At 52.1% G+C, this 107,229-nt stretch carries 107 protein-coding genes, 2 tRNA genes, 1 rRNA gene and 1 riboswitch (1 of these 111 cut by a window edge); of the genes, 25 read left to right on the forward strand and 85 right to left on the reverse strand.

Annotation, left to right across the window (positions count from 1 at the left end):
- From ACO0LI_RS21020 to ACO0LI_RS21030, 3 genes are all read left to right on the forward strand, one after another.
- Positions 1-1,761, forward strand: partial view of a molybdopterin cofactor-binding domain-containing protein gene (locus tag ACO0LI_RS21020; RefSeq protein ID WP_423035025.1) — the 3' portion only. Its footprint begins 486 nt before the window's first position; 1,761 of the gene's 2,247 nt are visible here — the last part of the coding sequence; its start codon lies off the left edge, out of view; its stop codon occupies positions 1,759-1,761.
- 145 nt (positions 1,762-1,906) lie between these two features.
- On the forward strand, positions 1,907-2,365 hold the full coding sequence (locus ACO0LI_RS21025) for a cache domain-containing protein (RefSeq protein WP_423035027.1): 459 nt from the start codon (positions 1,907-1,909) through the stop codon (positions 2,363-2,365).
- 114 nt (positions 2,366-2,479) lie between these two features.
- Positions 2,480-2,914 (forward strand): DUF3052 family protein, encoded by a 435-nt coding sequence (locus ACO0LI_RS21030; RefSeq protein ID WP_423035029.1) that lies wholly within the window; start codon positions 2,480-2,482, stop codon positions 2,912-2,914.
- A gap of 26 nt (positions 2,915-2,940) precedes the next feature.
- Here the strand turns inward: ACO0LI_RS21030 and ACO0LI_RS21035 are convergent, their stop codons facing one another.
- From ACO0LI_RS21035 to ACO0LI_RS21045, 3 genes are all read right to left on the reverse strand, one after another.
- The gene (locus ACO0LI_RS21035; protein WP_423035031.1) at positions 2,941-4,056 is read right to left on the reverse strand and encodes a carbonic anhydrase; all 1,116 of its coding nucleotides are present in this window, start codon (positions 4,054-4,056) and stop codon (positions 2,941-2,943) included.
- A 123-nt stretch (positions 4,057-4,179) separates the two neighbouring features.
- Positions 4,180-4,482: a DUF1330 domain-containing protein gene (locus ACO0LI_RS21040; protein WP_423035033.1), complete on the reverse strand. Its 303-nt coding sequence runs from the start codon at positions 4,480-4,482 to the stop codon at positions 4,180-4,182.
- Positions 4,483-4,504: 22 nt separating this feature from the next.
- Positions 4,505-5,515 carry an NAD(P)H-dependent flavin oxidoreductase gene (locus ACO0LI_RS21045; RefSeq protein ID WP_423035035.1) on the reverse strand — a complete coding sequence of 337 codons (1,011 nt, stop codon included), beginning with the start codon at positions 5,513-5,515 and terminating at the stop codon, positions 4,505-4,507.
- A 94-nt stretch (positions 5,516-5,609) separates the two neighbouring features.
- On the opposite strand from ACO0LI_RS21045, the gene ACO0LI_RS21050 reads away from it, so the two are divergent.
- Positions 5,610-6,464: an enoyl-CoA hydratase-related protein gene (locus ACO0LI_RS21050; protein ID WP_423035037.1), complete on the forward strand. Its 855-nt coding sequence runs from the start codon at positions 5,610-5,612 to the stop codon at positions 6,462-6,464.
- Between the two features lie 612 nt (positions 6,465-7,076).
- On the opposite strand, the gene ACO0LI_RS21055 is transcribed toward ACO0LI_RS21050, so the two are convergent.
- On the reverse strand, positions 7,077-8,036 hold the full coding sequence (locus tag ACO0LI_RS21055; RefSeq protein ID WP_423035039.1) for a GlxA family transcriptional regulator: 960 nt from the start codon (positions 8,034-8,036) through the stop codon (positions 7,077-7,079).
- A gap of 142 nt (positions 8,037-8,178) precedes the next feature.
- On the opposite strand from ACO0LI_RS21055, the gene ACO0LI_RS21060 reads away from it, so the two are divergent.
- Both ACO0LI_RS21060 and ACO0LI_RS21065 read left to right on the forward strand, forming a co-directional pair.
- Positions 8,179-8,484, forward strand: a complete 306-nt coding sequence (locus ACO0LI_RS21060) for a putative quinol monooxygenase (RefSeq protein ID WP_422951956.1) — start codon at positions 8,179-8,181, stop codon at positions 8,482-8,484.
- 80 nt (positions 8,485-8,564) lie between these two features.
- Positions 8,565-8,951: a DUF488 domain-containing protein gene (locus ACO0LI_RS21065; protein ID WP_422951957.1), complete on the forward strand. Its 387-nt coding sequence runs from the start codon at positions 8,565-8,567 to the stop codon at positions 8,949-8,951.
- Here ACO0LI_RS21065 and ACO0LI_RS21070 read toward each other — a convergent pair.
- The 8 genes from ACO0LI_RS21070 to ACO0LI_RS21105 form a co-directional block, all read right to left on the reverse strand.
- Complete coding sequence (locus tag ACO0LI_RS21070) at positions 8,944-9,477, reverse strand: GNAT family N-acetyltransferase (RefSeq protein ID WP_423035041.1); 534 nt, start codon at positions 9,475-9,477, stop codon at positions 8,944-8,946. The two genes, ACO0LI_RS21065 and ACO0LI_RS21070, sit on opposite strands and share 8 nt — an antisense overlap.
- Positions 9,478-9,480: 3 nt before the next feature.
- Positions 9,481-9,858, reverse strand: a complete 378-nt coding sequence (locus tag ACO0LI_RS21075; protein ID WP_423035043.1) for a VOC family protein — start codon at positions 9,856-9,858, stop codon at positions 9,481-9,483.
- A 38-nt stretch (positions 9,859-9,896) separates the two neighbouring features.
- Positions 9,897-10,802: an MBL fold metallo-hydrolase gene (locus ACO0LI_RS21080; RefSeq protein ID WP_423035045.1), complete on the reverse strand. Its 906-nt coding sequence runs from the start codon at positions 10,800-10,802 to the stop codon at positions 9,897-9,899.
- Positions 10,802-11,440 carry a 2-hydroxychromene-2-carboxylate isomerase gene (locus ACO0LI_RS21085; protein ID WP_423035047.1) on the reverse strand — a complete coding sequence of 213 codons (639 nt, stop codon included), beginning with the start codon at positions 11,438-11,440 and terminating at the stop codon, positions 10,802-10,804. The genes ACO0LI_RS21080 and ACO0LI_RS21085 overlap by 1 nt, the downstream gene beginning before the upstream one ends.
- A 42-nt stretch (positions 11,441-11,482) precedes the next feature.
- Entirely contained in the window at positions 11,483-11,698 is a 216-nt protein-coding gene (locus tag ACO0LI_RS21090) for a DUF1289 domain-containing protein (RefSeq protein WP_232063134.1), read from the reverse strand.
- Positions 11,695-12,186 carry a YbaK/EbsC family protein gene (locus tag ACO0LI_RS21095; protein ID WP_422951963.1) on the reverse strand — a complete coding sequence of 164 codons (492 nt, stop codon included), beginning with the start codon at positions 12,184-12,186 and terminating at the stop codon, positions 11,695-11,697. The genes ACO0LI_RS21090 and ACO0LI_RS21095 overlap by 4 nt, the downstream gene beginning before the upstream one ends.
- A gap of 90 nt (positions 12,187-12,276) precedes the next feature.
- The gene (locus ACO0LI_RS21100; RefSeq protein ID WP_162043845.1) at positions 12,277-12,603 is read right to left on the reverse strand and encodes a hypothetical protein; all 327 of its coding nucleotides are present in this window, start codon (positions 12,601-12,603) and stop codon (positions 12,277-12,279) included.
- A gap of 95 nt (positions 12,604-12,698) precedes the next feature.
- Positions 12,699-13,967 carry a TIGR03862 family flavoprotein gene (locus tag ACO0LI_RS21105; protein ID WP_423035050.1) on the reverse strand — a complete coding sequence of 423 codons (1,269 nt, stop codon included), beginning with the start codon at positions 13,965-13,967 and terminating at the stop codon, positions 12,699-12,701.
- Positions 13,968-14,079: 112 nt separating this feature from the next.
- Between ACO0LI_RS21105 and ACO0LI_RS21110 the strand changes: the two genes are divergently transcribed.
- Positions 14,080-15,246: a diguanylate cyclase domain-containing protein gene (locus ACO0LI_RS21110; RefSeq protein ID WP_423035052.1), complete on the forward strand. Its 1,167-nt coding sequence runs from the start codon at positions 14,080-14,082 to the stop codon at positions 15,244-15,246.
- Positions 15,247-15,414: 168 nt separating this feature from the next.
- Here the strand turns inward: ACO0LI_RS21110 and ACO0LI_RS21115 are convergent, their stop codons facing one another.
- The 6 genes from ACO0LI_RS21115 to ACO0LI_RS21140 form a co-directional block, all read right to left on the reverse strand.
- The gene (locus ACO0LI_RS21115; RefSeq protein ID WP_423035054.1) at positions 15,415-16,521 is read right to left on the reverse strand and encodes a substrate-binding domain-containing protein; all 1,107 of its coding nucleotides are present in this window, start codon (positions 16,519-16,521) and stop codon (positions 15,415-15,417) included.
- 354 nt (positions 16,522-16,875) lie between these two features.
- Positions 16,876-17,679 carry a head GIN domain-containing protein gene (locus ACO0LI_RS21120; protein WP_422951967.1) on the reverse strand — a complete coding sequence of 268 codons (804 nt, stop codon included), beginning with the start codon at positions 17,677-17,679 and terminating at the stop codon, positions 16,876-16,878.
- 68 nt (positions 17,680-17,747) lie between these two features.
- Entirely contained in the window at positions 17,748-18,626 is an 879-nt protein-coding gene (locus ACO0LI_RS21125; RefSeq protein WP_422951968.1) for a DUF1700 domain-containing protein, read from the reverse strand.
- Between the two features lie 217 nt (positions 18,627-18,843).
- A complete protein-coding gene (gene glpD, locus ACO0LI_RS21130; RefSeq protein WP_423035056.1) occupies positions 18,844-20,406 on the reverse strand; it encodes a glycerol-3-phosphate dehydrogenase in 1,563 nt (520 codons plus the stop codon).
- Complete coding sequence (locus tag ACO0LI_RS21135) at positions 20,403-21,536, reverse strand: SMP-30/gluconolactonase/LRE family protein (protein ID WP_423035058.1); 1,134 nt, start codon at positions 21,534-21,536, stop codon at positions 20,403-20,405. Before ACO0LI_RS21135 ends, glpD begins: the two co-directional genes overlap by 4 nt.
- Positions 21,537-21,680: 144 nt before the next feature.
- Positions 21,681-22,184: a hypothetical protein gene (locus tag ACO0LI_RS21140; RefSeq protein WP_422951971.1), complete on the reverse strand. Its 504-nt coding sequence runs from the start codon at positions 22,182-22,184 to the stop codon at positions 21,681-21,683.
- Positions 22,185-22,579: 395 nt separating this feature from the next.
- Between ACO0LI_RS21140 and ACO0LI_RS21145 the strand changes: the two genes are divergently transcribed.
- Positions 22,580-23,236: a thiol:disulfide interchange protein DsbA/DsbL gene (locus ACO0LI_RS21145; RefSeq protein ID WP_423035060.1), complete on the forward strand. Its 657-nt coding sequence runs from the start codon at positions 22,580-22,582 to the stop codon at positions 23,234-23,236.
- Positions 23,237-23,306: 70 nt separating this feature from the next.
- Here ACO0LI_RS21145 and ACO0LI_RS21150 read toward each other — a convergent pair whose 3' ends face one another.
- From ACO0LI_RS21150 to ACO0LI_RS21180, 7 genes are all read right to left on the reverse strand, one after another.
- Positions 23,307-23,702, reverse strand: a complete 396-nt coding sequence (locus ACO0LI_RS21150) for a YccF domain-containing protein (RefSeq protein WP_423035062.1) — start codon at positions 23,700-23,702, stop codon at positions 23,307-23,309.
- Positions 23,703-23,750: 48 nt separating this feature from the next.
- Positions 23,751-24,974 (reverse strand): ABC transporter permease, encoded by a 1,224-nt coding sequence (locus tag ACO0LI_RS21155; RefSeq protein WP_422951974.1) that lies wholly within the window; start codon positions 24,972-24,974, stop codon positions 23,751-23,753.
- Complete coding sequence (locus tag ACO0LI_RS21160) at positions 24,971-25,726, reverse strand: ABC transporter ATP-binding protein (RefSeq protein ID WP_162043854.1); 756 nt, start codon at positions 25,724-25,726, stop codon at positions 24,971-24,973. Before ACO0LI_RS21160 ends, ACO0LI_RS21155 begins: the two co-directional genes overlap by 4 nt.
- The gene (locus tag ACO0LI_RS21165; RefSeq protein WP_422951975.1) at positions 25,726-26,967 is read right to left on the reverse strand and encodes an efflux RND transporter periplasmic adaptor subunit; all 1,242 of its coding nucleotides are present in this window, start codon (positions 26,965-26,967) and stop codon (positions 25,726-25,728) included. The genes ACO0LI_RS21160 and ACO0LI_RS21165 overlap by 1 nt, the downstream gene beginning before the upstream one ends.
- A 105-nt stretch (positions 26,968-27,072) precedes the next feature.
- Positions 27,073-28,632, reverse strand: a complete 1,560-nt coding sequence (locus tag ACO0LI_RS21170) for a putative ABC transporter permease subunit (RefSeq protein ID WP_423035064.1) — start codon at positions 28,630-28,632, stop codon at positions 27,073-27,075.
- Positions 28,632-29,366 (reverse strand): ABC transporter ATP-binding protein, encoded by a 735-nt coding sequence (locus tag ACO0LI_RS21175; protein WP_422951977.1) that lies wholly within the window; start codon positions 29,364-29,366, stop codon positions 28,632-28,634. Before ACO0LI_RS21175 ends, ACO0LI_RS21170 begins: the two co-directional genes overlap by 1 nt.
- Before the next feature lie 140 nt (positions 29,367-29,506).
- Complete coding sequence (locus tag ACO0LI_RS21180) at positions 29,507-30,019, reverse strand: DUF1269 domain-containing protein (protein ID WP_422951978.1); 513 nt, start codon at positions 30,017-30,019, stop codon at positions 29,507-29,509.
- A 457-nt stretch (positions 30,020-30,476) separates the two neighbouring features.
- Here ACO0LI_RS21180 and ACO0LI_RS21185 point away from each other — a divergent pair, with 457 nt between their 5' ends.
- Entirely contained in the window at positions 30,477-31,229 is a 753-nt protein-coding gene (locus tag ACO0LI_RS21185; RefSeq protein ID WP_423035066.1) for a substrate-binding periplasmic protein, read from the forward strand.
- Between the two features lie 65 nt (positions 31,230-31,294).
- Here ACO0LI_RS21185 and ACO0LI_RS21190 read toward each other — a convergent pair whose 3' ends face one another.
- Both ACO0LI_RS21190 and ACO0LI_RS21195 read right to left on the reverse strand, forming a co-directional pair.
- Positions 31,295-31,687 (reverse strand): VOC family protein, encoded by a 393-nt coding sequence (locus ACO0LI_RS21190; protein ID WP_422951980.1) that lies wholly within the window; start codon positions 31,685-31,687, stop codon positions 31,295-31,297.
- 76 nt (positions 31,688-31,763) lie between these two features.
- The gene (locus ACO0LI_RS21195; RefSeq protein WP_422951981.1) at positions 31,764-33,911 is read right to left on the reverse strand and encodes a S9 family peptidase; all 2,148 of its coding nucleotides are present in this window, start codon (positions 33,909-33,911) and stop codon (positions 31,764-31,766) included.
- 264 nt (positions 33,912-34,175) lie between these two features.
- On the opposite strand from ACO0LI_RS21195, the gene gshA reads away from it, so the two are divergent.
- Complete coding sequence (gshA, locus tag ACO0LI_RS21200) at positions 34,176-35,816, forward strand: glutamate--cysteine ligase (protein ID WP_422951982.1); 1,641 nt, start codon at positions 34,176-34,178, stop codon at positions 35,814-35,816.
- Positions 35,817-35,906: 90 nt separating this feature from the next.
- On the opposite strand, the gene ACO0LI_RS21205 is transcribed toward gshA, so the two are convergent.
- From ACO0LI_RS21205 to ACO0LI_RS21235, 7 genes are all read right to left on the reverse strand, one after another.
- Entirely contained in the window at positions 35,907-36,131 is a 225-nt protein-coding gene (locus ACO0LI_RS21205) for a hypothetical protein (RefSeq protein WP_422951983.1), read from the reverse strand.
- Positions 36,132-36,295: 164 nt separating this feature from the next.
- On the reverse strand, positions 36,296-37,087 hold the full coding sequence (locus ACO0LI_RS21210) for a TIGR00266 family protein (RefSeq protein ID WP_162061251.1): 792 nt from the start codon (positions 37,085-37,087) through the stop codon (positions 36,296-36,298).
- A 138-nt stretch (positions 37,088-37,225) separates the two neighbouring features.
- A complete protein-coding gene (locus ACO0LI_RS21215; RefSeq protein WP_422951984.1) occupies positions 37,226-37,774 on the reverse strand; it encodes a cysteine hydrolase family protein in 549 nt (182 codons plus the stop codon).
- A gap of 7 nt (positions 37,775-37,781) precedes the next feature.
- A complete protein-coding gene (locus tag ACO0LI_RS21220) occupies positions 37,782-38,519 on the reverse strand; it encodes a metallophosphoesterase family protein (RefSeq protein WP_422951985.1) in 738 nt (245 codons plus the stop codon).
- 31 nt (positions 38,520-38,550) lie between these two features.
- Positions 38,551-39,078, reverse strand: coding sequence for a GNAT family N-acetyltransferase (locus tag ACO0LI_RS21225; RefSeq protein ID WP_422951986.1), 528 nt, complete (start codon positions 39,076-39,078; stop codon positions 38,551-38,553).
- A 35-nt stretch (positions 39,079-39,113) separates the two neighbouring features.
- Positions 39,114-39,671: a helix-turn-helix domain-containing protein gene (locus ACO0LI_RS21230; protein ID WP_422951987.1), complete on the reverse strand. Its 558-nt coding sequence runs from the start codon at positions 39,669-39,671 to the stop codon at positions 39,114-39,116.
- Positions 39,672-39,748: 77 nt separating this feature from the next.
- Positions 39,749-40,924, reverse strand: coding sequence for an aminotransferase class V-fold PLP-dependent enzyme (locus ACO0LI_RS21235; protein WP_422951988.1), 1,176 nt, complete (start codon positions 40,922-40,924; stop codon positions 39,749-39,751).
- 131 nt (positions 40,925-41,055) lie between these two features.
- On the opposite strand from ACO0LI_RS21235, the gene ACO0LI_RS21240 reads away from it, so the two are divergent.
- The 3 genes from ACO0LI_RS21240 (at position 41,056) to ACO0LI_RS21250 (ending at position 44,363) form a co-directional block, all read left to right on the forward strand.
- Positions 41,056-42,444: an ankyrin repeat domain-containing protein gene (locus ACO0LI_RS21240; RefSeq protein WP_422951989.1), complete on the forward strand. Its 1,389-nt coding sequence runs from the start codon at positions 41,056-41,058 to the stop codon at positions 42,442-42,444.
- Positions 42,445-42,567: 123 nt separating this feature from the next.
- Positions 42,568-43,578 carry a M14 family zinc carboxypeptidase gene (locus ACO0LI_RS21245; protein ID WP_422951990.1) on the forward strand — a complete coding sequence of 337 codons (1,011 nt, stop codon included), beginning with the start codon at positions 42,568-42,570 and terminating at the stop codon, positions 43,576-43,578.
- On the forward strand, positions 43,575-44,363 hold the full coding sequence (locus ACO0LI_RS21250) for an alpha/beta fold hydrolase (RefSeq protein WP_422951991.1): 789 nt from the start codon (positions 43,575-43,577) through the stop codon (positions 44,361-44,363). The genes ACO0LI_RS21245 and ACO0LI_RS21250 overlap by 4 nt, the downstream gene beginning before the upstream one ends.
- Here the strand turns inward: ACO0LI_RS21250 and ACO0LI_RS21255 are convergent.
- Positions 44,326-45,240, reverse strand: a complete 915-nt coding sequence (locus ACO0LI_RS21255) for a LysR family transcriptional regulator (RefSeq protein WP_422951992.1) — start codon at positions 45,238-45,240, stop codon at positions 44,326-44,328. The two genes, ACO0LI_RS21250 and ACO0LI_RS21255, sit on opposite strands and share 38 nt — an antisense overlap.
- A 128-nt stretch (positions 45,241-45,368) precedes the next feature.
- On the opposite strand from ACO0LI_RS21255, the gene gstA reads away from it, so the two are divergent.
- The 5 genes from gstA to ACO0LI_RS21280 all read left to right on the forward strand — a co-directional run bounded on the left by gstA (position 45,369) and on the right by ACO0LI_RS21280 (position 49,710).
- On the forward strand, positions 45,369-45,974 hold the full coding sequence (gene gstA / locus ACO0LI_RS21260) for a glutathione transferase GstA (RefSeq protein ID WP_423035068.1): 606 nt from the start codon (positions 45,369-45,371) through the stop codon (positions 45,972-45,974).
- 98 nt (positions 45,975-46,072) lie between these two features.
- Entirely contained in the window at positions 46,073-46,450 is a 378-nt protein-coding gene (locus ACO0LI_RS21265; RefSeq protein ID WP_422951994.1) for a nuclear transport factor 2 family protein, read from the forward strand.
- A gap of 756 nt (positions 46,451-47,206) precedes the next feature.
- Positions 47,207-48,184, forward strand: a complete 978-nt coding sequence (egtD, locus tag ACO0LI_RS21270) for an L-histidine N(alpha)-methyltransferase (RefSeq protein WP_422951995.1) — start codon at positions 47,207-47,209, stop codon at positions 48,182-48,184.
- Entirely contained in the window at positions 48,168-49,415 is a 1,248-nt protein-coding gene (egtB, locus tag ACO0LI_RS21275; protein ID WP_423035070.1) for an ergothioneine biosynthesis protein EgtB, read from the forward strand. The genes egtD and egtB overlap by 17 nt, the downstream gene beginning before the upstream one ends.
- Positions 49,416-49,419: 4 nt before the next feature.
- Positions 49,420-49,710, forward strand: coding sequence for a DUF427 domain-containing protein (locus ACO0LI_RS21280; protein ID WP_422951997.1), 291 nt, complete (start codon positions 49,420-49,422; stop codon positions 49,708-49,710).
- A gap of 51 nt (positions 49,711-49,761) precedes the next feature.
- Here ACO0LI_RS21280 and ACO0LI_RS21285 read toward each other — a convergent pair whose 3' ends face one another.
- From ACO0LI_RS21285 to ACO0LI_RS21295, 3 genes are all read right to left on the reverse strand, one after another.
- On the reverse strand, positions 49,762-50,676 hold the full coding sequence (locus ACO0LI_RS21285; protein ID WP_422951998.1) for a hydroxymethylglutaryl-CoA lyase: 915 nt from the start codon (positions 50,674-50,676) through the stop codon (positions 49,762-49,764).
- 109 nt (positions 50,677-50,785) lie between these two features.
- Entirely contained in the window at positions 50,786-51,685 is a 900-nt protein-coding gene (locus ACO0LI_RS21290; RefSeq protein WP_423035072.1) for a fatty acid desaturase family protein, read from the reverse strand.
- 14 nt (positions 51,686-51,699) lie between these two features.
- A complete protein-coding gene (locus ACO0LI_RS21295) occupies positions 51,700-52,230 on the reverse strand; it encodes a hypothetical protein (protein WP_423035074.1) in 531 nt (176 codons plus the stop codon).
- 210 nt (positions 52,231-52,440) lie between these two features.
- On the opposite strand from ACO0LI_RS21295, the gene ACO0LI_RS21300 reads away from it, so the two are divergent.
- Together ACO0LI_RS21300 and ACO0LI_RS21305 are read left to right on the forward strand one after the other, a co-directional pair.
- Positions 52,441-54,321 carry an ATP-binding protein gene (locus tag ACO0LI_RS21300; protein WP_423035076.1) on the forward strand — a complete coding sequence of 627 codons (1,881 nt, stop codon included), beginning with the start codon at positions 52,441-52,443 and terminating at the stop codon, positions 54,319-54,321.
- A gap of 4 nt (positions 54,322-54,325) precedes the next feature.
- Positions 54,326-55,672, forward strand: a complete 1,347-nt coding sequence (locus ACO0LI_RS21305) for a sigma-54-dependent transcriptional regulator (protein WP_423035078.1) — start codon at positions 54,326-54,328, stop codon at positions 55,670-55,672.
- 21 nt (positions 55,673-55,693) lie between these two features.
- Here ACO0LI_RS21305 and ACO0LI_RS21310 read toward each other — a convergent pair whose 3' ends face one another.
- From ACO0LI_RS21310 to ACO0LI_RS21445, 28 genes are all read right to left on the reverse strand, one after another.
- Positions 55,694-56,125 carry a chemotaxis protein CheW gene (locus ACO0LI_RS21310; protein ID WP_422952003.1) on the reverse strand — a complete coding sequence of 144 codons (432 nt, stop codon included), beginning with the start codon at positions 56,123-56,125 and terminating at the stop codon, positions 55,694-55,696.
- 12 nt (positions 56,126-56,137) lie between these two features.
- Complete coding sequence (locus tag ACO0LI_RS21315) at positions 56,138-56,608, reverse strand: hypothetical protein (protein WP_162061272.1); 471 nt, start codon at positions 56,606-56,608, stop codon at positions 56,138-56,140.
- A 2-nt stretch (positions 56,609-56,610) separates the two neighbouring features.
- Positions 56,611-60,603 (reverse strand): hybrid sensor histidine kinase/response regulator, encoded by a 3,993-nt coding sequence (locus ACO0LI_RS21320; protein ID WP_423035080.1) that lies wholly within the window; start codon positions 60,601-60,603, stop codon positions 56,611-56,613.
- A 70-nt stretch (positions 60,604-60,673) separates the two neighbouring features.
- A complete protein-coding gene (locus ACO0LI_RS21325; RefSeq protein ID WP_423035082.1) occupies positions 60,674-62,479 on the reverse strand; it encodes a methyl-accepting chemotaxis protein in 1,806 nt (601 codons plus the stop codon).
- Positions 62,480-62,580: 101 nt separating this feature from the next.
- Positions 62,581-63,126, reverse strand: a complete 546-nt coding sequence (locus tag ACO0LI_RS21330) for a chemotaxis protein CheW (protein WP_423035084.1) — start codon at positions 63,124-63,126, stop codon at positions 62,581-62,583.
- A gap of 41 nt (positions 63,127-63,167) precedes the next feature.
- On the reverse strand, positions 63,168-63,533 hold the full coding sequence (locus tag ACO0LI_RS21335; protein ID WP_422952007.1) for a response regulator: 366 nt from the start codon (positions 63,531-63,533) through the stop codon (positions 63,168-63,170).
- Positions 63,534-63,608: 75 nt separating this feature from the next.
- On the reverse strand, positions 63,609-64,517 hold the full coding sequence (locus tag ACO0LI_RS21340; protein ID WP_423035086.1) for a response regulator: 909 nt from the start codon (positions 64,515-64,517) through the stop codon (positions 63,609-63,611).
- Between the two features lie 38 nt (positions 64,518-64,555).
- Positions 64,556-64,640, reverse strand: a riboswitch (cyclic di-GMP riboswitch).
- A gap of 180 nt (positions 64,641-64,820) precedes the next feature.
- Positions 64,821-65,549, reverse strand: coding sequence for a pyridoxine 5'-phosphate synthase (locus ACO0LI_RS21345; RefSeq protein WP_423035088.1), 729 nt, complete (start codon positions 65,547-65,549; stop codon positions 64,821-64,823).
- Entirely contained in the window at positions 65,546-65,716 is a 171-nt protein-coding gene (locus ACO0LI_RS21350; RefSeq protein WP_423035090.1) for a hypothetical protein, read from the reverse strand. The genes ACO0LI_RS21345 and ACO0LI_RS21350 overlap by 4 nt, the downstream gene beginning before the upstream one ends.
- A 197-nt stretch (positions 65,717-65,913) precedes the next feature.
- Positions 65,914-67,917, reverse strand: a complete 2,004-nt coding sequence (locus ACO0LI_RS21355; RefSeq protein WP_423035092.1) for an acetyl/propionyl/methylcrotonyl-CoA carboxylase subunit alpha — start codon at positions 67,915-67,917, stop codon at positions 65,914-65,916.
- A gap of 140 nt (positions 67,918-68,057) precedes the next feature.
- Positions 68,058-69,086 carry a biotin synthase BioB gene (gene bioB / locus ACO0LI_RS21360; protein ID WP_422952011.1) on the reverse strand — a complete coding sequence of 343 codons (1,029 nt, stop codon included), beginning with the start codon at positions 69,084-69,086 and terminating at the stop codon, positions 68,058-68,060.
- A gap of 12 nt (positions 69,087-69,098) precedes the next feature.
- The gene (gene bioD, locus ACO0LI_RS21365) at positions 69,099-69,794 is read right to left on the reverse strand and encodes a dethiobiotin synthase (RefSeq protein ID WP_422952012.1); all 696 of its coding nucleotides are present in this window, start codon (positions 69,792-69,794) and stop codon (positions 69,099-69,101) included.
- The gene (bioF, locus tag ACO0LI_RS21370) at positions 69,794-71,074 is read right to left on the reverse strand and encodes an 8-amino-7-oxononanoate synthase (RefSeq protein ID WP_423035094.1); all 1,281 of its coding nucleotides are present in this window, start codon (positions 71,072-71,074) and stop codon (positions 69,794-69,796) included. Before bioF ends, bioD begins: the two co-directional genes overlap by 1 nt.
- Complete coding sequence (gene bioA / locus ACO0LI_RS21375) at positions 71,071-72,408, reverse strand: adenosylmethionine--8-amino-7-oxononanoate transaminase (protein ID WP_423035139.1); 1,338 nt, start codon at positions 72,406-72,408, stop codon at positions 71,071-71,073. The genes bioF and bioA overlap by 4 nt, the downstream gene beginning before the upstream one ends.
- 41 nt (positions 72,409-72,449) lie before the next feature.
- A complete protein-coding gene (locus ACO0LI_RS21380; protein WP_422952014.1) occupies positions 72,450-72,986 on the reverse strand; it encodes a DUF1569 domain-containing protein in 537 nt (178 codons plus the stop codon).
- Between the two features lie 56 nt (positions 72,987-73,042).
- Entirely contained in the window at positions 73,043-73,822 is a 780-nt protein-coding gene (locus tag ACO0LI_RS21385; protein WP_422952015.1) for an enoyl-CoA hydratase/isomerase family protein, read from the reverse strand.
- A gap of 45 nt (positions 73,823-73,867) precedes the next feature.
- Entirely contained in the window at positions 73,868-74,341 is a 474-nt protein-coding gene (locus ACO0LI_RS21390) for a hypothetical protein (RefSeq protein ID WP_422952016.1), read from the reverse strand.
- Between the two features lie 15 nt (positions 74,342-74,356).
- Positions 74,357-75,979, reverse strand: a complete 1,623-nt coding sequence (locus ACO0LI_RS21395) for a carboxyl transferase domain-containing protein (RefSeq protein ID WP_423035096.1) — start codon at positions 75,977-75,979, stop codon at positions 74,357-74,359.
- A gap of 8 nt (positions 75,980-75,987) precedes the next feature.
- On the reverse strand, positions 75,988-76,371 hold the full coding sequence (locus tag ACO0LI_RS21400; protein ID WP_422952018.1) for a YchJ family protein: 384 nt from the start codon (positions 76,369-76,371) through the stop codon (positions 75,988-75,990).
- A gap of 2 nt (positions 76,372-76,373) precedes the next feature.
- Positions 76,374-76,769, reverse strand: a complete 396-nt coding sequence (locus ACO0LI_RS21405) for a rhodanese-like domain-containing protein (protein WP_422952019.1) — start codon at positions 76,767-76,769, stop codon at positions 76,374-76,376.
- A 36-nt stretch (positions 76,770-76,805) separates the two neighbouring features.
- Positions 76,806-77,939: an acyl-CoA dehydrogenase family protein gene (locus ACO0LI_RS21410; protein ID WP_110257515.1), complete on the reverse strand. Its 1,134-nt coding sequence runs from the start codon at positions 77,937-77,939 to the stop codon at positions 76,806-76,808.
- A gap of 45 nt (positions 77,940-77,984) precedes the next feature.
- Positions 77,985-78,653 carry an SDR family oxidoreductase gene (locus tag ACO0LI_RS21415; RefSeq protein ID WP_423035099.1) on the reverse strand — a complete coding sequence of 223 codons (669 nt, stop codon included), beginning with the start codon at positions 78,651-78,653 and terminating at the stop codon, positions 77,985-77,987.
- A 235-nt stretch (positions 78,654-78,888) separates the two neighbouring features.
- Complete coding sequence (locus ACO0LI_RS21420; RefSeq protein WP_423035101.1) at positions 78,889-80,070, reverse strand: acetyl-CoA C-acetyltransferase; 1,182 nt, start codon at positions 80,068-80,070, stop codon at positions 78,889-78,891.
- Between the two features lie 75 nt (positions 80,071-80,145).
- The gene (gene aceK / locus ACO0LI_RS21425; RefSeq protein ID WP_423035103.1) at positions 80,146-81,927 is read right to left on the reverse strand and encodes a bifunctional isocitrate dehydrogenase kinase/phosphatase; all 1,782 of its coding nucleotides are present in this window, start codon (positions 81,925-81,927) and stop codon (positions 80,146-80,148) included.
- Positions 81,928-81,936: 9 nt separating this feature from the next.
- Complete coding sequence (locus tag ACO0LI_RS21430) at positions 81,937-82,866, reverse strand: pyridoxal-phosphate dependent enzyme (RefSeq protein ID WP_423035105.1); 930 nt, start codon at positions 82,864-82,866, stop codon at positions 81,937-81,939.
- Positions 82,867-82,898: 32 nt separating this feature from the next.
- Entirely contained in the window at positions 82,899-84,083 is a 1,185-nt protein-coding gene (locus ACO0LI_RS21435; RefSeq protein ID WP_186949467.1) for an isovaleryl-CoA dehydrogenase, read from the reverse strand.
- Positions 84,084-84,194: 111 nt separating this feature from the next.
- Complete coding sequence (locus ACO0LI_RS21440) at positions 84,195-84,665, reverse strand: PaaI family thioesterase (RefSeq protein ID WP_423035107.1); 471 nt, start codon at positions 84,663-84,665, stop codon at positions 84,195-84,197.
- Positions 84,666-84,847: 182 nt separating this feature from the next.
- Positions 84,848-85,243 carry a MerR family transcriptional regulator gene (locus ACO0LI_RS21445; RefSeq protein ID WP_186955959.1) on the reverse strand — a complete coding sequence of 132 codons (396 nt, stop codon included), beginning with the start codon at positions 85,241-85,243 and terminating at the stop codon, positions 84,848-84,850.
- 190 nt (positions 85,244-85,433) lie between these two features.
- Between ACO0LI_RS21445 and ACO0LI_RS21450 the strand changes: the two genes are divergently transcribed.
- Positions 85,434-86,507: an MBL fold metallo-hydrolase gene (locus ACO0LI_RS21450; RefSeq protein ID WP_423035109.1), complete on the forward strand. Its 1,074-nt coding sequence runs from the start codon at positions 85,434-85,436 to the stop codon at positions 86,505-86,507.
- 56 nt (positions 86,508-86,563) lie between these two features.
- On the opposite strand, the gene ACO0LI_RS21455 is transcribed toward ACO0LI_RS21450, so the two are convergent.
- The 9 genes from ACO0LI_RS21455 to ACO0LI_RS21495 all read right to left on the reverse strand — a co-directional run bounded on the left by ACO0LI_RS21455 (position 86,564) and on the right by ACO0LI_RS21495 (position 92,325).
- Positions 86,564-87,037: a nuclear transport factor 2 family protein gene (locus tag ACO0LI_RS21455; protein WP_423035111.1), complete on the reverse strand. Its 474-nt coding sequence runs from the start codon at positions 87,035-87,037 to the stop codon at positions 86,564-86,566.
- Positions 87,038-87,049: 12 nt separating this feature from the next.
- On the reverse strand, positions 87,050-87,394 hold the full coding sequence (locus ACO0LI_RS21460; protein WP_422952029.1) for a GFA family protein: 345 nt from the start codon (positions 87,392-87,394) through the stop codon (positions 87,050-87,052).
- Between the two features lie 52 nt (positions 87,395-87,446).
- The gene (locus tag ACO0LI_RS21465) at positions 87,447-87,878 is read right to left on the reverse strand and encodes a VOC family protein (protein WP_422952030.1); all 432 of its coding nucleotides are present in this window, start codon (positions 87,876-87,878) and stop codon (positions 87,447-87,449) included.
- Between the two features lie 110 nt (positions 87,879-87,988).
- Positions 87,989-88,504, reverse strand: a complete 516-nt coding sequence (locus ACO0LI_RS21470) for a hypothetical protein (protein ID WP_423035113.1) — start codon at positions 88,502-88,504, stop codon at positions 87,989-87,991.
- Positions 88,505-88,521: 17 nt separating this feature from the next.
- Positions 88,522-89,337: a glutaminyl-peptide cyclotransferase gene (locus ACO0LI_RS21475; RefSeq protein ID WP_422952032.1), complete on the reverse strand. Its 816-nt coding sequence runs from the start codon at positions 89,335-89,337 to the stop codon at positions 88,522-88,524.
- A gap of 171 nt (positions 89,338-89,508) precedes the next feature.
- Positions 89,509-90,327: an anti-sigma factor family protein gene (locus tag ACO0LI_RS21480; RefSeq protein WP_423035115.1), complete on the reverse strand. Its 819-nt coding sequence runs from the start codon at positions 90,325-90,327 to the stop codon at positions 89,509-89,511.
- A gap of 13 nt (positions 90,328-90,340) precedes the next feature.
- Complete coding sequence (locus ACO0LI_RS21485) at positions 90,341-90,856, reverse strand: sigma-70 family RNA polymerase sigma factor (protein WP_423035117.1); 516 nt, start codon at positions 90,854-90,856, stop codon at positions 90,341-90,343.
- 42 nt (positions 90,857-90,898) lie between these two features.
- On the reverse strand, positions 90,899-91,273 hold the full coding sequence (locus ACO0LI_RS21490) for a hypothetical protein (protein ID WP_423035119.1): 375 nt from the start codon (positions 91,271-91,273) through the stop codon (positions 90,899-90,901).
- Positions 91,274-91,488: 215 nt separating this feature from the next.
- Positions 91,489-92,325, reverse strand: a complete 837-nt coding sequence (locus tag ACO0LI_RS21495) for a hypothetical protein (protein WP_423035121.1) — start codon at positions 92,323-92,325, stop codon at positions 91,489-91,491.
- 306 nt (positions 92,326-92,631) lie between these two features.
- Between ACO0LI_RS21495 and ACO0LI_RS21500 the strand changes: the two genes are divergently transcribed.
- From ACO0LI_RS21500 to ACO0LI_RS21510, 3 genes are all read left to right on the forward strand, one after another.
- Positions 92,632-94,488 carry a glycoside hydrolase family 13 protein gene (locus ACO0LI_RS21500; protein ID WP_423035123.1) on the forward strand — a complete coding sequence of 619 codons (1,857 nt, stop codon included), beginning with the start codon at positions 92,632-92,634 and terminating at the stop codon, positions 94,486-94,488.
- 207 nt (positions 94,489-94,695) lie between these two features.
- Positions 94,696-95,838, forward strand: coding sequence for an aspartate-semialdehyde dehydrogenase (locus tag ACO0LI_RS21505; RefSeq protein WP_423035125.1), 1,143 nt, complete (start codon positions 94,696-94,698; stop codon positions 95,836-95,838).
- Positions 95,839-95,895: 57 nt separating this feature from the next.
- Positions 95,896-96,789, forward strand: a complete 894-nt coding sequence (locus ACO0LI_RS21510) for a DMT family transporter (RefSeq protein ID WP_423035127.1) — start codon at positions 95,896-95,898, stop codon at positions 96,787-96,789.
- 92 nt (positions 96,790-96,881) lie between these two features.
- Here the strand turns inward: ACO0LI_RS21510 and ACO0LI_RS21515 are convergent, their stop codons facing one another.
- From ACO0LI_RS21515 to ACO0LI_RS21545, 7 genes are all read right to left on the reverse strand, one after another.
- A complete protein-coding gene (locus tag ACO0LI_RS21515) occupies positions 96,882-99,284 on the reverse strand; it encodes a TonB-dependent receptor plug domain-containing protein (RefSeq protein WP_422952040.1) in 2,403 nt (800 codons plus the stop codon).
- 164 nt (positions 99,285-99,448) lie between these two features.
- Entirely contained in the window at positions 99,449-100,249 is an 801-nt protein-coding gene (locus ACO0LI_RS21520) for a helical backbone metal receptor (RefSeq protein WP_423035141.1), read from the reverse strand.
- A gap of 2 nt (positions 100,250-100,251) precedes the next feature.
- Positions 100,252-101,031 (reverse strand): SDR family oxidoreductase, encoded by a 780-nt coding sequence (locus ACO0LI_RS21525; protein ID WP_423035129.1) that lies wholly within the window; start codon positions 101,029-101,031, stop codon positions 100,252-100,254.
- Positions 101,032-101,087: 56 nt separating this feature from the next.
- Positions 101,088-101,858, reverse strand: coding sequence for a thiol:disulfide interchange protein DsbA/DsbL (locus ACO0LI_RS21530; protein ID WP_423035131.1), 771 nt, complete (start codon positions 101,856-101,858; stop codon positions 101,088-101,090).
- 72 nt (positions 101,859-101,930) lie between these two features.
- Entirely contained in the window at positions 101,931-102,569 is a 639-nt protein-coding gene (locus tag ACO0LI_RS21535) for an SPOR domain-containing protein (RefSeq protein WP_422952044.1), read from the reverse strand.
- Between the two features lie 41 nt (positions 102,570-102,610).
- A complete protein-coding gene (gene argS / locus ACO0LI_RS21540) occupies positions 102,611-104,323 on the reverse strand; it encodes an arginine--tRNA ligase (protein WP_423035133.1) in 1,713 nt (570 codons plus the stop codon).
- A 158-nt stretch (positions 104,324-104,481) separates the two neighbouring features.
- Entirely contained in the window at positions 104,482-105,012 is a 531-nt protein-coding gene (locus ACO0LI_RS21545) for a DUF6622 family protein (RefSeq protein WP_423035135.1), read from the reverse strand.
- 207 nt (positions 105,013-105,219) lie between these two features.
- On the opposite strand from ACO0LI_RS21545, the gene ACO0LI_RS21550 reads away from it, so the two are divergent.
- Positions 105,220-106,128: a recombination-associated protein RdgC gene (locus tag ACO0LI_RS21550; RefSeq protein WP_422952047.1), complete on the forward strand. Its 909-nt coding sequence runs from the start codon at positions 105,220-105,222 to the stop codon at positions 106,126-106,128.
- Positions 106,129-106,741: 613 nt separating this feature from the next.
- Here ACO0LI_RS21550 and ACO0LI_RS21555 read toward each other — a convergent pair.
- From ACO0LI_RS21555 to rrf, 3 genes are all read right to left on the reverse strand, one after another.
- Positions 106,742-106,818: transfer RNA gene (locus tag ACO0LI_RS21555), tRNA-Asp, on the reverse strand.
- Between the two features lie 32 nt (positions 106,819-106,850).
- A tRNA-Val gene (locus ACO0LI_RS21560) sits at positions 106,851-106,926 on the reverse strand.
- A 200-nt stretch (positions 106,927-107,126) separates the two neighbouring features.
- Positions 107,127-107,229, reverse strand: a 5S ribosomal RNA gene (gene rrf / locus ACO0LI_RS21565); the annotation flags it as partial.

A 107,229-nucleotide genomic window follows, 5' to 3' on the forward strand; every position in this document is an offset into this window, starting at 1 on the left:
CAGGCAGCGGCCAACCAGTGGCAAGTTGATCCTGCCAGCCTGCGCACTGAGAATGGCAATGTCATTGGCCCCGGCGGCAAGAAGCTGGGCTATGGCGAGCTGGCCGATGCTGCGATGAAATTGCCAGTACCAGAAAAAGTCACACTGAAAGACCCGAAAAACTTCCGCCTCATAGGCAAACCCACAGGCCGTCTTGATGCCAAAGCAAAATCTACAGGCACCCAGGATTTTGGTATTGATACTCACCTGCCCGGCATGCTGACTGCGGTAGTCGCACGTCCACCGGTATTCGGTGCCAGGGTCAAGACTATTGATGATACTGCGGCAAAAGCCATCAAGGGCGTCAAGGCAGTGCTGCGCGTGCCGACAGACCGCGGTGGCGAAGGCGTGGCGATTATTGCCACCGGTTACTGGCCAGCCAAACAGGCCCGCGACGTACTGAAGCTGGAATGGGATACTGATGGCGTTGAAAAAGTCGATTCCACCAAAATGCTGGTGACCTATAAGGAACTGGCCAGGAAGCCGGGTGCCCTGAAGTTTAATGATGATGTCTCAAAAATAGCGGCAGCGCCGCATAAGCTGAATGCCGAATTTGTCTTCCCCTACCTTGCCCATACTCCTATGGAACCGTTGAATTGCACGGTTGCCATCAAAGGTGACAAGGCAGAATTGTGGATGGGTACACAAATGCCTGGCCTTGATGGTTTCGCAGCCGCCAAGACCCTGGGCCTGAAGCCGGAAAATATCGCAGTGCATACCCAGTATGCAGGTGGCGGCTTTGGCCGCAGGGCAATTGCCACCAGTGATTATGTGGTGGAAGCCTGCAATGTCGCCAAGGCAGCACAGACAGCGGGGCTGGATGCACCAGTACGCACGCTGTGGAGCCGTGAAGATGATGTCAAGGGTGGTTACTATCGCCCCATGCATCTGCACAAGGCCGAAATCGGTTTTGATGCGCAGGGCAATATCCTGGGCTGGGACCATGTCATCGTCGGCCAGTCCATCGTTGGTGGTACGCCGTTTGAATCCATGATGGTCAAGGATGGCGTCGATATCACCGCAGTCGAAGGCATGAAAGAGCCGTATGAAATGCCTATGCGCCTGTCTGTCCATCATCCCAAGATCAATGTGCCGGTCTTATGGTGGCGCAGCGTGGGTTCTACCCATACCGCCTTTGTCATGGAAACACTGATCGATGAAATTGCCCAGACCACCAAGCAAGACCCGGTGGCCTATCGCCTGAAACTCATGGGTGACAAACATCCACGGCATAAAGCAGCATTGCAACTGGCGGTGGAAAAATCTGGCTATGGCAAAAAGAAATTGCCAGCAGGCCGTTCTTATGGTGTGGCTGTACATGAGTCATTTTCGTCCGTCGTCGCTTATGTGGTTGAAGCCTCCATGAAAAACGGTCAGCCCAAACTGCACAAGGTCACTGCGGGTGTGCACTGCAACCTGGCTGTTAACCCCAAGAGTGTAGAAGCGCAGGTACAGGGCGCGGCGCTGATGGGCTTGTCCATGTGCCTGCCGGGTGCAGCTATCACGCTCAAGGATGGTGTGGTTGAGCAAAGCAACTTCAGTGATTTTGTGGTGCCACGCATTACCGATATGCCACAGGTTGCGGTCCACATTGTACCCAGTGCAGATGCACCTACCGGCATGGGTGAGCCTGGCTTGCCTGCACTGGCACCCGCTTTTGCGAATGCCATCGCCCGAGTCAGTGGCAAACGCTGGCGTGAACTGCCTTATAAGCCAGCATAAGCCTGCATAAGCAAAGCTAATTATTGTTACTTGAGTGCAAGATAAGTAGTAATGAAGCACAGATAGTTGTATGTTGAGGGATATCAGATTCCTGGAGTTTGATGAACTGCTGGAATTTGGTATCCCACAATAAAGGAGACTTATCATGCGTAGTTTCATTAAATTCCTGACACTGACTTTATTCAGCTTTTTTCTCAGTCAAGCAGCATTCGCAGCAGAACATGGCACAGCACAAGAAGCAGAGGCCATGGTAAAAAAGGCGACTGCCTATATCAAGACCAAGGGTAATGAAAGCGCTTATACTGAATTTAACAGTGTCACTGGCAGTTTCGTCGACCGCGATCTGTATATTTTTGTACTGGATTTAAATGGCAAAATACTGGCGCATGGTGCCAATGCCAAGCTGTTGGGCAAAAATCTCAGTACGCTCAAAGATGTAGACAACAAGGCTTTTATCGAAGAGTTGCTGACAATCGCCAAGAGCAAGGGTAAGGGCTGGATAGATTACAAATGGCCGAACCCGACCACCAAGGCTATAGAACTGAAGTCGACCTATTTTGAAAAATCAGGCGATATAATCGTTGCATGCGGTATCTACAAGTAATACAGATTAGTTTGCCCTTGAGCAGGGCTGAATAAAAATTTGAAATTGATTTCAATCTTGATTGATATTCAAGCAGCATCTGCCAGCCGGGTGCTGTTTTCATTTTGATTGACGATGAACGCTGACTCCACCGGATATTCTGGTACACCACTGGTTAAAAAACTCGGCATACAGCCTGGCAGCCATGTTTGCGCCAGACATGCGCCTGAAAACTATCTGGATTTGCTGGCAGCCTTGCCAGACGGCGTAGTGTTTGACAAAAAGCCTGCGTCTGCGACAGATATCGTCCATCTGTTCATTGACAAGAAAGCTATCCTGATCAAGGAATTGCTGAGCTATAAAACCAGCTTGAGAAGTGACGCTGCAATCTGGGTATCCTGGCCCAAGAAAGCCTCGAAAGTGCCTACCGATATCACGGAAGACACGATAAGAGAAGTGGCACTACCTATGGGTTATGTCGATATCAAGGTCTGTGCTGTCAGCGAGATATGGTCAGGTTTGAAGCTGGTGGTGCGCAAAGAATTGAGGCCGGACTGGCCGGCCCCATAGAAATATCTCATGTCAATGCTTGTTGCTTAATTTGATTCCTTGATCAAACGACCAGAGTTCTTTTGTATGGGCCTTGCATTCATGGGATACAGGCGGCTGAATATGATCAACTGATCAGGTGAAATTTCTACCGGCTCTTTCATGACCAGCCACAGCACACCTTCGCTGCAGGGTGGCGTTGTCAGCGAGCCCATATAGGTATAGTAGTCACGCTTGACGGGCAGGATGTCATTCATGTCCATGGTCGTCAACGCCTGCACGGGATCATTTTTTTCCAGCGGCAGGTTATTCCATACCTGCTGCACCAGGCTATGTGATTTGCCCCGCTCTATCAGCACTGCCACCACGGCCAGTTTGCCATCGGCATCCTTATGCACCAGGTGCGCAACCATTTCAAAACTCTTGCCATTGACGCGCTCTTCAGATGGTTTATGGAAATGGAATTGCACCAGCTCATAATTATGGCCCAGCACATTGATATAGTTACCCGCGCCTATATTGACCTGTATGGTATGACCATTATCAATGACAGAGAAACGGCTGGGTTTATAGTCAAAGGCGACAGGGTCAAGATTGACCTTGATGCCATCACGTATATCGATGGGGGATTGCCTGTCACCGTTATCGCATTTGGCATTGGCGGTATTGAGCTTGCCCCAGTTCAAAGGGCCGCCTTCGCCCTGGTAACTCCAGTGTATATCGGCATGGCTGGCGGCCAGCGCTCCTGCTGCTGCAGCGCTATTGGTGCCATGATCTGTTTTTGCCCTGGCACTCTCCGGCCTGCGCACGGATGGCGCGTAGGCTGGCCTTACGACCGGCCTTGGCTGGCTGCGTGCTGCGGCCTCATCCTTGTCTTTGCGAATAACACTCAGGCGCTCTGCTATGCGTGCCGCCAGTTCATCGGCAGCCAGGGCTTCCTTGGCACGGGCGGCAGCCTCTTTGGCAGATTCCTTGCTTTCCTTGCCTTCTTTGGAAGATGACTTGCGCTCTTCCTTGGCGGAAGCTGAGGCAGATGCTGAAGCCGAACTGGATGCTTCTTCTTTTGCTGATGCCGGCTTGATGGGTTTGGATGGCGGCGGGTCGTTCGCCTGGGCAGACAGGGCCAACAACATGGGGAATAGCAAGGCGAGGGAGCGGCGCATAATGGATAGCATTCAGGATTCGGTTTGCACAGAGATACCTTAGTTACGGCAAGTCTCTTTGCAAACTTGAATCCTGCGGGCAATTTGTGGTTTTTATGCCGAACCCGCTACCGCTCTCCCGGCTTATATACCCTCAACGATGAACAGACGACCTATGGAGTTGGCATGGCGAATTTCCATGGCCTTGGTATATTCGACCGAGTCATACCAGAGCTGCGCCTGCTGCAGGCTGGGAAATTCAACCAGTACTGAGCGCCAGCCTTCATTATGGGCATCGTCCCTGCCCTCTTTTTGTACCCGAGTACCACCGCGCACCAGGAATTGCCCGCCATACTGGGCTACGCTGGCAGTTGCCAGTGGCCGGTATTCGGCATAAGCATCGGCATTGGTGACCTGGATTTCTGCAACGACATAAGCTTTACTCATGATATTCCTGATAATTAATTGATCATAAAGATAATACGCGCGCTTTCGCCGCCGCATATTCCAATTTCAAACGTGCCACGACTTCTGCCACGGTCAGCACATCATCCATCAAACCCACACCCTGGCCAGCGCCCCAGATGTCGCGCCAGGCCTTGGCCTTGCTGCCGCCACCAGAACCAAAGTTCATCTGGCTCTTGTCGGCTACTGGCAAATTGTCCGGGTCCAGCCCGGCAGCGATGATGGATTTTTTGAGGTAATTGCCATGCACGCCGGTGAACAGATTGGTGTAAACAATGTCTGCCGCTGCTGAATCAAGAATGGCCTGGCGATAAGCTTCATCGACATTGGATTCCACAGTCGCGAGCCAGCGCGAGCCTATGTAAGCAAAGTCAGCCCCCATGGCCTGTGCCGCCAATACGGCATCGCCCGTTGCGATGGAACCAGACAGTGCAATCGGGCCATCAAAGAAACGCCTTACTTCACCGACCAGGGCAAATGGCGACAGCCCACCCGCATGACCACCCGCACCGGCTGCCACCAGTATCAGGCCATCAACACCGGCTTCCAGCGCTTTTTGCGCATGGCGTATCGAAATCACATCATGCATGACGATGCCGCCATAGCTGTGTATTGCATCCAGCATCTCTGGCGGTGGTGCACGTAGCGATGAAATAATGATGGGTATCTGATGCTTGACGCAGACTTCAACATCATGCGCGAGCCTGTCATTGGATTGATGGACGATCTGGTTGACGGCGATCGGGCCTATCAATGCATCTGGATGGGCTTCCTGGTGCGCTGCCAGCTCGGCCTGCAATTCTGTCAGCCAGACATCCAGCAACTCGGCAGGCCTGGCATTCAGGGCAGGGAAAGAGCCGACGATGCCAGCCTTGCATTGCGCCGCTACCAGTTTGGGGCCACTGGCAATGAACAGGGGTGAACCTATGACGGGCAGGCTAAGGTGTAGCAAAGCGGATGGCAGGCGTGATGCAGATTGTGAAGCAGATTGCAGTACAGGTAAATCTTGAGTCATAGTTGATATCCTCTAAGCTGAAGCACAGACAACAGATTTCTTGCATATATCCAGTATGATTTTACCGTGCAAATAAAAATCCTGTGGAGACACCATGACTTATCAATGTTTTGACTTCAGTATCAGCAATAAAATCGCCCACCTGCGCCTGAACCGCCCCGCCACGCTGAACACCATGCAACCCGTGTTTTTCCGCGAGCTGACAGAGATTTTGCAAAACCTGCAAAACCAGGCAAATGCCCGCGTACTCATCATCTCTTCTACCGGCAAACACTTTACCGCTGGCATGGCACTCGATGTCTTTGCTGGTGGCGGCATCACACTCGACGATGCCAGCGCCGTTGGCCGCGCCAATATCGCCATGGCACTGAAAGACATGCACCATGCCTTCAATCTTATCGAATCCCTGCGCATGCCTGTCATCACCGCCATCCACGGCGGCTGCATAGGCGGTGGCGTCGATATGATCTGCGCCAGCGACATACGTCTGGCCAGCAGCGATGCCTTTTTCTGCATACAAGAAATCAACATAGGCATGACCGCCGACCTCGGCACCCTGCAACGCCTGCCCAAGCTCATCCCCGAAGGCATAGTCCACGAAATGGCCTACACAGGCCGCCGCCTGCCAGCACAACGCGCGCTCGCAGTTGGCTTGCTCAATGAGGTATTCGATACCCAGGAAGCCATGCTGGCTGCCGCACTGCAGATGACCACAGAAATCGCCGAAAAACCCCCGGTCGCCATCTGGGGCAGCAAACAAGCCATCCACTACGCCCGCGACCACAGCACCCACGATGCCCTGCAACAAATGGGCTGGTTGCAATCAGGTATCTGGCAAAGCAGTAACCTCATGGAGGCTTTCATGGCGAAGCAGCAAGGCAGGACTACCGAGTATGCGGATCTGGCACCGGTTAGTTCGTTTTCTGAGGCGGATTATCGTTTGAAGTAGGTGGTAGTTTAAGAACTCCTAAGCCACTCCGCGAATTTCAATATTTACGTTAATTTAAGGCTCAGTGTTGGGCCGATGAAGCGTAGCCCAACCTACGCAAACGGTCATGTGTATTGCTTTTGACGTTGGGGTTGCTTTTGACTTTTGCAGTTCCCATGTGTAGCCGCCGTTTGTGCTGTACAGAAAATGGATTAAGAAGAGCCGCTGTCTGAGGTGTAGCAGGGGTTTCGTGGTGCATGCACCACGCCTGCGTAACGGCAATCGCTTGCAAGCGATTGTGCGCCCTGCAAGGGAAGCGAGTTTCGGGCCTTCCCATTTTTTGTACCGCACAAATGGGAACCCCTTTAGGGGCGGCTACGCCTGGGTCGCCTTTCTTTGAATTCTTTCTTTGGCGACACAAAGAGAGAATTTCGGCTGCCGGGCCGAGACCCGGCTTGTGTCCACGAAGGGCAATTTATTTGGTCAAAGTACGACATGTAACAAACGACGCGGCAGACTACGAACGCCGCTGGATTCCAGCCAAAAGCACGCTGGAATGACGTAAATTAGATTGTCCGTACATCAAAAAATCGTTAGCTCGGTTACGTTGTCGCCGACAAGACAGCGAGTCCCTCACCCTACCCTAATCTCCCGTATCCCCTTCCCCAACCTCCGCTTCAACAAAGTCCGCAAAGTCACCCCATCCGCATACCCCACCAGTCCCGCAATCTGCTCCACACTGTGATTGGATGTCTTCAACAAATGCACCGCTTTTTCTATACGCAAATCCTGCACATACGACACCGGTGTCTTGCCTAATACTTCATGAATGCGCCGTGCCAGCGTGCGCTTGCTGGTTGCCAGTGCATCGGCTGCCTCGTCCAGGTTAAATCCCTGGTCAAGGTGGCTGCGCGCCCAACGGTCAAAGCGTTCCACCATGGGGTCAGCGTGCGCGAGGTGATCAGAAATGATGTAGGCCGTTTGTGAAGGCCTGCTATCGACGACCAGATAACTGGCGACCAGATTTGCCAGTTCAGGGTTGCTCTGGCGTATAAGCCACAGCATCATATCCATATGGCTGAAGGCTGCGCCAGCAGTCAGGAACTGGCCGGACTGGACTATCATATGGCTGGTGTTCAGGCGTACCGATGGATAACGCTGGCGGAACAGGGGATTGAGCCACCAGGTAGTCGTCGCATCCCGCTCATCAAGCACACCGCTTTCTGCCAGTACAAAGGTGCCTATGCAGGCGGCGGCGATACGCACGCCATCATCTGCCCAGTCGCGCAAAGCCACACTCGCGTCTTGCACATCAGGGCGTGCCAGCGCCTGCATCAGGGTATCCGGCATTTTGTAACCCAGCGCGGGGACGATAACCAGATCAGGTGCGGGTACTTCATCTGCCCGCGCTACCGTCACACTCATGCCTTGTGCAGTTTGCACACGCCGCCGCGTGCCCACCAACGACACTTTAAAAGGTGGCGCCGGGTTGGCCTGCAAAGACGATAATTCATTCGCGGTCGTCAGTGCATCAAGGACGATGGACAGGCCGGTATCGAAAACGCCATCAAGGGCGAGGATGTTGATGTTCATCGTAATGTCAAATGAGGTTGTGGCAGGATTCATACCAAAGATGTCAATCGCGCCAGTATCACGCAAGTCCTTTGATCTGTAAAGTCTCACTTCATCGCAATCCTGCGATGCAAATATGGATACAAGCACAAGGAGAAAAATCATGATCAAGCACGCCCTGTTCGCCCGCTTTGAAGCCAAACCCGGCAAAGCTGCCGATGTCGCCGCCTTTCTGGAAATGGGCCTGGCCCTGGCCAATCAGGAAAGCACGACACCCATCTGGTTTGCCCTGCAATTGTCTGACAATGTTTTTGGTGTCTTTGATGCGTTTGAGACGGAAGCTGGTCGCCAGGCACATTTGCAAGGGCCGATTGCGCAAGCCTTGATGGCAAAGGCTGAAGAATTATTTACCGGCCCGCCCAGTATAGAAAAAATCGAAGTATTGGGATTGAAAAATCAGGCACTATAATCAATCAGTACCAGGCATGACCGGGCAGGCGGCATTTTTATTCTTAGCCACCCTGTTCGGCTCCAGATGAGGAGAGAGAAATGAGCATACGCATAGTCCAGTTGGGAACTGCACGCGCTGCCGGTGAAGGCCTGCGAATAGGCACGGTGAGACGACCACCACGCGGCGTGCCCAAAACTGAATTTGCCAGCCGTGATTACTATGATGTCTGGTTGCCCAATCTGTCACCGGGTGCAGACCTGATGGCACAGGGAAAAGCTGCCAGTACACCAGTTGAATGGAAAAAATTTGAACGCAGCTTCAGGGCAGAAATGCAGGAAGCAGATGCCAGCAAGGTACTGGATTTGCTAGCAGCGATGTCGAAGACCACGAATTTTTCTGTGGGTTGCTATTGTGAAGATGAGAGCCACTGCCACAGATCCATACTGAGGCAATTACTGGATGAGCGTGGCGCAGATATTATTTAAGCGCTTTTAACTGCTTGCACAGCACACGATTTTCATGTGCCTCGCCATCCATCAGAAAACTGGTCCTGCCTATATCTGCATAATTCTGCTTCGCATAAAACTGTAAGGCTCTGGCATTGTGTGCCCAGGGTGTCAGCCACATGAGATCAGCGCCATGGCTAGCCGCGCTGGTTTCAGCAGCATGCAGTAACTGGCTGCCCAAGCGCATGCGGGTGAAAGGCTCCTGCACATACAGCCTGTCGAGTTCAGCAGGGCAAATAGCGCTGACCAGCTCTTGCCTGCGCCCTACAGTGATCTGGGAAAATCCCAGTAGATGCCCATCACGTTCGGCGACATGAAAGAAAGTGCCCGGCAAGTCCAGCAGAGTGGCGATGGCAGCTATCGAGAATGATTGCAGTACCTCTCTTGCTATCGCTGGCCGTATACCGGTAGTCGCATAGGTATCAAGAAAAACCTGGGTCGCCAGCACGGACAGACAAAGCACATCATCTTGCGTTGCTGACCGTATGTATACCGTGGGCGTCATGCTTTATTCGGTGACCTTGGTCACTGCCTCTATATGATGACTATCCGGATCAATCAAAAACGCAGCATAGTAATACTCGCCATAATCAGGGCGCAAACCCGGTGCGCCATTATCACTGCCAGCGATGGCCAGTGCCGCCGCATGGAAAAGATCGACTGCCTTGCGCGTGCTGGCAGTAAACGCCAAATGAAAACCCGGGCCCGGCGGGCTTGCATCTGGCCTCAATTTCAGGCACAGGATATCTTTATCATCGTACAGGCCATAGCCTATTGCGGTGTCATCTTCAAACACGCGACGGTAACCAAGGGCAGCGAGGGCGGCATCGTAAAATGCGCCAGCCAGCGCCAGATCGCGGACACCCAGAGAGATGTGATGCAGCATGGTATTTCCAGTTTGGATTTAATTGAATGGACAATAGACTATCGTGCGCTGATCAGCATATCGCCTTCCAGCCTTGCGGCCCCTGCCCTGACCAGTTCATCAGCCATTTGCGGTATCAGCACATGCGGCTCTATACCCAGCAGGCTGGCAGAAGAAGTTATGGTACGTGTGCCGCCGAGTTGTGTGACGGCGGTAGCGAGACTCATTTGCTGTGATTCGAGCAAGATGAAAGCCAGCATGACCTTGACTGCATTGCGGGCATTGCGGCGCGGGTCGGTACGCAGATAGTCGAGCCGTGATTCTGCCCTTTGCAAGGCTGCCGTCACATTGTCAAAGACCGGGCCATGGCCGGGGATGACAATGCGCGGATTGAGTTCACGTATGACTTGCAATATCGCCGCCTGTTCGGCAAAACCGGATTCACCTTCAAGCTCAGGGAAGATCACGCCAAAGCCGTTTTCCCACAAGGCATCGGCAGAAATCAGTATGCCTTCCTGTGCGCAGTACAGGATCATGGAATGGGGATCATGTCCAGGTGCAGCCATGACCTGCCAGTCCATGCCACCTAGTTGCAATGCATCGCCATGCTGTATTGCTGCATCAAAACTGAAGCGCTCGCAGCGCTGGCCTGTCGCAACATAAGTCAGTGCTGCCTCATCCCAGGCTGCCACTGCAGGAGTATCGGCAACCGGGATCAAAGTACGGCAGCCGTAGTGACGTTGCAGGCTAGCATTGCCGCCGCAATGGTCGGAATGCAGATGGGTGTTGACCAGCAGATCCAGCTTGCGGCCATTCAGGGCATGTTGTATGAGCGCCATGGTCTGTGCAGCATGGCTAAAGTAACCACTATCAACCAGAGCAGTCTGCTCTTCATCAATGAACAGGATATTATTCGAGGACAACCAGCCCCGTTCAAACACTTGCATGCAGTCAGGCAGTTGCATCATGTCTTACCTGCTATTTTGCGTCGCTGGCCATAAGGCATGCTTTGCGCGGCTGCCAGCTCTGCGGATGCGAAGAAGGCATCACCTTGCAGATAAGCCTGCAACATGTCTGTACCATCGAGCCCCCAGAAGCAGCGGCCATCGACGACGGCGGTCGGCACACCAAACACGCGGGCGGCAATGGCCAGTTCACCATTGCGTTTTAATGCCTCCTTGACGGCGGCATCATCGAGCATGGCTGGCGTCACTTGCAATTCATCCAGCAGAGCTTGCCAGTGTTCTGTCTGCGCTGGTATATGACCATCGCGCCAGACGAAGCGGAATAGCCTTTGCACCACAGCTTGCGTGCTGCCCAGAGCCAGACACAGGCGCAACAAAGGCAGAGGGTTAAATGGATGTTCAGGCAGCATGCGCAAAGGGATGCCGTGCTTGTGCGCCAGCCAGGTGCAATGCTCAAAGGTCCACTGGCGTTTTGGTGCGATTTCTGCCGGGCCTTTATTGTCCCAATGATTGAGCAGGCCAGCAAATAAAACCGGACGGTAATTGATCTGCTGCACACCTAGTAGGTGGTGCAGCATTTCACTCTGCAAATAAGCGAAAGGAGAAATAAAATCGAAATACCAGTCCAGTTGTTTCACTCACTATCCTTTCGTAACGGCATGGGCGCTACTTGGCAATATTCAGGGCAGCATTCTTTGCTGCACCAGATCCCAGATTTCCAGCTTCTTGTGATTGTCTGCCTTGCTCCAGCAAATGATTTCATCGATGTTGCGATAGCAGCCTGTGCACAAGCCTGTCTTCTCATCCATGCGGCAAATATTCACGCAGGGTGAAGGCACGGTCGCACCGGGTTTCATGACAAACTGGGCCGGGTCAAATTCATACAGGATATTCATGCGCGCAAAGCCACATCAGCGACAGGTGCGCCTGTCATGTTTTTCAATTGCTCAGGTGTCAGTCTGAAGACTGCATGTGGGTGACCGGCAGCAGCCCAGACATGCGGATATTGCAGCAAGTCTTCATCGATGAGCATGACGGTTTTTTCTACATGGCCGATAGGGCAGACGCCGCCTATGGCATAACCGATTTTTTCCTTGACGAAGCGGGCATCAGCCTTGCCTAAAGGCCCGACAATGGCCGCAACCTTGTGTTCATCGACGCGGTTGATGCCACTGGCAACGACCATGACGGCAACATCATCGGCAAGGCGGCGGAAAACGATTGATTTGGCGATTTCTGCAACCTGGCAACCCAGGCCTGCTGCAGCCTCGGCAGAAGTCTTGCCAGTTTCTGGCAACATGACCACAGTCTGGTCATGTCCCAGGCTGTGCAGTAATTGGGCAACGCGCTGGGCGGTTTCGGGTAAAACAGTATCTTTGGACATGATGCGCAGGCAAATAAATCAAAGCCTGTTTATATCATAAGCAAAGTCAGTCTGCTCATCATGCGGGTATGTCCTGGCCTCAATCAAGCCTCAGCCATGCCAGTGGGCCAGCAGAGCAGTATGCTGTTCAGGCACTTCAAAATATTTCATGGCGGCGCGATATTCATTGCCGCTCAAGATGGAATAAATACAGGTGGCCTTGCACACCACCTGGGTGCGTTGCGAAGCGTCACCCGGTTTGGGGACTTCCATCATCATCTGGTAAGTCTGCTTTTCTTTGAGGGCAGCACTGCACTGCATTTGTATGCTGGCAGAAGTAAAGCTGACTATCTTTGCTGGCACGATCTTGCCAGGAACTACCTGTATAGCACCGCGCCACGTAACGTTGGCGCGCGCAGCGTTATGGGAATCACTCATACGGACAAATACCTGAAATGCAAATTCATGAATAGAATCAAATGATGCAGCGCGGAAACTATTATTGTACCGATTTCTGCGCTTGCCGGCAGAAACTATTTCAGGTCATCAAGATTGTTTTCCAGCCAGTTGGCTGCGCCTGTTGCGGCTTGTCTGGCTGTCGCGAAGCAGGCTGTCAGCAAGTAACCACCGGTGGGTGCTTCCCAGTCCAGCATTTCACCGGCAAAAAACAGGCCGGGATGCTGTAACGCCATGAGGTTTTCATCGAGGGCTTCAAAACGCAGGCCACCGGCACTGCTGATGGCCTCATCGATGGGGCGGGTAGCCTTGAGCACAACTGGCAAGGTCTTAATGCCCTGTGCCAATAACTGTGTGTGGCTAAACTCTGTTTTATCCAAACATTCATGCAACAAGGCCATTTTTAATGCATCCAGACCCAGGCGGCTTTTCAAATAACTGGAAAGCGAACGTGAACCACGCGGATGTTCAAGCTCTGTCAGTACTTTTTCCAGCGGCGTGTCTGGCAATAAATCCAGCTCCAGCACTGCCTTGCCCTGGCTATGCAATTGCTGACGCAGCGCAGCAGAGAGTGCATAAATCAGGCTGCCTTCTACGCCTGTAGAGGTGATGACAAACTGCCCCTTGCGCATAGGCTGAGTACTGTGTTTTACCCTGGCTGCCACTGTCAGCAAAGGCTGACCGGCAAACTTGTCCTTGAAAAATGTGGTCCAGTCCAGATCAAAGCCACAGTTGGCGGGCTGCAAATCTGCGACATCCATGCCACGCTGCCTGAGCAGGCTTACCCAGGCACCGTCCGACCCCAGCCTGGCCCAGCTGCCACCGCCAAGTGCAAATACCTGTGCCCTTGCAGGCAGACAGGTTTCACCATCCGGAGTCGCAAAGCGTAACTTGCCTTGCTCATCCCAGCCCAACCAGCGATGCCGCATATGAAAACGCACACCTTGCTGACGCAGGCGATGCAACCAGGTACGCAACAGAGGCGCGGCCTTCATATCGACCGGGAACACCCGGCCAGAACTGCCTACATAAGTTTCTATGCCCAGGTCCTTGACCCAGGCACGCAGGGTTGCTGCATCAAACTGGCCTATCATGGGGGTCAGTTGTGCTTCCCGTTCGGCATACCGTGTCATGAAAGAGACAGAATTTTCAGAATGTGTGAGATTCATGCCCCCTTTGCCTGCCATTAAAAACTTGCGTCCTGCCGAAGGCATGGCATCATAGACATCGACAACGATGCCCCGCAAGGCCAGGGTTTCGGCAGCCATCAGGCCCGCAGGCCCGGCACCGATAACGGCAACGCTGCTGGCTTGTGGATGATGATAATTACTCGCTTTTGTTTGCATAAGTTTGCGTCATAATATGGTTTTGCAGGTACTGCTTCCCGGCACCAGTCCCTGCAAGCAAAGCTGATGTGTATCTGCCTGAATTCACCAGAAGTTACAACCAGGTACCCCTATGGTCAATCTGGATCGTGCTACGCTAGATTTAGTAGTTGCCTGCATCAGCGTGATTTCCATGCTGGTCATGCTGGCGGTTTGGCATATCAACCGCGACATACCCGGCACCGGCGTCTGGGCGGCGGCGGCATCGATGGTCGCACCGGCTTTTTTGCTGATACGCCTGATCCCCCTCATCGACATCCCCATGTCCCTGATCGTCGCCTTTAACAACTCCCTGACCCTGACCACTACCCTGCTGATGCTGGAAGGCACGCTGCGTTTTCGCGGTTACCCATCCCAGATACGCTGGCGCTGGGGCCTGATACTGATCCCGGCGTTCATCCTGCTGGCATTCATCAACCGGGACGATATGATACGCCGTTATCTGTTCCATGACGTCATCGCTGCCAGCCTGATGCTGAGTACGGCATTTATCCTGATCTGGAAAACCCGTGACCTTGACTTGCTGGCAGCCTGCATAGGGGCGATTTCTTTAAGCATCATGGCGATAGGTTTTATCATGCGCTGGCATCTGGCATTCATTTCCAACAACAATGCTGAACTGGCCAAACATCCCTTATTGAATTTTATCTATCTTATCGTGGTGCTGTGCCTGCTGGGCTGGACTTATGGCGTCAGCGTCTGCTGTAACCTGCGTGCGCAGAAAAGCATACTGGAAATGGCCAGGGAAGATGTACTCACCGGCTTGCCTAACCGCCGTCATGTGGATGAAATGCTGGACAAGGCGATTGCCCAGAGTGGGCGCAACCAGCAAGGCTTTGGCTTTATCCTGATAGACCTGAACCATTTCAAGTCAGTCAATGACCGCTTTGGCCATCAGGCCGGTGACCTGCTGCTTAAGGAAGTGGCGAAACGCCTCAAAAGCTTTTGCCGCCACGCCGACTTTGTAGGCCGCATAGGCGGCGACGAATTCGTCGCCCTGACCTTTGGTGTCAACCAGGCATCCCAACTCGACAGCACCCTGCTACGCCTGAAGAAAATACTCGAAGGCCCCTGCACCATACAGGGACACAGCATAGAAATCGAAGCCGCCCTCGGCAGCGCCCTGTTCCCCACCGACGGCCGCAGCGCCGACAAACTCATGCAAACCGCCGACCAACGCATGTACATCGACAAGTCAGTCCCAGAAAACATCCTCGCTGCAGTAACCCAGCGCGCATAAAAAAACAAAAGCCGGAAATCCGGCTTTATTAACACCTAGCAAGTAACTCTGAGTAAGCGTAGCGAGCGGCGTGAGTTTGGGTTAAGAAGCGCAATCGTACTTTAGTACGATGACGAATTTGCAAATCAGCAGACTCAAAATCGCGTCGCGCAGTAGCTTAATCAGAGATTACTTTGACCAGAACTTTTGATAGTGAGTCCGGAAGTCGTTTGCCGGCTCAAACATATTCTTTTGCCCGCCGTCATACGCAATATTCTGTGCCGTCACCAGATGCAGGGCGCTTACATAGTTGCTATGCTCGGCATTCGAAAAAGCACGGTTCAGTTCATCGACGATTTGCCAGGCATGCATGCCCAGAGGTTCAGGCACGGTCGCGGTTTGCAGGCTGTTGGCACGTATGCGCTTGTACGCAGTTGGCGAGCCATCACCGGCAGCGACAGCGACCAGTTTATTACTGGCAACCAGGCTGGCTGTTGTTGGCACTTCCAGCAAATCAAAATAGAAATCATTGACGCCGATGACATGGGTCCACTTCGCGCCGTGACGTTTGACCAGGCTTTCGACGACACCCTTCATCTTGATATGTGACTCTGCCAGAGGCACGTCTTCGAGGCTCAGCAATTTGCAACCCTCGCATTGACGTATGGTTTCTACGATGGCGGTGGATTTGGCCAGCAGGAAAGGATTGCTGGAGTCAGTGAAGACCACGATGCCGGCCTTGTTATTCGAATCGACCACCGTATATAGGGCAGCCAGTTGTCCAACCTCTTTGGGATTGGTGGCGATGTTGGTAAACAAGCCGTCAGTCGGGCCGCTTTTCACCGCGGCATGCCAGCCAACCACGGGAATCTTGGCCTTGACTGCCGCTGCCATACCCTTGCTCTGGCTGGTGACATCTACTCCTGCCAGGATGATGCCATCGGCTTTCATGTCCAGCGCCTGGCTGATGATGGATGCGCCCTGGTTGCAACGACCACGGCAGTTGATAGGCAAGACTTCCCAACCTGCGGCGGTGCTGGCTTCGCGCACGCCGTTAAACACACTGCTGATGCCCGCATCACTCAGGTCTGCTGCGATGAAAACTATTTTCTTTTTCTTTTGCAGTGCAGGTCCATCAACCGGGCCTTCCCAGCGGTTTTTCAAAGACGCGGCCCTGGCCACTTTGGCATTGGCACGGCTTAGAAACTGCATGGGATTTTCTTGCGCGGCAGCAGCACTGATAAAGCTGAACACAACAAATAACGCGGTAAGGCACTTACTTTTGGTAGCAGTCATGATTCTTGGCAGGTCAGGTTGGTCAGAAAAATCTGCATGCACAAACAGCGCGCACACAAATTTTAATTTTTTCGATTGAAACAAATACTTACAACTGCGCAATGATTATTGCAGAAAAAAGCGTCAAGTAAATAGAGTTTCATTACCAGCGACTCAGCGTCGAATATTAAGCATAAAAATGAATGATATAAAGAATAAAATTTTCTACAAGTAAAAATTTCCTGTAGAAAATTTCATTCTTTTTAACAACACCTACTAAGGCGAACCAATTAACAACAGTTCAAGCTGCACCAATTTGGGTTTATCCTGTATTAAAACACCTGATTATCATGTGATTGTCATGCGATAAGCTGCTTACTCCCAATGTACATCTGCTGAACCATGGCGCTCTACATTGCGTTTTGCCGGGTTGCCAGACACATGCACGTCGCCACTACCAGTGACTTTGAGCTTGATTTCCTGACCAGCAAATACCTTGCTGCTGGATGAACCCATGGAATTCAGGTTGACCACAGCACTCTTGAGTGCAGATGCTTTCAAATCGCCGGAACCCGACAATCTGGCAGTAAAGCTTTTGACCTGGCCTTTGAGGATGCTGTCACCAGAGCCGTTGGAAGTGAGCTCCAGCAACTCACTATTACCCAGACCCAGGTTCAGGTCACCGCTGCCATTCAGGCTGGCAAATACTTGCTGATAATCGCCATCCAGGTTGATATTGCCTGAACCCTGCAGGCTTACTTCGAGTTTATTACCCTTGAATCCTTTGATGACGGCGTCACCGCTGCCAGAAGTCTGCAGTTTTTCCAGGCCGGGCAAACTCAGTTCTATCCTGGTTTGTTCAGTCTTGCCGACGGAGATATAGATCCCACGGGTACCGACAAACAAGGTATTGCCCTCCAGCCTGGTGGTCACCCGCGACACCAGCTTGGCATCGCCCTTGACTAGCAGCTCTGGCGTTGCAGCCTGTTTCAGTGCCAGGTCTATAGGGCCGCTGAGTACGATATTGACGATGGATGCCGTCACGGGGCGGACTTCACTGGCTGCCGAGCCGCTACTGACAACATTGCTGGCATGCGCCCTCATGAAGACCACGCTGGATGCCGTCAACACGACAGCCAGACCCAACATGCCTATGCCTGTGCGTATGATATTTTTCATTTTTTCCTCCTGAAGCTAAATGAAACTACAAAACCAAGTAAAACTAAAAATCGAAAACTGCGAACTCATCAGGCTGCATGACCCAACTGTAATTGCGACAAGTTCCAGCGTAAATAATGCTTGAAGCCGATGAAGGTGTATTTGGTCATGAACATGCTCAACATCATCAGGGCAATCGAAGCCAGCAGCAAACCCAAACCTGAGAATAACTTGGTGCCGGAAAAGTGATTACCAAGCTCTACATGCAATTTTTCTGTCTGGCTTTCTGTGCTGACCGTGCGTGTGACCACAGTTGCGGAGGCGGCTGAGGCTGAGGCTGTTGCTGATGCAACTGAAGTAGCTGAAGTAGTGGATGTCGCCGAAGCCACAGATGCCGTTACCGGTGCGGCAGGTAGCGAAGCTGCCGCCTGGCCATGTTCATCCTGTTTTTCACCATCAATGAGTATGCCTGTTTCTGTCACATCCACCCTGACATTGTGATTGCGGATACGATGATTATCGTTGTGATTATGAACATGGTGCCTGCCAACAGGGATATCAAAGTTGAACTGTTCAACACCAGAGATGCTGGCAGCAGTGATGCCTATGCCAGCCACATACATCACCATGGCCACTATATAGGCTGAGCACAGCAGACTGAAGTAGGCCACAGCCGGGATCAGCATGAACAGGTTAAAAATCATCAGACCTATCAGGGCAACCAGCAAACCCGCCACATTGCCAAGGCTGAAATTTGTTTTTAATGCCTGATAACGCATGCTGGTTTTCTTTTGTGCCGCCAGCAGTTCAGGCTTGGGCAGGCCCGCTGCGATTTCTTCTTCAGACTTGCCTGCCACCATGGCATCGACGAACTTGCGCTCATATTCCCACATGGTGTCTTCAATGACGCTGGCGGGCAAGCCATCCAGGGCTTGGCGCAACGCGTTCATATATGCAGTCTTGTTCATGGCCATCTCCCGTTTTTTGATTTGGTATGATCAGAATAAGCAAAGCCGGGAAAGCTAGCCACAGACTTGCGACAGTGCGCAAATTTCTGGGGATAAACTGCGAAACTCGGGGATAGTCAGCAGCCGTATACTGCACCAGGAAACGAGGATGATAGTAGTTTGCTATGACATCTGCATGTCAGGCTGAATGTCAGGCTGAATGTCGGGCTGATACAGGCTAGAGAGCGGGTAACTGGATTGGCGCAGTATGGAGGTCCAGCCATTCCTGCAAATGACTGGTGTCTTCCCCCAGCAAATGCAGGCCCAGGCGGCTGCGGCGCCAGAGTATGTCATCAATCGTGCGTGCCCATTCATGCGTGACCAGATAGGCCGCTTCAGCCACATACAGACCCGGCACCAGCATCTCGCCCATGTCGGCCAGTGAGTATTTATCTTTAAGCAAGACGTGGATACGGCTGCCATAGGCGTGGGCATAGCGTTCTGCCAGATGCGGCGGCAGCCAGGCATATTGTTGCTGGCATTGGTGTATGAATAAGTGAAATTCACTGACGGCGCGGTTTTCTGGCGACTCGCCATAAATATCACCGCCGGGCAGGCAGGCATGTTCTGTCCAGGCAGAGTTGGCATTATTCAGCAGGGGTGCCAGCATGGACAAGGCCTCTTCGGCCAGTTTGCGGTAAGTGGTGATCTTGCCGCCAAATACATTTAGCACCGGTGCACCGGCAGTATCAAGTTCCAGCCGGTAATCGCGGGTCAGGGCGGCAGCTTTTTCCTTGCCTGTTTCCACGGTTTCTTCCACCAGCGGGCGTACGCCTGAATATGACCACAAGACATCGGCAGGGCTGATGGCCTGGGTAAAGTAATGGCTGGCCAGTTCACACAGGTAGGCGACTTCTGCTTCACTGATTGCCACTTCATCGAGTGAGCCCTGGTAATCCAGGTCGGTCGTGCCTATCAGGGTAAAGTCCTGCTCATAGGGTATGGCGAACACGATACGGCCATCAGGATGCTGGAAGATATACGCATAAGGGTGATGGAACAGGCGTTGCACCACGATATGGCTACCCTTGATAAGACGCAAATGCTGGACTGCTCCCTGATGCATGACCTGCTGCAAGGTGTTGATGGCCCAGGGGCCGCTGGCATTCACGAGGCTGCGGCTTTGCACCATCATCATGCTGCCATCGGCCTTTTGCAATTGCACCAGCCAGTGTTCCGCCTGCCGCCTGGCAGACACGCAGCGGGTGCGCGTCATGATGCTGGCCCCTTTTTCTGCCGCCTGCATGGCGTTCAAGACAACCAGACGGGCATCATTGACCCAGCCGTCGGAATAGGCAAAACCACGGCGAAAGTCTGCCAGCAGGGGTTGCCCGGCGATATGTTTTTGCAGATTGATGGATTCGGCACCAGGCAGCAATTCACGTTTCGCCAGGTGGTCGTACAGGAACAGGCCCGCCCGTATCATCCAGGCCGGGCGCTGCCCTTTGTCGTGCGGCATGACAAAACGCAAAGGGCTGATAATATGCGGTGCAGAGCGCATGAGCACTTCACGTTCCTGCAAGGCCTTGCGCACCAGGCCAAATTCATAATATTCAAGATAACGCAAACCACCATGAATGAGCTTGGTCGATGCTGATGAAGTATGCGAGGCCAGATCATCTTTTTCGCACAGGAGTACACTCAGGCCACGCCCTGCAGCATCGCGGGCAATGCCAGCGCCATTGATACCGCCACCGATGACGAGTACATCGACTTCAGGGATGGCGGGCATGCTTTTCATTTCTTGACCAGGTGATTCGGTAACCAGCCTATGCCATGCGCATGCAGGCTCTGGATATACAGGCGGTCTTCGGTCTCGGTGACACCTGTGGTTTCTGGATAATGCCCTGTTGGATCTTGCAAATCAGCGACGATTTTGCCAGCCTCATTAAATGCCAGCACATGGCCATAAGCTGGTGGCACTGGCCACAATACGCGTGGCAGACGCAGGGTAATACTGCGCAGCCAGGGTTTCTCTGCCATGTTATCAATCGCCGCACCGCGTGGCTTGGCCAGGCCCAGCCAGATACGGCCATCGCGGCCACGCATGAGATTGTCAGGGTAGCCGGGCAAATCACGCAGCAGGATAGTGGCCAGTTTTTTATCCGGTTTGTTTTTGATATGCAGGGAATCGGCAGTGACCGCTATTTTCCAGATACGGTATTCACCGGTTTCGGCGACGATGAGGCTTTGTTCATCAGCACTGAGTGCCAGGCCATTGGCAAAGCACAGCCCATCGGCAATCAGGCGCGTCTGTTTCGTCGCGGGGTCATATTCCAATACCCGTCCGGTCGCTGAATGTTCGAGGATATCGAGTACGCTGGCGTGGAAGGTGCCGCCAGATTCCTTGGCACCAAAGCGCTGGCTGGCATCGGTGAAATAAATCTTGCCGGATTTGGCAACGACAACGGCATCGGCATACAGGATGGGGCTGTCGCCTATCTTGTCAGCGAGGACAGTGATTTGCTTGTCAGGCGCAATCGAGAGTATGCCGCGAAAGGCATCTGCTGCAATCATATTGCCTGCCGCATCAAACATGAAGCCCAGCACCCTGCCCTCAGTATTAACCCAGACTTCACGCTGGCTGCCATCTGGCTGCATACGCAAGATCGCACCGGAGGTGACAGCGGCATACAGCTTGCCGTCCGGTCCCATGGCGATATGCTCGGGGCCGGTTTCTTCGCCTATATCTATGGTTTTCAGCGCAGCCAGTTTTTCATTACGTGCATGCGGTGGCGAATAACCGGCAAAAGGCGTGGCCTGCCAGGCAACCGGATTGATAGGCACAGGTGCCAGCAAGAGATAGGCTGCCAGGATCACTATCAGGGCTATGGCCAGCAATAACAGGCGTATGATCCATTTTTTCAACACTCATCTCCTCGCATTTCCGCACAGCGCAAGCAGATTTCCCGCGGGGAAATCCAGGCAAGCCTGTATTTTGCACTGCCTGAATATAATTTTGATATTTATTTTAAGGGATGTTGCGGGAAGACAAACAAAGGTGTATGCAGTTTCTTAGCCGTGACAGTGCACTGCATCATAGGTGCGCAACCAGGTCATCTGTAAAATCCGTGCATCATTGCTGGCCCGGTGGCGTGAAATATTCAAATCTTCCTGCACCTGGTCCTTGGTGGCATGCCACAGGCCCTCCTGCTGTGGACTGATGATTTCGCGCAAATCGGCCAGGCGAAAATTCGGCACCCTGTCGGCCGCATCATATAAGAGCGCCATCCAGACATAGTCCTGGGTCCAGCCATCGGTATATACCGTCATGCCAGCCAGTTCGGTATTCAGTTGCTCGGTCACGAGGCTGGCTGACTTGCCTCTCTCCACCAGGATTTCGCGCGGAATGCAGTGTATGCGGGCAGCATGGACGTCCCAGTGCTGCCAGTCAGATTCTGGCCTGATGAGAGTACACCAGCCTTCGCCATGACGGCGCGAGTAACCTACCTCAATGGGGTAGCTACCTTTGCCAAAGCCTGAGGCTTCGAAGTCAATCACGATGGGCACGGTCATCATTGCAGATGCTCCATAGTCTGGGCTAATCTGGGCTAAAGCGGTGATTGCTGCTGGGCTGACATCTCCCCCTGTCACTCCGGTAAGGGACGGGGAGTACGAGTTCATTTTTCTACGAATACCAGCGTCATGCAAGTTTTTGCGCAAGATTTTGGTCGTTTGCACTGCTATTTAAAGATATTTCATGAATATGTCGCAATTTATAGTCTGTTTGTATCAAGACTTCATATCCGTGAACAATATCCGTGAACAATTTCGCTAACTGCCTGTCCAACAGCAGTCTTCAACCGCTAATGTGCTGAGTCGCTGCCAGATTGCCAAAATACTGTTAAGCTCAGCGCCTTGTTTTGCTACCTGATTTTTGCTACCCGATTTTTGCTATCTGATAAAAGGAACCCATGCGCTTCTTACGCTTATTACTTGTCACCCTGGGCTTTGTCTCTGCGACAGCGCTCGCCTCTCCAGCCGCCCCAAAAGAAGGTAGCGATTTCATTGCCCTCAAAAACCCGCAAGCCACCCAGGCCACGGGCAAGAAAATTGAAATCATCGAGTTTTTCATGTACCACTGCCCGGCATGTAATGCGCTGGAACCAACCATCAATGAGTGGGTGAAAAAGCAGGGCGACAATATCGTTTTCCGCCGCATCCATTTGCCACTGACCGGTGCCAAAGACCCAGAAGCACATCTGTTCCTGACACTGGAAGCCATGAATCTGGAAGCCAGCCTGCATGCGAAGGTACTGGCTAGCTGGCATGTGGAAAGAAACCGTTTGTCCAGCGACGATGACAATATTGCATGGGCAGTCAAGAATGGCATAGACAAAGCCAAGTTCGTGAGTTTTTATAATTCTTTCTCTGTACTTGGCAAACTACAAAGTCTGGGCAAGCTGGTTTCCAGCTACCAGGTCGATAGCACCCCGACCTTTATTGTCGATGGCCGTTTCCTGACCAATCCGGCGATGGTAGGTGGCGCTAATAGCAATATTTCACGCGACCAGTTAGGCGCAGCGACCATGCAGGTACTTGAAGGCCTGATGGCGAAGAGCAAGAAATAATCAGCTGTACCAAAACAAAAAAAGCTCAGGACTAAAAATTCTGAGTTTTTTTTGTTTTTTTGTTCTGGCTTTATTTATCCACCACCGTCTTACCTATAGGCGCGACAGCAATTGCTGCCAGCTTCAGATGTTGTATCCCAAAAGGTATGCCTATGATGGTGATAAAGCAAAACAGGGCAGATATCAAATGGGCCAGGGCCAGCCAGATACCGGCAAAGATGAACCAGATGATATTGCCTATCATGCCCAGTGCCCCGGTACCTATGTCTTCCTGCCCGCTGACATCGGCGCGGTTGACGACTTCTTTACCAAAAGGCATGAAGCTCAACTGGCCTATGACAAAACAGGCCCTGCCCCAGGGTATGCCGATGATGCTGATAAAGGCGAGCAGACCTGCGAACCACCATGCCAGGCCGGTAAAAAAACCACCCAGTATCAACCACAAAATATTACCCAGTAAACTCATCGCTCGCTACTCCTTATTTTTTTCTCATTTGTTAGTCGTCAACATGTATCACTCATAGCGCAGGCAATCAACGGGTAATAAACGTGAAGCGCGGCGTGCCGGATAAAAACCAAAGAAAATGCCAACAAAGCTGGCAAAGCCGCAGGCCACCACCATGGCTTGCAAACCGATGACGACTTCGAGTTTGCCGGTAGAAGTAATCGCCGCCGCACCCGCCATCGCCAGCAAAATGCCTATGATGCCGCCGACCAGACAAATCACCACAGCCTCGGTCAGGAACTGCAACAACACATCACGCGGCTTGGCACCTATCGCCATGCGTATACCTATTTCGCGGGTACGTTCAGTGACTGACACCAGCATGATATTCATGATACCTATGCCACCCACAATCAAAGAGATCGCACCGATGGCACCCAGCATCGCAGCCAGGCCCGCACTGATCTTGGCACCGGTCTCGGCAATCGAGGCCAGGTTATCGATGCGGAAATCATCTTCCTGCCCGGCCTTGATATGGTGGCGGTCACGCAGCATGTCCTTGATGTCTTCTTCTGCGTCCTTCAACTGCTTGTCGCTCTTGCCCTGCACCACGACATAATGCACATTGCGCGGGAAAGGGCTGCGCATCAGGGTCGCGCGGGCAGAGGTAATCGGGATCAACACCATCTCACCGAGGTCACCACCATCAAACATGCGGCCCTCCCCCTGCAAGACACCAACCACCTGGAAGGGTACATTGTCGATGCGCACGAACTGGCCTATGGGGTTGTCCTTATAAAAGAACTGATCAGCCAGCTTCTTGCCTATGATGACCATGCGTGCCGCACCACGGATGTCGGAATCACTGAACTCATTACCCTGGTCCACTTTCCAGTTGCGCACCTTGAACATTTCTGGCGTGACACCGAGCACCGCATTATTGGAATTATCATTCCCTACGGTCAGCTGGAAAAACCCTTGCAAGGCAGGCGCAGCGCCATTCAGGCTGCTTAAATCATTCAGTGCCAATGCGTCTTCTACCGACAACGAAGGTGCAGTACCAGTACGTGCGCGCACGCCCTGGGTACGGTTCGCGCCTGGCGAGATAATCATCAGATTGCTGCCCAATACTTCCAGCTCCTTGGCGATGAATTTTTTCGCGCTTTCACCAACGGCCAGCATCATGACGACCGAGGTAATACCGATGATAATGCCCAGCATGGTCAGGGCCGTGCGCAAGCGATTGGCATTCATGGAACGGAATGCCTCTATAAAAACCTGGAGGAAATTCATTTGCTACCTCCCTGTGCTTCTGAGTATTCGGCATGCGAGGCCGCCAGTTGGCGCAAGCCTTCTGCTGCCGGGCCATCGTATAAAACATGGCCATCCTTGAGCCGTACCAGACGTTTGCTATAGGCGGCAATATCCGGCTCATGCGTGACCAGCAAGATGGTGATGCCACGGTCGGCATTCAATTGCTGCAAGGAGCGCATGATGTCTTCACTGGTCTGGGTATCCAGGTTACCGGTAGGCTCATCCGCCAAAATCAGGGGCGGATCAGCCACCAGGGCACGGGCGATGGCAACACGCTGTTGCTGGCCGCCAGACAATTGATTCGGCAGGCGTTTGGCATACTCCTTGAGCCCCACTCTTTCAAGTTCCACCAGCGCCTTCTTGTGTGCCTTGTCACGCCCGACACCCGCATAGATCAAAGGCAGGGCGACATTTTCTGCCACGCTCATGCGCTTGATGAGGTTGAAGCTCTGGAATACAAAACCGATAGTGCGGTTGCGTATGGTTGCCAGTTCAGCACGCGACAGGCTCAGGGTATCAACCCCATTGAGCAGATAAGAACCGCTACTGGCCTGGTCGAGACAACCAAGTATATTCATCAGCGTGGATTTGCCGGAGCCGGACTGGCCCATGACGGCCAAAAAATCGCCACGCGGCACCTGCACATCTATGCCATGCAAGACCTTGGTTTCTACGCCGCCAGAGAAATAACTCTTGGTCACCTGGCGTATCGCTATCAGGGTATCGCTCATCAGCGTGCCCCGGCTTTATCCAGTGCGCGGGTAATGACTTTGTCACCAGGTTTCAAATCACCGGAAATGACTTCGGTGTATTTAAAATTCGACAAACCGATTTTGACATCGACAGTTTTGGCCTGATTCTTGTCATCGAGTTTGTAGAGTTTGAAGGTGCGGGTCAGGTCTTTTTTGGTACGGAAGGCCACGTCATCATCAACGTCAGGCGCTGGCAAATTGGCACTGGCGGAAGCTGAGGCAGCAGCCGATCCGCTGGCATTTTTTTCCTTGTCCTTGAGCGCCTTGGCTTCTTTGGCCTGCTCTTCTTCGCTGGGCTTGTAACGCAGCGCAGCGGTAGGTATGCGCACGACGTTTTCACGGCTGCCAACGACCAGGCGCACCTGCGCTGTCATGCCGGGTTTCAGCAATTCATCCTTGTTATCGACATCCAGCACCACGTTATAGGTCACCACATTCTGCTGCACATTCGCCGCGAGGCGGAACTGGCGCAACTTGGCTTCAAATTCACGGTCAGGGTAGGCATCGACGACAAAACGCGCAGGCAAACCATCCTTGAGCAAGCCGACATCGGCTTCTGATACGCTGGTATCGATCTGCATCTTGGTCAGGTCACGCGCAATCTGGAACAGGTTAGGCGTCTGGAAAGAGGCTGCCACAGTCTGCCCCATATCAATCGTGCGCTTGATGATGACGCCATCTATAGGTGAACGTATGACGCTGTTGTTGAGGTCAGCCTTGACACGGTCTAGTTGTGCACGCGCCAGTTTGATATTGGCATCTGCCACTTCGACTTCGCGTTTGGCCTGGTCCATGGCGGTGCCAGAGATATAGTTTTGTGTGACCAGCTTCTGGTTACGATCCAGCGTGGCTTGCGCCAGGCGTTTTGATGCCTCGGCAGATGCCAGACTGGCTTCACTTTGCTTGATCTGGGCATTGAAGATGGTCGGGTCGAGCTTCAGCAAAACCTGGCCCTGCTTGACGCGGTCATTGAAGTCGGCCTTCAATTCCACCACCGTACCAGATACCTGCGAACCTACATTGATCAGTGCCACCGGATTGAGCGTGCCGCTGGCCGTGACAGTCTGGGTGATATTGCCTTTGTCAGCGGCAGCAGTTTTGTACTTGGGTTCCTCTTCCTTGGCCTTGCTGTTTTCCTTTTGATAGTACATGGCGACAGCACCGCCAACCAGCAGTACGGCAAGGGCTACAAAAACGCGTTTCTTCGTGAACACAGGCATGGTAAGAGATTTCCCAGGTTGTTAGGTACGCAGCAATGAAGCAGAAAGAAGCCAGAAAAACACAAAAAAAAGACCAATAATAGGCTGATGATAATAGACTAATGATTAAAGATTTCGTTCAATACGGCTAAACCAGGCGACACCCAGGGCAAGTGTAGCAACGGCAATAGGTGCAAACACCCAGATGCCATATTGCATCCCAACAAAGATGCAGGCAGCCCAGGAAAAACTGGTGGCAGCCTCAAGCAGATTTGCCATCAATTGCGTCTGCCCGCGCTTGTTGAACTGGGCGCGGCTGGCCGGTTTGGATTGCCACAGATGGATCAGCGCCGAACTCAGCATCGCTGCCAGGGTGCAGGCGATGACGGCCAGGCCCAGTAAAAATTGTTGCATCAGCAACCACAGCAGTGCAGGTAAAATCAGTATCAATATAGGCAAAACTGCCGCCAGCAATTTGCTGCTGAGGATGAAACTGCCTTTGACTGGCGCTGCCTGCAACAGGTCAGGCGCATCTTCCGCAGCGATGATGATCCAGATCAGTGAACCGGCCAGCGATGCAGCCAGGAACACCAGGCCGGATGCGGCACCTGGTAATAGCGCTTTGGATTTGAAAATCAAAAAGAACAAGGGAGCGATATACAGTAATTGCAGCAAGACCTGGGAAATCAGGTTAGGGTCGCGTGCTATCAGACGCCACTCCTTGAGTATGATGGTACTGCGCAGGCTGCGGCCAAAGTGGGTGGCATGCCCTGCCCTACCCTGCTCCCGCCCCTGAGGGACAGCTTTGCGGACTTGTCCAACTGCCTGTTGCACGCCAGTGATAAAAAACTTGTGGGTGGACTGTGCTGTCAGCCAGTAGATCAGGGCACTGAAAAGCAGGAAACCCGCTATGGCACCTGGTGAACCAAAGAAGGCCTTTGCGGGTGTCCACACGATGCTGTCTGCATCCAGCATACCACCGGGCTGGAACCAGGGCATGATATGTTGAAGCATGCCTTCACGCATGTCCTTGCCCAGATTGCCGAATAACTGAGTGATGATAAACATGCCTGCACCAGTCAGGGCACCAAGGATTTGTGCCACCGTCTTGGTCTTGCGTACCCCCAGGCTCTTGACCAGCGCCAAGGTCAGCAACATCGACAGAGCTGCGGCCAGTACAGCCATGGCAAACAAGGCAGGATAAATACCCAGCCAGCGCCATTGACCCAAGATCAATCCTGTATTCGCCACTGGCGTCAGCAAGGCAAAGAACCAGATGCCTACAGAAAAGATAATGCCGGTCAGCCTGACCTTGAATATGGTCTGTGATGACAGCGGCGACGACAACAGCAAATCCAGATCGCCACGCTCGAACAATGCCCGCACGCTGCGCGTCAAACCCAGCGACAGCATGAAACTGAAAATCACCAGCATGGCGAGACCTGCGCCAATCAGCATGGGTGCTGGCAGCGCATCTTGCAAGACTGGCATCTTGCGCATGAGCAGCCAGACACCAAAGTGGGCAGACAGATACATGAACCCCAGGAAGCAAATACTAAATGCAGTCATGCCACGCGCCGCCTTGCGGCCAGGCTTGTTCTCGCCCATATCGTAGTAAGCCAGACGACACTCGTGCGCCAGCAACCAGGCGGCACTGCCTGGTTTGAATTGCAAAACACGCGCCATTATGCGGGCTCCGTCAATTGCAGGAAAACCTCTTCCAGAGTACCCGCAGTCTGGCTGGTCTGGTTGCGCAATTCTTCCAGCGTGCCTTCCGCAATGAGCTTGCCGTTTTGTATGATGCCTATGCGTTCTGCCAGGCGCTCGGCCACGTCGAGAATATGGGTGGTCAGGATAACCGTGCCACCCTGTTTGACATGGTTCAACAAGACATCCTTGACCTGTCTGGCAGCGGCAGCGTCCAGACCCGTTAGTGGTTCATCAAGGATGATCAGTTCAGGCTGATGTATCAGGGCACCGGCCAGCGCCAGCTTTTGCTTCATGCCGCGCGAGAAACCTTCGGTCAGCTCGTCTGCATGCTTCAACAAATCCAGCCATTCCAGCAATTCACGCGCCTTGGGTTCAGCGACTTCTGCCGGGACACCCCACAGGCCAGCGACAAATTCCAGATACTCAAATGGCTTGAGCTTGTTGTACAGCATGGGGTCGTCAGGCAGGTAAGCGAGCTTGCTCTTGGCCAGTGCTGGGTCGGCAGCCAGTTCCTGCCCCAGTATATGGATGCTGCCAAAATCGGGAGAGATCAACCCTGCCACCATGCGCAATGTCGTGGTCTTGCCCGCACCATTGGGCCCCAGCAAGGCATATAACTCACCACGACGCACGGTGAGGTTCAGGTTCTCTACGGCTGGGCGGCCAAAGTTCTTGCACAGCTGGTGCAACTCAAGGGCATTCACTGTCATGTTCGGCAATGTTGTATAAAAACCAGTCATTGTATGCCGAATTGGCGCTTATGCAAGCGGGTCGTTTTGGAGGAACAAAGATGCCGCACCCTGCTCACAAAGGACAGAGTGCGCGCATGCAGAAAGCAATCAATTAACTGTTAACTGAACACCGGCACATGCGGATCAACACCACCAAAGCGGATTTCAGGGTGGCGATTACTGACCAGCTGCTGGATTTCTGCTATCCGCTTGAAGGGCACATCCACCATCAGCAAGACTTTGCCGCTGTCTATGTCATCCATGAAAGGCTGGAGACTGGAACTGGGTATGGACTTGGCCGCCTTGCCAGATGCCCAGGAGCCAAACAGCGAACCACCTATCGCAGAGACCAGTACCGCCAGTATGCGCATTTCTATGCCTTCGGGCGGAAAGATCAGCCACAGTCCACCCGCCAGCAAGCCTGCGATACCGCCGATGAGCATGCCAACTTCAGCACCATGTATGAGGTCCGTTTTCTGGAAAGAATTAGCTTCCGGCATATCGGCTGGCAGCATGCCTTCCCTGGCGCAAAAATGCATGTGTCGCTCATCTATGCGTGCAAGTAAAAGTTCATCGAGCATGGCCCTGGCGCTGGCCAGATCAGGCAACATGAAATACAGTCTGCGTCTCATGACTATCTCCATTAAGGTAAGAAAGCACTGAGGCAGTTGCGAGAATATCGCGGTGACCACCATGGTCAGGGGACAAGACAGCAAGCATCGTATGCTCTGCCTGGTTAATTGCAAGATCAGTTGGCCTGTCGTTGAAGCTTGCCTGGCCATCTTGGTTTTACAATAATCTCCAGCAGAAAAAAACGACAGGATGTGCAACTGCCTTAATCATTGTTATAGACAATTCCAGGCAAAATACAAATGGCAAATTACTCTCGTTCTGGACACTTATTTGGCAGAAAAAAACAGCCTACGTGATAAAAATTCGCTTGACCTGACCGGCCATAGCCTGAATACTGGAATTTCTCTGGGAACATGATTTTTACTCAGACTTGCAAGCTTGGTAAAACGACCAAAAAATGGCTACATCAAGCTATATTGGACTACATTTTGGCTACATTTGCAGTATGGGACTAAGATGAGAAAATTCATTTTCCTGCTTGCTTTACTATTCAACCTGCCCGGTCAGGCGCAGCCCGCTGCCGACGGGCAAATCAAATGGGTCTCTGCCGAACTTCCCCCTTATCTATGGTTGCAGAAAAATGCTCCGCAAGGCTATGTGCATGAATTAATTACGGCCATGTCAGCCCAACTGGGGCGCAAACCCGATCTGAGTGTTTATCCCTGGGCCAGAGCAGTCAAGATGACCAAAGACGGCCAGACTTATGGGGTTTTCCCCCTGGACAGAACGGCAGAGCGGGAAACCAGCTTCAAGTGGCTGATCCACCTGACCTCGACACCCAACCGGTTTTTTGGCAAACGTACGATGACCGCTGGCAGTATCAATATTGAAATTGCCTCACTGGAGCAATTGCGCGGTTTGCGGGTAGGTATCATACGTGGCTCTTCACTTGAACAAGAATTACATGCGCAAAATTTTCGGAATATTCGCTTTGAAAAAGATTATCAAAGCCTGCTGAAGTTATTGCAACTGGGCGGGCTCGATGCGATTTATTCAGGTTATCCGGTGATGGTCTCTGCGATAGAAGAATTTGGTTATCGTCTTGAAGACTTTACCACCGGGCTGACCATGGGTGGTGCCGAGCTGTATATGGCAAGTTCTTTAGGCGTCAGCGAAGAAGAAGAACGTGCCTGGCGCAGGGCTTATGAAAACTTGCAAAAAGATGGCACGGTACAGAAACTGCAAAAGAAATATTTTTCATGGGAATAAAAATCCCGCTGACGAGCTTCGGCTCATTATCAAGCGGGATTTTCTCATCATCGGTTTGAATGATACTAGCCGCCCATAGGCGTGCACAATTCCACCAGGCTGCCATCAGGGCAACGCAAATAAGATACTACCTGGCCCCAGGGTTTTTCAGCCGGGGCAGACAATTCCTTGGCACCCGCAGCAATCGCCTGCGCATGAGCAGCAGCTACATTGGCGGTGGTAAACGCGACTTCCATTCCCAATGGCTTTTCTGAACTGTGTGCAGCTACATGACCACAGGAATAATTCATATCGCCCATGGCATGCGCAGCAAAAGCCAGCGTCGTAGCACCGGTATCAAGCTCGCCGTACATGCCTGATTCATGCAGGAAACGGGTAGCAAATCCAAAGGCTTTTTCAAAGAAGGCCAGCGATGCGGCAACGTCAGGGACATAGATAATGGTGTAAGCGAAGTTCATGCCTCATTCCTTATATTTTCAACAGACTGAAGCTGGTCTCATCATGCAGGATGAGACCAGATTAATGACAAACCAATTATTCTTTAATACCCCATTGCGACAGCATCCAGGCCATATTGAATGCATTTTCGCGCAGGGCATCGTAACGACCTGATGCACCACCATGCCCTGCTGCCATATTGGTTTTCAACAGCAGCGGATTTTTATCGGTTTTAAAATCACGCAGTTTGGCCACGTATTTGGCTGGTTCCCAATACATGACCTGGCTGTCATTCAAACCTGTGGTCACGAGCATGGCTGGATAAGCCTTGCGCGCGATATTGTCATACGGTGAATAGCTGCGCATATAGTCGTAGGCCGGTTTTTCATTCGGGTTACCCCATTCCAGGTATTCACCTGTGGTCAAGGGCAGGCTGGCATCCATCATGGTGTTCATGACATCGACAAAAGGCACGGCAGCATGCACGGCATGGAACAAGTCAGGACGCATGTTGACAACTGCCCCCATCAGCAAACCACCGGCACTGCCGCCTTGGATGATCAGCCTGTCTGCACTGGTCCATTTCTGTTTGATGAGGTAGTCAGCACTGTCGATGAAATCATAGAAAGTGTTTTTCTTTTTCATCAGCATGCCATCTTCATGCCAGTGCTCACCCATGTCACGGCCACCGCGTATATGTGCCTGCACATAGATGACGCCACGGTCCAGCAGGCTAAGGCGGCTGGAGGTAAAGGTCGCTTCGGTGGAATAACCATAGCTGCCATACGAGTACAACAGCAAAGGTGCAGAACCATCGAGTTTCACACCCTTTTTATACACCGCCCACAAGGGTACCTTGACACCATCCCTGGCCGTCATCCACAGGCGGCGGCTCTCATATTTGCTGGCATCATAGCCGCCGACGACTTCCTGCTGCTTGAGTACATAGCGCTGACCTGTCGCCATATCCACATCCAGCGTGGTCACTGGCGTTACCGGTGACTGATACGACATGCGGAAGCGGGTGGCAGAAAACTCGGGAGTACCTGCGCCGGTGGCGAGATACACAGGGTCATCAAACTTTACTGTCTTCCATTGCTTGTTGTTGAAGTCATAGATACGGACGCGATTCAGAGCCTGGGTCTTTTCAGTGACAACCATATAATCCTTGAACAGGTCGGCACCAAAGACCAGTACCTCAGGATCATGCTTGACCACTTCCTGCCAGTGCTTGCTGTCCGGTGTTGCCAGTGGTGCACGCACAACGCGGAAGTTCTTGGCATCCTTGTTGGTAACGATATACAAATCGCCATTGCGGTGTTCCAGAAGATAGCGATGACCTTTCTCACGACCGAGCACGCTGTGGAATTTTTCTTGCGGTTTATCTGCCGCCAGCAGCATGACTTCACTGGTATCGGTAGCGTGGATATTGACGACGATGAACTTCCTGTCGCGGGTGGTGCTCACCTGCAGGTCAAACTGCTCAACGGCTTCGTGCATAACTTCTACTGGCGGCTTGCCTATCTCCATGCGGAACAGGCGGTCAGAGCGTTTGGTGGTGGCATCTTCCTGCACATAGAACAGGGTCTTGTTGTCAGCGGCCCAGGCCATTGAGGTTATACGCGGTTGACTGTCGCTGAGTATTTGCCCGGTGCGCAGATTCTTGATTTGCAACTGGTACTGGCGATAACCCACCGTGTCTGTCGTATAAGCCAGCAATTGCTCATCCGGGCTGATGGAGCTGCCACCAACGGCAAAGAACTTTTGTCCCTTGGCCATTTCATTCTGATCGAGCAGGATTTCTTCTGCGGCCTTGTCGTCATAGGCCATGTCAGAGCCTGCACGACGGCGGCAATACAGCTGATATTGCTTGCCCGCCTCGGTACGCGAGTAATAATAGTAATTGCCACGGCGCACAGGTACGGACAAATCCACCTCTTTCATCCTGCCCTTGATTTCTGCATACAGTTTTTCCGACAGGGGTTTGATGTCTGCAGTCAGTGCTTCGGTATAGGCATTTTCTGCATTCAGGTAAGCAATGACCTCAGGATTTTCTTTTTTCTGCAGCCAGCGATAATCGTCAGTGACGACCTCGCCATGTCGGGTTTCCTGCCATTTGATCTTTGCTGCCACGGGTGGCACGGGAGAAGAACCTGGTGTGGGCTCAGCAGCCAGCACCAGACCGGAAGTTGCCAGACCAAGTACACTGGCTGACATGAGTACAGACATCTTTTTGATAGACACTTCAACTCCTGTATGAAATTAATTAGAGCATTCTAAAGCGATGCCAACAAAACAAGGAAATTTTTCTTTCATTGCTGCATTGCGGGATTGATTGGACTTCATTGACCTTGAAACCGGCTGGTCATGAGACTGTTATAAACTAAAAAAGTTTTCATATTTGAAATTTGAGCGCTGTCGTATGCCATTTTCATTTTTCGGCTATGCTTGCTCGATATTTTTTGCAAATCTGATTGCAAAGACAACAAAATCTTGAAGGAAGACACCGTGAGCACTCTGTTAAACCGACGCCTGGCGCTACTAGATAGTGATGCAAACCGTCCTTTGCTTGCTGGTGGCCTGCGTGGCATAGAAAGAGAAACCCTGCGCGTGCATGCGGATGGCAAACTGGCTTTGACACCACACTCACCGGCACTGGGTTCGGCCTTGACCAATCCACAGATCACGACCGATTATTCTGAATCCCTGCTGGAGTTCATCACCCCGGCGGAGCCAGACATCGCCACCGCGCTGGACGAACTCGACAATATCCACCGCTTTGCCTATACCGTCATGGGCAATGAAATGCTGTGGCATCAATCCATGCCTTGCAGCCTGCCGGAAGAAAAAGACATCCCTATCGCCTGGTATGGCAATTCGCATATAGGCATGATCAAGCACGTCTATCGCCGCGGCCTGGCGCTGCGTTATGGCAAGAGCATGCAATGCATCGCTGGCATCCATTACAACTATTCGCTGACTGAAGATTTATGGAAAGTCTTGCAGCAGGCCGAACATAGCAGCGGCAGTGCCATGCATGTGCAGTCTGAAAGTTATATCGCCCTGATACGCAATTTCCATCGTTATAGCTGGTTGCTGATGTATCTGTTTGGCGCTTCACCTGCGCTATCGACACCTTTCCTGCGTGGCCGCCCGCATCAACTGGAAACTTTATCGGACGATACCCTGTACCTGCCATATGCGACCAGCCTGCGCATGAGTGACCTGGGTTATCAGAACAATGCCCAGTCCGGCCTGGTGCCGCCATATAACACCTTGCTGGAATACATGCGCAGCCTGTCGCTGGCAGTGCGCCAGCCCTACCCTGAGTATGAAAAGATAGGCACGCGGCAAAACGGTGAATGGGTACAGATCAATACCAATGTGCTGCAGATAGAAAACGAGTTTTATGCAACGATACGGCCAAAACGCGTCATCAAAACCGGCGAGCGCCCGGTAGAGGCGCTGTGCGCACGTGGAGTGCAATACATAGAAGTACGCTGCATGGACGTCAATCCCTTCGACCCGCTCGGCATCAGCCTTGAGACTTCACGTTTCCTCGATGCCTTCCTGTTGTTCTGTGCGCTGGAAGAAAGCCCTTTGACCAATCAGGTTGAAGGCGATGAAAATGTCGAGAATTTTGCGCTGACCGTCAAACAAGGCCGCCGCCCTGGCCTGATGTTGTCGCGCCATGGCGAACCCATTTCATTGCAAGACTGGGGCAAGGAATTACTGGAACGTATTGCCCCGGTAGCAGCCCTGCTTGATGCCCAGCGTGGCGACACCTGTCACGCGCAGGCAATGCAGGTACAAACTGAAAAACTGCAGCACCCTGAACTGACACCATCAGCCAAGGTACTGGATGCGATACGCGCCGCAAATAATTCTTTCACCGAGTTCGCCCTGCAGCAAAGCACGCGCCTCGCAAATGAATTCCGCGCTCGCCCGCCTGCACCTGAGCAACTTGCCTTGTATACCAAAATGGCAGAAAAATCATTGGCGGAACAGGCAGAGATGGAAAGCACGCAAAGCGGCAGCTTTGATGAGTTTATTTCGCATTACGGCTCGCGCACTTCCAGTGAAATATGCTGCGAATCTTTTAATGAAGCATCCTTGCTGCAAAATATCGAAACGCAAGCTGCAAATTAATTCCAGCTTCTTTTTCTACTGATTTCTACTCATTTCTCCTCTATTATCAGGGGCTGTTGCGCACCTTGCCGGCTGCCACCAGCCCCTGCCTCATTTCTTTTCCGTCCCCTTGTTGCGCAAGTCTTCGCGCTGCTTTTCATATTGCTCGTAACTCGTCTTGTTTTGTTGCAGGCAAGTCTTGCGCTCGTTCCAGTCCTGCAGTTTTTCACATTGACGCTGGTTGGAGTCTTGCCCCAGGTCATAGACAACGGCACAGCCTGTCATAGCCAGCTGGCTGGAAAGTACTAAGGACAGAACGAGTATTTTTTTAAACATGGCAACCTGGGTAAATTTGTTAAATCAAAGTAGTAATCTGCTATAAGCAGGAAGATAGACAGGAGTAAGCCGAATTTAGTTCCTGCAAAGATTGCTTATCGAGCCGCAAAAATAAAAAGCCCGCTTATGCAGAGCACAAGCGGGCTGGTCTCATAAAAATTGGTTTAATCTTTTTCAAACAAATTGCCAAGACCACCAAGTACCGAGCCTTGCTCACCGCCCTGGCTGCCACCAATTTTTGATGCGCCGACGATGCGGTTAGCCAGACGTGCCAGAGGCAGGGATTGCAGCCAGACTTTGCCAGGGCCGCGCAGGTGGGCAAAGAATATGCCTTCACCGCCGAACAAGGCTGTTTTAACGCCGCCGACAAACTTGATGTCGAAATCCACTTCTTGGGTAAACGCCACAACGCAGCCGCTATCGACGCGCAGGGTCTGGCCGGGATGCAGGGTCTTTTCTATGATGGCGCCACCGGCGTGCACAAATGCCAGGCCATCACCTTCAAGCTTTTGCAGGATAAAACCTTCGCCACCAAAGAAACCGGCACCTAGACGTTTTTGAAAGGCGATGCCCAGTGACACGCCTTTGGCAGCACAAAGGAAGGCATCTTTTTGGCACAGCAGCGTACCACCGAGCTGATCCAGATGCATGGGAATGATCTTGCCAGGATAAGCCGCGCCAAAGGCAACTTTTCTCTTGCCAACACCACCGTTCATGAAGACCGTGGTGAACAGGGATTCACCTGTTACGAGGCGTTTGCCAGCGCCCAGCAATTTGCCAAAGATGCCAGTCTGACCGGCAGAACCATCACCGAAGATGGTTTCCATCTGTATGTCGTCTTCCATGTAGAACATGGTGCCGGCTTCACCAATGGCGGCTTCGCCTGGGTCAAGTTCAACTTCGACGAATTGCATATCGTCGCCAAAAATTTCGTAATCTATGACATCCATCGCCATGGTAGTTCCCATACAGTAAATTAATCCGCAGACCCATGCGGCAGTGCGGGCATTTTATGAAATTTTTGGGTTTTGGGGTAGGTGGTGGCAGCGGTAATATTCGTTGCAAATTACCGCAGCGCATGTCTGACTGTGTCTTTAGTCCAGCAAGACTGCCGTATTGAGCACAGTCGCATACTCACCTTGCAGATTGCTCAGCGCATTGATGTGCACTTCTTCTGCCGTCTGTGGTTTGCCATTAAAATCCAGTCTGTCAAAACTGAAGCAGGCATCAGCCACTACCATAGTGTTGAAACCCAGGTTACCAGCACTGCGGGCTGTTGCCTCGACTGAATTATTGGTGCTGACACCGACGATGACCAAGTCTTTGATCGCACGCACATGCAGCCAGCGTTCCAGACCGGTATTGACGAAGGCATCCGTCACATTCTTCTCGACTACATGTTCACTGGTCAGCGGCAGTAAATTTTCTTGAAACTCATTACCTGGCTGCCCCGGCCAGAATAATGAACCTGGCGTGCGCGACATGTGCCTGACAAATACCACTGGCCTGCCAGCTACACGCCAGGCCAGCAGCAACTGACGAATATTTTCTTCAGCGCCGGGGTTATTTCTAGGGCCAGCTTCTGGTGTAGCCATGCCACGCTGCATGTCGATGATGATGAGTGCCGTGTTTTGATTTTTCATAAGTATTTTAGTGACTGACTTGATTCACGTAACCGCTTTGCAAGGCACTGACCCAGTCTTCACGCCCACGCAAGGCTGCAAGTTCTGCCATGTGCTGCCAGGTATAAGGGACATTGATCAGGCTGGCTGTCCAGCCATGCGGCATCTTTTCCAGGATGGCATAACGCGCATCGGGTGAACCTGACTCTATCCTGTGCGGGTAAGGGTAATCATATTCATAAGCAGGGTGACCAACACTGCCAGGATTGACGATGAGTTGCCCTGCCGCCGTACGTACACTGCGGGCGACATGGCTATGGCCACAGGCGATGACAGTGGAGGCCTGCTGTCCAAGCCTGTCTTCAATTTCTTGCGCAGTGGCATTCCTGTCTGCTACCTGCAGCAAGGTCGTGGTGTCGCTGGCTGGCGTGCCATGACAGAGCAAGACTTCTGCATTGAGTTGCAGCACTGGTTTCAAACCAGCCATCCATGCTTTTTGTTCTGCCGTGGTTTGCTGGTGCGCATACTTATCGCCAGAGCGTGAGCGCTCGTTCAGCTCCAGTATCTGGCGTTCATGATTGCCTGCCAGATGTATCCAGCCAGTTTGCGCCATCAAGAAATCTGCAGTCTCCTTTGGCAGCAAGGGGCCAGACAGGCTGTCGCCCAGATTGACGACCTGATCAACAGCACGCAAACGCAGATCAGCGGTCACTGCTTCAAGTGCGGCCAGATTACCGTGTATATCTGAAATCACTGCGATGCGCATTTGGTTTACTCCACTCTATCTGCTGAATCTGCTATATCTGTTTGTGAAAGAAAGTCGTCCCGCAAAATTCGCCATCCGGCATCAGGGCATAATTGGGTACCACGCCCACTTTCTGCCAACCTGCACGTTCATACAGGCGTTCGGCATCGCCACCTGTGACGGTATCAAGCACCAGCACAGACTTGCCTGCGGTTTTGGCAGCTTGCTCAACTGCCGCCATGAGTGCCTGTGCAATGCCCTTGCGACGCGCCCTCCTGTGTACCAGCATCTTGGCGACATCGGCGCGGTGCGGCTGGTTGTCTGGCATGGCGGTGATCAATTGTACCGTGCCCAGGATATCGCCGCTGTCATCGCTGGCAACCAGCAAGACCCGCTCCTTGCGCGCCACGCCTTCAGCCACGCCCTGCCAGAATTGCAGCGCACGTTCGCGCGGCAAAGGCCACATGAAACTGACGGATGCGCCACCGGCTACACAGTCCGTCAAGACATCGGTCAATGCAGCTACATTTGCCTGCGCTGCTGCGGCATCGAGAATCTGGATGTGGACTTGCTCAGACATGATTTACTCCATGAGTTGAAAACTGAAAGAGACTGCTACTTACACAGTGCAACGAGATAACGTGCCACGATTTTTCCAGGATTATGGAAAGTAATCGGCTTATCCAGCGCCATGGAAAGACAATCGCCGGTCTGCAAGTCCCAGACCTGCTCCCCAACGGAGAGACGCATCTGGCCCGCCAGTATCCAGACTTGCTGCTGTATATCGACATCACGGTGGAAACTGTCATAGCGCACGGTTTGCCCCGCCGGGAATTCAACTTCGACCAGTTGCAGGGGTGAAGGCAGGCCGGGAGACAGGTTGCGGCGCATGTAGCCAGAAGCGGGATCAGTCCAGCATACCTGCTCGGCCAGACGCGAGACTGGCAAAGCCGCGGCAGCAGGCGTGCTGTCTTCAAACAGAGACGCCAGAGTCACCCCCAGGCCCACCGCCAGTTTGTCTAGCGCGGCTGCGGTGGGGCTGCTCTCGCCTCTTTCTATGAGCGAAATATTCGAACGGCTGACGCCGCTGCGCTTGGCCAGCGCATCCAGCGACAGCTTTTGCTGATCGCGCAAGTCACGCACCCTGCGGGCAATAATCGTATTGATATCCATTATTTCCATTATATAGGATAATTAAATCCTGTAAACTGGAAATTATTTTATTGCCTTTGTGCTTACATCCCGCGCGATCAGGCTTGCGTCAGTTGTTTAATCGCTGCCACCAGCTTGTCGAGGTCTTCCAGGCTGGTATATAAATGCGGCGTCACCCTGACGATGTCATGCCCATCCAGATCGCGCGTGACGGTAAATATCTTATGCTCGCGCATGAGGTAATCAACAATCGCATGACCAGAATTGCCAGCGATACCAAAACCGGCAATCGCGCACGAGCGTTGTGGATCGGTAGGGGTCATGATGCGCACATCGGGCAAACCACGCACCTGATTGACCCAATATTGCGTCAGGTAGCGCAGGCGCGCTTCCTTGTTGGCGGAACCTATGGATGCATGAAACTGCAGCGCATCGACCACCGTCAGGATATTTGCTGGCGGCACCGTACCGACTTGCGTGAATTTGAAAATCTCATTGTCGGCAAATTTGGCATTGCCAAACAGCGGCGCAATATCCGCGACCCGGTTCTTGCGTATATACAGCATGCCCACGCCCAGCGGCACACCCAGCCATTTGTGCAAATTCACGGCGACAAAGTCAGCCCCCAGCTCGGTCATGCGGTAGTTCAGATGAGCAAAGGAATGCGCCGCATCAACCATGACATCAACACCGTGACGTTTCGCCATGACAGTGATTTTGGCAACTGGCATGATCTGCCCTGTCCTGTGCACGATATGAGTGACGAGAATGAGTTTGGTCCTGGGTGTAATCGCCTGCTCATACTGGGCGACGATTTCTTCATCACTGACAGGGTCGAAAGGTAATTGCAAATGCCGCAGTTGTATCTGTTTGCGCTGTTCCAACATCAGCAGGGTATCGATGACGAGATCGTAATCATGGGTAGCGAGGATGACTTCATCCCCCGCATGCAAGGGATAACCTTGCAACAGAATATTCATGCCCTCGATCAGATTGCGGGTCAGTACCAGCTCGCCCTCATCCACGCCACAAAAATCCTTGAGCGCCTGCATGACTTGCACAAACATCGGCGCATAACGCACCCGCAAGAAATACGAAGTCTCGGCATTCACCTGCGCCTGATAACGCTGGAAAGCTTCAAACACAGGCCGCGCCTGTACACCGAAATAGCCGTTTTCGAGATTGATGAAATCGGGTGAGACTGTGTACTGATCACGTATGCCTGACCAGTAGGTTTCATCATCTGCCGCGATGTGTTGCAAATTATTAGACAAAACAAACTCCTGTTTTAAATTAACCTAGATTAAGCGTGTGTTAATCTGTTTTCAAATGTCCTGCTTTCATTTCAGCATGCGTCTCTATAAGAGATATGCACGAAGATGAAAAGTTCCTTTGAATAGATAAAATGAATACACCAAATTTGTTACAAACCGTTTATAAAAATGGTACTGAACTATACGACGAAGTAAGGCAGATGATAGCCCAAGGTGCAGATATTGATCACATCACTGAGTATGGAGAGTCTGCACTCAGAGTCGCGTCCAACAATGGTCGCTTTGACATAGTCAAATTACTGCTGGATGCAGGTGCAGCAGAATACCAGCTTGAGTGGACAGATGTGATGCATGAAGTAGTGTTTGGGACGAATGCAAGCATTAGACAAAAAATCTCAGAAACTGGAAACCTGGAGACAGTAGATTTTTGGTCGCGTACGCCATTTTTGATGGCAGTGCAACTTGGTGATGATCAGAAAGTTTTATTACTACTGGAACTAGGCGCAAACAAAAACGCAGTTGGTCGTTGCAGTGCAAGCGCCATGCAATATGCCATCAAGAATAATCATGTAGCAATGCTGCAATTCTTGCTCAATACTGGATTTGACATTGAAGCCCGCGATGAATTTCTGAACACACCTCTTATCAGCGCCGCCTCACTTGGGCAACTGGATTGTGTCCGCTTTCTTATTGAGCATGGTGCTGATATCTACACGGAAAATCATATTCCCGAACGCGCTATAGAAGTAGCAAGCAATATGGATGTCATCAAACTCCTGGTCAACATGGGAGAAGATATCAACGACATCAGCGCAGAAATGCACGCGCAATTACTGGGAATAGCCTACAAGGAAAACCCGCAGGTAAGTAAAACAGACTATCTTGCAGCAAGATATAGGGAATTCGGTACAGGAAATGCGGTCAAGACCAATAAGCCGTTTTGGCTGGCGATGATACGCTCGGGCGCGTCTGCATGGCGTGCAAGTGAAACGTTTCATGATGATGGAAGTCACGATGACAACATCATCTGGTGCTATGAACGCTATGGCCGGACAACTAGCATTTTGCCAGATGGCCGCATCATAGAAATTGGTGGTGAGCACGAAGACTTTTATGACCCTGATTTCTGTATCTATAACGATGTCACTGTGTTTGAAAAGAGCGGTGACATCAATATCTATAGCTATGCCAGAGAAATTTTTCCGCCCACGGATTTTCATACAGCGACCCTGGTTGATGATGCGATTTTCATCATCGGCAGATTAGGCTATCAGGATGCGAGAATTGCTGGTCACACAGCCGTCTATAAACTGGATACGAAGTCACTAAAAATCAGCCCGTTTGATACCCAGGGCGATGACCCAGGTTTTATCAGCCGTCACAAGGCACGACTCAAAAATGACAAGATTTTTGTGTCCGGCGGCAAGCAGATTGTCATCATAGATGGTAAAGAAGACTATATAGCCAATACCAAAAATTATCAGCTATGCCTGAAAACTGCTGTTTGGTCGGTTATATAAATCTATTTTAAAAATCTGTCATCTGTTGGTCATAATTGATCAATTCTCGGTAAAAGCTGCGTGTTTCTTGCATTCTGCTTATAGCTCCTCTAGCATGGCGTGGTTAACTTTTAAGCACGCGCCATGTCTGCCCTGCCTGAACTGAATGAATTGGAACGTATTATCGCCCTGGGTCGTGGACAGCTGGAGGTCGATGTCTTGTGCGAGGTCGCGGTCAAGAGCAGGCAATTTCCGGTGTATAAACTGGCGCTCGGCAACCCTGATCCCAGTCTGCCTGCCATCGGTTTTTTTGGTGGCATACACGGGCTGGAACGCATAGGCACGCAAGTCTTGCTGACTTTCCTGCGCGGCTTGCTGACGCGCTTGTCGTGGGACAAGAGTTTGCAGCACATGTTGCAGGATGTGCGTCTGGTGTTCATGCCGCTGATCAATCCGGGTGGCATGTGGCAGGCGACGCGCTGCAATCCCAGCGGTGTCGATCTGATGCGCAATGCGCCGGTCGAAGCGCAGGACAAGGTGCCGTTCCTGCTCGGTGGACATCGTTACAGCCCGCGCCTGCCATGGTATCGCGGTGCTGCCGGCGCAGAGATGGAGGCAGAGAACCTGGCGCTGTGCCGCACCGTGCAACAGGAATTGCTGGCCCGCCCTTTCAGCATGGCGATAGATTGCCATTCAGGCTTTGGCTTGCGTGACCGCGTCTGGTTCCCGCATGCGCACAGTGTGCATCCCATAGACCATCTGGCTGACATCCTGGCGCTGGAAGAATTATTTGAGCAGACCCACCCGAATCATTCCTACCTGTTTGAACCGCAAAGCCTGCAATACCGCACCCATGGCGATATCTGGGATTACCTCTACCTGCAGGCGCAACAGGACAGCAGCAAAACCTTTTTGCCACTGACGCTGGAAATGGGATCGTGGCTATGGGTCAAGAAAAACCCTCGCCAGTTATTTTCGCGGCATGGCATGTTCAACCCGGTAGCGCAACACAGATTGAGCCGGGTTTTACGACGGCATAATTCCTGGCTGGATTTTCTGATGCGGGCAACCTGCGGCCATGCGCAATGGCTGGCACAGGGCCCTACCCGCCTGCGCTTGCAGGAGCGGGCTGTCGCACGCTGGTATAGACCATGACGACCTGGGTGCTATTGCGCGGTCTCATGCGCGAGAGCAGGCACTGGGGAGATTTTCCTGCACGCTTCCAGCAAACTGTTGGGGCGGAGCGCGTGCTATGCCTGGACTTCCCTGGCAACGGTCAATTACATGCTGAGCACAGCCTGACCACGGTAGCCGCAATGGCAGAGCATTGCCACCGGCAATTGCAGGTGCATGGGATAGCAGAGCCCGTGCAGGTATTGGCCGTGTCACTGGGTGCCATGGTGGCGCTAGCCTGGGCAGACCGGTATCCCGATGATTTGCAACGCGTGGTGCTGATCAACACCAGCGTGGCACCGCATAATCCCTTTTACCATAGACTGAGACCAGCAAATTATCCGGCATTGATTGCAACCATGTTATTTGGCTCAAGCGAGCAGCGCGAACGCTTGATCTTGCGCATCACCAGCAATCTGCAAACTGCAGAACAGGCCAAAGCAATCATCAAGCGCTGGACTGCATATGCACAGGAAAAACCTATTAGCGTCGGCAATATCCTGCGGCAATTACTGGCCGCCATGCGTTTTCGTGCACCACCATATTCGGGTAATGTTCCGTTGCTCTTGCTCGCAGGTAAACAGGACAAACTCGTCAATGCAGCTTGCTCAAGCAAACTCGCAGGCTTATGGCATTGCCCTCTGCACATGCATCCCACGGCAGGCCATGACTTGCCACTCGATGATGCGGACTGGGTCATACAACAAGTTGTGAACTGGCAGGTGGATGTCAATTTTGCGCCAGTTCTGCCACCAGAAAATCAATGAACACCCTGACGCGCAAGGGCAGGTGACGGTCACGCGGGTAGAGCAAGGAAAATGGCCGGGTGCGCCCTTTGAATTCTTGCAGCACCTCGACCATGCGGCCCATACGCAAATCATCTTCGACCATGAAGCGGGAAGCCTGCAACAGGCCAGCGCCATTTTTTGCGAGGGTGATGATGCCCAGCAAATCTTCTGAACAGGTCAGGCCACCTTTGGTCGGCCAATCGACATCCACGCCATCGCGCCTGAATATCCAGACGATGTTTTGTCCTGCACTGGGCAAGACAAATTGCAGGCATTCATGCCTGTCCAGGTCTTCCAGTCTGGTCGGCACGCCAAAACGCTGTAGATATTCTGGCGTGGCACAGACGACAATTTCAGTGTCTTCCAGACGGCGCGCAATCATGCCTGAATCCGGCGGGTTGCGGCCACGTATGACCAGGTCAAAGCCATCGGCGGTCAGATCAACATTGCGGTTGCTGAGTTGCAAATCGAGTTTGACCAGCGGGTACATCTGGCGGAATTTTGCCAACAGGGGCAATACCCGGTAATGCCCATAAGGCGTGGGCATGCTGATGCGCACCAGGCCAGCCGGTTGCATTTGCTGACCGGACACCTCACGCTCAGCCTCTACCAACTGGTTCAGCGCCTGCCGGCATTGAACGAAGTAGGCACGCCCAGCCTCGGTCAGCCGCAATTGCCGCGTGGTGCGCACAAACAGGCGCACACCTATGCGCTCTTCCAGTCGGGCTATAGAACGGCTGACCGCTGCTGGCGTCAAGCCGGCCGCATTGGCCGCATCCTTGAAGCTTTCCAGCTCTGCCGCCAGGCAAAACAATTCTATGCTGCCCAGCAATACATCTGCAAAATGTCGATTCACATTACACCATGTAATTTATAAAGTAACTTTCGCCTAGTTTATCAACTATTTCGTTTGGCATAGTATGCCGTCACGCCCTGCTCATCGTGACAGCGCAATCAGTCAACCTTTATCGAAAGCCCAAACCCATGAAACTCTATTTCTCCCCCGGTGCCTGCTCTTTGTCCCCACACATCATCCTGCGTGAAGCTGGCCTGGATTTCACTTTGCAAAAAGTCGATACCTATGTTCACAAAACTGCCGATGGAGTGGATTTCTACACCATCAATCTCAAAGGCCAGGTGCCCACGGTAGAACTTGATAATGGCGAGATACTGACTGAAGGTTCCATCATTGCCCAGTACATCGCTGAAAGCGCAGAAAACCGCGATTTGCTGCCAGCATCTGGCTTGCCACGTTACCGCGTGCTTGAATGGCAAAACTACATCAGCTCAGAATTGCACAAGTCCTTCGCACCACTGTTTGATGCGGACATGCCCGCGGAAGGCAAGACGCGAGTCGCAGAACTTTTGCGCAAAAAATTCGCCTGGGTCAACAGCCGTCTCGAAGGCCGCACTTACCTGACCGGTGACACCTTCACCGTCGCCGACGCTTATCTGTTCACCGTCAGCGGCTGGAGCAAACATGTGAACCTTGATATCAGTGACTTTACCCACCTGCAAAAATTTCTCGCCAGCGTCAAGGCCAGGCCGCATGTACAAGCTGCGCTGAAAGCAGAAGGTTTGCCTGCCTGAATCTGAAACGAAAGCCGCTTTGGCAAAAAATCCCGAAACGGCAGACAATACGGTAGCTCATGGATGACGCTACCGTATTCACATTTATAAAGGCAACAATGGAAACTGCATACCCCGACATTATCGCCATGCTGAATCGCTACTTCGATGGTCTGTACCACAGCGACACCAGCATACTCGCCCAGGTATTCCACCCCGAAGCCCATTACTACTGCGCCACCGAAGGACACCTACTGCACCTGGACATGCAGCAATACTTCCCCGCCGTCGACAAACGCCCCGCCCCCGCCAGCAAAAACGAAACCCGCCGCGACCGCATCATCTCCCTGGAAATCGCCGGCCCCGTCACCGCCTTCGCCCGCGTCGAATGCGCAATTGCCAACAAGTTTTTTACTGATTTTTTAACGCTGGTGAAACTGGATGGCAGGTGGCAGATTGTGAGTAAGGTGTTTCATTTTGAGTTGATGGATGCCTGAATAAAATCAATTGATTTTCAAAAATATGGACTCAGGTCGTATTGACGTTGCTTTTGACGTTGCTTTTGACCTTGATGTTGTTTTTGACCTTAGCAGTTCCCATGTGTCGACGCCGTTTGTGCAGTACAGAAAATGGAAAGAGAAGGACCGCTGTTTGAGCGTAGCGAGTTTCGGGCCTTCCCATTTTTTGTACTGCACAAACGGGAACCCCCTTTAGGGGGCGGCGACGCCTGGGTCGCCTTCTTTTGCTTACTTTTCTTGGCGAAAGCAAGAAAAGTGAGTAGCTGCCGGTCTACCACCGGCCTGCAATCTTAAATGACGATACATGTATTTGAAAAGCAAAGACTTGCGCAATACGAATCAAACATTAGACGCTACAACAGTATACGACGAACGCCGCTGGATTCCAGCTAACCCCATGCTGGAATGACGTTAATAAAGTTCTTGGTAATTGAAAGCATCCAACTAGGTTAGTGCTTGGAAAAAATTGGCGTGGGATGCCTGTCTAGTGAACTCCTTCAATAACTCAAAGAAATCACGTTATTGAGATTACCCCACTTTGTAGGAAAACCACCCGAGAAAACACCGTCCCAAGATTTTTCAAACAATAAGTTGTACACTGTGCCACACCAGAGTCCACAACCAGACTCACAGGCAAGCTCCGCATAAAGACGGGCTGAAAGCAAGGCCGTATTGAGTATCAAGCACAGACCAAAACCTGTTGGTCTGCCGATTGAATTTCTTAGCCCCAAAACCATGCCCGAATCCAATAGCCTGGCTAACACGGCCAACAACGTCACCACTGCGCGCACCACCGCACCCCATATTATCCGCGAGCTGGAAAATGGCCTGCTGGCCGATGCCGCCCATACCTCACCCAAGTATTTTTATGATGCGGTAGGCTCGGTCCTGTTTGAAGCGATTTGCGTGTTGCCGGAATATTATCCCACCCGCACTGAAGCAGAAATTTTTACCCAGCACATGGGCGACATGGCGCGGGTCATTGGTCTGGGTGGCAGCCTGATTGATCTGGGCGCGGGTAATTGCGCCAAGGCAGCGCGGCTGTTCCCGGTATTGCACCCTGACCAGTACGTCCCCATTGATATTTCTGTCCATCATTTGCAAGATGCGGTACGCCGCTTGCAGCAGCGCTTCCCGCATATAGAGATGACGGCACTGGGGCTGGATCTGGCACAGGACTGGAAACTGCCAGCAGAAGTAAGACGCGACAAGCGGCTGTTCTTTTACCCTGGTTCATCCATAGGTAATTTTGAACCGGAAGAAGCACTGGCATTTCTGTGCCATTTGCGTGCGGCGTGTGACAATGATGCGGGTATACTCATCGGCGTAGATCTGATCAAGGACAAAGCCTTGCTGGATGCGGCGTATGCTGACAGCCTGGGTGTTACCTCGGCCTTTAACCTGAATTTGTTACGTCACATCAATCATTTGCTGCATTCTGATTTTGATGTCAATCAATGGCAGCATGAGGCTTTTTTCAATACAGAAAAATCCCGCATAGAAATGCATTTGCGCGCCAGGGAAAATATCCAGGTCACCTGGCCGGGTGGGCAAAGAAATTTTATCAAGGGTGAACACATACACACGGAAAACAGCTATAAATACAGCATACAGGGCTTTAATGCCTTGCTGGCCGATGCTGGTTTTTCCCATAGCTGTCACTGGACGGACAAAAATGAATGGTTCGCCGTTATCCATGCCAAAGCTGCTTGATCACCTCACAGAGCTTGGGCAAAACCTGCAGCAGGCAGGCATAGTTGAACGCTGGCAAGCAATCCGCCTGCGCTCAGTCGCGATCGCTGCGCCTCTTTCTGCCGAAGACTGCATGGCGCAATCCATGCCCGATGCCAGCCCCATCAAATGGCATCTGGCGCATACGACATGGTTTTTCGAAACCTTTATCCTTGAGCAGTTTGAAGACGATTTCCAGGCTTTTCACACTGATTTCAGAGTACTGTTCAATTCCTATTACAACGGTGTCGGTGACAAACACCCGCGTGCGCAACGTGGCTTGCTGACACGTCCATCGCTGGACACCGTGCTGGCCTACAGGCGCAATGTCGATGAACGCATATTGCAATGCCAGGACAAGCTCAGCGATGCCCGCTTTGCATCCCTGCTGGAACTGGGCATGCAACATGAACAGCAACATCAGGAACTGATGCTGACTGACATCAAGCATCTGCTGTCATGCAATCCTTTATTCCCGGCTTTGTATCCCGCAGCAGACATGCGCAAACCCATGCCCGCCTCCAACACCCTGAGCTGGCAAGACTATGATGCCTGCCTGTGTGAAATTGGCCACGAGGGCAAGGGCTTTTCCTTTGATAATGAAGGGCCGCGCCACCGCCAATTCCTTGAGCCTTTCCAGCTCGCAACGCGTTTGATCAGCAATGCTGAATACCTGGAATTCATAGAAGATGGTGGCTACCAGAATTCCGCCCTGTGGCTGTCTGAAGGCTGGGACTGGATACAACAGCAAGACCTGCGTCACCCGTTGTACTGGCGCTATGATTTCCAGCAAGGCTGGCAAGAATTTGGCCTGCATGGCTTGCTGCCGCTGAATCCGCAGCAGGCGCTTGGACATATCTCGTATTTTGAAGCCAGTGCCTTTGCGACCTGGGCAGGGGCGCGCCTGCCTACCGAAGCTGAATGGGAATATGCAGCACAGCAGCATGAACTTGAAGGCCAACTGAGCCAGTTGTTTGGTCATGGCTGGCAATGGACCAGCAGCAGTTACAGCCCCTACCCCGGCTTTGTCCCGGCAGCAGGTGCAGTGGGTGAATACAATGGCAAATTCATGGTCAACCAGTATGTCTTGCGCGGTTCTTCTGCCTTTACCCCGGCAGGCCACAGCCGCGCCAGTTACCGCAATTTTTTCCCGGCAACAGCACGCTGGCAGTTGACCGGCCTGCGCCTGGCACGATCACTTATTGAGGAATAGTTTTATGCCTACCGCAAAATGGAAAGATACTGTCATCGCCCAGGCCAGCGATGGCGAGATTGTGAAGCTCGAAGGCAATATCTATTTCCCTAAAAATAGCGTCAATCCCGAACACTTGCGCGATAGTGACAAACACACGGTCTGCCCATGGAAGGGCACAGCCAGCTATTACGATGTTGTCGTCAACGGTGAAGTCAATGCAGATGCTGCCTGGTATTACCCTGAACCCAAGGATGCGGCTAAAGAAATAAACGGTTTCATTGCCTTCTGGCGCGGGGTAGAAGTTTCTGCCTGAACATGGCCTCATGCAAGCATCAACTTGCTTGCATGATATATGACACTGATTTTAGCCAAGACGTTTCGCCGCCAAAGCATTACCAGCACGGCTGACTGCCTTGCGCCCCAGATGGGCAGAAATGAATTGCCCTCCATCCACCACGGCATTCAAATCTATGCCAGTTTGTATGCCCAGACCCTGCATGAGGAAGAGTACGTCTTCTGTCGATACATTGCCGGTTGCACCTTTGGCATATGGGCAACCACCAAGGCCAGCAACGGATGAATGGAAGATGGAAATACCGACTTCCAGACTCGCATAGATATTCGCCAGCGCCTGACCATAGGTATCGTGGAAATGGCCGGACAAAGCCTCAACAGGAAAGTCCTGCGATACTCTTTGCATGACGTTTTGCACTTGCCGCGCTGTGCCTACACCTATGGTGTCAGCGATGTCGATTTCATCGCAACCGAGATCACGCAAACGCTGTACCACATCAGAGACACTATCAATGGCGACTTCACCCTGATAAGGGCAACCGAAGGCGCAAGAGATACTGCCGCGCAAGCGTATCTTGTTTGCTTTTGCGGCTTCAGCCACTTCGCGGAAACGCTCTATTGATTCAGCAATCGAGCAATTGATGTTTTTTTGTGCAAAGGCTTCCGAGGCTGAACTGAAAATCACTACTTCATCGGCACCGGCTGCCAGTGCAGCTTCAAAGCCTTTCATATTCGGCGTCAGCACAGAATAGATGACACCAGGCTTGCGCGTAATGCCTGCCATGACCTCTGCCGAGGTCGCCATTTGCGGCACCCATTTGGGCGAGACAAAAGAGGCGGCCTCTATGTTCACAAAGCCAGCCGCAGTCAGGCGGTTCACCAGCTCTATCTTGACGTCGGCGGGTATGCTTTCTTTTTCATTTTGCAAGCCGTCACGCGGTCCTACTTCGACAATTTTGACTTGCTTGGGCAGTGATGCATTCATGTTGTTTTTCCTAGGGCGCCAGTAAAGGCAGGCAATAACATCATTTTACCCCCAAGCTGGCTAAAGCCTGAACCTCCCCCCGTATTTCTACTTGTGCCAAAAGACCAATTCAAACCACATGCAATACCGCAACACCCAACTTATCGAAATAAGGGTCCAGCCTGTCTGCCAGTTGCGGCAGGTTATAGCTGGGCACTTGCGGGTACAGATGGTGTTCAAGATGATAAGAAAGATTGAACAATAAAGCCGGTATGATCTTGCCACGCAAGCTCCTGGCTTGTCCCAGTATGCAATTGTCCGGCTTGAAGTGCGGCAACCAGGCAGTAGTGACCGGATACAGGCAAGAACCTATGTACATGAATACGCAATAAGTCAGTGGCGCAGCAGTCCAGGGCAAAACAAGTATGGCAATCACAATTCCGAGGATGGCAGCGCACAGTTCGGCCAGCATCCAGCGCCTTTGCACCGGGCTTTTGGCGAGCCGGTAAGCATGCAGCCAATGACGTGCCAGATAGGTAGGCCCGGCTTTCAGCGCGCCCAGCAAACTCAGATGTGCAGGACTGCCTTCAAAATCATCATGCTCCAGGCAATGACTATGGTGGTGCAGATGCGCCTGGCGGAAGGCATGACCACTTTCCAGCAGCAGGATACTCATGGCAAACAGGATCCATTCTGTGCTGCGTGGCTTGAAACCGGCAGCGCCATGCAAGACATCATGGGTAAAAGTCACCGAGACCAGAAAATGCAAAACAAAAACCAGCGGCAGCAAGAGGTAATACTGCATGGAAAAAACCATGGCATAGACAGCCAGGGTCAGCAGTGGCAACACTGGCCAGATCAGGCTTTGTAATTTGCTGGCATCCAGCAAGTCCAGCCCCAGGCTGCTCAGATTCGGCAAACCAGCCTCGCGACGGTTGAGCGTGCTTACGGCAGTAGGTTGACGGGATGCTACTGCATTACGGCGAACGACAGGAAATACCGCATCAGTCAGGGTAACACTATGGTTCATGTTCATACTCCTGATCAGGGACGCAGCAAGTTGGCAAAGAAAAAGAACAGGTAGATGCACACGACCAGGCCAGCATCGAGATACTTGATACCCCAGCGCTGAAAAGCAAAGTTCATCGCTCTGTACAAATGCTGTATGAAAGAAACCGGCATTCTCAATAGTGGATAAAACAACAGTAATGCCAGCCATCTGGCGCCAGGAATGAACAGTAGTGGAAACACAGAAAGAGCCTGGACGATGCGGTAACCAGTCAGCAGGAATTCATTGCGCGGGCTCAGGAAATACCAGCGAAAACCCATCACATGCATGGAAAACGCAAATTTTTGCCGCTTGACTTTGGGTAAGCCAAACAAGATCAGCGACAAAATCCCATGCGCGAGCAAGAGACCAAAATCCACCAACAAGGCATAAGCAAGGTTTGCCCTGACAAAAAATTGCAACACAGGTGTGACGAGCATGGCCCAGGCAAGGAGACGGTTGAACCTGAGCCAGTTGGCCTTGGACAGCAAATTGAAATGGGAGAAGCTTGATGTAGTTGAGGTCATGATTTTTCCTGCTGCGCTTGATTGCTTGCGACTTTTTCGGGTGGCAGGTATGAAAACTGCCTGTCTCTTTATTCGCAAGCTGCGTGCCAGTCAAAGATCTTTAATAAGCCCTTGTTTCTTAAGGAAATTTAATTTATGCCTCAGTAAAACTGTAAGCTTGCTATATAGTTGACTGAAATTTGCTATCAAGATGCTTAACAGCTACCGGCCATGAATGCCTACGGACTTTATTTTTTCTCGCTCGCCTTGCAGGGCGCCATCAGCCCCTTGCTGGCTATCTGGCTGTGGGTAAAGGCAGGACAACAGCCGGGCATGAAGGCGCTGGCGCTGTTTTGCGTGAGCATAGGCCTGTGGGCGACAGGCCAGTTGGCCATCAATCTGGGCGATGCCAGGATCAGTGAACTGGGCAAGATACTGGTCAATACCGGCCCTGTGAATGCCGTGTTCTTTTTGCATTTTGTATTACGCTTTTTGGGTCGTTTGCGGCCTGCACATATCATTGCCTGGTATGCAGCGGCTCTCACACTGATGCTGGGCATTGCCATCTTTGATATGGGCAGTCTCTTGCCCTGGCTGGAATTTCGGCGCTATTACGTATTTCCAGCCTGGGGCTGGATACCCGGCATTTTTGTCAGTGGCCTGAGCACCTGGGCCTATCTGCTGTTGCTGATGGCATGGCCTGCTGCAGCACCGAAGAAGCGCGGGCAAATTCTGGCGGTTTGCCTGGCCGGGGTCTGGGGCTCGGCCTCTACGCTGATGTTCTTGAATGCCTCGTTTGGCATAGACATCTTCCCCTACAGCGTGATCCTGCTGCCGTTCTATGCGGTCTTGCTGGTGCTCGGCATCTTGCGTTATGACATGATGGCAGTAAACCTGTGGGCCAACCGTTTCCTGGCCTGGCTGGCCCTGAGCGTGCTGACAGTCGCCATTGCAGGTCTGGTGTTGAGCCTGGTGGCGCAAACCGGCTTTAGTCCGCTGGCGGCCTTACCGTTGTGGCAGTTATGGCTTTTGGGTACAGGCATGCTGCTCATCATGCTGATACTGGAAAGACCGATGCGCAGCTTTATGGAAAAACTGGTTTTTCCCGGCGCGCATCTGGAAGCAGCCGTGCTCAGCAACTGGCGCATGCAGTTAGAGTCGGCGACGAACTGGCAGGAACTGAGCTCGGTTGCATCAGCGTTATTGGAAACCCATTTGCGCCAACCTATGCCTGTCTTGCTATTCCACGCTGGAGCACCAGACAGCCACACTGCTGAGCAAACCTGCGTCATCTGTTACCGGCAGCAGGCACAGTCTGCCCACGCAGAATGGCATTACGAATTGCGACACTGGGAGGGCGCGACCCCCAGTGTGCAAAAAGTGGGTGCAGTATTCGGTGCCCTGCTGGCCGCCGCCGCCGGGCGGCTTGACCAGTTGCTGCGCTATGCAGATCAAGAAAAACAGCGCCTGCAACAGGCACATCTGACGGAGCTGGGCGGGCTGGCTGCTACCGTTGCCCATGAATTGCGCAACCCCCTGAACATCATCAGTATGGCTGCCGTTTCCTGTCCTGCTGATGTACGAAATGACATACGCGAGCAGATAGAAAGAGCCGATCATCTGATACAGGATTTGCTCAGTTATTCCGGTGAGGTGCGCCTGAATTGCCAGCCTGTCGATATGGCAGAACTGATTGATAACATCATCGCGCAACTACGCCCTACTGCCATGGCGAATGGCGTACAAATCAGCAGCGATATCGAAGAGAATTTACGCGGCAATATAGACCGCATGCGTACTGAGCAAATTCTGAACAACCTGCTCAATAATGCACTGGCGATGTTGCGCGGCAGACCAGATGCGCGCATCCATATCGAAGCAACGACAGACAAACAGATGCTGAGACTGCGCATCTGCGATAACGGCCCCGGCATACCGGCAGAACAAAAAGCCGATTTGTTCCAGGCTTTCAAGAGCCGCCGCCCAGGTGGTACTGGCCTGGGCCTGGCGATAGTGCGCAGGCTGGTGGAGGCGCATGGCGGCAGCGTTGCGCTGATCACTTGTCCCGGCTGGAATTGCTGTTTTGAATTTTATTTACCCACATCACCATGACACCATGAGCATGCAAACTATTTTACTGGTCGATGATGAGCCAGCCTTTCAACGCCTGTGTGGCAACTGGCTGGCCAGCCTCGGTTATGTCGTCAAGGTCGCGGCCACGGCAGAACAGGTACATGCCCTGCTGGCGGAGAACAGCTTTGATCTGGTCTTGCTGGACCTGGCCTTGCCACCTAGTTTCACACCCGATGAGGGTCTGGCGCTATTGCCAGCATTCGCCCCTGTACCCGTGGTCGTCATGACTGGTCATGCAGACCGTGAACTGGCGCTGCGTGCCATCAGTCTTGGAGCCTGGGATTTTTTACCCAAGCCGCTTGATCCCGACATCTTGCGCGTCGTGGTTGACCGCGCGCTCAACAAAAGCCGACTGGAACGAGAACTTGCCGTATGGCGCGCCCGCGCCCTGCCAGACGACAACAGCATGGGCCTGATAGGCATCAGTGCTGAACTGGCAGAATTGCGCTCGCTGATACGCCGCATTGCGCCTACCGATGTACCAGTCATGATTACTGGCCCCAGTGGTACTGGCAAGGAACTGGTGGCACGCGCCCTGCATGCCCAGGGCAAACGCGCAGGCAAAGCATTTATTGCGGTGCATTGCGGTGCCATACCTGCAGAATTATTCGAGAGTGAACTATTTGGTCACTGCAAAGGCAGTTTCACCGGTGCCGACCGTGACCGCAAAGGGCTTATTGCCGCTGCCGATGGCGGCACGCTATTCCTTGATGAAGTAGGTGAAATGCCTCTGCCCATGCAAGTCAAGCTATTGCGCTTCTTGCAGTCTGGCAGTTTCTTTCCGATAGGTGCACGCGCTGAGTTGCGTGTCGATGTGCGCATAGTCGCGGCGACTAACCGTGATCTGGCAGTCATGGTCGAAGAAAAAAGCTTCAGGGATGATTTGTATTACCGCCTTAAAGGCATACAGATGCGCACTCTGGCACTGGCAGACCGGGCTGAAGACATCGCCCTGATAGCCCAGGCAATTGCAGCCAGATCAACACCGCCAAAACGCCTGACGGCTGCAGCGCAAGAGTGGCTGGTATCCCATGCCTGGCCCGGCAATGTCAGGGAATTGCAGCATTGTCTGCAAACTGCGATGGCACTGGCTGGCGAGATGAACGAGATCGTAGTAGATGATCTGGCACTGGCTTGCGGTGAAGTTGCAAGCGATGCGCCTGTAGTGGATACCGGTTTACTGGAGGAACAGGTGGCGGCTCTGGAAAAGCGCCTCATCGTCGGCGCGCTGAATGACAACCAGCACAACCATACGCATGCAGCAAAACAACTGGGTATATCCCGTGTAGGCTTGCTGAACAAGATGCGCAGATATGGCTTGCGTGAGTAAGCAACGCATGCTTACTCAGCTCTAATGCGTGGCAGAAAAGAGGCGGCTCAAATCCAGCACAGGTATGCTTTGCCCCTGCTGCTCAAAACAGGAAATCGCCATATCTTCCCAGCCTGCTTCATCGAGGCTGCTGGCCTGCTTATCATCAACCAGCACACGCACAGGTGGGGCCGCCAGATGGATGGCACCCAGGCCTGCCGTATTGCTGACAGCATCATGAAATGCCACCAGAGCGAGGATATTGCCTGTGCAGGCACGACCACCGAGGCGTACAGGGAGTTGCATGACAGGCACGGCACGTTTTTGCCAGAAGATGATCTCCCGCATATACGCGGGCGCGAGAGGCACCTCAAAGCTATCCTGCGCATCCATGATTTGTATGAGTTCACGCTGGCCTATTGCGACTTGCCTGCCATCGCCTACGTCCAGTAACCAGGCATTTGCACTAGACATATTTGCGCTCCACTAATGAGTAGCAGTGATTTGTGCGAAGGCACCATACTGCATTAAATGCCGCGCATCGCTGAGACAGGCCAGGCCATTTTCAAATGGCATGACAGCCTGCACTGGCGTGTAGCCGGCACGCATAGCAACAGGCAAGGCATAGTCGCTGCCGGATTGCTGATTGAGTACCCTGACATCATCACACAGCAAGCCCAGAAAACCCTTGCCGGTAGCCAGCATGACACAGGCGCGGCGTGCTGCAGGTATCTTGTCCAGGGTCTGCAATTCACCATTCAGGCTCAATACTGGCCAGCTTTGTCCCAGGTAAGCGATGCGCCCTATGGCAGGCGCGACAGCATCCTGGCTGACCAGATCAACAACAGATTCCACTGCACAGACATCACCCTGCGGCAGCATGAGCTGCATATTATCAATCCGCAGCAACAGACGGTTGCGTATTTCTGTACTCATCCCCGGCATCATCGCTCCCATGATCAGGCTCCTGTCAGGCGGTTAATATGCTGCAGCAAGGCATCTTCACTGAAGGGTTTGACGAGGTAGGCATCCACCCCGGCGGCATCGCCCTGCTGCCTGTGTTTTTGGGTAGAGCGTGAAGTGATCATGATGATGGGAATACGCTTGTCGAGCTTGCGGGCGCGTACATGGCTGGTCAGTTCCAGGCCATTCATGCGCGGCATTTCCATATCCACCAAAATCACGTCGGGCAGCACTTCATCGAGTATGGCAACCGCATCCAGACCATCAATGGCAGTACGCACTTCATAACCGGCATCGCGCATGATTTGGGCAGTGGCACGGCGGGCTGACAATGAATCATCGACCACCAGCGCGGTACGCACATGTGTTGCTTGCGAATCTGCCTGCGACGGCAAACCAGCATGGGCATCATCGATATTGATGTACTGCTGGGTCGATGCGCGCAATAATTCCGGCAGATCGATAACGGGTGCAACGCTACCGTCACCGAGGATGACCGCACCTATCGTGCCCTGGATTCTTGGTACATAGCGGCCAAATTTCTTGACCACGACTTCACGGCCATCAACCAGTTCCTGCACTTGTATTGCGCAGGTTGAGCCGGTATCGGTGCTGACCAGCAAGACCGGGTAGCCATAGCTGCGCGCCTCCTTGCGATGGTCTTGCATGCCCAGCAAACTATCGAGCTTCAGCAATTTATGCACTGCATCACCAACTCGATAGACAGGCTGGTCAGCCAAGGTATCAATTTGTGCATCAGTGATGTAATGGATATCAATAATACGACGGCTGGAAATCGCCATCATGTGACCAGCCACGCGCGCCATCAGGGTATGCTCAGACAAAAGGCTGGCAGGCAGGCGCAATTCCACCACCAGACCCTGGCCAGCGACTGAGCGCAAATTCAACGAGCCTTTCATTTCCAGTATGCGTGCATGCACCATGTCCATACCTATACCACGGCCAGAAGTCTGGGTGCTGCTGTCACGGGTAGAAAAACCTGGTACCAGAATCAGCCTGGCCAGTTCTTCTTCAGACAAGATACGCTCGGCACTGATCATTTTTCGCTTCAAGGCGGTACGGCGTATCGCCGCATAATCCAGGCCTGCACCATCGTCTTTGCAACGCACGACGATGGAGTTACCTTCACGGGCAAAGCTCAGTTCTATCAGGCCATCTGCCGGTTTATTCGCGGCCAGCCTGCTGGCAAGTGTCTCTATGCCATGATCGACCGCATTGCGCAGGATATGCATCAGCGGGTCTGTCAGGTCATTGAGCATATTGCTATCGATATTGGTGTTCGCACCCAGGATATTCAGGTTGACCTGTTTATCAAGCAAGCGACAAGTCTGGCGCACACTGCGTTGCAGGCGCGAGACGATAGTCGTGACCGGCACCAGCCGCGTGCGTATCACGGCATGCTGGTTTTCGATTTGCAGGCGGCGCTGCACTTCCAGCAATTCCGCCAGGCCATGCAATTGTTCGTCGATATGGCTGGACATCTCGAAAGCATCGGTGCGTGCCTCTACCAGTTGTGCGGTGATGGTATGCAGCTCGCTATAGCGTTCAAATTCCAGTGGATCAAAGTCGCCATCGGTAGTACTGATGCTGGCCTTTTTCTGCGGGCTGCTCATGCCGCGCACATCAACCAGGGTTTCAAGGTCAGCGATCAATTTCTGGAACAGGACATCGTGTCTTTGTATGGCCTTCGATTGTTTTTGCGTCTGTTTCAATTGTTCCTGGATTTGCGCATTCGAGATAACATTTTCTCCTGCGAGGCGCAACAGTTCATCCACCACTTTCGCAGGCACACGCAACATCGGTTCAGCCGCATGTGAACCAGGTTCGACCAGGTCAAGTACAGCGCCAGAAGATTGCGGGACCGGGGTATTTGCAACAGGCGCAACGACTGCTACAGCTTCGTTGCGGGCAACAAATTCACCACTGTGCATGTAAGCGACATAGTCGCAAATCTGTTGCAGCAGCTGTTGCGACTGTGCCGGTGCTGTACCGCCATCGACCACAGCCTCACCCATGGCTTCGAGACAATCACCGGCCTCGGTCAGCAATTCTGCAAGTGCATTGTCAGGCAGGCTTTGTTTATCAGTGAGGGCAATCAGCAAATCTTCCAGATGATGGGTCAGGTTGGCAATGCCCGCAATACCCACGGTGTTGGCAGCGCCCTTCAGCGTATGCGCGGCACGCTTGGCTTGTTCTATGTCCTGCATATTGCCAGCACCATTTGAGAATCTTTCTATGGCGCTGGTGAAATTACCTACCTGCACAGGCAGTTCCTGCAAGAGACCATCGAATAATTCTGTATTCAGATCATCTGGCAGTTGTATCGAGACATCGCTCTCAGTGATGGCAATCGCAGCAGCTTCAGCATCATGATGGTCTGCTATCAGATTGATATTGATGAGTTCGGCGAACAGCGATTCATTGCCATCCATGACCGTGGCCTGCGACCAGCAAGAGTCCATCAACAATGACAATAATTCCAGTGCGGCTATTTCTTCTTTGGGTGCCAGCAGGTAGTTATTCAAACTGGCTGGCAGTGTTGCCAGCAGGCTGGACTGCTGCGCATCCAGTGCCAGGTTTTGTGCGGCCACCAGGCCAGCAAGCAAGGACAAAAATTGTTGCAGGGCAGTCAGACCTATGGATTCTGAAGTAGAGGCAATGCGCAGCAAGGCTTCAACATAGTTTTGCAATGCCAGGCCACGCTGTTCTTCATCATCACCAGCCGCGATCACTGCCGCCAGGTCTTCTGCCAGCATGCCACTCATCAATCTGAATTCCCTGGCAAACAGGGTCAGCATATCGCTGCTGATTTCTTGTGCGGCAGCACTGGTCTGCGTACCACCCGCATCTATGCCTGCATGCGCAATTTCTTCTACAGCCTCTTCTGTGTGCTCAGCTATGCCTGCATCAGCAGCTTCGTCCGCGCTGTAGTTTGCACTATTATCACTCTCTTGCAACTCAGTGTAGGTGGCACCGCTTACTGCTTCTTGCCTGTTCCATGCCGGGTCATACACAACATCGAGCAGACTGGCTGCGATTTCCGGATTTTCAGCATCAGCAATGCTATCCATGAGCATCAGCGGGAAGCGCTGCAGCAGGCCCAGTTCGGTTTCATTGACGGCATCTGCATCTGCGGATCTCATGATGACAACATCAGCAAAAGCCTGGCAGGCATCTGCCACGACATGCAGATTCAACTGACTTGCGCAACTGGAAAAACCCAGCAACTGCGCCGCATAAGCTTGCAGGATAGCTGCATCATTGTCACCACCCTGGGCAAAGTGTTCATCCGCTGCCAGGCTCATGATGAGAGCGTCCAGCGCTTCATGTAATGCTGAAGTTGATGTATCTGCTGTATTTGCTATATCTACGGATACCTGGGATGTTTCTGGCTCAGTGATTTCTGCAGTTTCAGCTTGGGCAGTTTGTGCAGTGTGTGCATCTGTTTGATTCAATAAAGCGATCTCTGCCGTGGCTGGTGCGGGTACCAGGAACAAAGGGGGAGGCTCTTCCACTTCAGCTACTGGCGTCAGCGGATCACTATTCAGCAATTGCCTGAGCTCACAGGAATCACCAAGGCTCAAAGGAATAGGCCAGCTGGCTGTCGAAAGATGGTCTATCAGGGTTTCTATATTCTTGTCGCCATGATTCAGTGCATGGCTGGCCAGCAAATCTGGCCATTCGCTGAGCAGGTGATATTCTTCATCCGTGAGGCGACGGTTCTGGTTATACAGGCTGATGAGATTGCGTTCTATCAGCGCGCATACCCAGTGCAGACCGGGCATGTCAGCAGCACTGGCTGCCGCACGTATGCGGCGCAATTGCTCGATATAACAAGCCAGCGCACGGGTGACTACCGCGACATCCGTTGAGTGAGTGGCATCGGTCTCCAGCGCGTTGAATACCTCATCAAGGGCACCGAGGACGACATGGCTGAAATCTGTAGCCTGGTTTTCTAGCTGTTCCATACTGCCTCAGACGGGTAAGTTGGAAAGAGAGAAACCTGCGCAAAGCCTTGCGCAGGTTTGAGTGGTGATATCAGGCTGCCAGTTTGAAGACGCGTACGGTGGACAACAGCATTCTTGCGTATTCCACCAGGTTGGTGGTTTGCGCAGATTGTTCATCAAGTTGCAAACTGGTTTCCTGATTGGTTTTCTTGATTTGTATCGCTCTGTCCAGCAACTCCTGGCTGGCTTTGGCCTGACCATGGGATTTGATGGCAATCTGCTGTACTGATTCCACCAGCTCAGTGGTCGCATTTTGCGTCGCCTGCATTTGCAGACCGGCCTGTTCTGCCAGCCGGCTACCTTCTACCACCTGGGCAATTGCCGAGTTCATGGTGTTGACCGTATCTGAGGTTTCCAGCTGGATGTTATTGACCAGGCCAGAAATTTGCAGCGTCGCTTGCCTCGCATTTTCTGCCAGCCTTTGCACCTCATCCGCAACCACCGCAAAACCACGACCAGCTTCACCGGCGGATGCCGCATGCATACTCGCATTCAGCGCCAGGATGTGGGTACGTTCTGCAATCGCATTAATCAGACCGACCACGCCGGAAATTTCTTGTGAACGTTCACCCAAGCGTTTAATCCGTTTTTCTGTTTCACGTATGATGTCGCGGGTACTGTTAATACCACCGACCGTGCTGTTCACCGTATCCATCGCCAGTTGGGTTGAGCGTATCGCATTATCAGCAGCGCGGTTGCAGGTTTGTGCCAGGTCGGCAATATTGCGCATTTCTTCAGAAGCGGTCGATAATGAAACAGTAGTATGTTCCACTTCCAGCCTTTCTTCTGCTGCCGCAGCCATCACATTATCGGACTGGGCTTTCACTTTCAGCGTGGCCTCGGTCACGTCGGCAGAAATATTACTTACATCACGCAGCACTTTGGCCGTTTCACTGGTCAGCATGTTCAAGGCATCAGATACCGCACCTGTCACATCGGCAGATACCGGTACTTTGACAGTCAAATCTCTGCTCGCGAGTTGCGCCACTGCCTGCAACAAAACCAGTACGGATTCATTGAGTTTTTCATTTTCATCTTCAATGGATTTGCGGCTGGCTTCACGTTCATCCACCATCCTGTCGAACTGGCGTGAGAGTTTGCCAATTTCGTCCGGTTGAGTGCTGCGCGCCCTGACGCTGGCATCACCCTGTGTCAGCTTCTGCATAACGCCAATCAGATGCGATACCGGTTTGGTAATACTGCGCGTCATCCAGTAGGCAACACCTGCTGCCAGCAAGATGGACAAGGCTGCCACCAAAGCCAGGATGTTTTTCGCACTGACATAAGTGCTATCGGCGGCGGCACCATCCTTATTCACCAATTTTGTTTGGTAGTCGATGAGATTATCCATCGAAGAAAACCATTTCTCCTGATCGGCTTGCAGGTTGCCAAGCAACCAGGCTGTGGCTTCCGTCTTTTTACCTTCAGTCGCCAGACGCAGGAATTCCCTTTGTGAAGCGCCGTATTTATTACGTGCTTCGGTCGCTGTCTGGAAGATGCCTTTTTCTTCTTCACTGGTAATCAGTTTTTCAAAACCGGCGATGTTTTCATCCTGGTTTTGCCTGCGAGACAAAATCAGTTGCTGTTCTTTTTCCACTGCCGATTGATCGTTCAGGAGCAGCATATTACGCATGGAACGCGCATTGGCATTAACGTTACCAAGCATCTTGTAGGCAAGCACAACTTTAGGGTAGCTACCATCCACAATGCGGTGGGTACCGTCATTGATGCTCTTCAGGTTGGACATCGCCAGCCAGGCCGTTACCGCCAACAGCAGCAACACCGCTGTAAATCCCAGACTGAGCCGGATACCAATATTCGGAGTACGTAATTTCATTTTGCTCTCCACAAGAAAAACATCGAAGACTACTTGGTCAAATCAATAGCAGGGGATCAGCCGATTCCAGTTTTTAGTTCTATGCTTTTTAGTTCTGTGCTCTATACACTGCGGCTGAGTTTTTCAAAAAAACTTTCATGATTGAAGTCCAGCCAGACTTTGTCATCCTTGACAAAGGCAGCTGGCACATGGGCTTCCAGCGTGGCAGGCAATTGCGGCATCTGGGTAATGGTGCGCAATTCGGTCAGTGGCTGCGGATAACTGTCTATCAGCATGCCAACGGCATTTTCTGCCTTGTCCAGTATCAAAAACAATTTCGAGGCGGTGACTTCTGACCTGCGGCCACTGAGTACCAGGCCCAGGTCAAAGATGGGTACCAGGTTGCCGCGCAGATTGATCAGGCCAAGCAAGAAGGCTGCTGCACCAGGCAAGGGAGCAAGTGCCTGTGGTCTTATCACTTCACTCCCTACCTCGGCCCTGATCAGCAAATTCAAAGAATTTACGCGGTAGCCATAACGCTTTCTTTCGACTAGTGGTGCCACATCACTCCACAGCAAGTCGCCAGGTGGAGTGAAGCGCTCAAGGGCAACACTGGGTGGCAGCCATTCTTTGGACTGTCCGGCATTGCTGGAAGTGACTAAGCTCATGACCGCCCCCGCAGATGGGTGATGCGTTACAAAATTTAAAATCAGGCAGCGATTTTGAGTTGATCAATAATCTGGTCAGCTGTATAAGGCTTGGCGACATAGCCTTTAGCACCTTGCAACTGCCCCCAGATCTTGTCGGCTTTTTGCGATTTGCTGCTGACAAAAATAATAGGGATGTCTTTGGTTGCCGGATCTTGCGTCAGGCTACGGCAGGCTTCATAGCCATCCATTTCTGGCATGACGATGTCGAGGAAAATAATCGAAGGTTTTTCGGCCTTGGCTTTTTCCAGCGTGTCCTTGCCGCTGGATGCAGTGACCACCACATAACCGGCATCAGTCAATATGCTTTTGATGTTGGCCAGTTCAGTCGTGGAATCGTCAACAACGAGTGCTTTTTTCATACCCATGATGTACTCCCGAGATGTGTAAGTGAAACGCTCTGATCCCCAGAGCCAAGGTAAAAATATTGGGCTGATCTGGTTTCAGGTACCCATCGCCAGGCCGTGATTCTTTTCCATTTCAGGCGCTGTCTCAGTTGCACTCAGGCTCTTTTCGACGACGGCACGGAACTTCAGGTGTTCTACAGGCTTGGTCAGATAACTGCTGCATCCAGACAGCGAGCCACGGATACGGTCAAACGGAGAGGATTTGCTGGTCAGCATGACCACGGGTGTGCGTTTGGTTTGTGGATGGCGGCGTATGATCTTGCAGATTTCATAGCCATCAGCACCAGGCATGACGATGTCGAGGAAGATGATGTCGTAGTTTTTCTTTTCCAGCATCTGCAAGGCTTGCTCGCCAGTCTCAGCGCAGTCAGAAGCGATCTTCATCGAGCGCAATTCCAGGTCTATCTTGATTCTTGCAGTAGGGCTGTCATCCACGATCAGGGCACGGTGACCACCCTGCAAAACCGAGTTTGAAGGATTTTTTTGCAGCAGGGGCTGCACAATAGCTGCTTTGTCCATTTCTGCCTTCTGAGCAACTGCTGCACTGAGTGGAAATGCTGTTTGTAAAACTTTTTCCAGTTCATCTGCTACCTGATCCAGCAAGGCCAGCATCTTGGTTGGAACCAGAGGATGCAGTAAATGATATTTGCCTGGATGTGCTTTGCCTGCATTGGAAATGAATACCGTTGCAGGTTCGGGAATATTGTGTGTTGCTATAAGCTCCTGTAAAGCTGCCCTGGCCTGGCTATTATCCGGATCGAGTATGACGATATCAGGGTCAGCAGCCTGACTGGCATCGCACAAGGCATAGGAATGCCTGCGTCCGCTCGCCATGGTCAAGCTAAGCACGCTGCGCACCAGACGCAATTCATACTCAGACAAACCGAATACACTAATCAGAATTTTTTTAGAAGCGCCGGGAAGCGCCGTAGAAATGCTATTCATGAGCACATGCCTCTTAACGAAAAACCGCCAATGCGGAATACGGTACCTGGCTACCCTGCCGTGTTTAGCGAGGGCCCTGTAGTTTTGCGTCCCACGCTTTCGGGTGGTTTGCCTTTAAACACCAACACCAACAACAACGCTGATATTCTCTCTATCGATTATCTCTTGAGCATAGAGAGGAACATCAACCACAGTGCTTCATGCGAAGCACCGTTACCCCAATGTAGTTCAAGAATTTGAAGGCTACAAGGAAAAAGTTAACATTTTTTTGCTTTTTCTTTTTTCATGCAAAAAATGCAAAATCTAGCCTTGCTGGCAAATTTTTGCGTATTTTGTGAGCACTTCAACAATGCCCTGTTCCAGGCATTCAACGATGACGGCATGGCCTATAGAGACTTCCAATATGCCGGGTATGGTCAGGAATCTGGCCAGGTTATCCAGGTTCAGATCATGCCCTGCGTTCACTCCCAGTCCAGCATCCTGGGCACGTTTGGCAGCAGCCACAAAGCCCTGGAAAATCTCTTCCCCCTTTGCCGTGCCAAAATGTTCGGCATAGGGTTCGGTATATAACTCGACCCGGTCGGCCCCCAGTTCTTTGGCCAGGTGCATGTCCTGGTTGTCATAATCAATAAACAGGCTGCTGCGTATACCCAGCGCCTTCAGTTCAGCCAGCGCGGGGCGTAAAAAGTCGGCATCCTTGCGCAAGTCCCAGCCATGGTCAGAAGTCAGCTGATCTGGCGCATCCGGCACCAACGTGCATTGCGCAGGCTTGTTGCGCTTCACGACTTCGAGAAAGTCTGACGCGGGATAACCTTCGACATTCAACTCCACACCACGCGCCTGGCACAGCAAGCCCAGGGTTTCGACATCAGAATAACGCGCATGCCTTTGATCCTGACGTGGATGCAGGGTAATGCCACGCGCACCGAGGTCCAGGCAGCGCGCAGCAAAGGCCTGCACATCAGGGTAATTACGGCCACGCGAATTGCGCAGCAAGGCGATTTTGTTGATGTTGATGGAGAGTGCGGTCATGGTAATTCCAAAGTCTGGGCAAGATAATAAAAAATCGCTTTTTGCAGATTTTTCTTGTTCAAGTATTCATGATGGACTTGCTTGGTGGTTTGTACAAGTAACACAGCGGGGTGATTTGTTGGTGTATCTGTTTTTCTATAACTAACATTCACCTGATGAAATGCCATTAAAACTCCCTCCCCTTCAAGGGGAGGGTTGGGGTGGGGATGGGTTTTGATTAATGAAACACTTAATTAATTTGCGAAAGAAACCCATCCCCATCCCGGCCTTCCCCTTGAAGGGGAAGGAGTGCATTCACATTTTTTTATACTGTAAAAAAGCCAGCACAACAGTGCTGGCTTTACGGTACCAACTCCAGGCAAGCCTACTGCTGGAAAGCCAGCAATTGCGCGCCTTCAGTAACCTGATCACCAATCGCATACAAGACTTCATCAATGACGCCATCATGCGGGGCAGAGATCGTATGCTCCATCTTCATGGCTTCCATGATCAGCAGGGCATCGCCCTTCTTCACTTCCTGTGCCTTGTTGACGAGCACAGCAACGATCTTGCCTGGCATGGGTGCGGTCAGGCGGCCAGTTTCAGCCTCGGCTTCACCAGCATGCGCCAGTGCATCAATGTAATGCAGGTCAGTATGCTTGCCTTGACTGAAGACATGGAAATGCTCACCATCGCGTACCACAGTAGCAGCCACGGTCTGGTCTGCAATCTTGATGACGATATCATTTTCATCGGCGAGTGCCAGCCTGACTTGCACTTTCGATTCACCTGCCTGCACTTGCCAGCCGTCAGACAGATAAGTCACTTGCACATCATGCGTTTGTTCTTCTTCCGTGAATTGCAGGCTACGTTGCATAAGGCTGTTCATGCGCCAGCCGTGGCTGGATTGCCATGGGTCGCTGCTGCTACCCTTTGTAGATTTTTCTGAATTCAACAGGGATACAACCGCCAGCGCCAGCGTAGTCAGATTCGCGGCTACCGGTGCTGGGAACAGTTCTGCCTGATTGCGTTCTATCAGGCCAGTATCCAGATCAGCGCCAGAAAAAGCTGTGCTGGTGACCAGGCGTGACAGGAAGGCGATATTGCTGTTCAGGCCGACGATCTGGTATTGCGCCAGGGCTTGCGCCATGCGGGCCAGCGCTTCTTTCCTGTCCTTGCCCCAGACTATCATCTTGGCAATCATGGGGTCATAGAAAGGCGAAATCGTATCGCCTTCACGCACGCCACTATCGATACGGAAAGCCGCCGGATCAGTCGCGCCACCTAGTTCAAAATTCACGGCAACAGGAGTACGCGCATGACGCAGAGTACCTATCGATGGCAGGAAACCTTTTTCTGGGTTTTCTGCATATACGCGTGCTTCAATCGCGTGACCATGGATCTGTAATTCATTTTGTTGCAGCGGCAGTTTTTCACCTGCAGCAACACGCAATTGCCATTCCACCAGATCAGTACCAGTGATCATTTCTGTCACCGGATGTTCAACCTGCAAACGGGTATTCATTTCCATGAAATAGAAAGAACCGTCCTGGTTGGCGATGAATTCCACCGTCCCCGCACCGACATAGCCCACTGCTTTTGCCGCAGCTACGGCAGCATCACCCATGGCTGCACGGCGTTCTGCCGTCATGCCGGGTGCAGGTGCTTCTTCCAACACTTTTTGATGGCGACGCTGTACCGAGCAATCACGTTCGAACAGGTAGACGCAATTGCCGTGGGTATCAGCAAACACCTGTATTTCTATATGACGTGGTCTTTGCAGATATTTTTCTGCCAGCACTTTGTCGTCACCAAAAGAATTGATGGCCTCACGCTTGCAGGATGCCAGCGCATCCTTGAAGTCAGCCGATTTTTCGATAACACGCATGCCCTTGCCACCACCACCGGCACTGGCTTTGAGCAAGACGGGGTAACCGATACGGTCAGCCTCGGTATGTAAAAAATCCGCATCCTGATTATCGCCATGGTAGCCCGGCACCAGCGGCACATTGGCTTTTTCCATCAGGGATTTCGCCGCAGACTTGCTGCCCATGGCTTCTATCGCCGATGCTGGCGGGCCGATGAACGCGATGCCATTTTTGGCACAGGCTTCAGCGAATTCACTGTTTTCTGACAGGAAGCCATAACCCGGATGTATCGCCTGCGCGCCCGTCGCCAATGCGACTTCTATGATCTTGTCGGCACGCAGATAACTCTCTTTGGCGGCAGCCGGGCCTATCAAGACTGCCTCATCACAAACCGCGACATGCTTGGCATTGGCATCGGCTTCGGAATACACAGCGACAGTCTTGATGCCCATGCGGCGTGCGGTAGCAGCAACACGGCAAGCAATTTCGCCACGGTTGGCGATAAGGATTTTGGTAAACATGTCTCTAACCTTTTGGGTGGATGTATCTACGATAATTGACTACGATTTTCATCAAAGAAAAGCACTTGCCTTCCTCTGTGTCTCCATTTTTTCTCTGTGTGCTCTGTGCTAAAGATTTAAGGTCTTACTTAAGTTCTTAATCAACCACAATTTCCAGCTTTCGCTTCGACCTTGCCACGCGTCTTCAAGCCCAGTTTATCGAGCAGTACGCGATCATCCTGCGCTTCAGGATTAGCCGTAGTCAGCAATTTATCGCCGTAGAAAATCGAATTCGCGCCAGCCAGGAAGCACATGGCCTGTACCGCCTCACCCATCTGGCGACGACCGGCAGACAGGCGCACACGCGCCTTGGGCATGGTGATACGGGCAACAGCTATCGTGCGTACAAATTCCAGCGGATCAAGTGGGTCCAGGCCATGCAAAGGCGTGCCTTCTACCTGCACCAGATGATTGACAGGCACCGATTCTGGATAGGGATTCAGGTTCGCCAGCTGCGCAATCAGGCCAGCGCGCTGGCGGCGTGACTCACCCATGCCGACGATGCCACCGCAACAGACTTTGAGACCCGCACTGCGTACATGACCAAGCGTATCAAGCCTGTCCTGGTAATCGCGGGTAGAAATCACATTGCTGTAAAACTCAGGTGCGGTATCGAGGTTATGGTTGTAGTAGTCGAGACCTGCATCTTTCAGGCGCTGCGCCTGTTCTTCCTTGAGCATGCCCAGAGTCGCGCAAGTTTCCAGGCCCATGGCCTTGACTTCGCGCACCATGGTTTCTACCTTTTCCATGTCACGGTCTTTAGGTGAACGCCATGCTGCACCCATGCAAAAACGGGTTGCGCCGTTTTCGCGGGCGGCTTTGGCGGCATCCAGCACTTCGCGTACATCCAGCAATTTCTTGGCTTCTACGCCAGTGTCATAACGTGCTGCTTGCGGGCAGTAGCCGCAATCTTCTTCGCAGCCACCAGTCTTGATGGACAAGAGGGTCGCCAGCTCCACATCACCATCAGGGAAGTTGGCGCGGTGTGCAGTTTGCGCCCTGAACATCAAGTCATTGAAGGGCAAATCAAACAGGGCCAGTACTTCATCCACGGGCCAGGTCTCGGCTTCTATCTTCTTGACCGGTGGCTGGAATTGCATGGTTTGCAAAGTCGTATCAGTAGCTTGCATCTTTGTTTCCTTTTACTTCAATTGACTCAAATCCAGATACGAGGCAGCAGCTTTTGCCTTCTCATGATCTGGAACATTCAAACGGGGAATATGCCCCAGCATGGGTGCGGCTATGCGCTCACGCAGGGCGGCAATATTTTCTTGCGGGTACAGCATGTTGGCATCAACGGTATTGGCAACCCAGCCTGCCAGCCTCAAACCGCGGGCGGCGATGGCTTCAACAGTCAGCAATGCATGATTGATGCAACCCAGGCGCATACCAACTACCAGTATCACAGGCAAATCCACAGCTTGCGCCATGTCTGCGGTAGTCACTTGCGCATTCAGGGGTACGCAAAAACCACCTACACCTTCTACGATCACGGCATCTGCCTGTTCACGCAACTGTTGATAGCTGTCGATGATATGCGGCAGTTCTATCTTTACATGTTCCAGCTCAGCCACGATATGCGGTGCTGCCGGTGTCTGCATCAGGTAAGGGCATACCAGAGCCAGTTCTGCCTTGACACTGGCAGCGGCAACCAGCATATCGACATCTTCATTATGCAAGATACCGTCACGCATTTCTGCCCCGGCGGCGATCGGCTTCATACCCACTGCCTGCAAACCTTGCGCCTGCATTGCATGCAGCATCGCAGCACTGACCAGAGTCTTGCCTATCTCGGTATCAGTGCCCGTCACGAAAAAGTCATGCTGCCGTTTTTGCATCAGGCCACCTCGGCAAAACACTGGGCCACATAGCTCATCTGATCCAGACGGTTGATGGCCTGCACCAGTTGCAGGACCTGGATTTCTGTATGCGCAGCGGACAGGGTCACACGCAAGCGTGCCGTACCGACAGGTACGGTAGGTGGGCGTATCGCGCCTACCCACAAACCCTGGTCCATGAGATTGCCTGCTACTCTCAGCATGGCGGCGTTGTCACCAATGAGCACAGGTTGAATCGCAGTATCCGATGGCATGCCCTGCCAGACTTGCAAATGCAGACCATCACTGAACAGGCCTATCAATTTTTGCAGATGCGCACGTCTTTGCTGGCCTTCTTCACCTGCAATAATGTCTATGCTGGTCAGCAGTGCATGCGCGAGGGCTGGTGCGGCAGCAGTCGTATAAATGTAAGCGCGGGCACGTTGCACCAGCCACTCAATCACGGTCGCATCGGCTGCGACAAAAGCACCACCGACACCAGCAGCCTTGCCCAGCGTACCCATATAGACCAGATTCGGCGACTTGATCTGCAAATGTTCGAGCACACCACGGCCATGCTGGCCCAACACACCAAAGCCATGGGCATCATCGACGATGAGCCAGGCATCATAACGCTCGCAAATTGCCAGCAGTGCACCCAGTTCGGCGATATTGCCATCCATGCTGAAGACGCTGTCGGTAACAACGACCCTGTGCTTGGTCTTGCATTGTTGCAGCATGCGTTCCAGCGCTGTGTAATCGCGGTGCGGGAATACCTGCACGGTGGCACGCGAGAGGCGCGCGCCATCGATGAGGGAAGCATGGTTCAGGGCTTCAGAAAATACTGTCGTGTCTTTATTGATGGCAAGCGCCGTGATGACAGCCAGATTGGCCATATAGCCTGTGCAAAAATACAGGGCGCGGGCATTATCGATATGTGGTGAGACAAACTCGGCCAGACGTTCTTCCAGTACCGCATGGGCGCGGCTGTGGCCGCTGATGAGGTGTGATGCACCACTGCCTACGCCATACAGCGCGGCACCTTCCTGCATGGCTTCTGCGAGTTTGGGATGTGCTGCAAGGCCGAGATAATCATTGCTGCAAAATGCCAGCAAGTCACGGCCATCAACTTTCATGTTTGGTGCTGAAGGTGTTTCTACTGTACGTCTTTGACGCAATAAATGCTTTTGATCCAGCACGGCCAGCTCTTGCTGCAAACCCTGTATCAGTGATTTTCGTTGCGTGGCGATTCTTATTCCTGGATTATTTATGCCAGGATTGTTTTTACTAGCATCGTTCATGCCATTACCTCTTCAAATACCAGTCTGGTTTTATGTGCCAGCAAGCTCATTTCATCCTGCTCAAGGATGTAGGGCGGCATCATATAGACTGTGCGGCCTATGGGCCGCATTAATAATTCCTGCTTCAGGGCCGCTGCAAAAAAGCGGCGTGAAAATGTTGCTGCGCGTTCTGCATCATCAACCACCGCATCAAAGGCGAGGATCATGCCTTGCTGGCGGAAGTGGCGCACGCGCGCATCATTTTTCAAATCGGCAAAAGCCGTGTTCAAGAATTCTGCCTTGACACGGTTCTTTTGCAAGACCTTGTCATCTTCAAATATCGCCAGTGTCGCCAGCGCTGCGCGGCATGCCAGCGGGTTGCCTGTATAAGAATGCGAATGCAAAAAGCCGCGCCTTACATCGGCATCATAAAATGCCTGGTAGACAGTGTCCGTCGTCATCACCAGCGACAGTGGTAAATAACCACCGCTGATACCTTTCGAAAGGCATAAAAAGTCTGGCCATATGCTTGCAGATTCACAAGCAAAGAAAGTGCCGGTACGGCCACAGCCTACGGCAATTTCATCAGCGATCAGATGCACCTGATACTGGTCGCACAATTCACGCAAACGCTTCAGATAGACTGGGTCATGCATGGCCATGCCAGTCGCGCACTGTACCAGCGGCTCTATGATGACGGCAGCAATCTTGCCTGCGCGTTCCTGCAATTTGGCTTCCAGTGCCGCGGCGGCGCGCAGGGCGACATCGGCAGCAGTTTCGCCAGCCTCGGCAAGGCGCGCATCCGGTGATGCGACGACGTGTGCACGTTGCAACATCGGGCCATAGGCTTCGCGGAACAGGCTGACATCCGTCACTGCCAGTGCCCCCACGGTTTCACCATGGTAGCTACCCTGTATGCAAATAAACTCTTGTTTTTCAGTCTGGCCACCATTGCGCCAGGCATGAAAGCTCATCTTCAGGGCGATCTCGACTGCCGATGCACCATCAGAAGCATAGAAGCAATGGCCGAGGGCATGATTAGTCAGGGCCGCCAATTTTTCTGATAATTCGACCACAGGCGCATGAGTAAAACCGGCCAGCATCGCGTGTTCCAGTTTGTCGAGCTGGTCTTTCAATTCTGCATTGATGCGTGGATTGGCATGACCAAACAGATTGACCCACCAGGAACTGATGGCATCAAGATAGCGTTTGCCTTCCATATCAAACAGCCATGCACCGCGGCCATGGCTGACGGGGATCAGCGGCACGGTTTCATGATGCTGCATCTGGGTACACGGATGCCATACATGCTGCAGGCTGCGTGTTACCCAGTCATTTTCTTGATTCAAATTTATTCCAGACAAATGTTACGATTGAAGCTCAGTTCATCCCAAGTTCAGGCTACAGATTGCGTAGATTTGATGAGCTTCAAATGATTTTCTATATGCATGACATGAGCCTGAGCAAACTCTGCCTTGCTCAAACTGCCATAAGCAAAATGCGGCTTGATGTCACCCGCATGGTTTTCAAATTTTTGTAATGCCGCAATCAGCATATCGATGCCGGCATTGACATCGCCACTCTCGGCAATTGCTGGTGCACCTGGTATGGGCTCAGTCAGATTATGCGTCATCGCACCGGCGACTGAAAAAGCATAAAAGGCTGCACTGCCTGCCGTTTTCTGAAAGGCTGCTGGTTTCATTTCGGGATAACCCGTCATCGAGTACTCTATGCTTTGCGCCAGATGCACAAAGACTTTATAGGGCTGCCAGCCGGATAGGTTGGCGAGTTTATTCAATTTCAGACTGGCAAGTTTTGCCTGCATATCTGCGATTGTAGTGATGACTACCGTGGACTTGCGATAAGTCACCGCGCCTGCTGCAGCCAGCAAAGAGACGCCCAGGCCAGTCAATACCAGTCTTCGCTTTGTCATCTTTGCCAGCTCCTTTCCACTCTATTCTTGCTATCCGCTTGATCTTCAAGCCAGATTCAACTTAACCAGTTTGGCTTACGCTTTTCCAGGAAAGAACGCACGCCTTCACGGCCCTCTTCAGACGCGCGTATTTGCGCTATTCCTTCTACTGTTGCTGCTATGAGCGCTGGCGTCACTTCACGGCTGGCGACATCCTGCACCAGACGCTTGGCCTGCTTCACTGCATTCGGGCTGTTGCTGCTCAGCGCCTTGACGATCTCGGCCACTTTGGCATCCAGTGCATCTGCCGTTACCACTTCATGGATAAAGCCCGTGCGATGCGCTTCTGCTGCAGTAAAACGCTCGGCAGTGATGAAATAACGGCGTGCCGCGCTTTCACCCATGGCCTTGATGACATACGGCGAGATCGTCGCCGGTATCAAGCCCAGCTTGACTTCGCTGAGGCAAAAATTTGCTGTATCCACACTGACAGCAACATCACAGGCAGCCACCAGGCCCATGCCACCGGCATAGCAATCACCTTGCACTTTAGCAACTACCGGCTTGCTGCAGCTATAGATAGTGCGCAGCATTTCTGCCAGTTGACTAGCATCCGCGAGGTTTTCCTCATGGGTGTAGTCTGCCATCTTTTTCATCCAGTTCAGGTCTGCACCAGCACAAAAAGCAGGACCATTCGCGGCCAGCACAATAGCACGAATGCTGTCATTCGTATCCAAATCGCGGAAAACCCGGGTGATCTCGGCTATGGTTGTTTCATTAAATGCATTGCGTACATCGGGGCGGTTCAACGTGACTGTGGCCAGATGATTTGCAATTTCAATATTCAAGGTTTCCATTTTTTTCAATCTTTTCCTTCTTTAACACAGCCTATTTTCACTAGCCTATTTTTTCAAAGGTGCGCACTTGGCACCATTCACAGTCCGGTTAATCATTGGTACGGAAAGCACATTGTTCACGTCTGTCGCATCGACTATGCGTGTAGTGCAGGCCCTGCGGCCAGTTAGCGTATCCAGAACATAGACATGATCAGCAATCGGGAAAAAACTGAAATTAGTTTTACATGAGCTAATGCCTATCAATTCATCATATCCAAATGTTACCAACTTGCCCGCTGGCAGCTTGGTCGCCGTTATATTCGTATGCGCAGCATCATCGATGATAGTTTTTGGGCCTGAGCAAGATTCTGCATCATCGTATATATACAATTTAACACCCGCCCCTTTCGCCGTTGTCATCCTGACCGCAAGATCAGCCACAGCGCCATTTTGCGGTGCTACATATGGCGTAGCCACACAAGCGCTGAGTGCCAGTGCAAAGCTGACCAAGAGCAATGAAGGGATATATGTTTTTTTCATGAATATTGCCTTGGCTTACATGCGGAACACACCAAACTTCACATCCGGTATCGGTGCATTCAATGCTGCCGACAAGCCCAGGCCGAGTACCATGCGGGTATCTGCCGGGTCAATGACACCGTCATCCCACAGGCGGGCCGATGCATAATAAGGATGTCCCTGGTGTTCGTATTGCTCTTTGATAGGCTGTTTGAAAGCTGCTTCTTCTTCGGCAGACCAGCTACCACCCTTGCCTTCTATGCCGTCACGTTTTACTGTCGCCAGTACGCTCGCAGCCTGTTCACCACCCATGACGCTGATACGGGCATTTGGCCACATCCACATGAAGCGTGGCGAGTAAGCGCGGCCACACATGCCGTAGTTGCCTGCACCAAAACTGCCACCGATGATGACCGTGAATTTGGGCACATTTGCGGTCGCTACTGCAGTCACCATCTTGGCACCGTTACGGGCGATGCCTTCGTTTTCATATTTGCGGCCTACCATGAAACCGGTGATATTTTGCAGGAAGACCAGAGGTATCTTGCGCTGGCAGCACAGTTCTATGAAGTGGGCGCCCTTCAATGCCGATTCAGAAAACAGGATGCCGTTATTGGCAATAATGCCGACTGGCATGCCATGGATATGGGCAAAACCACAGACCAGGGTAGTACCATAGCGCGCCTTGAATTCATCAAAATGGCTGCCATCGACAATGCGGGCAATGACTTCACGCACATCAAAAGGCTTGCGGGTATCGACCGGTATCACGCCATACAATTCAGATGCTGGGAACTTTGGTTCTTCAACTTTTTTCATGACCAGGGTTTGTGGTTTCTGGCGGTTCAGATGCGAAACAATCGTGCGCGCCAATGATAGCGCATGCGTATCATTTTGCGCCAGATGATCAACCACGCCAGACAAACGTGTGTGTACATCACCACCACCGAGGTCTTCAGCACTGACGACTTCACCGGTAGCGGCTTTCACCAGTGGTGGGCCACCGAGGAAAATCGTGCCCTGGTTCTTGACGATGATGGATTCATCACTCATTGCTGGCACATAGGCACCACCGGCAGTACAGGAACCCATGACCACCGCAATTTGCGGTATGCCCTTGGCCGACATATTGGCCTGGTTGTAGAAGATGCGGCCAAAGTGATCACGGTCAGGGAAAACATCGTCCTGGTTAGGCAGGTTTGCACCACCGCTATCGACGAGGTAAATACAGGGCAGATTGTTTTGCTCGGCTATCTCTTGTGCGCGCAAATGCTTCTTGACGGTCAGGGGATAATAAGTGCCACCTTTGACTGTCGCGTCATTACAGACGATGATGCATTCCTGCCCGGCCACGCGGCCTATGCCAGTGATGACACCGGCAGATGGAGCGGCATCGGCACCGCTCTTTTCTTTGTACATATCGTAGGCAGCGAGTTGCGAAAACTCCAGGAAAGGCGTGCCTGCATCGAGCAGCATTTGCACGCGGTCACGCGGCAAGAGTTTGCCACGGGCCAGATGTTTCTTGCGTGCTTCATCTCCACCACCGAGTGCAATTTTGGCGATCTTTTCTTTGAGGTCATCCACCACGGCTTGCATGGCCGCTGCATTGGCTTTGAATTCTTCAGAGCGGGGATTGAGTTTGGAATCTAAAGTTGTCATTATCTTTTTCACTTTTCTGGAAAACTGCCATCCACGTAAAACCACTTGCCTTCATAACGCACAAAACGGCTGAGTTCATGCAGCCTGTGTGCCTTGCCGCCTATCTTGTAACGGGCAACAAATTCCACCGTCGCCGCATCACCATCAGCCTTGAATTTCTTTACTTCCAGACCCAGCCATTTGGTTGGGTCATCATGCGTGATACGTTCTTTGGGACAAGTACGTTCATCCCAGGTTGCGCGCAGATAGGCTTCATCATTCAGGGTATAAGCGGTGTAGCGCGAACGCATCAGCGCTTCTGCCGTTGGTGCTACCGCTGCGCCACTGATGTAAGGACCGCAGCACTGCTCAAGATTTTTATTCAAGCCACACGGGCATGCTTTGCTACTCATTATTACTTCTTGCTTTCCTTGTTGGCGACTGGCGCTCCCGCGGCTTTCCAGGCAGTAAAACCGCCATCGATATGCGCAACATTTTCCAGGCCCATGTCTTGCACGGTCTTGGTAGTCAATGCACTGCGCCAGCCAGCGGCACAAAACAAAATGAATTCTTTTTTCTCGCCGAAGACAGGTTTGAAATAAGGTGAATCAGGATCAACCCAAAACTCTATCATGCCGCGAGGGGCATGATAGGCACCAGGGATGATGCCTTCACGCTCGAGTTCGCGGATATCACGGACATCAATAAACTGCACATTGCTGTCTGCGAGTTTGGCCTGAGCTTCTGCCACGCTATAGGTTTTGATTTCGGCATTGGCTTCATCGACCAGTTGCTTGTAACCTTTTTTCATGCTGTCTCCGTTATTCTTTTTAAGAATTGACGCCACTCAGCCTGCCAGTGCACGTCCGATCAAAATCTTTTGTATATCGGAAGTACCTTCATAAATCTGGCAAACCCGCACATCGCGATAAATACGCTCTACCGGGAAGTCGCTGACGTAGCCGTAACCGCCGTGTATCTGTATCGCATCCGAGCAGACTTTTTCTGCCATTTCTGAGGCAAACAATTTTGCCATTGCTGCTTCTTTCAGGCAGGGCTTGCCTGCATCTTTCATGCTGGCGGCGTGCCAGATCAATTGACGGGCGGCTTCTATCTGGGTCGCCATGTCGGCCAGTTTGAATTGCACTGACTGGTGCTCGAAAATAGGTTTGCCAAAACTGGTCCTGTCCTTGGCATAGGCCAGTGCTGCTTCAAATGCGGCACGCGCCATGCCTACTGATTGTGAGGCTATGCCTATGCGGCCACCTTCAAGTCCAGACAGGGCGATCTTGTAACCCATGCCTTCTTCACCGATCAGGTTCTCTGCCGGAATGCGGCAATTCTCGAACAGGATTTGTGCAGTGTCGGACGAATGCTGGCCCATCTTTTGTTCCAGGCTGGCGACGATATAGCCAGGTGTACTGGTTGGCACCCAGAAGGCGCTGATGCCCTTCTTACCTGCCTCTTTATCGGTGACAGCCATGACGATGGCCACATCGGCGTATTTGCCGCTGGTGATGAATTGTTTGACGCCGTTGATGACGTAATGATCGCCATCCCGTTTTGCCGTCGTGCGCAATTCAGACGCATCGCTGCCCGCATGCGGTTCAGTCAGGCAAAAGGCACCGAGCATTTCGCCCTGTGCCAGCGGTGTCAGCCATTGTTTTTTTTGTGCGTCGTTGGCGTACATCATGGCGATGCTGCAGACCGGGCAATTGTTGACAGATACCACCGTGGACGTGCCGCCATCACCGGCAGCGATTTCTTCCAGAACCAGGGCCAGCGACAGATAATCCATACCCGCTCCACCAAACTCTTCTGGCACGGCCACGCCATAGGCACCCATTTGCGCCAGCTCTTTCAATTCTTCTGCGGGGAAGTGATGTTCTTTATCCCAGCGGGCGGCATTGGGCACCAGGCGGTCCTGGGCAAAGGCGCGTACGGCGTCGCGTATCATTTCGTGTTCTGGTGTCAGTAGCATGATGGTTCTGTTTTCTATTTTGTTAGTGCTGTACTTGCGACGGATTTACCAGCCGTGTTCTGCGCCTGTATATTGCAAATATTTGCCATTGTCAGCCGGCTTCAAGGCAGCCAGGGTCTGGCGTATGCCAGCCACGCTGACATCGACGGTGATTTCTGCTGCATCACCACCCATGTCGGTTTTTACCCAGCCCGGGTCCATCGCAACACAGATGGCCTTGCTGGTACTCAGCGAAACGTCTTTCAATACTGAATTCAATGCCGTCTTGCTGGCGCGGTATAACCAGCCCGCCGGATTACTGCGTTCACCTATCGATGCCATGCTGGAAGAAATTACAGCCAGCTTGCCACTGGCGTTTTCTACCAGCGGCAGCACAATGGGTAATATCCTCATCGCCGACAACAAGTTGGTATGCATGACAGTATCAAACTGTTGCTGATCCGGTGCTGTCAGTCCTTCGGTTCTTGGACCGAACACGCCAGCGTTCAGGATAGCCACATCGATTTTTTCATCGTCAAGATGCCCGCTCAATCCAGTGCAATCATTGAGATTAGTCACATCCAGTAGCAATGCTACACAGCCTGCTGACTGCAAAGCTGCCAGATCTTCTTCCTTGCGTGCAGTGGCGATAACACGCCAGCCTGCCGCCTTGTATTGCATGGCCAGTTCGTGGCCTATACCGCGTGATGCACCGATGATTAAAGCGACTGGCATATTTTCCCAATGAATAAAAATTTTTAAATCGCCTCCCCTTCAAGGGGAGATTTGTGGGAATTCGCAAAGCATGCTTTGCACCACAAATTTCCAAGCAGCTTGCAAGCTGCGCGGTGGACAGGCTGGGATGGGGACGGGTTTCTAACGCAATTAGTTTGTGGTCAATCAACCGAACCCCATCCCCACCCTAACCCTCCCCTTGAAGGGGAGGGAATTCGAACGAAATTAATTTCGCTTAGATCATTTCAATCGCCAGAGCCGTACCCTCACCACCACCTATACAAAGCGAAGCCACACCACGTTTCTTACCCTGTTTCTTCAAAGCACCCATCAGCGTAATAATGATACGCGCACCGGATGCACCGATAGGATGGCCCAAAGCACAGGCACCGCCATGCACATTGATTTTGTCATGCGGAATGCCCAGTTCTTTCATGGCTGCCATAGGCACGGTGGCGAAAGCTTCGTTGATTTCAAACAGGTCAACATCGTCCGTTGTCCAACCCAGTTTTTTATATAGCTTCTGGATTGCACCAACCGGCGCTGTCGTGAACCAGCCTGGTTCCTGCGCATTGCTGGCGTGGCCGAGGATTTTTGCGATCGGTGTCAGGCCGAGTTCTTTGGCTTTGGATTCACGCATCAGGACCAGTGCTGCAGCGCCGTCGTTGATGGACGAAGAAGAAGCAGCAGTGATCGTGCCGTCTTTTTTGAAGGCTGGTTTCAGCGTCGGGATTTTGTCGAGCTTGGCTTTCAGCGGTCCTTCATCCTTGTCGATGACGACATCACCACCGCGGCCAGATACTGTCACCGGCGCAATTTCCCACGCGAAAGAACCATCGGCAGTTGCAGCTTGTGCACGCTTGACGGAGGCAATCGCAAATGCATCCTGCTCTTCGCGACTGAAATTGTATTTTGCTGAACAGTCTTCAGCAAATGTACCCATGGAGCGGCCCTTGTCATAGGCATCTTCGAGACCATCGAGCATCATATGGTCATACATGATGCCGTGACCGATGCGGTAACCGCCGCGTGCCTTGGGGATCAGGTAAGGAGCATTGGTCATGGATTCCATACCACCGGAAACGATGACTTCATTACTGCCTGCATTGATGGAATCAAAAGCCATCATGGTGGCTTTCATGGCTGAGCCACACATCTTGGACAAGGTCACGGCACCGGTGGATACTGGCAAACCCGCAGCCAGCAAAGCCTGGCGTGCCGGGGCCTGGCCCTGGCCTGCCATCAGGCAGTTACCGAACAAGACTTCTTCTACCAGCTCTGGCTTGACACCTGCGCGTTCAACGGCGGCCTTGATGGCAACTGCACCAAGCTGACTGGCTGTCAGGGAAGAAAAATCGCCCTGAAAAGCACCCATGGGGGTACGGGCTGCACCAACGATTACGATAGGATCACTCATCTTACTCTCCAATTAATATAGGCAACAATGCTGCCTGGCTAATGACGGGAGGCATGTCAACAAACATGCACAGCCTTAATTTGTTGTACTGGTCTGATTGCAAAAACGGATTTCCTGCGGATACGGAAACACATCATCTACCTTGCCATCGACTATGCGCTTCTTACGGGCCTGCCAGTATTCGGCGGTCAGCAAGTCAGCGTGGTGCTTCATAAAATATTCTTTGACGTTTTTATTCCCCAGCAAGAAAGTACCAAACTGCTCGGGGAAGACATCATTTTTGGCAATCGGATACCAGGGCTCGGCAGACATCTCGTCTTCTTCATTGCGCGGCAAAGGTATCTTGCGGAAATTGCAGTCGGTGATGTATTCGATTTCATCATAGTCATAAAACACAACACGGCCATGACGGGTGACACCAAAGTTTTTATACAGCATGTCACCGGGGAAGATGTTCGCTGCCACCAGGTCCTTGATGGCGCTGCCATATTCTTTCAGGCCGTGTTCCATGGCCGCCATATCACCACCGCGCTCGGCTTCGGTCAGCCAGATATTCAGCGGCGTCATGCGGCGTTCTATGTACAGATGCTTGATGACGACTTCATCATCATTCACTTCCAATAATGACGGCGCGTATTGTTTGATCTCGGCCAGCAGCTCTTCTGAAAAACGGGCTCGCGGGAATGCCACATCAGAATATTCCAGCGTATCTGCCATACGGCCTACGCGGTCATGGTTTTTCACCAGCAGGTATTTTTCCTTGATCAGGGCCTTGGTGGTTTCCTTGGGTGGCGGGAAACTGTCTTTGATGAGTTTGAATACATACGGAAAAGACGGCAGTGCAAATACCAGCATCACCAGGCCGCGTATGCCAGGTGCGGCTTCTATGCGGTCGGATGAATATTTGAGGTGGTGCAAGAAGTCGCGATAAAACAAATTCTTACCATGCTTTTGCAGACCTATCATGGTGTAGATTTCACTGCGCGGTTTCTTCGGCAAGATGCTGCGTATGAATTGCACATAAGCCGATGGCACTTCCATATCGACCATGAAATAGGCACGGGTAAAAGAGAACAGCACGGTGATCAGCATGGTGTCAAAGATCACTGTGTCGAGTACCAGCTCCCCCTTGCGCTTGTGCATGACAGGAATGACAAACGGGTATTCCTTATTGCCATTGATGCCCTTGCCTATGATGTAGGCAGATTTATTGCGATAGAATAGGCTGGCTAGTACCTGTATCTGGTGATTTGGCTCCAGCTTGGCGGGGCCAAAATTTTCACGCAGACGTGCTTCGACCAAAGCCACATCGCGGTCCAGGTCTTCAAATTTTGCGTTCAACTGAAAATTCGTGACGATGCGCTTGATTGTGAAGTTCAGGCTGTCTGTGGCCGGATAATAGACACGGTAACTCGGTGGCGTATCTTCGCTTTCAAGATACTCGGTCGAAGTTGCCGGGCGCACGAAGATAAAATCATTGTGATAATAATTCCTGTGCAAGAGTTTGGTGCAAACGGTATTGAAAAAAGTCTCGGCCAGCTCAGGACGCAGGTGATCAATCAGCATGCCCATGTAATGCAGTTTGACTTCGCGCCAGACTTCATCACTGAGGTCTTCTTCTGCGTATTCGTCTTCCAGTGCCTGCACACATTCGCGCACGCGCGTATCGTAATACCCTATGCGTTCGCGTGCGGCGATTTGTGCGGCCTTCCAGTCACCTGTTTCAAATTGCTGCTTTGCCCTTTGGCTACTGGCCCTGAACAAATGGTAATGCCTGTCAAAGCCATCAAGTATCGTCCTGGCGATATCGAAGGCAATTTGCGAAGACAACAATTTGGGGAAATGGGTGTGGGGCATGGTCGGTGATCAGGTCAAGTGGAACTGGTTTTTCCAAGCCTGTAGTTTAGCCAAATCCACGGCGATGCCACCACAAACTACGATCAGTGGTTTTTTATACTCAGCCAATACCGGCAAGTTCTGATAAGCAACGGCCAAAGCTGCGCCGCAGGCCGGTTCCACCAGAGTACGCATATCGTCGGCAAAAGCCAGGCAAGCCTGTACAGCCTGGGCATCGCTAACGGTGACCGTATGAATAGCGCGCTTGCGCGTCCAGTCAAACGCCTGTTGTGCAACACGTCTCGCGCCGAGGGTGCTGGCAATCGAGGTAATCGCTGGCAAAGTCACCAGTTCACCAGCCTGCACGGCTGCGTGCAGGGAAGCGGCACCTTCGGTCTCAGACGCGATGATGGGGATATGGCCGAGGCCGTTGCGCTCCAGCCCCAGGGCGATGCCACTGAGCAGACCACCGCCGCCGACTGAACAGATGACGACGTCAAAGTCGAGCTTGCCCGCGACTTCATCTATCGTTGTAGCGTTGCCATCCCAGATATCAGCATGGTCAAACGGTGGGATATATACGGCACCCGGCTGCTCGCACAGGCGCAGAGCTTCCTGATTGGCTTCATCCCAGACGCTGCCCGAGACAATGACTGTCGCACCAATTGCCCGTATTGCCGCACGCACACTTTCATGCGTGGTTTGCGGCACGACGATCGTGGTTTGCAAACCCAGAGCGACACCAGCAACAGCGGCAGCAAAACCGGCATTGCCGCCAGAAGGACAGACAAAGTGTTTTGCCCCCTGCTCTGCCGCACGCTGGCACATCAGGCCTATGCCACGCAACTTGAAAGAACCGGAAGGCTGGTTGTTTTCCATCTTCAGCCAGACTTGTTTGTCCAGGCTGGCTGAAAGAGAACGGTGTTCCAGCAGCGGTGTAGTGATATGCAAATGTGTCATGGTCAAATAGACTCAGTTTACAACAATCCCTGTTATTTGGTTTCTGCAAACAATTCACGGCCTATCAGCATGCGGCGGATTTCGCTGGTGCCAGCGCCTATCTCATACAGCTTGGCATCGCGCCACAGGCGGCCTACCGGATATTCATTGATATAACCATTGCCACCCAGGGTCTGGATGGCTTCACCCGCCATCCATGTGGCTTTTTCTGCAGAATACAAAATCGCACCGGCAGCATCCTTGCGCAGGGCGCGTACTGCTTCTGGTGTCTTGGCGCGGTCACAGGCCTGGCCAACAGCATACACATAGGCCTTGCAAGCCATCATGGTGGAATACATATCCGCCAGCTTGCCCTGCATCAATTGGAACTCGCCAATAGGCTGGCCAAATTGCTTGCGGTCATGCACATAAGGAACTACCGCATCCATACATGCTTGCATGATGCCCAGAGGGCCGCCAGACAAGACAGTACGCTCAAAGTCCAGGCCGGACATCAATACGTTCACACCTTTACCCAGGCCGCCGAGCACGTTTTCTGCCGGGACTTCGCAATCCTCGAATACCAGTTCACCTGTGTGCGAGCCGCGCATGCCGAGTTTGTCAAGCTTTTGCGCAATGCTAAAACCTTTGAAACCTTTTTCTATGAGGAATGCCGTCATGCCGCGTGGGCCAGCTTCCAGGTCATTCTTGGCATACACGACCAGCGTGTCGGCATCCGGGCCATTGGTGATCCACATCTTGGTGCCGTTCAAGACCCAGCGATCACCCTTCCAGTCGGCGCGCAGCTTCATGCTGACCACGTCGGAACCGGCGTTTGGCTCGGACATGGCGAGTGCGCCTATGTGTTCGCCGCTGATGAGTTTTGGCAGGTATTTGGCTTTTTGTTCTTCTGTACCGTTGCGCTTGATCTGGTTCACGCACAGGTTGGAGTGGGCACCATACGACAGGCCAACAGAGGCTGAAGCGCGGGAAATTTCTTCCATGGCAATGATATGGGCCAGATAACCCATATTGGCACCACCGTATTCTTCGCTGACGGTCACACCCAGGATGCCCAGATCACCCATCTTGCGCCACAAATCCATGGGGAACTGGTCACTACGGTCTATCTCGGCGGCACGCGGGGCGATTTCTGCCTGGGCAAATTGCTGCACGGCTTCGCGCAAAGCGGCGATGTCCTCGCCGTGATCAAAAGTCAAACCTGGTAAATGCAGCATGTCGTCCTCACACTTTTATAAAATTAAAATTCGCTGGCTTATGTTGACTTATGATCAAGCTTGCCAACCATAGTACTGCTTACAATCACTGTTTAAAAAACAGTGGCTGGATTAAATCTTCGGTTCTGCCTTGGGTATCACAAACAAAGTCTGTTGCATGATGGCACAGAGTTTTTCCTGGCCTTCATGCACGACAAATACCTCTGCGCTGGATACCACCAGGGTTTTACCTGCCTTCAAGACCTTGCCCCGGGCGATCAAGGTATCGCCCTTGCCGGGTGCGACGATATTAATCTTGTATTCTGCAGTTAAGCACTCACTCACCGGCATCAATTGCGTATTCGCGGCATAACCGCCTGCCGCATCGGCTATCGTACCAATCACACCACCATGGAAATAGCCATGCTGCTGGCTGACTACCTCACTGAAGGGCAGGCTGATTTCACATGCACCGGGGCTCATGCTGGTCAAACGGGCATTCCAGGCCAGCAAAGCGCCCTGGGCATTGAAGCTTTCCAGCAAGCTCAGGGCTAGCTTGTGATCCAGTGTCGCTGCGCTTTGCTGCGTTGCCTGATTGCTCATAAAACCCCCAATAACCAAGGAAAAACCATCTCAGGCAAAAATAATACGTCTAATTGACGTTTACGTAAACGTCAATTCAATCATTTGATGCTTTTCGACTGCAAGCCAGGCATGAACATTATCAAACTGTTCATCCAAGCCATGACATTCTTATTAGTCTTATCAATCTTATTAAGCAGGACTTATTTTTCTGCATGATCAAGTTGACCCAACAAGCTGCGACTCTTTTCTTCATGCGCACTAATTTCTGCCAGCATGATTTCTATGTCTTCGCGCTGTTGCTCCAGCGCCGCCCTGTGCCTTGCCAGCACCACCAGGAAGCTTTGCAACTGTACTTCGGTATCCTTGGGAGAACGGTACATATCGACCAGGCTTTTGATGTCCGACAGACTCAGGCCCAGACGCTTGCCGCGCAGGGTCAGCTTCAGATGGGTGCGTTCCCGCGTTGTATAAACACGGTTGCGGCCGCCCGGCCCTTCACGCGTGGGGCTCAGCAAACCCTGGTCTTCATAGAATCGTATCGCCCTCGGGGTAATATCAAATTCGCGAGCAAGTTCGGTAATGGTATAGGTGGCCATGGTCAATCTGGTGAAAAAACACAGAAACAGTTTTCTGATTACAATCTGCACTTGATGCAGTTGACGTTAACGTCAAATAGTTTTAAATCGCATTGTAGGCTATTCCAGTGCTTCTGGAGTCATCCATAATGAGAAAACAGGCAGTAGATGGCAACACGCCCTGGCCACCACAATAACAACAGAGACGACCATGAACTTACTGGAACAACAACTCCACTACCCTTTTGGCGAAACCTTGCCCGACACCGGCAAGACCATGGAAATAGCCCCAGGCGTGCTATGGATACGCATGGGTCTGCCCTTTGCGCTGAACCATATCAATCTGTGGCTGCTGGAAGATGAGCTGGAAACCAGCCAGGGCAAGGTGCGTGGCTGGACGGTAGTCGATTGCGGCATCGCCAGCGACGCCACTCGTGACGCCTGGGAGATCTTGTTCGGCGACCTGAACAACCATTTGCGCGGCCTGCCCATCATCCGCGTCCTTGCCACCCACTGCCACCCCGACCACATAGGCCTAGCTGACTGGCTGTGCAGCCGCTGGAATGTGCAACTGTGGATGACCGCAGGTGAATATGCCTTTGCCCGCATGATGTCGGCCAGTTTGCCGGGTGCGGACGGCACGGCCATGTTCCCGCACTTTCGCAAGCATGGCCTGGTTGATAGCGGCATGCAGGAACAGATACAGGAAAGAAAAACCCATTACACCAGACTGGTGCCGACTGTACCAACAGCCTACCACCGCATGCAAGAAGGCCTGGATGTCATCATCAAGCAACGTCGCTGGCAAGTCATCGTTGGATTTGGGCATTCCCCCGAGCATGCTTCGCTATATTGCGCAGAGCTGAATATCCTGATTTCTGGGGATATGCTGTTGCCGCGCATTTCCACCAATGTCTCGGTGTTTGCGATAGAGCCGGAAGCCAATCCTGTACAGCAGTATACGGATTCACTGCAAAAATATCTGCCGCTGCCAGAAGATGTGCTGATCCTGCCTTCACATGGCAAACCCTTCAAGGGCTTGCATACCCGCGTGCAGCAATTGCAAGACCATCATGCCGAGCGGCTGGAAGAAGTGAAGCTCGCCTGTGCCATTCCACAATCAGCGATGGACATCGTCCCCATCATGTTCCGTCGCCCGCTCGATTCTCATCAGCTGACTTTCGCCATAGGCGAAGCGCTGGCTCATTTGCACAAGCTCTGGTATGACGGTGTCTTGCGCAGGGAAACTGGGGATGATGGAATCTTGCGCTTCGTCATCAAATAAGCGTCAAGAAATGTCGCCCCCGCCCACGCTCTGACAGGTACGCAGGGGCGATATTTTTATTGCTGGGGTATTCTACTGATCTGCACGCTGACGATCTGCCACTTGCCATCGCGCTGTGCATAGATATCAATATAGCGGTAATGTGATTTGAAAGGCTTGCCTTCATAGCCGCCAGTCATCTTGGTGCGGCCACTGAGCAGTGCGACATTACCGTACAGGCGTATCTCAAAATCTTCTACCTTATAGGGATCTATTGTCAGCTTGTCTGATACCAGACCATTGACAAAACTGGTCTTGGTTTCAAGATCGCCATCGCCGTCTATCTGGCGAAAGTCTTCCGCCATATTGGCTTCTATCGCTGCCTTATCCTTGCGGACGATAGCGGCATCCCAGTCGTCAGACAATTTCGTCAATTGCGCGACCAGAGCAGCGTGCTTTGGATCTGTGGAATCTGCTGCATGTGCAGGCAATAAACCCAGACTGACAATGGCCAGCAATATACTGACCATGCTCAAATATTTTTTGAACATCCTCATCCTTTTTTATAAAGCCCGGCCATCATAGTGATGCACGGGTATAGCTGCCAGGTCTATATCTTCCAGGCAGCGCAGATTGATAGCAGCAACCTTGTTGCCTTTGGGGTCTACCCCTTCAGCATAAGGGTGCATGCCGCAAGTGGGGCAAAATTTATGCAATATCACATGCTTGTTGAAGATGTAGGTACTGGCGGCCTCTTCCGGCGTCAGCAGATGCAGATTAGCAAACGGCACAAACCACAGCAGCGAACCCTTGCGCTGGCAGATGGAACAATTACAGGCGAGCCCGCTGTCTATTTCACCCTCTACTTCAAATGCGATTTTGCCGCAATGGCAGCTGCCTTTATGCATGAATACACTCCCTTATTGTTCAATCAGTGTTCAATGAGTGGTGATGTTCAGTTCAGTCTTTCGCATCCTGCCAGTATTCACCGGGCCGGTAATTGCCGAAATACCAGAGATGTCCTTCAGGATCGAGCACCATGTAACCCCTGGCACCATAATCCTCGGTTTGCAGTGGCCGCACCAGCTTGGCACCGGCGGCAATTGCCCGCGCATGATGGGCATCCGGATCATCCACATAGACGCTGAGCGCCTGCGAAATACCGGTCAAGGATTTGGGGCTGACATGATGTGTCTCAGCCTTGGGCGAAGCCACCATGATGACGCCTGTGCCCAGGCTCAATTCTGAATGCTCTACCCGATTGCCCTCACCAGGCACGACAAAGCGGGAGGTAAAGCCAAAGGCCTTGACCAGCCAGTCTATGGCAGCAGGCGCATCATCATAAATCAGGCTGGGATGGATATCAGACGGGGTACGGTAAGACTCAGACATGACGCTTTCCTTTCAGGATGGAAACGACGGGGCCAGCGAGACTTACTTTATATACAAAAAGGCAATCATATACAAGCGATCAATAACTATGCAGACTAGTCTGCCCACATTTATTTTTGCGCATCCCGCTCACGGCAACTGAGTGAAGCATAATCGGCTTTGGGTAACTTATGTCTGATGCCATAGGTTTTCAGGGTATCGAACACATCGGCATGTGGTTTGAAGGTACAGGCATTTTTTTCGGCAAAATCCTGCAGTGGGCGCGTATCAGCTTCTACTTGCAGCACCAGGCCAAGCCCGGGGCTCACGCAGCAACCTACATAGGTGTCCATATACTCTTCTTCCAACACAACCAGCGTATGGCCCATGAAGCTGGCTGGTTTGCGCAAGAGGTAAAAATCGACGTAATCAGCACGCTGGTCAGGTTTCTTGCTCAGTATGCCTGCTTGCTGATAAGCCTGTATCACAGGCCTGGATTTGGCCTGCCTTAGCTCAGTATTTTGTTTGATTTTGAGGGCATTTATCAGTTGGCTTTCCAGTGTTGACTCTGCCGCCAGGCTGGAAGATGAAGACATGGCCAGCAACAAACTGCCGCTCAACAGGCAATGCAGGATTTTTTTCATCATTATCATGATAATCAGGTCTAGCGCTTGATCAAACGGATTTCAAATAATTTGGGCCACAATTTACCGGTCACAAACAGCCTGTCCTTGGCGGCATCATAGGCGATACCGTTCAGGACATCCGGGTTACCCATAATGCGGTCGCCCATGGAGAGCAAGCCGTTCAAATTGATCCAGCCTATGACCTTGCCGGTCTTGGGGTCAATACGGGCGATGTTATCGGTTTGCCAGATGTTCGCGAAAATCTCGCCCTTTACCCATTCAAGTTCATTCAACTGATCTATTGCCTTGCCATCTGCTGTGACCTTGATGCGGTGGGTCTCGCGCAAAGTGAGTGGGTCGAGGAAACGCAATTCTGAGGTGCCGTCGCTCATGATGATTTCTTTATCATTGCGGGCAAGACCCCAGCCCTCGCCTTTGTAGGTAAATTCTTTTTGAAAGGCGAAAGTGTCGAGATCAAGTACATAGCCCGCCTGGGTAGTCCAGGTGATGCCTATAATGCGTTTGTCCCACCAGGTGATGCCCTCACCAAAAATCTGTCTGGGCAAATCCATTTTTTGCAGGACTTCACCGGTTTCCAGCCTGACCTTGCGTACGGTAGAGCGGCCTTGCAAACCCGTGCTTTCAAACAGGAAGCCATCCTTGATAAACAAACCCTGGGTGAAGGCATTTGGATCATGCGGGTAGGCATGTACCACTTCGTAGGTATAGCTTGGAATTGCTGATGCTGCCTGGGCACTTGCCACAGGCAAGAATACGGCGCTACTCAATAACAAGCCGGACAATACGCCTGAAAACAAGCTTGCCGATAATCCTGTCAATGTCCATTTACGCATGCAAATATCCCATCCTTGGCAGGCAGCATCATTGCTACCTGTCTTGCTGAATTTTACCAAGCTCCGTCATCAAAGACCGCTTTGGCATAGAAGGAGGAAAGAATAGATATTTTCGGCAAGCCTGTCACCTGAATTTACTTAGCGTGACAAATCTCTTACGTGCAAAACTGGTCAGGAAGGTTTTTCCAGCTGCTCATACACGGCATTGGAAATACGCGCGAGTTCTGCTTTGCTGATACTGCCCGACAAGGCATAGCCAAACTTGCCATCGACCCAGTAAAACACATTGACCTTGCCATCTTGCAGGAATTTGAAACCGGTATCCTTGTTTTGCACCTGATCATTGCTGACGTACAGAGTCAGACGCTGGCCGGTCGCATCCTGATACATGAACTGGGCGACAGGGCCAGTGCCGCCCGGCAAAAGGCGGCCCCCAACCAGCTCATACGATAACTTACCCAGCTTGGGCGCACGCATGGGACTTCCCATGCGTTTAGACAGCCAGGCAACCAGTTGTTCTTCCTGCTCTGCCCCCACTTCTACCGGGCGACGCACGTCAGGACTATATACGAGATGCGCCACCGCAGCCTGATGGGCAAAGCCTGCGGCGCCATGGACACCAATTTTTTGCATCTCAGCCTGTCTCAGTACCACGCTGGCATCACTGCGTGCATGCAACCACCAGCCACTACTGGCGCTGACGAAGGCAATCCCTATACCGGCAGCCAGATGACGCCAGCCCCAGACAGCCTGATTGGCCGCGGCAGTAGCTGGTCTCAGTATTGAACTGAGACGGGCAGGCACAGGTTCATCAACAACAGGATCAAACAAGGCATGCAGGCCAGCATTCTGTTTGCGCCAGGCGCACACTTTTTCCTGCTCAGCCGGGTTCGCCTGCAGATAGTTTTCTACCTCTGCCAGGCGGGCAGCAGGCAACTGGCCATCGACATAGGCATGCAAGTCTGCTTCGCTGACGGGCTCGTGTTTCATGTTCTGGCCTTGTTCACTTGACGACTTTCAAGACTGTACTGGTGGGGCGCATTTCCATAATGGTACGCAGTTTTTCACGGCCACGCGACAGCCGCGACATCACGGTTCCCAAAGGGATATTCAAAGTCAGGGCAATATCTTCATACCGCATTTCTTCCAGCACGACCAGTAATAATACTTCGCGCTGCTCCAGTGGCAATTGCAGCAATGCTGCCTGCAGATCGCGCAATTCCAGACCATGGTTCTGGCTCGCGGCTTGCGCAGGCAAGGATGCGTCTTCATCATCGAGCTCTACTGTAGTCAGCGATGGCTTGCGCAATTGATCCAACCGCAGATTGTGCATGATGCTGAATAACCAGGCGCGCATATCACCATCCGGCAGGAACGAGCCCAGCTTCAGCCAGCCGCGTTCCATGGTGTCTTGCACCAGATCATCCGCGCCCGCCCTGTCACCCACCAACGCACGCGCATAGCGGCGCAGGCGGGGGATGCAGGCCAGTAACTGGCTGCGGCTATCTGACTGACTCATTTGTCAGACATTAAGTGCTTGAAGCTTATCGCACGACACGCTTTATTCCTTGACCAGATGCCAGACATTTTTAAAATTGTCGCCAGCACGCTCACCGGCTTTTTTATCGGCCGCATACAGGTACAGCGGCTTGCCCTCATACGCCAGTTGAGTGCTGCCATCATCGCGGGTGACGACAGAATATTTGCCAGATGGCAGCTTGACGGGTACGGCAACTGGCGGCCAGTTTGTTGCGCAAGGGCCGTTGCAAGTGCTTTTACCACTACCAGCAACATCCTTGTCAAAGCTGTATAAAGTCATGCCGGTATCACTGACGAGTATGCCATCTGCGACCTTGGGTGCGGACTGGGCTTGGGCAAACCCGGCGATGAATGTGGCGCTAGTCAGCAGGGCAAGGCAAATTTGTCTGGTTTTCATCAAAAGGCTCCTGAAAATGTAAATGAAGTATAGGTGGCTAAACGAATGTCAGCAGCATTTGACGCGCAAACTGCTTACACAGGGATATACGTAAGCTGACCAGTCTTTATTCCAGCAATTTGAAAATTATTTTTTCAGGTAGTTTTGTGCAAGCACAAAGCAAAAACCCGCCAGATTAGCTGACGGGTTCCAGTGATTTTAGAACTTCAGTAAAACTAGGCTGGTGCCCTGGTCGGGTCAGCCAGCATAGCCTGATAAAAAGGATCGGTTTGTGCTGCCAGATTAACCGCGCCAGTGGTTGTGACAAATGCCGCATAAGGCGAAGCTGCGAGTGTCTGGTTACGCATTTTCATGTTTTTCTGGTTCCAGTCATTATTCTCTTTGCTTAATTTTTCATAAGCGACTTCATAGTTTTTCAACTGATCACCCCATTCAGCCGAACCTTGCTCTGCTGTCGGGCGCTTGATGGAGTTCACGGAATCCGGCCTTGGGTCAGTATTGAAGACCAGGTCTGCCGCCAGCAGATTGGGGCCACCACCGGGATTGGATGGCGAGACAAAAGCGGATGGATTGGCCGGGTCATACACCCTGTAAGCGGCATGGGTAGGGTTGACTGCGGCAATGGTCGTGGCGGGTGCGGCTGGCGGCGTGGCAGCAGGTTTACTTGCGGCAACCGTGGTTTTACTGCTGGCAGTTGTATCGCTGACGCTGGTTACTGCTGTTGAACTTGCTGGCGTGCCAGTGACTGCTGCCACCGTGCTTGCCGTCGAAGGAGGTACTGCAGGCGGCGGCTGCAATTGCTCACGCAAAGCTGTCAGTGTGGCCTGTATCTGCGCAGCCAGGTCTGTGGTCTTGGTATCTGCGCCAAGGTCAGCGGCTTTCTCCTTGATAGCGCTGACCAGATCTGCCCTGGTTTCTGGTTTGACTGCTGCCTGCAATGCCGCCTTGAACTTGTCGGCACTCTGTTCTGCATCAGCAAGTCTGGATTTGAGCTTGCTTTGCAAAGCCTGCACATCGCCAAAAATCGAATTTAAGTTTGAAATATCCTGCATATATCCTCCCGGGATGGGGCTGCGCTTTATATGCGCTAACGCCCTTGCTTTTGCTGAGACTGCTCAGCCTGATTTGATAAGCTAGAAAATATCAAACAAAGTGACTGGATGAAGCTCAAAAAAGAGGCAGTTTCTCGTTCCAGTTCCGGCTTTGGAGCAAGCTGGACATTTTCACAGGAAGATTAATGTAATCAAAATACATAATTAAGATGAATAAAAATGTTTTATCTAATCTTAATAAATTAAAATAACTAGAAAAATGTAGTTTAAATACACAAAAATAAGACTTACCCATCAGGAGACAACATGAAAACCAAAGCCTTGGCACGTCTGTGCATGAGCTTGCTAGCCTTGCTACCTGTATTTGTACAGGCTCAGCCTGTCATGGAACATGTAGAACCCGGTTTTTGGTGGGTAGGGATGAAGAGTAACAAGCTGCAAGTCATGCTGCATGGCAAACAAATTGCCACCTACACAGCACGCATCCATTATCCAGGCGTGCAGATCAAGGGCATGCACAAGCTCAGCAATCCCAATTATCTGTTTCTGGATTTACAGATTGCACCCACCGCCCGCGCAGGCAAATTCGAGATACGCATGCAACAGGGTACTCAAGAATTTGCCATTCCTTATGAACTCAAGGCACGTGAACCAGGATCGGCACAAAGGCAGGGATTTGGCCCAGTAGATGCAATCCTGAATCTTATGCCAGACCGCTTTGCCAATGGCGACACCAGCAATGACAGTCTGCCCGGCTTTGCCGACAAGCTGGACCGCAATGATGCCAGTGCTGGCCGCCATGGTGGCGACCTGAAAGGCATACGTGACCACCTGGATTACATTGCTGGCATGGGTTACACCATGCTCTGGCCTACGCCGGTCGTGGAGAATAATCAGCAAGCTTATTCTTACCACGGCTATGCCGCCACTGATTATTACAAGGTCGATGCCCGCCTGGGCAGCAATGAAGAATATCTCCAGCTGGTAGCCGAAGCAAAAAAGAAAGGCATAGGTGTGATCCAGGATATTGTGCTGAATCACATAGGAGACGGCCACTGGTGGATGAAGGATTTGCCCGGCAAAGACTGGCTCAGCTACAACAGCGAATTTATACCGACCTACCATGCGCGTACTACGGTCAGTGACCCATATGCGTCTGCCATCGATAAAAAGAATTACACCCAGGGCTGGTTTGAAGTGCATATGCCGGACATGAACCAGCGCAACCCGCTGGTGGCGAATTACCAGATACAAAATACCATCTGGTGGATAGAGTATGCCGAGCTGGCGGGCATACGGGCAGATACTTATGGTTATTCTGATCCTGCCTTTTTAACAGAGTGGTCGCGCCGCGTCATGCAGGAATACCCACGCCTGACACTGGTCGGCGAAGAATGGTCAGATAACCCCAACCTGGTGGCGCACTGGCTGCGCGGGCACAAGAATGCAAATGGCTATATCTCGCACATGCCCAGCATGATGGACTATCCCTTGCACGATACATTGCGCCAAGCTTTGGTCGCGCCAGAGAGTCTACATTCCGGTTTTGCCACCCTGTATGAAGCGCTCGTCAATGACCAGCTCTATCCCAAACCATCAGCGATGGTGCTGTTTGAGGGCAATCATGATGTCAGCCGCCTGTACAGCGCACTTGATGAAGACTTGGATTTGTTCAAGATGGCGATCACCTATGTCGCCACCATGCCGCGCACGCCACAGTTTTATTATGGCACCGAGATTTTAATGACCAGCACCAAACACAGGGATGACGGTGCTTTTCGAAAAGACTTTCCCGGTGGCTGGGCGGGTGATGCAGTGAATGCCTTTACCGGCGCTGGTCTGAATGCAAAACAACTGGAAGCACAGACCTATATCAAGAAGCTGCTGAACTGGCGTAAGACGCAGAGCACCATCCACAGCGGCAAACTCATGCACTTCGCGCCTCAGGATGGCGTCTATGTGTATTTTCGCTATGACCAGAAGCACAAAGTCATGGTGGTGATGAACAAGAATACGGCAGATACTGAACTGGCAACGGCGCGCTTTGCTGAGATTTTACCTGCAAACGCCAAGGCTAAAGATGTGATCACTGGGCAGGAATTTGAACTGGCGCAGAAAATCAAAGTGCCTGCACGCGGTGTCCTGCTGCTGGAAATTATTTAGGCTTGAGCTGACAAAACCGGCGGCTTGATCACTGCTATCAAGTCTGTTACCATCAATTTATGAAAAGCCACTTTGCATCCACGCTGAGCATTAAGACCACCATTATCGCAATGGTGGGTTAGCGCTTTTTCATTTTTTCGCAACCCGCCTACGAGGCGGGTGCATATAGCTTGATACCTGTCTCCTGGCCACTTTAAGGAGATTTACATGGTGTCACATTCTCATCATCAAGACCGTCAGGATCATCAGGCTTCAGTAGCTAGTCCACCGCGACCGGCACGCTCTGCCTTGTCGCTCGAACATTACCCCCATGGCATGCATGTAGGTGTCGTTGGCGCAACCGGCCTGGTCGGTGAATTCATGCTCAAGCTGCTGGAAGAACGCAACTTCCCGGCCAGCTCATTGCGCCTGTTTGCGTCTGCACGTTCTGCCGGAAAATCACTCAACTGGAAAGGCAGCCAGATCGCCGTTGAAGATGCGGCAACGGCTGATTATTCTGGTCTGGACCTGGTGTTTTTCTCGGCAGGTGGAGACACTTCATTGCGCCTGGCACCGGTGGTTGCGGCTGCGGGTGCGCTGGTTATCGACAATTCCTCGGCATGGCGCATGGACCCTGCCGTGCCGCTGGTGGTGGCCGAAGTCAATCCTTATGACCTGGCAAATATCCCCAAGGGCATCATCGCAAACCCCAACTGTACGACCATGGCAGCCATGCCGGTGTTGAAACCCCTGCATGATAAAGCTGTGCTACGGCGTCTGGTGGTCAGCACTTATCAGGCAGTGTCGGGAGGTGGTGTTGCGGGTGTCGAAGAGCTGGCAAGCCAGATGCAAAAAGCCGGAGAAGACTGCACCAGGCTGGTCAATGATGGTGAAGGCATAGACTTTCCCGCACCGAAGAAATGGCAGGTGCCGATTGCCTACAATGTCGTGCCTTACAATTATCAAGTTGTTGAAGATGGTTATACCGAAGAAGAGATCAAGCTGCGTAATGAAAGTCGCAAGATACTTGGCATCCCGGATTTGAGCGTCTCCTGCACCTGTGTGCGTGTGCCAGTCTTTACAGGACATTCACTGTCCATCAATGCTGAATTTGAGCAGAGTATTTCTGCAGATACCGCGCTTGAGCTACTTAACAATGCTGCCGGTGTCGTCGTTACTGAAGTGCCCAATCCCCTGATGGCGACTGGCCGTGACCCTGTATTCGTTGGCCGGGTGCGCCCTGACCCCACGGTAGCGCATGGCCTGGCAATGTTCGTCAGTGGCGACAATCTGCGCAAGGGTGCCGCCCTGAATGCGATACAGATAGCCGAAGTGATCTACCAGCAAGGCTTGCGCAGCATGCACAAGTGAAAACCTGTGACATGATTTTGGTGTAGGCTAACAGGCTTTTGCATTGCCTGGATTATCGTGAACAAAGCCCCTGTCTCCACTTATCTGAAACTTGTCTGTGTCGCCCTGTTCTGGGGTGGCACTTTCATTGCCGGTCGCCTGGTCGCCAAAGAGATACCGCACATGATTGCGGCCTTTATCCGTTTTGCGGTTGCCTGCGCCTTATTGCTATTGCTGGCTTGGCGTCTCGAAGGTGGCTTGCCCAAACTCAGCAAACAGCAAATGCATGCGACTTTTGCACTCGGCGCGACCGGCATCTTCTTGTATAACCTGTGCTTTTTTGCCGCACTGGAAAATATGCCCGCCGGGCGCACTGCCCTGTTTGTTGCATTAAACCCCATCGTCACTGCGCTGGCACTGGCGCTGATATTTGGAGAGAGGCTCAGCAAGATACGCTGGCTGGGCATCATGGTCGCCTTTGCCGGTGCGGCAGTGGTGATTACGCGGGGTGATTTGATGAGTGCCATGCATGATTTATCGCAATCGCTGGGCAAGGGCGAGCTGTTCATGCTGGTGGCGATTTGTGGCTGGGCGGCATATACCATCATAGGCAGGCACGCTTTGAAAGGCCTGTCACCGATTGCTGCCACCACTTATGCTTCACTCTGGGGCTTGCTCTTGCTGGGCCTGGGCGCAGTACTGGAATTGCCGCGTTTTGAGCCAGCCCGCCTGAGCTGGCAAGTGCTGGCGTCACTGGTGTATCTGGGTGCTTTTGGCACGGTCATCGGTTTTGTCTGGTACTACGAAGGCGTGAAAAGCATAGGGCCTGCACGCACGGCGGTGTTCAATAATCTGGTGCCGGTATTTGGTATCAGTCTCGGTGCGCTGATACTGGGTGAACCTATCTTGCCTTCGATGATAGTCGGTGGCTTGCTGGTCATTGCTGGAGTGACTTTGACCAACAAAACCTGAGGCATCAATTCCTTATAAAAAAACCGGCCTAGCATTTGCATGCAGGCCGGTTTTTTTTGATGGGCAAGATTACACCCAGGCTGGGATCTGGATCAGAACTTCTTCCAGAGTTTCAGGAAGTAAGAAGCACCACCAAGACCAAACTGTACGCTGTCATAGTAGAAACCATTATCGGTTTCATTCGGGTCCTGACGAGTCGGTTTGACGTTGAATACATTATTGCCACCTATGGTCAGCTTGGTGGTGTCATTGAAGGCATAAGTCAGCGCCACGTCTGCCGAGGTTTTAGGTTCGTAATAGGCATTTGGTACACCAGCGGCTGTGCCCGAGAAAGTACCCAGGGTTTGTGAGCCGTAATGGATGACCTTGAACTCGCCTGCCCATGGACCCTGCTCATAATTGAAGGCCAGAGTGGCTTTCATTCTTGGGCCGCCTTGCTCTATGAACAGGCGCTCACGTTCAGACAGCAAGACATCTTCATAGCCTTTCAGGGATGCCGGGGCCTGCACCTTGGTGACTTCAGTCTTGCTGTAATTCAAACCCAGATAAGTCGATAATTTACCTGCACCCAGATTGGTTTTATGGGAAGCCGTCAAATCCAGACCCTGGGTCTTGGTATTGATGGAATTCACAAAAAACTGTGCCTGACCCACACCCAGCGCTTGCAGAGTAGTACCCAGAGCAGGGTAATTGTCAGCATCAAAACGACCGGACAAGACGATGCGGTCAGCGATGTCTATGCGGTACAAATCGGCTGTCATGGCAAATGCACTATTCGGTTTGAAAGTCAGGCCGAATGTGTAGTTTTTCGACGTTTCATCTTTCAGTTTAGGTATGCCTGCAGCATTCGCCACTGTGCCGCCATTTGGTGCCAGCACGACGTCCATAGGCTTGCCGCTGATGAAGTCAGTGAAGGTGGATGAGAAATACACTTGTTGCAGCGATGGTGCACGGAAACCTGTGCTGATAGAGCCGCGCATCAGGACATCATCAGACACCTTGTAGCTGCCTGCCAGTTTGCCGGTCAGGGTAGAACCAAAGTCGCTATAACGCTCACCACGGACCGCTGTCTGCAGCTTGAAGAGTTTGGTGACATCGGTTTCTACATCGACATAGGCAGCGACACTGTTCCTGTTTTTGTCAGTACGGTCACCAGGCTGGAAGCCGGGGAAACCCTGGCTACCGGCATTACCACCAAAACCCAGGCCATCGACGTCATTGTATGAACCTGGCTCACCGGGAGTGATCTTGTAGTTTTCACGGCGGTATTCAGCACCGAAGGCAACGTTGACACCATTCATGAAACCATCAAAGAAGCGGCTGAAGTCCAGATTGGTGGTCGCTTGAGAGAAAGAAAAACCACCGGCATCAAAACGGCTGGGGCTGATACCCTTGCCACCGGCCAACAAGTCCTTGTTGGCAATCGAGGCATTGATAGTATTGCTGACGTTGTACTTGAGTTCATTGAAACCATAAGTCTGTGACAGGTCGGCACGCCATTCGCCGATATCCCATTTATAACCTACGGTGCCGTAGATATCATTGATGTCGCCATTGATATAAGGCACGAAACCATTCGGATACATGGCAGCAGAATTGCGCGAAGGGATGTCATCAGAACCTATACCACCGCGGGCAAACGCGGCAGAAGATGCCTTGCGTTGTTGTGTACCCAGGGTGAAATACAGTTTGTCATTGCCGCCGTTGGGTACTTCACCATTCAAATAAACCGTAGGACCTGTGACCTTGGTGTCGCCAATAGTACGTGGGTTGCCTGGGTCGGCACGATTCGAGCGACCACGGTCGGTGTATTCCACCGTGATACCCAGTACGCCTTTTTCACCAAGGGCAATACCGCAATAGGCGGATGGCAGATAATTTTTACCATCGCCGACAGAGTACTGGCTATAACCAAAACTGGCTTCGCAACCAAGATTTTTCTTGAGAGTGATGTCCATGACACCGGCAATCGCGTCCGAGCCATACTGGGCGGCTGCACCATCGCGCAAGACTTGCACATTGCTGATGGCCATGACGGGAATCGCATTCAGGTCAGTACCGGTATTACCACGGTTGCGCGCGCCAAACAGGTTCACCAGCGATACCGTGTGGCGACGCTTGCCATTCACCAGCACCAGGGTCTGGTCTGAACCCAGACCACGCAGGGCCGCAGAATCCACCAGATCGGCACCATCAGCACCGGTCTGGCGGGTGGAATTGAAAGAAGGTGAGATATTGGCCAAGGTCTGTGCCAGATCAAACTGACCACCCTGCTCTGCAGCTTTGGATACCGAAATAAAATCGACAGGCAGTGGCGTATTGGTAGCGCTGGTATTGGCACGGCGCGAACCAACGATGGTCATGGTTTGTATCGGTGCTTCGGGAGCTTTTTCTGCTGCGGGAGCAGTTTGCGCACTCACCATGGCGGGAGTGAAAACAGTTGCTGCACTTGCACCATACAGGGCAAGTAAAATCGCTTTGCGCATCTTACTCATAACAAACTTCTCCAAGAATATATAGAAAACCTTAACTGGTATGCCCAGAAGTATGGTTGTCGACATATTAGAGTGTCAATTATTGTGCTATGCAGTGTGGCATTTTTGTGTAAATTGTATAGACGTATTTCGAATTTGGGGCTGATACGCAGAATTGCATAACCTTATTGCGCAGACAATTGCTTCAGGTATTGCAAACCTGCAATTGCCCTGCTGCCATACCATGACAGCATTTCACCATCGACCAGTTGTACTTGCAGGCCCAACTGCTTCTCCAGCGCATCGACATGGCTTTCAGTAAAGCGATAGGGTTCGGTAGAAAGCAAAACCCTGTCGATGGGATGCTGCATTGCACTAGCCCACTGAAAACCTGGGTAACGCAAGATGCTGTTGGGTGGCGACCAGGTTTGCCAGCCTATCAGTCCCAGCATGGCGGCGATGTAGGTGTCGCGGCTGACTGTCATCCACGGGTCTTGCCAGATACAGTAGATGACTTGCTGAGAGCTGGCCGGAGCAGGGTCCAGGGCAGCATAGGCGGCTTCAAACTGGCTGCACAACTCCTGCGCCCTTTGCTGCGCACCAAATATGCCGCCCAGCAATTGATACAAGGCCAGATTGTCGCGTGGCACCAGTGGGTGGGTGACGATGACATGGGGAATGAATTTTGCCAGCGCTTCTACTGTTGGTTTTTCATTTTCATCAATATTGACGATGAGGTGGGTAGGTGCCAGCTTGCGGATTTTTTCTATATTCACATCCTTGGTTCCACCTATCTTGGGGATAGTTTGCACTACAGACTTGGGGTGTATGCAAAAACCGGTGCGGCCAACCAGATAAGACGACAGCCCCAGCTCGCAAACCAGTTCAGTGATGGAAGGCACCAGGCTGACGATGCGCGGCTCAGCCACAGCCCCGGCATTGACCAGGTAAGGCTGATGCACGGTACCTAGCGCATCAGTCAACATGCTCATATCTGGTCGGCACGCGGTTTGCGGCGTGCCCTGGCAAACACTGCGTCGTACAGCCAGTTCGGCAAGATGCGCATTATCTTGGCGACCACACCCATTTGCCAGGGGATCACGCGGTAAGTATTACCGGCATCAATGGTCCCCAGGGCAGAGGCGCAAAAGGCCTTGACCGGCATCAGGAAAGGCATGGGGTAAGGGTTGCCCTTGGTCATGGGCGTATCGATATAGCCCGGCGCAATCGTCACGACGCGTATGCCGCTGTCGCGCAATTCTACCCGCAGCGATTCGCAATAACTGATGACCGCCGCCTTGGATGCACAGTAAGCACCTGCACCTGGCAAGCCACGTATACCCGCAACGCTGCCTATGCCAACCAGGCGACAATCAATATTGTGCGCATAAGTTTTCATGGCATTGATGAAAGGTGAAAAAGTCGCCACCGTTGCCATCAGATTGGTTTGCAGTACGCTGTCAAACACCTTGATGTCACCAGCATATTCGCTGAGCGTGCCAACTGAAATGCCGGCATTGGCGATGACGATATTAACTTGCCCAACGGCTTGCATGAAATCATTGGCAGCCTGTGTCAGTGCAGCATGATCCGTGACATCCACGGCATAGATATGATGCTGGCCGGGATTGGGCAGGCTCTGCCGCAGTTCTTCCAGCACTTCCTGGCGGCGTGCCAGCAAGCCCAGGGTAACGCCTTGCTCGGCATACGCTCTGGCAAGCGCGGCACCTATGCCAGAAGATGCACCAGTGATGAAGACTGTTTTCATGATATCCAATGAAAAAGTCCGCCGGGATGGCGGACTATCTATAACGCTATTGCTACTTATTTCTTTTTGGCTGCAGCTTTGCTTGCCGTTGATGCTGCTGCCGACGCCGCTGAACTGGCTGAGGCCGCAGCAGGTGCCGCTGCTGATGTACCACTCTTCTCTTTTTGTATCTTGGCGATCAGACTATCAAGCACCTGTATAACTGCGTGGTTCTGTATGTCTTCTGTCACCCTTGTCATGGTCGAAACTGCCAGCACTGGTGAAGTCACAAAGCGGCCATCAATGGCAATCGAAGGTACACCGTCAATCTGGTAAGCATTTGCCAGTTGAGTGGCGCGGCTGAGCTTGCTGGTGATAGAGAAAGAATTGTAGATATCAGAGAATTTTTGCTTGTCCAGACCGGACTTGGCAACGAATTCCATGATGTTGGCATCCGTTTGCAAGCGGTTGTGGTCAACATGGAAAGCGTTGAAAGCCTTCATGTGGTATTCATCGGCCTTACCCATGGCTTCCATGGTGAAGTAGAGTTTTTGCTGTGGCACCAGATCATGGAAATTCACGTGGATGCGCTTGAAGGAGATATTGTCGCCCTGCTTTTTGACCCATTCTGCCAGCAAAGGTTCCAGCGCATAGCAATGCGGACAAAAATAGCCAAAGAATTCAATGACTTCAATTTTCTTGCCACTATCAACAGGCTGGGGACGTTTCAAGACCTGATATTCGACACCAGGCTGAGGAGCAGTCGGGCTGGCATTGACGGCACCAACCACGAGAGACAGGCCAGCCAGCATGACCACGCGGCGTTTGATTTGACTGAAGAATTGCATCACGTTTCCTTTATTAATCGCTTTTTGTACGCTTATTGCACGCTCATTGCACGTTGATTACTTACCGGTCTGTTACTTGACTGTGCGGACCACGGCAACATCCACACTATTCTCTGACAAGCGGGCACGGGTACGGTTCATTGTTTCGAGTTGCGCATACGGGCCAAGACGGACATGGTACATGGTGCCGGCGTCTGAGTTTTTTTCCACAATACGAGCTTCAAAACCGATCAGTGCGAGTTTGGCGCGGCTGTTTTCTGCTGCCACCTGTTCCTTAAACGCACCAACCTGCAAAAAGTAAATATATTTTTCGTCAGCATTGTCGGCCTTGGCTGCAGCGGCAGCTTCTGCCCTCTCTGCTTTTTCGGCGGCTTTTTCTGCTGCCGTTTTTTCTGGCGGTTTGACTTCTACGGGTTTAACTGGCGGCGCTACTGTTTCTGCCGGTTTGCTGGCAGTCAGTTCCTTATTGGCTTCTTTGGCAGCATCCTTGTTGCCATACAGAGGCTTGTTAGGGTCCTGCAACTGCGTCAGGGGAATATCCGCCTTGTCCGATTTACCATTTTTATTGGTGAATGGCGTCGATGACTTGGTAATCACCATGGCCACGCCCACTGCAATAGCCAGACCGATTACCAGGCCGATGATGATGCCAGTCAGGGTACTGCCGCGCTGGCTATTCTTTTGTTTTGGGGCGTTCTGTTGAGATTTCATGCGTCTCCGACGTGTTTTGTTAGCTTGATGAGGCAATAAATTTACATTTGTGTTGGTGCTGAAACACCGATCAGTGCCAGACCATTGCGCAAGACCTGACGGGTTGCCAGTACCAGTGCCAGTCTGGCCAGCTTGATGGCTTCATCTTCAACCAGGACTTTTTCGGCGAAATAATAACTGTGCAATTCACCAGCCAGTTCGCGCAAGTAAAACGCCACCTGATGCGGCCCCAGTTCGTCGAGTGCTTTTTCAAGAACCTCTGGGTATTCTGCCAACTTCGTCAGCAAACTGGCTTCACTTGGTGCTGTCAGCGGCGACAAATCAACGGAAGTGAACGCTCCATAGGCTGTTTCGTCAGTGGAGAATTGTTCCAGCATGCGACAAATCCGTGCATGGGCATATTGCACATAAAATACCGGGTTTTGTTCAGAGCGTGCCAGAGCGACATCGACATCGAACACAAATTCTGTATCCGCCTTGCGCGAAATCAGGAAAAAGCGCACGGCATCACGGCCACGCTGCTCGTCGCCACCACCGGACCATTCAATCAGATCGCGCACGGTCACATAAGAACCGGCACGCTTGGATATCTTGACCTCGGCACCATCCTTCATGACGGTCACCATCTTATGCAGTATGTAGTCAGGATAGCCTTGCGGTATGCCTACATTCAAAGCCTGCAGGCCGCCACGTACCCGGGCTATCGTGCCATGATGGTCACTGCCCTGGATATTGATGGCCTTGCGGTAACCACGTTCCCATTTGGTGACGTGATAAGCGACGTCCGGCACGAAATAGGTGTAAGTACCATCTGACTTTTTCATGACGCGGTCTTTGTCATCACCATAGTCGGTCGTACGCAGCCACAGCGCGCCTTCCTGCTCATAGGTTTTGCCAGCGGCCTTCAGGGCGGCAACTGTGGTCTCGACCTTGTTGTCTTTGTACAGCGAAGTTTCAAGATAGTAATTATCAAACCTGACGCCAAAGGCTAGTAAATCTGCGTCCTGCTCACGGCGCAGATAGGTCACGCTGAAATGCCTTATGGATTCAATATCATCGACATCACCACTGGCTGTGACAGGTGCGCAATCGCCCGCAGAGACTGTCTTTTTCGCCAAAAAGTCTTGTGCGATATCGGCGATATAGTCGCCGTTATAGGCAGACTCTGGCCAGCCAGCCTCACCAGGAGCAAAGCCTTTGGCGCGCGCCTGTACTGACAAAGCCAGATTATTAATCTGTACACCGGCGTCGTTATAGTAAAACTCGCGGCTGACATCATAACCCTGCGCATCCAGCAAGGCAGACAGGGCATCACCCAATGCGCCCTGGCGGCCATGGCCTACGTGCAGAGGGCCAGTAGGGTTGGCAGAAACAAATTCGACCACCACTTTTTCACCAGCACCACGCTGGCTTTTGCCAAATTCTGCGCCTTTTTGCAATACTGTCGTGACCACTGCCTGCTTGGCCGCAGCAGCAAGACGGATATTGATAAAGCCAGGACCAGCGATTTCCACACTGGCAACCAGCGGACTGTCTTGTGCTTCTACTGCTGCAACGATGGCCTGTGCCAGTTCGCGTGGATTCTTGCGCAACGGTTTGGCGATCTGCATGGCGATATTGCAAGCTGCATCACCATGGGAAGGATCACGCGGGCGCTCCAGTGCTATCGTGGGCTTGAGCTCGGAACCGGCCAAGATAGGTTCAACCGCATTCTGGAATAGTTTCAGTAATTCTTGTTTTTGTTCAGCTAGCATGGCACGCAATTTTTATTGTATTTTGACAATAAATAAAATAAGGACAGGGGACATTATACTGTCTCACCCTGCCCCTGTCTGAGATGCCGCAAGCGAATCTTGCATCTTCTTGTTACGAATTACTACTCATCCTCCTGCTTTTGCTAGCCGATTGCGTTTTAAACCGTAGCAGAGCGGGTAAATACTGCGCTGGAAGACATTGCTTGTTTGTACATGATCAGGACGCGCAGCATTTTGCCAAGGAACAAACCGTTGAACAGGCCGAACAATGCAGTGCTGATAACAGCGAACAACATGTTGCTATGCAGGGAAGGATTTACGTGCAAAGCCACATTGACAACATACTTCATGACAAAAATGGACATCATCATGACCAGCGGGCCCCAGCTACCACGGTAAAACACGGTGCCTTTGTCAGCCAGGATACGCACGTTCTTGTCGCTGACCATATTCCAGGACACTGCCGCACCGGCTGTCATCGTTGCCAGCCACGCTGCCAGTACCAGAGGATCAGCACCGAAACCGGACAATATGCCTTGCACCGACAAGGCCAGCATGACCAGAGGAATGATGATCACTGCCCTGACTGTCAGTTCGCGATCAACACTTGCTTTGATGCCGCGAAATGCCAGAAAGCCCAGAATTGCCCATACATACATTGGTGTGCCGCTGATGATTTGGTTCAACATGATGATCTCCTTGAATACTGTTTAGTGGGGTTTAGCGTTATTTCGCTGGTTTGTTTTGCTGCGATGTAAGAAGTATTGCAAAGCTGAACTGCTATGTATGCCAGAAAGCGACGAAGCGTTAGTTCTTGCCGCGAAAGAGGTGTTTTTGGTCGTGAGTGGCCCAGCGCAGACGTGTAGAATGCTAGGTTTTCTTCGTCTGGATACGCTATGTGGTTCAAGAATCTGCAAGTTTTTCGTCTGACAACTCCCTGGAAGATCACTGCCGAGGAGTTGCATGCCCAATTGTCACGCATTGCGTTTTCACAATGTGCTTCGAATGAGATGCAAAGCCAGGGCTGGGCACCGCCACGCAATAATGACCAACTGGTACATAGCGTCAATCAACAATTCCTGATTTCGCTGGCAACAGAAAAGAAATTGCTGCCCTCCAGCGTCATCAACCAGGTCACCAAGGCACGCGCGCTGGAAATAGAAGAAGAACAAGGTTTCGCACCTGGCCGCAAAGCCATGAAAGACCTGAAAGAACGCATCACTGAAGAATTGTTGCCACGCGCCTTTGGCGTCAAGCGCAATACCAATGTGTGGATAGACCCGGTGAACCGCTGGCTGGTTATCGATGCATCCAGCCCATCCAAGGCTGATGAAGTCATCAAGCTTTTGCTGAAATGCTGCGACAAGCTGCCACTCGAAGGCTTGCGTACCAAGACTTCACCACAAGCAGCCATGACAGGCTGGCTGGCTGGCAATGAAGCGCCGAAGGGCTTCACCATAGACCAGGATACCGAACTCAAGTCTTCCACCGAAGACAAAGCCACCGTGCGCTACGTACGCTACACGCTGGAACCGGACGATATCCAGAAGCATATTACCGCTGGCAAACAATGCACCAAGCTGGCCCTGACCTGGGATGACAAAGTCAGCTTTGTCCTGACCGACACATTGACGATCAAGCGCATCAAACCGCTGGATGTGCTTGATGAAAGCAAGGACAAGGGTAGTAATGAAGAAGAACGCTTTGATGCAGACTTTGTACTGATGACTGCCGAGCTGGCCAGTTTGCTCAGCGATGTGGTGTTTGCTTTAGATGGTGAGATGGATAGCGCTCAGGCTGCTTGATGATCTGACGCCTTTTGTCCCGGAAACCCCTGCTCAAGTAATTGGGCGGGGGTTTTGTTTTGTGCGCAGCATTTACTATAGGCCGAAGACCTATCAATACAGAGGTACGGGGGCAGGAAAAACTGCTTGCAAGCAGACTTCGTTACTCAAATAAACGGAAATAGAACGACACGTGCTCTCTGCTTTTACTATGTTGTTTGGGTTACTTATTTTATTTCTAGATCGCAGCGCTTCCTCGCTGTAGTAGGGTGCGCCGTGCGCACCGTTTTACCATCGCTCAATCGGTCTCTTAGTCACGCCACACGGCGCATTAACCAAGGACTCCAGGCTCCAGCCTGCGCTGGAGCGACGAAGTTTCGGCTAATTCTTTCATAACCTGACGGCTGGCTACTAGCATCCCCATTACTGTTGATGAAGTATTGGAGTAGTTCAAGCCCTTGCATTGGTATGCCGATATTCAACATAAAAACTAAAACCGGCGCTCTACTGAGGCAGGAGGCTACCGTGCAGGCGCTTGCAGCGGCGTTCGTGGATCAAGGTAGATCCTTGCCTGGACTGGAGGAAAATGCAGACGAAAAAAAAGACAAGCATCGCTTGTCTTTTTTCTTGAAACTGGCGGAGCGGACGGGGCTCGAACCCGCGACCCCCGGCGTGACAGGCCGGTATTCTAACCAACTGAACTACCACTCCGAAACTACTTAACCGTTCTTTCTGTTTATCTGTGGTGGGTGCTGAGAGGCTCGAACTCCCGACCTACGCCTTGTAAGGGCGCCGCTCTACCAACTGAGCTAAGCACCCATATTCTTGCCTAGTCAGATAAACTTGATGTGTGTCACCACATCAACAGAAGCAAAATTATACTTCACAATCATGCTTCTTGTCTAGTCTTTTCATCTGTTATTTCGCTAATTTCTGCGAAACCACTTACAAAATCGACTATTCTCACTTAAAAGCAAAACCCCCACTCAATTGCTTGAGTGGGGGTATGCGGAATAAAAGCCTGACGATAACCTACTTTCACACTGGTTGCAGCACTATCATTGGCGCGTAATCGTTTCACGGTCCTGTTCGGGATGGGAAGGGGTGGTACCGATTAGCTAT

It is taken from the genome of Undibacterium sp. Tian12W, assembly GCF_049339405.1.
In the GTDB taxonomy this organism is placed as follows: domain Bacteria; phylum Pseudomonadota; class Gammaproteobacteria; order Burkholderiales; family Burkholderiaceae_D; genus Undibacterium.

What these genes read in the sequence shown, in the direction of transcription:
- ACO0LI_RS21435 (WP_186949467.1), bottom strand. Translation starts at nt 84,083, where the DNA reads ATGCTGCATTTACCAGGTTTGACTTTTGATCACGGCGAGGACATCGCC.
- ACO0LI_RS21355 (WP_423035092.1), bottom strand. Translation starts at nt 67,917, where the DNA reads ATGTTTACCAAAATCCTTATCGCCAACCGTGGCGAAATTGCTTGCCGT.
- ACO0LI_RS21550 (WP_422952047.1), top strand. Translation starts at nt 105,220, where the DNA reads ATGTGGTTCAAGAATCTGCAAGTTTTTCGTCTGACAACTCCCTGGAAG.
- ACO0LI_RS21315 (WP_162061272.1), bottom strand. Translation starts at nt 56,608, where the DNA reads ATGGGAGCGATGATGCCGGGGATGAGTACAGAAATACGCAACCGTCTG.
- ACO0LI_RS21280 (WP_422951997.1), top strand. Translation starts at nt 49,420, where the DNA reads ATGCCTACCGCAAAATGGAAAGATACTGTCATCGCCCAGGCCAGCGAT.
- ACO0LI_RS21155 (WP_422951974.1), bottom strand. Translation starts at nt 24,974, where the DNA reads ATGAATTTCCTCCAGGTTTTTATAGAGGCATTCCGTTCCATGAATGCC.
- ACO0LI_RS21520 (WP_423035141.1), bottom strand. Translation starts at nt 100,249, where the DNA reads ATGTTGACTGATGCGCTAGGTACCGTGCATCAGCCTTACCTGGTCAAT.
- ACO0LI_RS21150 (WP_423035062.1), bottom strand. Translation starts at nt 23,702, where the DNA reads ATGAGTTTACTGGGTAATATTTTGTGGTTGATACTGGGTGGTTTTTTT.
- ACO0LI_RS21310 (WP_422952003.1), bottom strand. Translation starts at nt 56,125, where the DNA reads ATGTCTAGTGCAAATGCCTGGTTACTGGACGTAGGCGATGGCAGGCAA.
- ACO0LI_RS21160 (WP_162043854.1), bottom strand. Translation starts at nt 25,726, where the DNA reads ATGAGCGATACCCTGATAGCGATACGCCAGGTGACCAAGAGTTATTTC.
- ACO0LI_RS21470 (WP_423035113.1), bottom strand. Translation starts at nt 88,504, where the DNA reads ATGATGAAAAAAATCCTGCATTGCCTGTTGAGCGGCAGTTTGTTGCTG.
- bioD (WP_422952012.1), bottom strand. Translation starts at nt 69,794, where the DNA reads ATGCAAAAACGGCAGCATGACTTTTTCGTGACGGGCACTGATACCGAG.
- ACO0LI_RS21545 (WP_423035135.1), bottom strand. Translation starts at nt 105,012, where the DNA reads ATGTTGAACCAAATCATCAGCGGCACACCAATGTATGTATGGGCAATT.
- ACO0LI_RS21320 (WP_423035080.1), bottom strand. Translation starts at nt 60,603, where the DNA reads ATGGAACAGCTAGAAAACCAGGCTACAGATTTCAGCCATGTCGTCCTC.
- ACO0LI_RS21030 (WP_423035029.1), top strand. Translation starts at nt 2,480, where the DNA reads ATGAACGCTGACTCCACCGGATATTCTGGTACACCACTGGTTAAAAAA.
- ACO0LI_RS21465 (WP_422952030.1), bottom strand. Translation starts at nt 87,878, where the DNA reads ATGTCTGAGTCTTACCGTACCCCGTCTGATATCCATCCCAGCCTGATT.
- ACO0LI_RS21420 (WP_423035101.1), bottom strand. Translation starts at nt 80,070, where the DNA reads ATGAGTGATCCTATCGTAATCGTTGGTGCAGCCCGTACCCCCATGGGT.
- ACO0LI_RS21115 (WP_423035054.1), bottom strand. Translation starts at nt 16,521, where the DNA reads ATGACTGCTACCAAAAGTAAGTGCCTTACCGCGTTATTTGTTGTGTTC.
- ACO0LI_RS21485 (WP_423035117.1), bottom strand. Translation starts at nt 90,856, where the DNA reads ATGAGTCAGTCAGATAGCCGCAGCCAGTTACTGGCCTGCATCCCCCGC.
- ACO0LI_RS21140 (WP_422951971.1), bottom strand. Translation starts at nt 22,184, where the DNA reads ATGATGACCGTGCCCATCGTGATTGACTTCGAAGCCTCAGGCTTTGGC.
- bioB (WP_422952011.1), bottom strand. Translation starts at nt 69,086, where the DNA reads ATGCAAGCTACTGATACGACTTTGCAAACCATGCAATTCCAGCCACCG.
- ACO0LI_RS21440 (WP_423035107.1), bottom strand. Translation starts at nt 84,665, where the DNA reads ATGAGCAATCAGGCAACGCAGCAAAGCGCAGCGACACTGGATCACAAG.
- ACO0LI_RS21110 (WP_423035052.1), top strand. Translation starts at nt 14,080, where the DNA reads ATGGTCAATCTGGATCGTGCTACGCTAGATTTAGTAGTTGCCTGCATC.
- ACO0LI_RS21480 (WP_423035115.1), bottom strand. Translation starts at nt 90,327, where the DNA reads ATGAAACACGAGCCCGTCAGCGAAGCAGACTTGCATGCCTATGTCGAT.
- ACO0LI_RS21295 (WP_423035074.1), bottom strand. Translation starts at nt 52,230, where the DNA reads ATGACCTCAACTACATCAAGCTTCTCCCATTTCAATTTGCTGTCCAAG.
- ACO0LI_RS21405 (WP_422952019.1), bottom strand. Translation starts at nt 76,769, where the DNA reads ATGAAAAAAGGTTACAAGCAACTGGTCGATGAAGCCAATGCCGAAATC.
- ACO0LI_RS21120 (WP_422951967.1), bottom strand. Translation starts at nt 17,679, where the DNA reads ATGAAAAATATCATACGCACAGGCATAGGCATGTTGGGTCTGGCTGTC.
- ACO0LI_RS21400 (WP_422952018.1), bottom strand. Translation starts at nt 76,371, where the DNA reads ATGAGTAGCAAAGCATGCCCGTGTGGCTTGAATAAAAATCTTGAGCAG.
- ACO0LI_RS21285 (WP_422951998.1), bottom strand. Translation starts at nt 50,676, where the DNA reads ATGAATGCATCACTGCCCAAGCAAGTCAAAATTGTCGAAGTAGGACCG.
- ACO0LI_RS21190 (WP_422951980.1), bottom strand. Translation starts at nt 31,687, where the DNA reads ATGAACTTCGCTTACACCATTATCTATGTCCCTGACGTTGCCGCATCG.
- ACO0LI_RS21380 (WP_422952014.1), bottom strand. Translation starts at nt 72,986, where the DNA reads ATGACAAAGCGAAGACTGGTATTGACTGGCCTGGGCGTCTCTTTGCTG.
- ACO0LI_RS21445 (WP_186955959.1), bottom strand. Translation starts at nt 85,243, where the DNA reads ATGGCCACCTATACCATTACCGAACTTGCTCGCGAATTTGATATTACC.
- ACO0LI_RS21230 (WP_422951987.1), bottom strand. Translation starts at nt 39,671, where the DNA reads ATGGATATCAATACGATTATTGCCCGCAGGGTGCGTGACTTGCGCGAT.
- ACO0LI_RS21215 (WP_422951984.1), bottom strand. Translation starts at nt 37,774, where the DNA reads ATGAAAAATCAAAACACGGCACTCATCATCATCGACATGCAGCGTGGC.
- argS (WP_423035133.1), bottom strand. Translation starts at nt 104,323, where the DNA reads ATGCTAGCTGAACAAAAACAAGAATTACTGAAACTATTCCAGAATGCG.
- ACO0LI_RS21390 (WP_422952016.1), bottom strand. Translation starts at nt 74,341, where the DNA reads ATGAAAAAAACATATATCCCTTCATTGCTCTTGGTCAGCTTTGCACTG.
- ACO0LI_RS21505 (WP_423035125.1), top strand. Translation starts at nt 94,696, where the DNA reads ATGGTGTCACATTCTCATCATCAAGACCGTCAGGATCATCAGGCTTCA.
- ACO0LI_RS21040 (WP_423035033.1), bottom strand. Translation starts at nt 4,482, where the DNA reads ATGAGTAAAGCTTATGTCGTTGCAGAAATCCAGGTCACCAATGCCGAT.
- ACO0LI_RS21250 (WP_422951991.1), top strand. Translation starts at nt 43,575, where the DNA reads ATGACGACCTGGGTGCTATTGCGCGGTCTCATGCGCGAGAGCAGGCAC.
- ACO0LI_RS21490 (WP_423035119.1), bottom strand. Translation starts at nt 91,273, where the DNA reads ATGAAAACCAGACAAATTTGCCTTGCCCTGCTGACTAGCGCCACATTC.
- ACO0LI_RS21065 (WP_422951957.1), top strand. Translation starts at nt 8,565, where the DNA reads ATGAGCATACGCATAGTCCAGTTGGGAACTGCACGCGCTGCCGGTGAA.
- ACO0LI_RS21395 (WP_423035096.1), bottom strand. Translation starts at nt 75,979, where the DNA reads ATGACAACTTTAGATTCCAAACTCAATCCCCGCTCTGAAGAATTCAAA.
- ACO0LI_RS21050 (WP_423035037.1), top strand. Translation starts at nt 5,610, where the DNA reads ATGACTTATCAATGTTTTGACTTCAGTATCAGCAATAAAATCGCCCAC.
- ACO0LI_RS21205 (WP_422951983.1), bottom strand. Translation starts at nt 36,131, where the DNA reads ATGTTTAAAAAAATACTCGTTCTGTCCTTAGTACTTTCCAGCCAGCTG.
- egtD (WP_422951995.1), top strand. Translation starts at nt 47,207, where the DNA reads ATGCCCGAATCCAATAGCCTGGCTAACACGGCCAACAACGTCACCACT.
- ACO0LI_RS21055 (WP_423035039.1), bottom strand. Translation starts at nt 8,036, where the DNA reads ATGAACATCAACATCCTCGCCCTTGATGGCGTTTTCGATACCGGCCTG.
- ACO0LI_RS21345 (WP_423035088.1), bottom strand. Translation starts at nt 65,549, where the DNA reads ATGACCGCACTCTCCATCAACATCAACAAAATCGCCTTGCTGCGCAAT.
- ACO0LI_RS21500 (WP_423035123.1), top strand. Translation starts at nt 92,632, where the DNA reads ATGAAAACCAAAGCCTTGGCACGTCTGTGCATGAGCTTGCTAGCCTTG.
- ACO0LI_RS21340 (WP_423035086.1), bottom strand. Translation starts at nt 64,517, where the DNA reads ATGAATAGCATTTCTACGGCGCTTCCCGGCGCTTCTAAAAAAATTCTG.
- ACO0LI_RS21265 (WP_422951994.1), top strand. Translation starts at nt 46,073, where the DNA reads ATGGAAACTGCATACCCCGACATTATCGCCATGCTGAATCGCTACTTC.
- ACO0LI_RS21300 (WP_423035076.1), top strand. Translation starts at nt 52,441, where the DNA reads ATGAATGCCTACGGACTTTATTTTTTCTCGCTCGCCTTGCAGGGCGCC.
- ACO0LI_RS21180 (WP_422951978.1), bottom strand. Translation starts at nt 30,019, where the DNA reads ATGAGACGCAGACTGTATTTCATGTTGCCTGATCTGGCCAGCGCCAGG.
- ACO0LI_RS21350 (WP_423035090.1), bottom strand. Translation starts at nt 65,716, where the DNA reads ATGGCATTTCATCAGGTGAATGTTAGTTATAGAAAAACAGATACACCA.
- ACO0LI_RS21475 (WP_422952032.1), bottom strand. Translation starts at nt 89,337, where the DNA reads ATGCGTAAATGGACATTGACAGGATTATCGGCAAGCTTGTTTTCAGGC.
- ACO0LI_RS21385 (WP_422952015.1), bottom strand. Translation starts at nt 73,822, where the DNA reads ATGGAAACCTTGAATATTGAAATTGCAAATCATCTGGCCACAGTCACG.
- ACO0LI_RS21100 (WP_162043845.1), bottom strand. Translation starts at nt 12,603, where the DNA reads ATGAGTGATTCCCATAACGCTGCGCGCGCCAACGTTACGTGGCGCGGT.
- ACO0LI_RS21460 (WP_422952029.1), bottom strand. Translation starts at nt 87,394, where the DNA reads ATGCATAAAGGCAGCTGCCATTGCGGCAAAATCGCATTTGAAGTAGAG.
- glpD (WP_423035056.1), bottom strand. Translation starts at nt 20,406, where the DNA reads ATGAAAAGCATGCCCGCCATCCCTGAAGTCGATGTACTCGTCATCGGT.
- ACO0LI_RS21220 (WP_422951985.1), bottom strand. Translation starts at nt 38,519, where the DNA reads ATGCGCATCGCAGTGATTTCAGATATACACGGTAATCTGGCCGCACTT.
- ACO0LI_RS21175 (WP_422951977.1), bottom strand. Translation starts at nt 29,366, where the DNA reads ATGACAGTGAATGCCCTTGAGTTGCACCAGCTGTGCAAGAACTTTGGC.
- ACO0LI_RS21025 (WP_423035027.1), top strand. Translation starts at nt 1,907, where the DNA reads ATGCGTAGTTTCATTAAATTCCTGACACTGACTTTATTCAGCTTTTTT.
- ACO0LI_RS21410 (WP_110257515.1), bottom strand. Translation starts at nt 77,939, where the DNA reads ATGCTACTGACACCAGAACACGAAATGATACGCGACGCCGTACGCGCC.
- ACO0LI_RS21070 (WP_423035041.1), bottom strand. Translation starts at nt 9,477, where the DNA reads ATGACGCCCACGGTATACATACGGTCAGCAACGCAAGATGATGTGCTT.
- ACO0LI_RS21495 (WP_423035121.1), bottom strand. Translation starts at nt 92,325, where the DNA reads ATGCAGGATATTTCAAACTTAAATTCGATTTTTGGCGATGTGCAGGCT.
- ACO0LI_RS21530 (WP_423035131.1), bottom strand. Translation starts at nt 101,858, where the DNA reads ATGCAATTCTTCAGTCAAATCAAACGCCGCGTGGTCATGCTGGCTGGC.
- aceK (WP_423035103.1), bottom strand. Translation starts at nt 81,927, where the DNA reads ATGCCCCACACCCATTTCCCCAAATTGTTGTCTTCGCAAATTGCCTTC.
- ACO0LI_RS21535 (WP_422952044.1), bottom strand. Translation starts at nt 102,569, where the DNA reads ATGAAATCTCAACAGAACGCCCCAAAACAAAAGAATAGCCAGCGCGGC.
- ACO0LI_RS21035 (WP_423035031.1), bottom strand. Translation starts at nt 4,056, where the DNA reads ATGCGCCGCTCCCTCGCCTTGCTATTCCCCATGTTGTTGGCCCTGTCT.
- ACO0LI_RS21305 (WP_423035078.1), top strand. Translation starts at nt 54,326, where the DNA reads ATGAGCATGCAAACTATTTTACTGGTCGATGATGAGCCAGCCTTTCAA.
- ACO0LI_RS21125 (WP_422951968.1), bottom strand. Translation starts at nt 18,626, where the DNA reads ATGAACAAGACTGCATATATGAACGCGTTGCGCCAAGCCCTGGATGGC.
- ACO0LI_RS21210 (WP_162061251.1), bottom strand. Translation starts at nt 37,087, where the DNA reads ATGGCGATGGATGTCATAGATTACGAAATTTTTGGCGACGATATGCAA.
- egtB (WP_423035070.1), top strand. Translation starts at nt 48,168, where the DNA reads ATGCCAAAGCTGCTTGATCACCTCACAGAGCTTGGGCAAAACCTGCAG.
- ACO0LI_RS21060 (WP_422951956.1), top strand. Translation starts at nt 8,179, where the DNA reads ATGATCAAGCACGCCCTGTTCGCCCGCTTTGAAGCCAAACCCGGCAAA.
- ACO0LI_RS21525 (WP_423035129.1), bottom strand. Translation starts at nt 101,031, where the DNA reads ATGAAAACAGTCTTCATCACTGGTGCATCTTCTGGCATAGGTGCCGCG.
- ACO0LI_RS21335 (WP_422952007.1), bottom strand. Translation starts at nt 63,533, where the DNA reads ATGGGTATGAAAAAAGCACTCGTTGTTGACGATTCCACGACTGAACTG.
- ACO0LI_RS21515 (WP_422952040.1), bottom strand. Translation starts at nt 99,284, where the DNA reads ATGAGTAAGATGCGCAAAGCGATTTTACTTGCCCTGTATGGTGCAAGT.
- ACO0LI_RS21330 (WP_423035084.1), bottom strand. Translation starts at nt 63,126, where the DNA reads ATGAGCTTAGTCACTTCCAGCAATGCCGGACAGTCCAAAGAATGGCTG.
- ACO0LI_RS21090 (WP_232063134.1), bottom strand. Translation starts at nt 11,698, where the DNA reads ATGAATATCCTGTATGAATTTGACCCGGCCCAGTTTGTCATGAAACCC.
- ACO0LI_RS21080 (WP_423035045.1), bottom strand. Translation starts at nt 10,802, where the DNA reads ATGCAACTGCCTGACTGCATGCAAGTGTTTGAACGGGGCTGGTTGTCC.
- ACO0LI_RS21075 (WP_423035043.1), bottom strand. Translation starts at nt 9,858, where the DNA reads ATGCTGCATCACATCTCTCTGGGTGTCCGCGATCTGGCGCTGGCTGGC.
- bioF (WP_423035094.1), bottom strand. Translation starts at nt 71,074, where the DNA reads ATGAACGATGCTAGTAAAAACAATCCTGGCATAAATAATCCAGGAATA.
- ACO0LI_RS21095 (WP_422951963.1), bottom strand. Translation starts at nt 12,186, where the DNA reads ATGTCCAAAGATACTGTTTTACCCGAAACCGCCCAGCGCGTTGCCCAA.
- ACO0LI_RS21245 (WP_422951990.1), top strand. Translation starts at nt 42,568, where the DNA reads ATGTCTGCCCTGCCTGAACTGAATGAATTGGAACGTATTATCGCCCTG.
- ACO0LI_RS21185 (WP_423035066.1), top strand. Translation starts at nt 30,477, where the DNA reads ATGAGAAAATTCATTTTCCTGCTTGCTTTACTATTCAACCTGCCCGGT.
- gstA (WP_423035068.1), top strand. Translation starts at nt 45,369, where the DNA reads ATGAAACTCTATTTCTCCCCCGGTGCCTGCTCTTTGTCCCCACACATC.
- ACO0LI_RS21430 (WP_423035105.1), bottom strand. Translation starts at nt 82,866, where the DNA reads ATGACACATTTGCATATCACTACACCGCTGCTGGAACACCGTTCTCTT.
- ACO0LI_RS21145 (WP_423035060.1), top strand. Translation starts at nt 22,580, where the DNA reads ATGCGCTTCTTACGCTTATTACTTGTCACCCTGGGCTTTGTCTCTGCG.
- ACO0LI_RS21240 (WP_422951989.1), top strand. Translation starts at nt 41,056, where the DNA reads ATGAATACACCAAATTTGTTACAAACCGTTTATAAAAATGGTACTGAA.
- ACO0LI_RS21455 (WP_423035111.1), bottom strand. Translation starts at nt 87,037, where the DNA reads ATGTTCAAAAAATATTTGAGCATGGTCAGTATATTGCTGGCCATTGTC.
- ACO0LI_RS21450 (WP_423035109.1), top strand. Translation starts at nt 85,434, where the DNA reads ATGAACTTACTGGAACAACAACTCCACTACCCTTTTGGCGAAACCTTG.
- ACO0LI_RS21290 (WP_423035072.1), bottom strand. Translation starts at nt 51,685, where the DNA reads ATGAACCATAGTGTTACCCTGACTGATGCGGTATTTCCTGTCGTTCGC.
- ACO0LI_RS21165 (WP_422951975.1), bottom strand. Translation starts at nt 26,967, where the DNA reads ATGCCTGTGTTCACGAAGAAACGCGTTTTTGTAGCCCTTGCCGTACTG.
- ACO0LI_RS21045 (WP_423035035.1), bottom strand. Translation starts at nt 5,515, where the DNA reads ATGACTCAAGATTTACCTGTACTGCAATCTGCTTCACAATCTGCATCA.
- ACO0LI_RS21415 (WP_423035099.1), bottom strand. Translation starts at nt 78,653, where the DNA reads ATGCCAGTCGCTTTAATCATCGGTGCATCACGCGGTATAGGCCACGAA.
- ACO0LI_RS21325 (WP_423035082.1), bottom strand. Translation starts at nt 62,479, where the DNA reads ATGAAATTACGTACTCCGAATATTGGTATCCGGCTCAGTCTGGGATTT.
- ACO0LI_RS21170 (WP_423035064.1), bottom strand. Translation starts at nt 28,632, where the DNA reads ATGGCGCGTGTTTTGCAATTCAAACCAGGCAGTGCCGCCTGGTTGCTG.
- ACO0LI_RS21225 (WP_422951986.1), bottom strand. Translation starts at nt 39,078, where the DNA reads ATGTCTGAGCAAGTCCACATCCAGATTCTCGATGCCGCAGCAGCGCAG.
- ACO0LI_RS21105 (WP_423035050.1), bottom strand. Translation starts at nt 13,967, where the DNA reads ATGCAAACAAAAGCGAGTAATTATCATCATCCACAAGCCAGCAGCGTT.